The 115,343-nt window shown below is 57.9% G+C and carries 112 protein-coding genes and 2 tRNA genes (2 of these 114 cut by a window edge); 44 read left to right on the top strand and 70 right to left on the bottom strand.

Annotation, left to right across the window (positions count from 1 at the left end; translation table 11 throughout):
* From ALP8811_RS06145 to ALP8811_RS06130, 4 genes are all read left to right on the top strand, one after another.
* A protein-coding gene (locus ALP8811_RS06145) for a CaiB/BaiF CoA transferase family protein (RefSeq protein WP_108856262.1) crosses the window boundary here: on the top strand, positions 1-315 show its 3' portion. It extends 855 nt beyond the left edge of the window; only the last 315 of its 1,170 coding nucleotides appear in the window; the start codon falls outside the window, past its left edge; its stop codon occupies positions 313-315.
* A gap of 114 nt (positions 316-429) precedes the next feature.
* Entirely contained in the window at positions 430-2,472 is a 2,043-nt protein-coding gene (locus tag ALP8811_RS06140; RefSeq protein WP_108856261.1) for an ASKHA domain-containing protein, read from the top strand.
* Between the two features lie 53 nt (positions 2,473-2,525).
* Positions 2,526-2,599, top strand: a tRNA-Gly gene (locus ALP8811_RS06135).
* A gap of 18 nt (positions 2,600-2,617) precedes the next feature.
* Positions 2,618-3,124, top strand: a complete 507-nt coding sequence (locus ALP8811_RS06130) for an acyl-CoA thioesterase (protein ID WP_108856260.1) — start codon at positions 2,618-2,620, stop codon at positions 3,122-3,124.
* Here the strand turns inward: ALP8811_RS06130 and ALP8811_RS06125 are convergent.
* From ALP8811_RS06125 to ALP8811_RS06030, 20 genes are all read right to left on the bottom strand, one after another.
* Positions 3,111-3,911 (bottom strand): hypothetical protein, encoded by an 801-nt coding sequence (locus ALP8811_RS06125; RefSeq protein ID WP_108856259.1) that lies wholly within the window; start codon positions 3,909-3,911, stop codon positions 3,111-3,113. The genes ALP8811_RS06130 and ALP8811_RS06125 overlap by 14 nt on opposite strands.
* Positions 3,905-4,729, bottom strand: a complete 825-nt coding sequence (locus tag ALP8811_RS06120) for a sulfite exporter TauE/SafE family protein (RefSeq protein WP_108856258.1) — start codon at positions 4,727-4,729, stop codon at positions 3,905-3,907. Before ALP8811_RS06120 ends, ALP8811_RS06125 begins: the two co-directional genes overlap by 7 nt.
* A gap of 8 nt (positions 4,730-4,737) precedes the next feature.
* Positions 4,738-5,745: a tRNA dihydrouridine(20/20a) synthase DusA gene (dusA, locus tag ALP8811_RS06115; protein ID WP_108856257.1), complete on the bottom strand. Its 1,008-nt coding sequence runs from the start codon at positions 5,743-5,745 to the stop codon at positions 4,738-4,740.
* 70 nt (positions 5,746-5,815) lie between these two features.
* Positions 5,816-6,583 (bottom strand): SDR family oxidoreductase, encoded by a 768-nt coding sequence (locus ALP8811_RS06110; protein ID WP_108856256.1) that lies wholly within the window; start codon positions 6,581-6,583, stop codon positions 5,816-5,818.
* 96 nt (positions 6,584-6,679) lie between these two features.
* Entirely contained in the window at positions 6,680-8,422 is a 1,743-nt protein-coding gene (locus tag ALP8811_RS06105; RefSeq protein WP_108856255.1) for a SulP family inorganic anion transporter, read from the bottom strand.
* A 47-nt stretch (positions 8,423-8,469) separates the two neighbouring features.
* Positions 8,470-8,799, bottom strand: coding sequence for a protein tyrosine phosphatase family protein (locus ALP8811_RS06100; protein ID WP_108856254.1), 330 nt, complete (start codon positions 8,797-8,799; stop codon positions 8,470-8,472).
* 9 nt (positions 8,800-8,808) lie between these two features.
* Positions 8,809-9,696: an MBL fold metallo-hydrolase gene (locus ALP8811_RS06095; protein ID WP_108856253.1), complete on the bottom strand. Its 888-nt coding sequence runs from the start codon at positions 9,694-9,696 to the stop codon at positions 8,809-8,811.
* 39 nt (positions 9,697-9,735) lie between these two features.
* Positions 9,736-10,179, bottom strand: a complete 444-nt coding sequence (locus ALP8811_RS06090) for a DUF6691 family protein (RefSeq protein WP_108856252.1) — start codon at positions 10,177-10,179, stop codon at positions 9,736-9,738.
* A 12-nt stretch (positions 10,180-10,191) separates the two neighbouring features.
* Positions 10,192-10,626 (bottom strand): YeeE/YedE family protein, encoded by a 435-nt coding sequence (locus ALP8811_RS06085; RefSeq protein ID WP_108856251.1) that lies wholly within the window; start codon positions 10,624-10,626, stop codon positions 10,192-10,194.
* Positions 10,627-10,797: 171 nt separating this feature from the next.
* Positions 10,798-11,259, bottom strand: a complete 462-nt coding sequence (locus ALP8811_RS06080) for a DUF302 domain-containing protein (protein ID WP_108856250.1) — start codon at positions 11,257-11,259, stop codon at positions 10,798-10,800.
* A gap of 118 nt (positions 11,260-11,377) precedes the next feature.
* Positions 11,378-12,652 carry an NAD(P)/FAD-dependent oxidoreductase gene (locus ALP8811_RS06075; protein ID WP_108856249.1) on the bottom strand — a complete coding sequence of 425 codons (1,275 nt, stop codon included), beginning with the start codon at positions 12,650-12,652 and terminating at the stop codon, positions 11,378-11,380.
* A 78-nt stretch (positions 12,653-12,730) separates the two neighbouring features.
* Entirely contained in the window at positions 12,731-13,441 is a 711-nt protein-coding gene (locus tag ALP8811_RS06070) for a c-type cytochrome (protein WP_108856248.1), read from the bottom strand.
* A gap of 141 nt (positions 13,442-13,582) precedes the next feature.
* Positions 13,583-14,674 (bottom strand): c-type cytochrome, encoded by a 1,092-nt coding sequence (locus ALP8811_RS06065; protein ID WP_108856247.1) that lies wholly within the window; start codon positions 14,672-14,674, stop codon positions 13,583-13,585.
* Positions 14,658-15,938, bottom strand: a complete 1,281-nt coding sequence (gene soxC, locus ALP8811_RS06060) for a sulfite dehydrogenase (protein WP_108856246.1) — start codon at positions 15,936-15,938, stop codon at positions 14,658-14,660. Before soxC ends, ALP8811_RS06065 begins: the two co-directional genes overlap by 17 nt.
* Before the next feature lie 82 nt (positions 15,939-16,020).
* Positions 16,021-17,718 (bottom strand): thiosulfohydrolase SoxB, encoded by a 1,698-nt coding sequence (gene soxB / locus ALP8811_RS06055; RefSeq protein WP_108856245.1) that lies wholly within the window; start codon positions 17,716-17,718, stop codon positions 16,021-16,023.
* A gap of 111 nt (positions 17,719-17,829) precedes the next feature.
* Positions 17,830-18,678, bottom strand: a complete 849-nt coding sequence (gene soxA / locus ALP8811_RS06050) for a sulfur oxidation c-type cytochrome SoxA (protein ID WP_108856244.1) — start codon at positions 18,676-18,678, stop codon at positions 17,830-17,832.
* 24 nt (positions 18,679-18,702) lie between these two features.
* On the bottom strand, positions 18,703-19,032 hold the full coding sequence (gene soxZ / locus ALP8811_RS06045; RefSeq protein WP_108856243.1) for a thiosulfate oxidation carrier complex protein SoxZ: 330 nt from the start codon (positions 19,030-19,032) through the stop codon (positions 18,703-18,705).
* A gap of 20 nt (positions 19,033-19,052) precedes the next feature.
* Positions 19,053-19,469 (bottom strand): thiosulfate oxidation carrier protein SoxY, encoded by a 417-nt coding sequence (gene soxY / locus ALP8811_RS06040; RefSeq protein WP_108856242.1) that lies wholly within the window; start codon positions 19,467-19,469, stop codon positions 19,053-19,055.
* Positions 19,470-19,509: 40 nt separating this feature from the next.
* Positions 19,510-19,986 carry a sulfur oxidation c-type cytochrome SoxX gene (gene soxX, locus ALP8811_RS06035; RefSeq protein WP_108856241.1) on the bottom strand — a complete coding sequence of 159 codons (477 nt, stop codon included), beginning with the start codon at positions 19,984-19,986 and terminating at the stop codon, positions 19,510-19,512.
* Positions 19,987-20,142: 156 nt separating this feature from the next.
* A complete protein-coding gene (locus tag ALP8811_RS06030) occupies positions 20,143-20,880 on the bottom strand; it encodes a cytochrome c biogenesis CcdA family protein (RefSeq protein WP_108856240.1) in 738 nt (245 codons plus the stop codon).
* Between the two features lie 100 nt (positions 20,881-20,980).
* Between ALP8811_RS06030 and ALP8811_RS06025 the strand changes: the two genes are divergently transcribed.
* The 4 genes from ALP8811_RS06025 to ALP8811_RS06010 all read left to right on the top strand — a co-directional run bounded on the left by ALP8811_RS06025 (position 20,981) and on the right by ALP8811_RS06010 (position 23,621).
* Complete coding sequence (locus tag ALP8811_RS06025; protein ID WP_245924581.1) at positions 20,981-21,370, top strand: thioredoxin fold domain-containing protein; 390 nt, start codon at positions 20,981-20,983, stop codon at positions 21,368-21,370.
* A 141-nt stretch (positions 21,371-21,511) separates the two neighbouring features.
* Positions 21,512-21,880, top strand: coding sequence for an ArsR/SmtB family transcription factor (locus tag ALP8811_RS06020; RefSeq protein ID WP_108856238.1), 369 nt, complete (start codon positions 21,512-21,514; stop codon positions 21,878-21,880).
* A 51-nt stretch (positions 21,881-21,931) separates the two neighbouring features.
* Positions 21,932-22,990, top strand: coding sequence for a YeeE/YedE family protein (locus ALP8811_RS06015; RefSeq protein WP_108856237.1), 1,059 nt, complete (start codon positions 21,932-21,934; stop codon positions 22,988-22,990).
* A gap of 136 nt (positions 22,991-23,126) precedes the next feature.
* Positions 23,127-23,621, top strand: coding sequence for a flavin reductase family protein (locus ALP8811_RS06010; protein WP_108856236.1), 495 nt, complete (start codon positions 23,127-23,129; stop codon positions 23,619-23,621).
* A 3-nt stretch (positions 23,622-23,624) separates the two neighbouring features.
* Here ALP8811_RS06010 and ALP8811_RS06005 read toward each other — a convergent pair whose 3' ends face one another.
* Positions 23,625-24,038 (bottom strand): hypothetical protein, encoded by a 414-nt coding sequence (locus ALP8811_RS06005; protein ID WP_108856235.1) that lies wholly within the window; start codon positions 24,036-24,038, stop codon positions 23,625-23,627.
* A gap of 114 nt (positions 24,039-24,152) precedes the next feature.
* Between ALP8811_RS06005 and ALP8811_RS06000 the strand changes: the two genes are divergently transcribed.
* Positions 24,153-25,178: a GT-B fold glycosyltransferase domain-containing protein gene (locus tag ALP8811_RS06000; RefSeq protein WP_108856234.1), complete on the top strand. Its 1,026-nt coding sequence runs from the start codon at positions 24,153-24,155 to the stop codon at positions 25,176-25,178.
* A gap of 84 nt (positions 25,179-25,262) precedes the next feature.
* Here ALP8811_RS06000 and ALP8811_RS05995 read toward each other — a convergent pair whose 3' ends face one another.
* Entirely contained in the window at positions 25,263-25,583 is a 321-nt protein-coding gene (locus ALP8811_RS05995) for a hypothetical protein (protein ID WP_108856233.1), read from the bottom strand.
* 138 nt (positions 25,584-25,721) lie between these two features.
* Positions 25,722-26,135, bottom strand: coding sequence for a VOC family protein (locus tag ALP8811_RS05990; protein WP_108856232.1), 414 nt, complete (start codon positions 26,133-26,135; stop codon positions 25,722-25,724).
* A gap of 180 nt (positions 26,136-26,315) precedes the next feature.
* On the opposite strand from ALP8811_RS05990, the gene ALP8811_RS05985 reads away from it, so the two are divergent.
* Complete coding sequence (locus ALP8811_RS05985; RefSeq protein ID WP_108856231.1) at positions 26,316-27,608, top strand: O-acetylhomoserine aminocarboxypropyltransferase/cysteine synthase family protein; 1,293 nt, start codon at positions 26,316-26,318, stop codon at positions 27,606-27,608.
* 74 nt (positions 27,609-27,682) lie between these two features.
* On the opposite strand, the gene ALP8811_RS05980 is transcribed toward ALP8811_RS05985, so the two are convergent.
* Positions 27,683-28,375 carry an SIMPL domain-containing protein gene (locus tag ALP8811_RS05980; protein ID WP_181363696.1) on the bottom strand — a complete coding sequence of 231 codons (693 nt, stop codon included), beginning with the start codon at positions 28,373-28,375 and terminating at the stop codon, positions 27,683-27,685.
* Positions 28,376-28,549: 174 nt separating this feature from the next.
* On the opposite strand from ALP8811_RS05980, the gene ALP8811_RS05975 reads away from it, so the two are divergent.
* Positions 28,550-31,348 (top strand): hypothetical protein, encoded by a 2,799-nt coding sequence (locus tag ALP8811_RS05975; RefSeq protein ID WP_108856229.1) that lies wholly within the window; start codon positions 28,550-28,552, stop codon positions 31,346-31,348.
* 91 nt (positions 31,349-31,439) lie between these two features.
* On the opposite strand, the gene cobT is transcribed toward ALP8811_RS05975, so the two are convergent.
* Positions 31,440-32,459, bottom strand: a complete 1,020-nt coding sequence (gene cobT, locus ALP8811_RS05970) for a nicotinate-nucleotide--dimethylbenzimidazole phosphoribosyltransferase (RefSeq protein ID WP_108856228.1) — start codon at positions 32,457-32,459, stop codon at positions 31,440-31,442.
* 81 nt (positions 32,460-32,540) lie between these two features.
* Here cobT and cobS point away from each other — a divergent pair, with 81 nt between their 5' ends.
* The gene (gene cobS / locus ALP8811_RS05965; protein ID WP_108856227.1) at positions 32,541-33,317 is read left to right on the top strand and encodes an adenosylcobinamide-GDP ribazoletransferase; all 777 of its coding nucleotides are present in this window, start codon (positions 32,541-32,543) and stop codon (positions 33,315-33,317) included.
* Between the two features lie 51 nt (positions 33,318-33,368).
* Here the strand turns inward: cobS and ALP8811_RS05960 are convergent, their stop codons facing one another.
* The 5 genes from ALP8811_RS05960 to ALP8811_RS05940 form a co-directional block, all read right to left on the bottom strand.
* Entirely contained in the window at positions 33,369-33,881 is a 513-nt protein-coding gene (locus ALP8811_RS05960; RefSeq protein WP_370738882.1) for a CarD family transcriptional regulator, read from the bottom strand.
* A 280-nt stretch (positions 33,882-34,161) separates the two neighbouring features.
* Positions 34,162-34,497, bottom strand: a complete 336-nt coding sequence (gene fdxA / locus ALP8811_RS05955; protein WP_108856225.1) for a ferredoxin FdxA — start codon at positions 34,495-34,497, stop codon at positions 34,162-34,164.
* A gap of 49 nt (positions 34,498-34,546) precedes the next feature.
* The gene (locus tag ALP8811_RS05950; RefSeq protein WP_108856224.1) at positions 34,547-34,975 is read right to left on the bottom strand and encodes an RNA-binding S4 domain-containing protein; all 429 of its coding nucleotides are present in this window, start codon (positions 34,973-34,975) and stop codon (positions 34,547-34,549) included.
* A 6-nt stretch (positions 34,976-34,981) separates the two neighbouring features.
* Complete coding sequence (locus ALP8811_RS05945) at positions 34,982-37,792, bottom strand: helicase-related protein (RefSeq protein WP_108856223.1); 2,811 nt, start codon at positions 37,790-37,792, stop codon at positions 34,982-34,984.
* Positions 37,793-37,830: 38 nt separating this feature from the next.
* Complete coding sequence (locus tag ALP8811_RS05940) at positions 37,831-38,379, bottom strand: tetratricopeptide repeat protein (RefSeq protein WP_245924580.1); 549 nt, start codon at positions 38,377-38,379, stop codon at positions 37,831-37,833.
* Positions 38,380-38,570: 191 nt separating this feature from the next.
* Here ALP8811_RS05940 and ALP8811_RS05935 point away from each other — a divergent pair, with 191 nt between their 5' ends.
* Both ALP8811_RS05935 and ALP8811_RS05930 read left to right on the top strand, forming a co-directional pair.
* Positions 38,571-38,861, top strand: coding sequence for an SCP2 sterol-binding domain-containing protein (locus tag ALP8811_RS05935; RefSeq protein ID WP_108856222.1), 291 nt, complete (start codon positions 38,571-38,573; stop codon positions 38,859-38,861).
* Between the two features lie 30 nt (positions 38,862-38,891).
* The gene (locus ALP8811_RS05930) at positions 38,892-39,857 is read left to right on the top strand and encodes an alpha/beta fold hydrolase (protein WP_108856221.1); all 966 of its coding nucleotides are present in this window, start codon (positions 38,892-38,894) and stop codon (positions 39,855-39,857) included.
* A gap of 14 nt (positions 39,858-39,871) precedes the next feature.
* Here ALP8811_RS05930 and pgi read toward each other — a convergent pair whose 3' ends face one another.
* The 9 genes from pgi to ALP8811_RS05885 form a co-directional block, all read right to left on the bottom strand.
* Positions 39,872-41,500, bottom strand: coding sequence for a glucose-6-phosphate isomerase (gene pgi, locus ALP8811_RS05925; protein WP_108856220.1), 1,629 nt, complete (start codon positions 41,498-41,500; stop codon positions 39,872-39,874).
* Positions 41,501-41,531: 31 nt separating this feature from the next.
* Positions 41,532-42,206, bottom strand: coding sequence for a 6-phosphogluconolactonase (gene pgl / locus ALP8811_RS05920; RefSeq protein WP_108856219.1), 675 nt, complete (start codon positions 42,204-42,206; stop codon positions 41,532-41,534).
* On the bottom strand, positions 42,203-43,657 hold the full coding sequence (gene zwf, locus ALP8811_RS05915) for a glucose-6-phosphate dehydrogenase (protein WP_108856218.1): 1,455 nt from the start codon (positions 43,655-43,657) through the stop codon (positions 42,203-42,205). Before zwf ends, pgl begins: the two co-directional genes overlap by 4 nt.
* A 118-nt stretch (positions 43,658-43,775) precedes the next feature.
* Entirely contained in the window at positions 43,776-44,726 is a 951-nt protein-coding gene (locus ALP8811_RS05910) for an agmatinase (RefSeq protein ID WP_108856217.1), read from the bottom strand.
* Between the two features lie 69 nt (positions 44,727-44,795).
* Entirely contained in the window at positions 44,796-45,380 is a 585-nt protein-coding gene (locus ALP8811_RS05905; protein ID WP_108856216.1) for an HNH endonuclease, read from the bottom strand.
* A gap of 180 nt (positions 45,381-45,560) precedes the next feature.
* Positions 45,561-46,244 carry an alpha/beta hydrolase gene (locus ALP8811_RS05900; protein ID WP_108856215.1) on the bottom strand — a complete coding sequence of 228 codons (684 nt, stop codon included), beginning with the start codon at positions 46,242-46,244 and terminating at the stop codon, positions 45,561-45,563.
* Positions 46,241-46,882, bottom strand: a complete 642-nt coding sequence (locus ALP8811_RS05895) for a DNA-3-methyladenine glycosylase family protein (protein ID WP_108856214.1) — start codon at positions 46,880-46,882, stop codon at positions 46,241-46,243. Before ALP8811_RS05895 ends, ALP8811_RS05900 begins: the two co-directional genes overlap by 4 nt.
* Positions 46,858-47,589, bottom strand: a complete 732-nt coding sequence (locus ALP8811_RS05890) for a precorrin-6A/cobalt-precorrin-6A reductase (protein ID WP_108856213.1) — start codon at positions 47,587-47,589, stop codon at positions 46,858-46,860. Before ALP8811_RS05890 ends, ALP8811_RS05895 begins: the two co-directional genes overlap by 25 nt.
* Positions 47,586-48,638: a cobalt-precorrin-5B (C(1))-methyltransferase gene (locus ALP8811_RS05885; protein ID WP_108856212.1), complete on the bottom strand. Its 1,053-nt coding sequence runs from the start codon at positions 48,636-48,638 to the stop codon at positions 47,586-47,588. The genes ALP8811_RS05890 and ALP8811_RS05885 overlap by 4 nt, the downstream gene beginning before the upstream one ends.
* A gap of 97 nt (positions 48,639-48,735) precedes the next feature.
* On the opposite strand from ALP8811_RS05885, the gene cobA reads away from it, so the two are divergent.
* From cobA to ALP8811_RS05865, 4 genes are all read left to right on the top strand, one after another.
* Entirely contained in the window at positions 48,736-49,605 is an 870-nt protein-coding gene (gene cobA, locus ALP8811_RS05880; protein ID WP_108857456.1) for a uroporphyrinogen-III C-methyltransferase, read from the top strand.
* Complete coding sequence (locus ALP8811_RS05875) at positions 49,605-50,882, top strand: cobyrinic acid a,c-diamide synthase CobB (protein WP_108856211.1); 1,278 nt, start codon at positions 49,605-49,607, stop codon at positions 50,880-50,882. Before cobA ends, ALP8811_RS05875 begins: the two co-directional genes overlap by 1 nt.
* Positions 50,883-50,956: 74 nt before the next feature.
* Positions 50,957-52,180, top strand: coding sequence for an MFS transporter (locus ALP8811_RS05870; protein ID WP_108857455.1), 1,224 nt, complete (start codon positions 50,957-50,959; stop codon positions 52,178-52,180).
* A 79-nt stretch (positions 52,181-52,259) separates the two neighbouring features.
* The gene (locus tag ALP8811_RS05865) at positions 52,260-53,534 is read left to right on the top strand and encodes a uracil-xanthine permease family protein (protein WP_108856210.1); all 1,275 of its coding nucleotides are present in this window, start codon (positions 52,260-52,262) and stop codon (positions 53,532-53,534) included.
* 82 nt (positions 53,535-53,616) lie between these two features.
* Here ALP8811_RS05865 and ALP8811_RS05860 read toward each other — a convergent pair whose 3' ends face one another.
* The 3 genes from ALP8811_RS05860 to ALP8811_RS05850 all read right to left on the bottom strand — a co-directional run bounded on the left by ALP8811_RS05860 (position 53,617) and on the right by ALP8811_RS05850 (position 57,726).
* Positions 53,617-54,438 (bottom strand): hypothetical protein, encoded by an 822-nt coding sequence (locus ALP8811_RS05860; RefSeq protein WP_146183995.1) that lies wholly within the window; start codon positions 54,436-54,438, stop codon positions 53,617-53,619.
* Positions 54,439-54,639: 201 nt separating this feature from the next.
* Complete coding sequence (locus ALP8811_RS05855; RefSeq protein ID WP_108856208.1) at positions 54,640-54,912, bottom strand: hypothetical protein; 273 nt, start codon at positions 54,910-54,912, stop codon at positions 54,640-54,642.
* Between the two features lie 18 nt (positions 54,913-54,930).
* Positions 54,931-57,726: a [protein-PII] uridylyltransferase family protein gene (locus tag ALP8811_RS05850; protein ID WP_108856207.1), complete on the bottom strand. Its 2,796-nt coding sequence runs from the start codon at positions 57,724-57,726 to the stop codon at positions 54,931-54,933.
* 132 nt (positions 57,727-57,858) lie between these two features.
* Here ALP8811_RS05850 and ALP8811_RS05845 point away from each other — a divergent pair, with 132 nt between their 5' ends.
* Complete coding sequence (locus ALP8811_RS05845) at positions 57,859-58,326, top strand: YbaK/EbsC family protein (RefSeq protein ID WP_108856206.1); 468 nt, start codon at positions 57,859-57,861, stop codon at positions 58,324-58,326.
* A gap of 3 nt (positions 58,327-58,329) precedes the next feature.
* Here the strand turns inward: ALP8811_RS05845 and ALP8811_RS05840 are convergent, their stop codons facing one another.
* A complete protein-coding gene (locus ALP8811_RS05840) occupies positions 58,330-58,809 on the bottom strand; it encodes a MarR family winged helix-turn-helix transcriptional regulator (protein ID WP_181363695.1) in 480 nt (159 codons plus the stop codon).
* A 137-nt stretch (positions 58,810-58,946) separates the two neighbouring features.
* On the opposite strand from ALP8811_RS05840, the gene ALP8811_RS05835 reads away from it, so the two are divergent.
* The 7 genes from ALP8811_RS05835 (at position 58,947) to ilvN (ending at position 64,953) form a co-directional block, all read left to right on the top strand.
* A complete protein-coding gene (locus tag ALP8811_RS05835; protein WP_108856204.1) occupies positions 58,947-59,480 on the top strand; it encodes a cytochrome b in 534 nt (177 codons plus the stop codon).
* 3 nt (positions 59,481-59,483) lie between these two features.
* A complete protein-coding gene (locus tag ALP8811_RS05830; RefSeq protein WP_108856203.1) occupies positions 59,484-59,972 on the top strand; it encodes an enoyl-CoA hydratase in 489 nt (162 codons plus the stop codon).
* 201 nt (positions 59,973-60,173) lie between these two features.
* The gene (locus tag ALP8811_RS05825; protein WP_245924579.1) at positions 60,174-60,698 is read left to right on the top strand and encodes a DUF2852 domain-containing protein; all 525 of its coding nucleotides are present in this window, start codon (positions 60,174-60,176) and stop codon (positions 60,696-60,698) included.
* A gap of 79 nt (positions 60,699-60,777) precedes the next feature.
* On the top strand, positions 60,778-61,263 hold the full coding sequence (locus ALP8811_RS05820; RefSeq protein ID WP_108856201.1) for an RDD family protein: 486 nt from the start codon (positions 60,778-60,780) through the stop codon (positions 61,261-61,263).
* A gap of 110 nt (positions 61,264-61,373) precedes the next feature.
* Positions 61,374-62,231 carry an arginyltransferase gene (locus ALP8811_RS05815; protein ID WP_108856200.1) on the top strand — a complete coding sequence of 286 codons (858 nt, stop codon included), beginning with the start codon at positions 61,374-61,376 and terminating at the stop codon, positions 62,229-62,231.
* A gap of 393 nt (positions 62,232-62,624) precedes the next feature.
* Positions 62,625-64,379, top strand: a complete 1,755-nt coding sequence (locus ALP8811_RS05810; RefSeq protein WP_108856199.1) for an acetolactate synthase 3 large subunit — start codon at positions 62,625-62,627, stop codon at positions 64,377-64,379.
* Between the two features lie 13 nt (positions 64,380-64,392).
* On the top strand, positions 64,393-64,953 hold the full coding sequence (gene ilvN, locus ALP8811_RS05805) for an acetolactate synthase small subunit (protein ID WP_108856198.1): 561 nt from the start codon (positions 64,393-64,395) through the stop codon (positions 64,951-64,953).
* A gap of 74 nt (positions 64,954-65,027) precedes the next feature.
* Here the strand turns inward: ilvN and ALP8811_RS05800 are convergent, their stop codons facing one another.
* From ALP8811_RS05800 to pdxH, 6 genes are all read right to left on the bottom strand, one after another.
* Positions 65,028-65,315, bottom strand: coding sequence for a hypothetical protein (locus ALP8811_RS05800; RefSeq protein ID WP_108856197.1), 288 nt, complete (start codon positions 65,313-65,315; stop codon positions 65,028-65,030).
* Between the two features lie 376 nt (positions 65,316-65,691).
* Entirely contained in the window at positions 65,692-69,396 is a 3,705-nt protein-coding gene (locus tag ALP8811_RS05795; protein ID WP_108856196.1) for a vitamin B12-dependent ribonucleotide reductase, read from the bottom strand.
* 693 nt (positions 69,397-70,089) lie between these two features.
* Positions 70,090-70,166 (bottom strand) — tRNA-Pro (locus ALP8811_RS05790).
* Between the two features lie 72 nt (positions 70,167-70,238).
* Positions 70,239-70,745, bottom strand: a complete 507-nt coding sequence (locus ALP8811_RS05785) for a DUF192 domain-containing protein (RefSeq protein WP_245924578.1) — start codon at positions 70,743-70,745, stop codon at positions 70,239-70,241.
* Positions 70,742-71,287 carry a cold-shock protein gene (locus ALP8811_RS05780; protein WP_108856195.1) on the bottom strand — a complete coding sequence of 182 codons (546 nt, stop codon included), beginning with the start codon at positions 71,285-71,287 and terminating at the stop codon, positions 70,742-70,744. The genes ALP8811_RS05785 and ALP8811_RS05780 overlap by 4 nt, the downstream gene beginning before the upstream one ends.
* A gap of 114 nt (positions 71,288-71,401) precedes the next feature.
* A complete protein-coding gene (gene pdxH / locus ALP8811_RS05775; RefSeq protein ID WP_108856194.1) occupies positions 71,402-72,007 on the bottom strand; it encodes a pyridoxamine 5'-phosphate oxidase in 606 nt (201 codons plus the stop codon).
* Positions 72,008-72,165: 158 nt separating this feature from the next.
* On the opposite strand from pdxH, the gene fabI reads away from it, so the two are divergent.
* Positions 72,166-72,984 (top strand): enoyl-ACP reductase FabI, encoded by an 819-nt coding sequence (fabI, locus tag ALP8811_RS05770; protein WP_108856193.1) that lies wholly within the window; start codon positions 72,166-72,168, stop codon positions 72,982-72,984.
* A gap of 12 nt (positions 72,985-72,996) precedes the next feature.
* Entirely contained in the window at positions 72,997-73,518 is a 522-nt protein-coding gene (gene gpt / locus ALP8811_RS05765) for a xanthine phosphoribosyltransferase (RefSeq protein ID WP_108856192.1), read from the top strand.
* Between the two features lie 66 nt (positions 73,519-73,584).
* Here the strand turns inward: gpt and ALP8811_RS05760 are convergent, their stop codons facing one another.
* The 6 genes from ALP8811_RS05760 to ALP8811_RS05730 all read right to left on the bottom strand — a co-directional run bounded on the left by ALP8811_RS05760 (position 73,585) and on the right by ALP8811_RS05730 (position 79,388).
* Entirely contained in the window at positions 73,585-74,175 is a 591-nt protein-coding gene (locus ALP8811_RS05760) for a DUF4167 domain-containing protein (protein WP_108856191.1), read from the bottom strand.
* Positions 74,176-74,417: 242 nt separating this feature from the next.
* Complete coding sequence (gene prmC, locus ALP8811_RS05755) at positions 74,418-75,251, bottom strand: peptide chain release factor N(5)-glutamine methyltransferase (RefSeq protein ID WP_108856190.1); 834 nt, start codon at positions 75,249-75,251, stop codon at positions 74,418-74,420.
* Positions 75,252-75,262: 11 nt separating this feature from the next.
* A complete protein-coding gene (gene prfA / locus ALP8811_RS05750) occupies positions 75,263-76,318 on the bottom strand; it encodes a peptide chain release factor 1 (protein ID WP_108856189.1) in 1,056 nt (351 codons plus the stop codon).
* 290 nt (positions 76,319-76,608) lie between these two features.
* Entirely contained in the window at positions 76,609-77,037 is a 429-nt protein-coding gene (locus ALP8811_RS05740) for a DUF1499 domain-containing protein (protein ID WP_108856188.1), read from the bottom strand.
* Positions 77,038-77,190: 153 nt separating this feature from the next.
* Complete coding sequence (gene speB, locus ALP8811_RS05735) at positions 77,191-78,153, bottom strand: agmatinase (RefSeq protein WP_108856187.1); 963 nt, start codon at positions 78,151-78,153, stop codon at positions 77,191-77,193.
* Between the two features lie 71 nt (positions 78,154-78,224).
* Positions 78,225-79,388 carry a M20 aminoacylase family protein gene (locus tag ALP8811_RS05730; RefSeq protein WP_108856186.1) on the bottom strand — a complete coding sequence of 388 codons (1,164 nt, stop codon included), beginning with the start codon at positions 79,386-79,388 and terminating at the stop codon, positions 78,225-78,227.
* 50 nt (positions 79,389-79,438) lie between these two features.
* On the opposite strand from ALP8811_RS05730, the gene mazG reads away from it, so the two are divergent.
* Complete coding sequence (gene mazG / locus ALP8811_RS05725; RefSeq protein WP_108856185.1) at positions 79,439-80,266, top strand: nucleoside triphosphate pyrophosphohydrolase; 828 nt, start codon at positions 79,439-79,441, stop codon at positions 80,264-80,266.
* A gap of 95 nt (positions 80,267-80,361) precedes the next feature.
* Positions 80,362-81,378, top strand: coding sequence for a Fe(3+) ABC transporter substrate-binding protein (locus tag ALP8811_RS05720; RefSeq protein WP_108856184.1), 1,017 nt, complete (start codon positions 80,362-80,364; stop codon positions 81,376-81,378).
* A gap of 127 nt (positions 81,379-81,505) precedes the next feature.
* Here ALP8811_RS05720 and ALP8811_RS05715 read toward each other — a convergent pair whose 3' ends face one another.
* Complete coding sequence (locus tag ALP8811_RS05715) at positions 81,506-82,417, bottom strand: hypothetical protein (protein ID WP_108856183.1); 912 nt, start codon at positions 82,415-82,417, stop codon at positions 81,506-81,508.
* 34 nt (positions 82,418-82,451) lie between these two features.
* Complete coding sequence (uvrA, locus tag ALP8811_RS05710) at positions 82,452-85,307, bottom strand: excinuclease ABC subunit UvrA (RefSeq protein WP_108856182.1); 2,856 nt, start codon at positions 85,305-85,307, stop codon at positions 82,452-82,454.
* Between the two features lie 211 nt (positions 85,308-85,518).
* Between uvrA and ALP8811_RS05705 the strand changes: the two genes are divergently transcribed.
* The 3 genes from ALP8811_RS05705 (at position 85,519) to ALP8811_RS05695 (ending at position 86,757) form a co-directional block, all read left to right on the top strand.
* A complete protein-coding gene (locus tag ALP8811_RS05705) occupies positions 85,519-85,872 on the top strand; it encodes a rhodanese-like domain-containing protein (RefSeq protein ID WP_108856181.1) in 354 nt (117 codons plus the stop codon).
* 119 nt (positions 85,873-85,991) lie between these two features.
* Positions 85,992-86,333, top strand: coding sequence for an ArsR/SmtB family transcription factor (locus ALP8811_RS05700; protein WP_108856180.1), 342 nt, complete (start codon positions 85,992-85,994; stop codon positions 86,331-86,333).
* Positions 86,326-86,757, top strand: a complete 432-nt coding sequence (locus tag ALP8811_RS05695) for an SRPBCC family protein (protein ID WP_108856179.1) — start codon at positions 86,326-86,328, stop codon at positions 86,755-86,757. The genes ALP8811_RS05700 and ALP8811_RS05695 overlap by 8 nt, the downstream gene beginning before the upstream one ends.
* A gap of 61 nt (positions 86,758-86,818) precedes the next feature.
* Here the strand turns inward: ALP8811_RS05695 and lpdA are convergent, their stop codons facing one another.
* The 5 genes from lpdA to ALP8811_RS05670 form a co-directional block, all read right to left on the bottom strand.
* Entirely contained in the window at positions 86,819-88,213 is a 1,395-nt protein-coding gene (lpdA, locus tag ALP8811_RS05690) for a dihydrolipoyl dehydrogenase (RefSeq protein WP_108856178.1), read from the bottom strand.
* Between the two features lie 111 nt (positions 88,214-88,324).
* The gene (locus ALP8811_RS05685; protein WP_108856177.1) at positions 88,325-88,909 is read right to left on the bottom strand and encodes a DUF924 family protein; all 585 of its coding nucleotides are present in this window, start codon (positions 88,907-88,909) and stop codon (positions 88,325-88,327) included.
* A 51-nt stretch (positions 88,910-88,960) separates the two neighbouring features.
* A complete protein-coding gene (locus tag ALP8811_RS05680) occupies positions 88,961-90,226 on the bottom strand; it encodes an MFS transporter (protein ID WP_108856176.1) in 1,266 nt (421 codons plus the stop codon).
* Between the two features lie 92 nt (positions 90,227-90,318).
* Positions 90,319-91,392, bottom strand: a complete 1,074-nt coding sequence (queA, locus tag ALP8811_RS05675; RefSeq protein WP_108857452.1) for a tRNA preQ1(34) S-adenosylmethionine ribosyltransferase-isomerase QueA — start codon at positions 91,390-91,392, stop codon at positions 90,319-90,321.
* Between the two features lie 36 nt (positions 91,393-91,428).
* Positions 91,429-94,662 (bottom strand): AsmA-like C-terminal region-containing protein, encoded by a 3,234-nt coding sequence (locus tag ALP8811_RS05670; protein ID WP_181363694.1) that lies wholly within the window; start codon positions 94,660-94,662, stop codon positions 91,429-91,431.
* 683 nt (positions 94,663-95,345) lie between these two features.
* On the opposite strand from ALP8811_RS05670, the gene bcp reads away from it, so the two are divergent.
* The 4 genes from bcp to ALP8811_RS05650 all read left to right on the top strand — a co-directional run bounded on the left by bcp (position 95,346) and on the right by ALP8811_RS05650 (position 98,796).
* Positions 95,346-95,831, top strand: a complete 486-nt coding sequence (gene bcp / locus ALP8811_RS05665; protein ID WP_245924577.1) for a thioredoxin-dependent thiol peroxidase — start codon at positions 95,346-95,348, stop codon at positions 95,829-95,831.
* The gene (locus ALP8811_RS05660; RefSeq protein WP_245924576.1) at positions 95,828-96,700 is read left to right on the top strand and encodes a ferritin-like domain-containing protein; all 873 of its coding nucleotides are present in this window, start codon (positions 95,828-95,830) and stop codon (positions 96,698-96,700) included. The genes bcp and ALP8811_RS05660 overlap by 4 nt, the downstream gene beginning before the upstream one ends.
* Positions 96,701-96,968: 268 nt before the next feature.
* Positions 96,969-98,288 (top strand): M23 family metallopeptidase, encoded by a 1,320-nt coding sequence (locus ALP8811_RS05655; RefSeq protein ID WP_108856174.1) that lies wholly within the window; start codon positions 96,969-96,971, stop codon positions 98,286-98,288.
* Positions 98,278-98,796, top strand: a complete 519-nt coding sequence (locus ALP8811_RS05650) for a bactofilin family protein (protein ID WP_108856173.1) — start codon at positions 98,278-98,280, stop codon at positions 98,794-98,796. Before ALP8811_RS05655 ends, ALP8811_RS05650 begins: the two co-directional genes overlap by 11 nt.
* 79 nt (positions 98,797-98,875) lie before the next feature.
* On the opposite strand, the gene ALP8811_RS05645 is transcribed toward ALP8811_RS05650, so the two are convergent.
* A complete protein-coding gene (locus ALP8811_RS05645) occupies positions 98,876-99,664 on the bottom strand; it encodes a DUF2189 domain-containing protein (RefSeq protein WP_108856172.1) in 789 nt (262 codons plus the stop codon).
* A 325-nt stretch (positions 99,665-99,989) separates the two neighbouring features.
* On the opposite strand from ALP8811_RS05645, the gene ALP8811_RS05640 reads away from it, so the two are divergent.
* Positions 99,990-100,730, top strand: a complete 741-nt coding sequence (locus tag ALP8811_RS05640) for a lytic murein transglycosylase (RefSeq protein WP_245924641.1) — start codon at positions 99,990-99,992, stop codon at positions 100,728-100,730.
* 69 nt (positions 100,731-100,799) lie between these two features.
* Here ALP8811_RS05640 and prfB read toward each other — a convergent pair whose 3' ends face one another.
* The 6 genes from prfB to ALP8811_RS05610 form a co-directional block, all read right to left on the bottom strand.
* Positions 100,800-101,927, bottom strand: a complete 1,128-nt coding sequence (gene prfB, locus ALP8811_RS05635) for a peptide chain release factor 2 (protein ID WP_108856170.1) — start codon at positions 101,925-101,927, stop codon at positions 100,800-100,802.
* Between the two features lie 174 nt (positions 101,928-102,101).
* On the bottom strand, positions 102,102-103,211 hold the full coding sequence (locus tag ALP8811_RS05630) for an ABC transporter ATP-binding protein (RefSeq protein ID WP_108856169.1): 1,110 nt from the start codon (positions 103,209-103,211) through the stop codon (positions 102,102-102,104).
* A gap of 2 nt (positions 103,212-103,213) precedes the next feature.
* The gene (locus tag ALP8811_RS05625) at positions 103,214-104,848 is read right to left on the bottom strand and encodes an alpha-amylase family glycosyl hydrolase (protein WP_370738879.1); all 1,635 of its coding nucleotides are present in this window, start codon (positions 104,846-104,848) and stop codon (positions 103,214-103,216) included.
* Positions 104,849-104,851: 3 nt separating this feature from the next.
* A complete protein-coding gene (locus ALP8811_RS05620; protein WP_181363757.1) occupies positions 104,852-105,988 on the bottom strand; it encodes a carbohydrate ABC transporter permease in 1,137 nt (378 codons plus the stop codon).
* Positions 105,985-106,980: a carbohydrate ABC transporter permease gene (locus tag ALP8811_RS05615; protein WP_108856167.1), complete on the bottom strand. Its 996-nt coding sequence runs from the start codon at positions 106,978-106,980 to the stop codon at positions 105,985-105,987. The genes ALP8811_RS05620 and ALP8811_RS05615 overlap by 4 nt, the downstream gene beginning before the upstream one ends.
* Before the next feature lie 91 nt (positions 106,981-107,071).
* Positions 107,072-108,424: an ABC transporter substrate-binding protein gene (locus tag ALP8811_RS05610; protein ID WP_108857448.1), complete on the bottom strand. Its 1,353-nt coding sequence runs from the start codon at positions 108,422-108,424 to the stop codon at positions 107,072-107,074.
* A gap of 260 nt (positions 108,425-108,684) precedes the next feature.
* Here ALP8811_RS05610 and ALP8811_RS05605 point away from each other — a divergent pair, with 260 nt between their 5' ends.
* From ALP8811_RS05605 to ALP8811_RS05590, 4 genes are read left to right on the top strand one after another with little or no spacing between them, the layout of a single operon-like run.
* Entirely contained in the window at positions 108,685-109,719 is a 1,035-nt protein-coding gene (locus ALP8811_RS05605) for a substrate-binding domain-containing protein (RefSeq protein WP_108856166.1), read from the top strand.
* Positions 109,720-109,740: 21 nt separating this feature from the next.
* A complete protein-coding gene (locus tag ALP8811_RS05600) occupies positions 109,741-111,069 on the top strand; it encodes a GH1 family beta-glucosidase (RefSeq protein ID WP_108856165.1) in 1,329 nt (442 codons plus the stop codon).
* Entirely contained in the window at positions 111,069-112,031 is a 963-nt protein-coding gene (locus ALP8811_RS05595; protein ID WP_108856164.1) for a glucokinase, read from the top strand. The genes ALP8811_RS05600 and ALP8811_RS05595 overlap by 1 nt, the downstream gene beginning before the upstream one ends.
* A gap of 51 nt (positions 112,032-112,082) precedes the next feature.
* A complete protein-coding gene (locus ALP8811_RS05590) occupies positions 112,083-112,739 on the top strand; it encodes an NnrU family protein (RefSeq protein ID WP_108856163.1) in 657 nt (218 codons plus the stop codon).
* On the opposite strand, the gene ALP8811_RS05585 is transcribed toward ALP8811_RS05590, so the two are convergent.
* Positions 112,736-113,689, bottom strand: coding sequence for a GlxA family transcriptional regulator (locus ALP8811_RS05585; RefSeq protein WP_108856162.1), 954 nt, complete (start codon positions 113,687-113,689; stop codon positions 112,736-112,738). The genes ALP8811_RS05590 and ALP8811_RS05585 overlap by 4 nt on opposite strands.
* A gap of 82 nt (positions 113,690-113,771) precedes the next feature.
* Between ALP8811_RS05585 and bcoG the strand changes: the two genes are divergently transcribed.
* A complete protein-coding gene (gene bcoG, locus ALP8811_RS05580; protein WP_108856161.1) occupies positions 113,772-114,683 on the top strand; it encodes a 3-dehydrocarnitine:acetyl-CoA trimethylamine transferase BcoG in 912 nt (303 codons plus the stop codon).
* On the top strand, positions 114,680-115,343 hold the 5' portion of the coding sequence (locus ALP8811_RS05575) for an SDR family oxidoreductase (protein WP_108856160.1). It continues 113 nt past the right edge of the window; 664 of the gene's 777 nt are visible here — the first part of the coding sequence; its start codon is at positions 114,680-114,682; the stop codon falls past the right edge of the window. Before bcoG ends, ALP8811_RS05575 begins: the two co-directional genes overlap by 4 nt.

Genomic DNA, 115,343 nt, shown 5'->3' with positions numbered 1-115,343 from the left:
GTGCAGCTTTTGCGCCGTCGGATCGAAACCGTGACCTTGGGCCACCCGCGTGCGCATTGGCTTGAGATCCTGACAGCCGAAGGCATCCCCTGTACGCCAATTCAAAACGTGGCCGAGGCAATGCAAGACCCACAGATCTTGGCGCGGAACATGGTCAAACACCTGCCTGCCCCCGATGGCGGAAAGCCCTTCGTCGCTGCAGGAAACCCAATCAAAATGAGCAGCGTCGACGACACACGCACGCCCGGAGCAGCGCCTCTTTTGGACGGGGATCGCGACGCAATTCTGGATTGGCTGGCCGAACAAGAGCGCTGATCCCCATGCACGGGCAAAAAACGGCGTTTCCAGACTATTTATGCCGCAAGCAGGCATTGCGCCTGCTTGTGGGTTCCTTAAATTGATTGAAAATCAACAGGAAAGACGCGCGCAATGTCTCAGGATCCTTTGGTCATCTTTACCCCCTCTGGCAAGCGGGGTCACTTCCCGGTTGGGACGCCCATTCTGACAGCCGCCCGCCAATTGGGCGTCGATCTGGATTCGGTCTGCGGCGGCCGTGGCATCTGTTCGAAATGTCAGGTCACGCCCAGTTTTGGCGAATTCCCCAAGCACGGTGTCACCGTCGAGGAAGGCGCTCTGTCCGAATGGAACAAGGTCGAGCAGCGCTATGACGACATTCGCGGACTGCCGAAGGGCCGCCGTCTAGGCTGTCAGGCAACAGTGCAAGGCGATGTGGTTGTCGACGTGCCGCCGGAAAGCCAGGTCCACAAACAAGTGGTCCGCAAACGGGCCGAGGCCCGTGACATCACGCTGGATCCGGTCGTGAAGCTCTACTATGTCGAGGTCGAAGAACCCGACATGCACGAGCCTTCGGGCGATCTGGAACGTCTTGTCACTGCACTTGAAGAGCAATGGGAAATCAAAGGTGTACGCGCCGACCTTCACATCCTCTCGACCCTGCAACCTTGCCTGCGCAAGGGCGAATGGAAGGTGACCGTCGCCGTCCATCTGGGCGACGAAGAAAACCCACCCCGCGTCATGCATGTCTGGCCCGGTTATCACGAAGGCACAGTCTATGGCATGGCCGTGGACCTTGGATCGACCACCATCGCCGCGCATCTGTGTGACATGTCGACGGGCGAGGTCGTGGCGTCCTCAGGCCTGATGAACCCGCAAATCCGCTTTGGCGAAGACCTGATGAGCCGCGTCAGCTACTCGATGATGAACAGCGACGGCGCGCAGGAAATGACCACTGCGGTGCGCGAAGGTATGGACGCCTTGTTCACCCAGATCGCTGCCGATGCCGAGATCGACAAATCCCTGATTATGGATGTAGTCGTGGTCTGTAACCCCGTCATGCACCACCTGTTCCTTGGCATTGACCCGTTTGAACTGGGACAAGCGCCTTTTGCGCTGGCAACCTCGGACGCGATGCGTTTGCGTGCATCTGATGTGGACCTCTCAATTCACCCGCTTGCCCGCCTTTACATGCTGCCCTGCATTGCGGGTCATGTGGGTGCGGATGCGGCCGCCGTCGCCCTATCCGAAGCCCCTGACAAATCCGAGGATCTCGTGCTGGTCGTAGACGTGGGCACCAATGCCGAGATCCTGTTGGGCGACAAGGAGGGCGTGCTTGCCTGTTCGTCCCCCACCGGCCCTGCCTTTGAAGGCGCGCAGATCAGCGCAGGACAACGCGCAGCCCCCGGCGCCATTGAACGGGTCGAGATCAACCCCGTCACCAAGGAACCACGGTTCCGCGTGATCGGTTCGGATATCTGGTCTGACGAAGACGGCTTTGCTGCGGCGACGGCCGTAAGCGGTGTCACCGGCATCTGTGGCTCTGGTATCATCGAGGTGATCGCAGAAATGCGCATGGCCGGGCTGGTAGACGCAGGTGGGCTGATCGGATCGACCGAGCAAACGGGAACAGACCGCTGCTTTGCGGATGGCCGCACCAACGCCTATCGCCTGTGGGATGGGGACGAAGATCAGAAACCGATCACCGTCACCAATGGCGACATTCGCGCCATCCAGATGGCTAAGGCGGCGCTTTATTCCGGCGCGCGTCTTCTTATGGATAAACGTGGTGTGGACAACGTGGATCGCGTGGTGCTGGCAGGCGCGTTTGGCGCGCATATCTCGGCCAAGCACGCGATGGTTCTGGGTATGATCCCGGATTGCCCGCTGGACAAGGTAACCTCTGCTGGCAACGCAGCAGGCACTGGGGCGCGTATTGCACTTCTGAACCGTGCCGCCCGTGCGGAAATCGAAGATACTGTTCGCAAGATCACCAAGATCGAAACCGCCGTGGAGGCCAAGTTCCAAGAGCATTTCGTCAATGCGTCCGCGATGCCGAATTCCTCGGACCCGTTCCCGATCCTACGGACGGTGGTCGAGCTGCCGGAACCCAGCTTCAACACCGGTGGTGGGGACGAAGACGGTGGGGGCCGCCGTCGCCGTCGCCGTCGGGGATAAGCCTGATAATCGCTTGAACTTCCCAACCCCTTGGCGTAGCCCAAGGGGGTAAGGCGGGTGTAGCTCAATGGTAGAGCAGCAGCTTCCCAAGCTGACGACGAGGGTTCGATTCCCTTCACCCGCTCCAATCCCCCAATGTGATTGTATGTCCGAGGTTTTCATGTCCGATCCGCTTCCAAACATTCCCTTGGTCACCCCCCTGAACGCCCAGCAATTGAAGACCGCTGGCGTGCCGGAAGGCTGGAACTTTGGGCAAGCAGACCGGGTGCGCTTTCACGAACTGGACGCGCTGAACCATGTAAACAACATCGTCTATCTGCGCTGGTTCGAGGATATTCGCATCCCCTATTTCCACGCGCATGCGATCACCAGCTACGACTCGGAAAACGATCCTCAGGTTGTGCTGGCCACTAATTTTGCCCGCTATTTCAAACCGATGTTTCTGAGCGAAACCTATGTGATCGCCGCGCGCGCCGCCAGTTTCCGCAACAGCTCGTTCGTGCTGGAATACGGGATCTTCGTGGACGGAGAGCTGCGGTGTGGCGGTGAAACCGTTGTGGTCACGTTAGAACACGACGGCAAAACGAAACGCCCACTTAGCGCTCAAGTCATCGCCGCTCTGACGGCTGACGGAGCCTCTAAGGCAGAGTAAGCCACTCACGTACACCACCGGGCAGATCTGGGCGGAAATAGGCGATCATGCGCCCCTCTGGCGGCGCTTTGGCCTCGTCTTCCCATGGAGCAACCCCGTGCAGGGTGAAACGATCCAGCAGATAGGCCTCGCCCGGGTTGGCATGCACCACAAGGCGCGGGCAAGTTTCAAACACTTCGCGGCGTGCGGCTTGATAGGCCTGAGTGACATCGTGGCGGCGCAGCTGATGGTCTGACAAGTCTGCGAACGCGGCTTCCATCGCCTTACGCATGATCAGGTGGCTGCCTTCCCACAGGACCAGCGGGCTGGCGGCCTCATCGGTCCTGTTCAGAGGAATGCCAATGACATAGGCATGTGCCTCGTCCACACAGCGCCTTCCGCCCGGCAGCTCTGCCTTCAACCCGTCCAAATGCGCGGCATCGCGGTCTCGGCGATAACGAAACGCTGCCTCACTGTCCTGCGGATCAGGCTGGGGATAGCCCGGATAAGTGATCGATGCTTGCGCCTTATCCAGATCATGCCAGCCAAAGCGCATATCGATGAAGTCACGCAATGGGCCGGTCAAAGCGGGACCACCGCTCACCCGCCCTGCGCTGTCATTGTCGATGGCATTCACACCAACAAACCAAGTTCCGCCCGCGCGCAACCAATTGGCGATCTGGTCGGGATCATTTCGGGCCTTCAGCGCAAGCGGATAGACATGCTCACCCCAGCGCACGATGGCGTCGTCATGGGGAAACCTGATCCACCCTTTGCGATCAAACTCTGCGCGCAGGGTGTCTACCATCCCAATGCTTTACGCAGCATATTCAGCGCAACCAGTGTCAAGAACACAGCAAACACGCGTTTCAGAGGTTTAGGGTCCATTGCATGGGCCAGCTTCACCCCCAAAGGCGCGGTGAACAGGGTCATCGACACGATCAGCACGAAGGCGGGAATGTTCACGGCCCCGATGGTCCATGGCGGTCGCTGCGCCGGGTCAATCTGAACGAACAGAAACCCAAGAACGGATGGAACTGCAATTAGCACACCAAACCCGGCAGCCGTCGCAACCGCTTTGTGAATGGGCCGCCCGTGGAGGGTCATCAAGGGCACACCAAAGCTGCCGCCGCCGATCCCCATCAGGACAGACAAAAAGCCTAGTACGGGGGCGAACATCGCAACACGCGGGCCTTTGGGCATATCCTCGGCCAGACGCCAATGGGCTTTGCCTAGACCGAGATAAGCTCCGATACACAAGCCCAGAACGCCAAAAATGGCTTGTAAAACAACAGATTTCAGACCCGAGGCCACAATAACACCGATCAGCGCGCCTGCTGCAATGCCCGGCGCCCAAGCCTTCAAGATCCCCCAATCCACCGCGCCCTTCTTGTTATGCGACAGGACCGAGCGCACCGAGGTCACGATGATCGTCGCAAGCGAGGTCGCGAGACAGATCTGCATCAGCTGATCCGAGCCATAGCCAAGCGCCGAGAACGCATAGAAGAACGCGGGCACCAGAACGATCCCGCCGCCCACGCCCAGAAGCCCAGCCAAGACACCCGCAAAAGCCCCAATCGCGGCCAACAACGCGGTCATGGGAAGAAGCAAGGATAGATCGGGCATGGGTGGCCTCAGTCAGCGGGGATATGTTCAGGCACAGATGACAGGGCTTCGGCGACCAGCGCAACCCCTGCCCCCGGTTTCGACGCCCCTTCGGACAGGATACGCCGCCATTTCCGTGCGCCGGGGCGCCCGGTGAAAATGCCCAGCATATGACGGGTGATCGAATGCAGACGGATGCCCTCGGCCATGCGCGTTTCGATATAGGGATACATCGCCTCGACAACCTCATGCGCTGTGCGCGCGGGCGCGGTGTCGCCAAAGATCGCCTGATCTGCGCCCAACAATACGGTTGCCGGGTCGTGGTAGGCGGCACGGCCGATCATTACCCCGTCCATCACATCCAAATGCGCACGGGTTTCATCCAACGTCGTGATGCCCCCGTTGATCGACAGATGAAGATGCGGAAACTCCTCTTTCATGCGGTGGACCAGCGGATAGTCCAAGGGCGGAATATCCCGGTTTTCCTTCGGGCTGAGCCCCTGAAGCCAGGCTTTCCGTGCATGGACGGTGAAACGATTGACGCCTGCGTCCGAGACCTTTTCAAGGAAGTCCGGCAGCACAACTTCAGGGTCTTGATCATCCACGCCAATGCGGCATTTCACAGTGACTTCAATATCTTGTGCCGCATCTTTCATGGCAGCCATGCAGTCTGCCACCAACCCGGGATCGCGCATCAACACAGCACCGAACGTGCCCGACTGCACGCGGTCCGAGGGGCACCCCACGTTCAGGTTCACTTCGTCATAGCCGCGCTCGACACACAGCTTCGTGGCAGCGGCCAGCTCTTTCGGGTCCGACCCGCCAAGTTGAACAGCGATGGGATGCTCTTCGGTGTTGTAATCCAGAAGATGCAGCGCGCCTCCCCGCACCAAGGCGGGTGCGGTAACCATTTCCGTATACAAAAGCGTGTGACGGCTCATCAGCCGGTGGAAATATCGGCAATGGCGATCCGACCAGTCCATCATCGGGGCGACGGACAGGCGGGCGGCTTGGCGTATGATCGATTGCGTATTCATCGCGCGCTACATAGGGGATCTGCGCGCGGGATGCCAGAGGGCGGTCGCCCGCCCCCCGGGCCAATAACTCTTAGCGCGGCGCCATGCGCACGGCACCGTCCAGACGGATCACTTCACCGTTCAGGAACGAGTTTTCGACGATGTGGCGGACCATGCCCGCGAACTCGGCAGGATCACCAAGGCGCGAGGGGAACGGAACTTGAGCACCAAGGCTGTCTTGAACCTCTTGCGGCAGACCGGCGACCATCGGGGTTTTGAAGATACCCGGTGCGATGGCCATCACGCGGATGCCGTCGCGCATCAGGTCGCGCGCCATCGGCAAGGTCATGCCAACCACGCCGCCCTTCGAGGACGCATAAGCCAACTGACCGACTTGGCCGTCCATGGCTGCGATCGAAGCGGTGTTTACGATCACGCCGCGCTCGCCGTCATCCGTGACCGGGTCAGCCATCGCCATGCCGGCGGCGGCTTGGCTGGCGCAGTTGAACGTACCGATCATGTTTACACCGATGACTTTGGCATAAAGGCCCGCGTCGTGCGGTTCGCCTTTCGACTGGGTCTTGGCGGCGGGTGCGATCCCGGCGCAGTTCACCATCACACGTTCTTGGCCCAACGCCGCGCGCAGCGTCTTAAAGCCTTCTGCAACGGATGCAGGATCCGACACGTCCACTTTGGCAAAGGCACCGCCCAGCTTCTCTGCCATGGCCTGTCCGGCCTCTTCATTCAGGTCAAAAATGCCAACCTTGGCACCTGCGGCGGCGAAAGCCTCGGCGACGGCGCCGCCCAGACCGGATGCTCCGCCCGAGACGGTGACAACGGTGTTTTCGGTGATCTGCATAGGGAACCCTCCGTAAATGTTGGATCGGCCCTAGCAAGAATTGTACAAGCGTTCAATAAATCTGACCACCCTGCCCCGGATGACGCAGCGTCGCCCCTAGTTCACGGGCCCCAACGCACGCATTGCAGCGTATTGGGTCAGATAGACATCCCCGGACAGGTGATCCAGAAAATCAGTGCGTTGCAGGCGGTCCATGACAGGGCCCTTAACCTCGGACAGGCTGAGTGTGATGCCGCTGTCGGCAAGCTGCCGATCCAGCTCTTCCAGCGTTTCAAGCGCGGACAGGTCGATCTCGTTAACGGCCGAGCACATCAGAACCACATGTTTCAGCCCTCCACGACCGGTGCGCTCTAGCAAATAATCCTCGATATAACGCGCATTGGCGAAATAGAGGTTTTCGTCCAGCCGCAGTGTGACAAGTTCGGGATGGGTCTGCACATTGTGCCGGTCGATGTTCCGGAAATGCTGGGTCCCCGGGACCAGACCGACCTCGGCGATATGCGGACGCGAGGTTTTATAGAGGTAGAGCACGATCGACAGGACCACGCCGGCGGACACGCCAATCTCAACCCCGAACCCCAAAGTTAGCAGGATCGTGGCCAGAACAGCGGTGAAATCCGCGCGGTGATAGCGCCATGTGGATTTCAGGATGTGAAAATCCACCAGCCCAAGCACGGCGACGATGATGGTCGCGGCGAGCGTCGCTTTCGGGAGGAAATACAGAAGTGGTGTCAGGAACATCGCCGCCAACAAGATCCCGATGGCTGTGAAAGCCCCAGCGGCGGGCGTCTCGGCGCCCGCATCGAAGTTCACAACCGACCGGGCAAAGCCGCCGGTCACCGGATAGCCACCGGATACAGCCGCAGCAATATTTGAGGCCCCAAGGCCCACAAGTTCCTGATCAGGTACGATGCGTTGACGTTTCTTCGCGGCCAGTGTCTGTGCGACCGAGATCGACTCGACGAACCCGATAATCGAGATCAGAAGCGCCGACCCAAACAGGCTGGTCCACAGATCCGCATCAAAGCTGGGCATGGTCAAAGGCGGCAGCCCTTGCGGGACATCACCCACGATGGCGACACCTTTCGACTGCAGATCAAAACCCCAGCTGATCAATGTGGTCACGACCACGGCACCCACGGGGCCAGCCTTGGCCAGACTTCCCGCAAGACGATCACCAAGCCCCAGGGACATCAAAAGGGGTTTCAACCCATTGCGCACCCAAAACAGGAACACGACAGATCCCGCGCCAATCAGCAGCGTGATCAGATTGGTCTGCCCCAAATGGGCCAAAAGCGACCCGATGAGTTCGATCAAAGAATGCCCGTGTGCCTCTACACCCAGAACGTGCTTCAGCTGGCTGGTTGCAATCAGCAAGCCCGATGCGGTGATGAACCCTGCAATCACGGGGTGGCTCAGGAAATTCGCCAGAAAGCCAAGACGGAACACGCCCATGACCAGCAAGATCAGGCCAGACAGAAACGCCAAAGTAATCGCGGCCGCGATGTAGTCAGCCTGACTGGCCAGCTCGAGATTGCCAATGGCAGCGGCGGTCATCAGGCTGACCACGGCGACCGGGCCAACGGCCAGTGCCCGAGACGTCCCGAAAATCGCATAGGCAACCAAGGGCAGGATCGAGGCATAAAGCCCCATCTCTGCCGGAAGCCCTGCCAAAAGCGCATAGGCCAGCGACTGCGGGATCAGCATGATCGTCACGATCACCGCCGCCAACAGGTCGGCAGAGAACGCCCCCTGATCATACCGGCGCCCCCAGTCAAGAATTGGCGCATACTGTCCAAGGGCAGCGCCACGCGCCGCCATAGCCTTGATCACATTCATGGCAAATTTCCGTTTATTTCAAGCCAGTTGGCAGATGCCAGACCGGATCAGCTGTTGGAGAGAGTCCACAGGATTTCGCATCGCGTACCGGTTCGGCAATAGGCAAAGACCGGACCATCTGCGGCCGCCATTTCGACCAGGAATGGCTCTCGCATGGCGATTGCATCTTCTCGCGAGCTCACGGGCAGAAAGGCCGTCTTCAACCCCACGGCTTCGGCCGCAGCTTGGACGTCTGCCCAATTGGGCTGCCCCGGATCCTCACCATCCGGGCGGTTGCACATCAGCAGAGTAAACCCCTGATCGCGAATGGCTTGCACATCTTCGATCGCAATCTGATGGGACACCGTGATGGTGTCATCTAGTTTCCTGGTTTGCATTGGAACCTCTTAAAGCGCGTTTACGGGAACCTTCAGGAAGGTTTTTCCGTCCTCATCTGCGGGGGGCATCTCGCCCGCACGCATGTTGACCTGTAGCGATGGAATGATCAGGCGCGGCATGTCCAGCTGAGCATCCCGCTCGGTGCGGAACTTCACGAATTCTTCGCGCGTTTTCCCGGCACCCACATGAATGTTGTGCTCCTTTTCATCGGCCACAGTGGTTTCCCACTGAATGTCACGGCCATTGGGGCCGTAGTCGTGACACATGAATAGACGGGTTTCGTCAGGCAGAGCCAGAACCTTCTGGATCGAGTCATACAAGATACCTGCGTCCCCACCCGGGAAGTCGGCACGGGCCGAGCCACCATCCGGCATGAATAAGGTGTCCCCCACGAAACCAGCATTCCCGATCACATGCACCATACAGGCGGGCGTGTGACCCGGCGTGTGCATGGCAAAAACGTCCATGTTGCCGATCTTGTAGGTATCGCCATCCTCGAAAAGGGCATCAAACTGGCTGCCATCGCGCTGGAATTCGGTACCTTCGTTGAAGACCTTTCCGAACACGTCCTGCACAACAGTGATCTGACTGCCAATGCCGATCTTGCCGCCCAACTGCTCTTGAATGTAGGGCGCGCCCGACAAGTGGTCAGCATGGACGTGCGTTTCGATCAGCCACTCCAGCTTCAGCCCTTCGGCCTTGATATACGCGATGATCTCATCGGCATGCTCATGCGAGATACGGCCAGCGGCATAATCAATGTCCATGACGCTGTCGATTACCGCACAAGCATCCGAGGTCGGGTCCTTGACCACATAGGAAATCGTGTTCGAATCCGGCTCGAAGAAAGCTTTCACTTCGGGGATCAGGTCGGTGTTTACGGGATAGTCAGTCATGACATGTCCTTTCCTTGGGGCCCGGATTAGGATCCGGAGTTAGCTTGCTGGTGCGGCGTCGCGCTGGTGCGCGCTGCGCTGGATCATGTAGCGGGCAATGAAGATACCCACGATAAATGAGGCCGTGAAAATCAGAACGTCCGGGTTGCCGGTCGAGATCACGGGAAGCGAGGCACCCGGGCAAAAGCCAGCCAGTCCCCAGCCCAGTCCAAAGGTGAAGGATCCGCCAACCAGACGGCGATCAATCAACTTGGTGCCCGGCAGCGTGAACGCATTGCCGAAGATAGGTTTTGGTCCGCGAAGAACCAGAAAGTAACCGGGAGCGGTGACCAGAATGGCAGCGCCCATCACGAAGATCAGGCTTGGATCCCAGATGCCCGCGAAATCGAAGAAGTTCAGGACTTTAGCCGGATTGGCCATGCCCGAGATTGAGATACCAAGGCCGAAGATCAGGCCGATGACATAGATGACGATCAAATGCATATCGAACCCTCCTTACAGGCCAAAGATGTGGCGTGTGACGAACACCATGAGGGTGATTCCCGCCATGAAGCTGATCGTGGCGACGAAACTGCGCGGTGACAGGCGCGACATTCCGCAGACGCCATGCCCTGACGTACAGCCTGACCCATAGGTCACGCCGATCCCGACAATGACACCCCCGACGATCATCGAAAGCGTGCTGACAGGCACTTGGATTTCAGGGAAACCACCAGTGATGAACAGATAGACGAAAGGACCAGTCAACATCCCGGCCAGAATGGCCGCGCGCCAAGCCCAGTCAGCCGAACTGCTGGGTTGCATGAACCCCGCCAAGATGCCGGTCGCTCCCAGCACATTGCCGCGCACCCACATCAACAGCACCGAGGCCAAGCCGATCAAGGCGCCTCCGAGAGATGCTGCCAGCGGTGTAAATTCAGTTTCAATCATGTCATGCCTCACCAGAATTTCTGTTCGCGTGTTAAATTTAGGGCAGCTCGCCGACGAGAACAAGACTTACATTCATTTTTTTGAATGTAATTTCACTCGCCCTCACGTCAAGCAAAAGGCCCCGCGTGTCATTGCGACATGCGGGGCCTTGTTTTTCAAGCCAAATCGTCTTTATTCGGCAATCGCTTCCTGCACAATTCCGTCCAGCATAGCTTGTACTTTCTGCATCTCGCCATCCGGATATGTGCGATATCCAACGCGGACCTCGCCGTTCGTGTCCGTCACAAAGATGCTATAGGGGCAGAACGAGATGTTGGCCGCATCCGCCTCCATCACTTCACGGCTGACCTTGGCCGAGCAGAACAGGAAAATATCTGCGGCCTCAAAAATCTTCACATCCGAACCGACATCGCCTTTTGTGCGCTCCAGCATTTCACCGGTATGACTGACATAGTCAATCACCAGCCCCTGCCCCACGATGGCAGTTTCAACCGCAAAGGTTGCGTCGCCAAAGTCGCCGTTAAAAGCATAAGTGATGGCGTGATCGCTCAACTGTTTACCATGACCATCGGCAAAAGCCGGTGCGGTCAAAGCAGCGGCGGCCACCAGAACCGTTCCAAGAAATTTGCGCATAAGTTTTCCTCCTGATTTGAGGGCCGTTCGCGCAAAGCCCTTGAATGAAACGGGGCCCGGACTACCGGACCCCGCGTTGATTTCAACATATTCGCCACGGCGAATATTAGCAAGGAAATCAGCCAAACATGTCCGAGGTGATCCCGGCGTACCAGCCAACACTTTCTTCGTAAGTAGCCTGACGCAGTTCAGCGTCTTCGCCCACTTTGCTGATGAAGCCGTCAACCTTGGCGATCTTCTCGTCCGTGGCTTCGTAGCTTGCGCCAACTTTCACACCATCATCATCGCTGATCAAAGACCAGCAGGTGTTGGTGAACTTCGCCGGGAACAGCTTCGATCCGGTCAGTGCCGAGCGTACTGCCATCGCAGCGACTTTTGCCTGACTGTTGGCCGCAAAGCCCGATTTCGGCATATCGCCTTGCGAGCTTGCGTCGCCCAGAACATGGATATTTTCGTCCACGCGCGACTGCATCGTATGCGGGTTCACCGGGGCCCAATTACCTTCGGTGATACCAGCCATGTCGCAGATCTTGCCCGCTTTCATCGCCGGAATGACGTTACAGACGTCAACCTTGTTTACTTCGCCATCGATTGTAACGGTCATGTCATGCGGATTGACCGAGACATTGCCGCCACCAAAGTCGCCACCAATCCAGTCAATCATGCCATCATAGTGACGCGACCAACCGTCCTGGAACAGAGCCATCTTCGAGAACTTCTCTTTCGGGTCCGCAATGATGATTTTCGCCGTCGGGTTCTTTTCCTTCAGGATATGCGCGATCATCGAGATACGCTCATACGGGCCAGGAGGGCAGCGGAACGGGTTGGGCGGAGCCACCATAGCGAAAGTACCACCTTCGGGCATGGCTTCGACCTGCGCTTTCAAAAGCTCGGATTGCGAACCAGCCTTGTAGGCATGCGGCATAGCGTTCTGATGAGTAACGTCCCAACCTTCAACCGCGCCGTCGACAAAATCGATGCCCGGCGACAGGATCAAGCGGTCATAGTTCAGTGTAGCACCACCAGCAAGCGACACGGTACGTGCTTCGCGGTCGATGCCAATGGCCCAGTCATGCACCACGTTGATGCCGTATTCCGACGCCAGTTTACCATAGCTATGCGCAATCGACCCCAGCTCGCGGAAGCCCGCCATATAGAGGTTCGAGAAGAAGCAGGTGTAATAGCTGCGGCTCGGTTCAACCAAAGTAACTTCGATTTCACCTTTCGAGTCCTTTGCAATATAGCGCGCAGCGGTCGCACCGCCTGCCCCGCCGCCAACCACAACGACTTTCGGCTTACCATGTCCGGCCGCATGCACCATCGGCGCAGTCAGCGTGGTCGCTGCGGCCCCGGCGGCCGCACCGCCCATGAACAAACGTCTGTTAATTTTCATGTCTTCCTCCCTATTGGTTGTGAAAGGCGCACAACCGTCGCGTGTTCGTAAACCCATTCAGGTCTACGTAAAATTTAACTACGGATCAACTTCTTCGAAGTAAGCGGCCAAAGCCGCAATCTCGTCGTTGGACAGGCGCCCGGCCATCATCTGCATCACAGGATGCGGGCGGAATTTGTCTTTATAGGCGTGCATGGCGATCACGAAATCTTCTGCCGGCCAACCGATAATCCCCGGAATGCCTTCGTTGTCGCCTGTCAGTTGGTGGCAAGTGGTGCATTCTGAGGACAGATATTCACCATATTCCGGGTCGCCTTGGATAGCGAGAATAGCGGGGTCAACATCGTGATCTGTGCCTGCCACGGTGGGTGCCGCTTCCGGAATGTCGCCGGGATTGTCCGAGTATCGACGCAGAAATGCGAGCAGATCAGCCCGTTTCTGTTCGTCTTTCAACCCACGATAAGACATGCGCGTATCGGACGCGAAGGCCTTTGGGTTTTCGATATAGCGATCCAAAAGATCAAACTCCCACATCAAGCCATCCTTGCCCATGCGCGCCAGCCCTTTGGAGTAATTGAAGTCCTCTTCTGATCCGGCCCGGCGGCCGAAAATACCATTCAGATGGGGTCCCACACGGTTCTTGGCGCCTTTGCCAATTGCATGGCAAGACTTACATTCCGTCCAGAGTTTTTCACCATCTTCGGCATTGCCGATTTCATTGGAAAAAGAAGGCGTTGTGGCGCATATCGCAACCGTCAGCCCAATCGCAGCGTTTCTAATCCAGTTCATGGGGACACCATAAACTGCAAGCCCAATCCACTCAATAACTATCATATACAAATGCATGCATAAGAGGCAATAATGTTGCGCAATGGCAAACGGGCGCTGCATTATCTGCAGCGCCCGTTTTCGAATTCATGATATCCGAGATTATTGGCTGTGCGACTTCAGGAATTCCAGAATCGCCGCGACATCCTTGTCCTTCTTCAGACCCGCAAAAGACATCTTGGTGCCCTTCATGTATTTCTTCGGGTTGGCCAGATAGGCAGCCAGTTCGGCTTCGTCCCAAACCAGACCACCTTCGGCAGCAGCCAGCATCGGTTTAGAGTATTTGAACCCATCAACCGTACCTGCATTGCGACCAAACACGCCATTCAGCATAGGACCGGTGCCGTTTTTGGCTTTGTCACCGATCTTGTGGCAGGCCTTACATTTCTTGAAGACCTTTTCGCCTTTGGCGACCAATTCGGCATCCAGTGCAGCGACAGGAGCAGCTGCTTCTTCGACAACGGCAGGCTCTTCCGCTGCTGCTTCAGTCGCGGCTTCTTCAGCTGGTTCCGCTGCAGCGCCCGCGGTGCCCATCACAGCTTGGCTGATCGGGGTCGCGTCAAAACCCGAGTTCGGGTCGCCGGGGAAAACCACAGTTGTGGTGATCTCGACTGCGCCTGTTTTACAATCGCTCATGCAGCGGTTGTTAAAGGTGCCGTACTCGGTTTCAGCGCGATCATCCACGATGAAGCCTTCTGCATTCGGCAGGACCACATCGCTGAATGTCTCTTTCGACAGGACGAAATCATCATCCACCAGATCGTTCGAGTACAGGATGTAGGCGACGATGGCATAGACATCGTCATCCGACAGCGTACCAGCGGCACCAAACGGCATCGAACGGCGCACATAGTCGAACGTGGTCGACAGATACGGCCAGTAGGAGCCGACCGTTTTCAGCGGATCTTCGTGGTCAAGCGTATCCGCACCACCCGCCAGTTTCGGCCAGTTGCCCGCACCTTCCGCGAACTCACCGTGACATGCGGCACAGGCGTCGGCGAAAACTTCTTCACCGGTCCACACATCGCCCTTACCTTCCGGCAGGTTCGATCCGTCCGGGAAGACATCCAGGTTCCAAGCTGCGATTTCTGCGTCTGTCGCAGTCCGGCCAAGGCCGAGCTTCTCGGCCATCGCAGGGGCGGCGGTCAAAGCGGCAACCGAAGCTGCCATCAGGATTTTAGGAAACTTCGACATTGTTTGCCTCCCCGTTTGCGTTGACGTGCCACGTCTGGATGCAGTTGTTGTGATAGATCGAGTTCAGACCGCGCACTTCGCGCAGTTGCGCTTTGGTGGGCTGAACGTATCCGGTTTCGTCCATCGCGCGCGATTGAACGAACATCTCGGATCCATCCCAATTGATATCCAGATAGAAACGGGTCAACGCCATTTTCTTGCCGGGTTCAGCCAGGCGCGCCTCTTGCCAAGTCACGCCGCCATCCAGCGACACATCGACTGCGGTGATCGCACCGTTGCCAGACCATGCCAGACCAGTAACAACCAGCGGGCCTTTGCCGTGCTGAATCGGCATCTGCGGGCTGGGGCTGGTGACAACCGACTTTGCGTCCATCGCCCAAGTCCACTTGCGCGAGGTGCCGTCTTCCAGCGTGTCAGTGTATTTCGAGGTCTCTTCGCGGCTTTCGACCGGGGCATCCATAACCTCGATACGGCGCAGCCACTTAACCCACATGTTGCCTTCCCAACCGGGAACAACCAGTCGAACCGGATAGCCATGCTCCATCCGCAGCGCTTCGCCGTTGGCTTTAAAGGCCACCATGCAGTCGTCCAGCGCTTTTTCCATCGGGATCGAGCGGCCGTTCGACGAGGCATCCGCACCTTCGACATAAACCCACTTGTCTTTCAGCTCGCCGGCAGTATCCAGACCAGCCTCTTCCAAAAGGGTACGCAGGCTAACGCCGGTGTATTCCATGTTGTGGATCATACCGTGGGTGTACTGCGCGCCGTTCAACTGCGAGCCCGCCCATTCCATGCCGGTGTTGGCCGCACATTCTAGGAAGAATGTTTGCTGCACACGCGGGAAACGCTCGAGGTCTGCATAGGTGAACACCAGCGGTGTATCGACCAGACCGTTGATCATCAGACGATAGTCTTCTTTCTTCAGCGTGATCGCACCCGAATGGTGGCGCTCAAACGCACACCCCTGCGGGGTAATCGTACCGTCCAGTGCGTGGATCGGTGTGAAGTTGATCGAGGAAATCGTGTCGGCGGTCAGCCATTCCACGTTGCGACGCACAACATCGCTTTCAAATTCGATCGGCATACCATACGGCGTGGCATCTACGCCCTCGCCCAGGCCGGATGCCCATTCCTGCACTTCGGTGATCAGCGGATCGCCCTCGGCACGGGCAGCACCTGCGGCCCCAAGGGCTGCACCCGTTGCAGCGGCCCCTTTCAGGAAACCGCGACGCGAGGTCCCGGTGCCTTTGGTTTCAGTCGACATATGTCAAACCTCCTATTTGGCTGTTTGGCTAAAGATATTCCGCCGTCTTGCCGTGATGGCCGGACGGCGGGTGTTCAATGGATTACGCGCCCACCACCTGAACCGAGTTGTTCGGATCCAGCTTGATGGTGCCTTGTTTCTTGATGTGGCTTTCGACGACATCCCAGATCTGCGGACCTTCGGTACCTTCGTTGACCGAAGCCCAGCCTGCGACCACATAGGTCTTGGCCGGATCGATCTTCTCGCCGGTTTTCAGAAGTGTCATATCGGTGATGCGTTCGCCCTGCGGCTTGTTGATGTCGATGCGATAGCCCATGCCACCGATGCGCACCATGTCACCACCCTGCTGATAGTAGGGATCAGGGTTGAACAGGTTGTCGCCCACATCTTCCAAAATGGTGTGAATGAATTCACCAGTCATTTCCGTGCGATACACCTCGCCATAGGACATCGAGGTCACGTTCCAGATATCTTCGCGGGTGATCGCCTGACCGGGCAGGATCGACGGACCCCAACGCACGCCGGGCGACATGGCGATATCGGCTTCACGCTCGTTGATCAGCGCGTCACAGATCAGGTCATCCCAGCTGCCGTTGAAGTTGCCACGGCGATACAGAAGCGAGTCGGTGTGGCCGATCACCTCTTCCAGCTCGGCTTTATACGGCGCGCGCTGGTCATCGATCAGCTTAGTGATCGTTGCATCGGGCGTGATGACATCAGCGAAGATCGGGATCAGCTTGTGGCGGATACCCATCATCTTGCCGTCGCGCACATCCAGATCGATGCGGCTGACAAATTTCGAGTTCGAGCCCGACGCGATGATGAAGGTCTGTTCGACCTGCACCGGCTCGGGCAGCGCGTCATGGGTGTGACCCGACAGGATCACGTCGATGCCCGTCACGCGGGTGGCCATCTTCTTGTCCACGTCAAAGCCGTTGTGGCTTAGGCAGACAACAAGCTCGGCACCAGCGGCACGCACTTCGTCCACCATCTCTTGCATGTTCTCGTCACGGATCCCGAACGAGTACTCGGGGAACATCCAGCGCGGGTTAGCGATCGGCATATAGGGGAAGGCCTGACCAATCACGGCCACCTTCACGCCACCACGCTCGAAGAATTTGTAAGGCTTGAACAGCTCGGCGGGCTCATCCCACTCGGCGTCAAAAATGTTCTGACCAAGAGCCGCGAAGGGCAGACCTTCGACGATCTCGTTTACACGCTCAGATCCCAGCGTGAACTCCCAGTGGAAGGTCATCGCATCGGGCTTCAGCGCGTTCATCACGTTTACCACATCCTGACCTTCAGTGTGGTGACAGGTGTACGAGCCGTGCCACGTATCGCCGCCGTCCAGAAGCAGTGCGTCAGGGCGATCAGCGCGAATGGCGTTCACAACGGTCGCCACGCGATCCATGCCGCCGACTTTGCCATAGGCCCCTGCCAGCGAGGTGAAATCGTTATAGGTCAGAGCGTAGGCCGACGGCGAACCATCATCGATTCCGTAGGCCTTGCGGAAGTCCGCACCCGTGACGTGCGGCATCTGCCCATTGGCAGCACCAACGCCCAGATTGATCTCGGGCTCGCGGAAATAAATCGGTTTCAGCTGGGCGTGAATGTCAGTGATGTGGATCAGGCTGACATTGCCAAACGTGTCGAACTTCAGAAGGTCATCTTGGGTCAGCGCTTGCTGAGCCGCCAGTTTGGCCCAGTTGCCAAAGCCAGACGTTCCATAAAGCGCAGACGCAGCCATCGAGACCTGAAGAAAGTCGCGGCGAGAAATCATGAGCGGTTTTCCTTGATTTTCAAGCCCTTGCACGCCTCACCCATGCCGGGGATTGAATGTGTTCGAATAAAGAAAACCCCGCCCGAAATCCGTTCGGGCGGGGTCTTTGATTTAGTTGCGGACAGACGGGCCTTCGACCGACAGACCATTGCCGCGCGATGCGACATAAAGCTCAAGAGCAATGAACTCTTCCGAGCCCGGGCTGTAGGTGTGGGCACGTGTGTCACGTACACAGCCTTTGAAGCGCGAATGCACCCCGTTCAGCTTGGTGTTTTTCAGACGATAGGTCGGGAAGCCGTTGATCTGACCCTGCGACAGGTGATCGGCGCGGATCATGTTGCCATAATTGTCTTCGTGACAGTTGGCACAGCTCATTTCCAGCTGACCAGTGCGGGTATAGTAGAGCTCTTTGCCCTGCTCCCACATGGCTTCGGCCGGACCGTCAATGGCGACATTCACGGGCATACCGCGCGAAACCGAAGACAACAGTGCTTCGATATTGATCGCGTCGGAAGCATCATACTTCCAAGGCTCGGCGCCCATCGCGTTTTCGCGGCAGTTGTTGGTCGCCATCTGAAGGGTGAAGACCTGCTCGGCCTGATCATTCCACTTCGGATAGACGGCTTTCACGCCTGCCATTTCTTCGGGCTCGCCGTGGCAATCCGCACAGGATTTGCCCTTCGAACCGTCAACGGTGTTCCAGACTTCGATGCCTGCTTCAACGCCCAGCATGCCGGGGTTGTCAAAGTCATCCATTTGCATTTCCTGGGTCTGATCCGACCGGAAACGCCAACCTGAAAGAACCTCGTCCAGTGCATCCGATAGATGCGCGGGCGCGGCCGTTTTCGTTACGATGTCGATCTCACCATTGATGGTGAGTTCAGCGCTTTCATCGGCTGTTGCGGCGGCTGCCCCGAAGATGGTCGAGGCAGCTACGAGTGCTGCGATGCCTTTTTTCATTATGTTCTCCTCCCTGCGCTGACCTCAAGCGATCGCGATCGGCTTTGTCGTCTCGTAGACATCGCCGTCATCGTCATACCAAGTGAATTTGAACTCACCGGCTTCGTCGACTTTGGCATCGAATTCTACATAGGGGTTGGTCGAAATCGCTGGTTCCAGCGTTACATCGATAACCATCTTGCCGTTCAGCTCGCATGTGAAGCGGTTGATGATCGAGCGCGGGATGAGGTTACCCTCTTTGTCCTTGCGCTGACCCGATTCCATCTTGTGGCTGATCAGGGTCTTCAGGGTCACCACGTCGCCGGCAGCTGCCGTCTTGGGGACTTTTACGCGGGGCTTTGCACCTTTTGCCATATCTCTGGTCTCCTAATCTATTAGCCGCCGCAGCCGCCGATGGTTACTTTTACGGTCGACGATGCTTTCACGAAGCTGCCATCGGCCATCTTGGCGATTGCAACTACGTCTTGCGTGCCAGCCAGACGAATACGGGTCGAAGCCGACTGCGAACCTGCAGCCTCGCCGAAGTTGAACTGTGCGACACCCGGAGTCGGGTTGCCTGCGGCCAGCATCAAGATCGAAACGGCGCCGGGGGCGTCGACCGAAACCGGAACGGTGTTGCCGTTCTCAGCGATTTCCGGCGCGGTCAGGGTGATCCCACCTTCGCCAGTCTCGGCACCACCGGTGAAAGCAGCAATCGCTTCATCGGCAGCAGCCAGTGCGCGCATCGGCAACATGGCAACGGCTGTCGCGCCGAGCCCAAGTGCCAGAGCATCACGTCGAGTGAACTTCATCTCTAGTCTCCTGTGAGTGTATTTCCTTGCCCCGATCCGCTCAGTCTTTGAGCGTCATCAGATAGGCAACGACATCTTCAATCTGCTGAGCACTCAGCAGCGGTTCGACATCACCTTCATGGGCTTTGCCGGTGTAGGCTTTGCCAAGGCGAATAAAACCTTCGGTCTTGTAGAATGATGGCATCATCGATTCATCGAATGTCATCTTGGCGTCCACAAGGATGCCGCGAAGCTCTGCTTCGCTCCAGCGGTCACCCGCACCATCCAGCATGGGGCCAACTTCCCCGTGGAACGGCACATCGGCCAGATCCGTGATTTCATGACAGGCAACACAATTGCCCTGCGATTTCGCTGAAACGACTTTGGCGCCCTCTTCTGCATTTCCTGCAACACCGGTCAAAGATTGGGCAACAGCCCCCTCTTCGAACGCAATTGCGGTTGGCGCTACCGTTTCGGCTTGTGCCGCTCCCAGCCCTGCGCTGAGCAGGGTGCAAAGCGCGATCGTTGTCCGCTTCATGTTTCCTCCCATAACCGTTGTCCGGCCAAACTACGCAGGTGAGGAAATTTTCGCAACATCAAATTCCGTTATTTGAATTAATATTATCTTGCAAAAAAAGAACGACTCGTGATTGCTTTATTTCACGCAAACGCAAGAACCCGTCAGAAAGATAGCCTAGCCGACATTTCCGAGGGTCGGAAATGTCTCAAGCATCCACTGGCCGATCCTATTCACCTGCCCTGACACGATCAGAACCGCAAACAGGACCAGCATAGCGCCCATGACCTTCTCGACCCAAGGCAAGTACTTCCTGTTGCGTCCGACCCAAGCCAGAAAGGGTCGTGCGAACATGGCTGCCAAAACGAATGGCAGCGTCATGGCCAGGCCGTAAACTGCCAGAAGCAAGGCACCCCGCCACAAATCACCCATCCCACTTGCGATCATCAGGATCGAAGCCAGCGCAGGGCCGACGCAGGGCGTCCATCCAAATCCGAATGCAAGCCCCATCAGATAGGCGCCAAGAATAGAGCTGGGCTGTGTTGGCCCCTCCAGTCGCGCCTCGCGATACAGAAAGGGGATTCGCATAACCCCCAGAAAATGTAGTCCGAACAAAACCAGTATCACCGCACCCAAATAACTGAGTTCCTGCTGGTACTGTGCAAACGCCGCGCCCAACGCCGTGGCACCAAGCCCCAGCAACATGAAGATCGACGTAACGCCAAAGGCAAAGGCAATTGCCGCAAGAACCAGCCTGCGTTGCGCGCCTGGATTGATCTTCCCTTCACCCGTCAACTCGGTCATCGACAGCCCGGCCATATAACACAGATAGAATGGAACCATCGGAAGGATGCAGGGCGAGAAGAACGACAGAAGCCCCGCAAGCGCCGCTCCGGCAAAGGATATGTCCAGCATGAAGGCTTCCTTGAATTTACAACATATTCAATTTATCTATTGCATGAGACGAAGATCAACCGATTGTCAAGAACTGGGCTCCGGGATGCGGAAATTTACATTGAGTTTGCTCTCTACTGCTTTGATTGGATTTGGATTTGCCGCGCAGGCTGCCGAACTTGTCATGGTCGAAGAGCCCGGCTGCGCATGGTGCGCAAAATGGGAAAGCGAACTGGGCGATATCTATCCGAAGACCTCGGAAGGCAAATACGCACCGCTGCGCAAAGTTGAATTGCGTGACCTGAAACGGTCGGATGGACCGGACACGCTTGGCGTAGTGCCAGCGCGACCCGTCGTCTTTACCCCGACATTCCTGCTGGTTGAAGATGGCAAGGAAATTGCCCGCCTTCAGGGCTATCCGGGCGAAGACTTCTTCTGGGGCATCTTGGAACAGATGCTGGTCGAGAATACGGACTACGTGACGCCAACGGTCGATCAGGAAGGAAGCTGACATCACGCCGCGCGCCCTTAGTTTCAAAGCTATTGCAGTCAGAACACGTCTTGTTCATCAGACTACAACGGCAATTGCAAAAATAGCGCCCGCCCATTATTAGGGGCCTGAAACAGTAATGGACCACAAGGACCTGTAGGAATGGTACTGCCTGTCATAAAAGAAGACATGTCGCACGACGAGCTGGACAAGATGATGACCAGCGCCTGCGATGCTTCGACCCTTCTCAAGGCCATCAGCCATGAAGGGCGTTTGATGATCCTATGCCATCTGGTGACAGGCGAGAAATCCGTGACCGAGCTTGAAAAGCTGCTTCACGCCCGTCAGGCCGCCGTTTCGCAACAGCTGGCCCGCTTGCGCCTTGAAGGTCTTGTTACGCCGCGTCGCGAAGGTAAGACGATCTATTATTCGCTGACAGATGATCGCCCACGGCGTATATTGGAAGTGATCTACGAGCTGTTCTGCTCGATCGACACACCGGCTTCGGAAGAACGTAAAGCGGCCGAATAAAGGTCGCGCATTCGCAAGCCTGTCCGACGCCATCTGGAATTGTGAGGTTCCATGTACGACTGGATCAGCGATGCTTCTCTTGCCGCAATAGTTGGACTGATCGGCGGCATTTTGCTGGGCCTGTCTGCCCGACTTGGGCGTTTCTGCACACTAGGCGCTATCGAAGACGCACTTTATGCGCGGTCGGGATTGCGCATGCGTATGTGGGGCGTTGCAATCGGTGTCGCGATGATTGGCAGTCACCTGCTTATCGCGAGCGGGCACCTTCCCGCGGCCGAAGCGACTTACTTGCGTCTTGGCTGGAACCCACTGGCATCGATCATCGGCGGTCTTTTGTTTGGCTATGGCATGGCATTGTCTGGCAACTGCGGCTTCGGTGCATTGGCGCGCCTGGGCGGCGGGGATCTTCGGTCTTTCGTCATCGTGCTGGTGATGGGGCTGTCGGCCTATGTTGCCATCTCGGGCCCCTTGTCAGGCCTGCGGGTCGCTTTGTTTCCCGAAACTCCCGTCGATGCTTATGCCCTGCCCTCTCTTGCGTTCGCGATTGAACGTCTCAGCGGTCTCTCGGCGGCCTATGTCGGGATTGCCGTAGGGCTTATTCTGTTGCTGGCCATGCTCGCAAATCACGAGCTACGCCATGCCAGAACCGAGCTTTTCTGGTCCGCAATCGCCGGGATCGCCGTCGTCATCGGCTGGGGCGGCACGGCTTGGGTTCTGAAAAACGGCTTTTCAGCAATCCCCGTTGAGAGCCATACCTATTCGGCGCCTCTCGGTGACATGATCATCTATCTGATGACGTCGTCCGGTAACAATTTGAACTTTGGCGTCGGATCCGTCGTCGGCGTTCTGGCAGGCGCGTTCATCGGCAGCCTGTTCAAAGGCCATTTCCGCTGGGAAGCCTGCGAAGACCCGCGCGAGCTGAAACGTCAGATTGGTGGCGCGGTGATTATGGGCTTCGGCGCGGTGATCGGGTTTGGGTGCTCGATTGGGCAGGGCCTATCTGCCTTCTCTATCCTGTATTACGGTGCCCCGGTAACGTTTCTTGCAATCATTGCAGGTGCCGCGCTTGGCTTGCGCCAGTTGATCCAAGGCTTTGCAGTGGCCGAGTGAGCATTCGCAGACACAAACGTCGTTTTTCGCCCTTTCCTACCTGTTTCACTCGGGCTAGTGTCCGCGCCTGAACGCATGGTCGCGCCGTCTGTCAGCGCACCCTGTACTGACTGCGCGAACACAGGACGGATTGCCAATGAGCAGCTTCACCCCCAGCCCGGACCACGCGGGTGAATTCCGTCAGGCCCTAGGGCAATTCGCAACGGGTGTGACTGTGGTGACAGCTGCGTCAGATACCGGCCCGATTGCTATGACCGTGAACAGCTTCACCTCGGTCTCGTTGGACCCGCCGCTTGTCCTGTGGTGCCCGGCGCATGTGTCCGAGCGGCACGAGGCCTTTGTAGACGCATCCCATTTCGCTATTCATGTCCTGAAAGAAGATCAAACGGATCTGGCCCGCCATTTCGCCATGAATGGCGCAGATTTCTCACCAATAGAGTTGATCAACGGCGCACATGATCTTCCCTTGTTCGAGGATTGTCTGGCGCGTTTTGAATGCGCGACCCACGCGGTGCACCCCGGTGGCGATCATTCGATCATGATCGGAGAGGTTTTGCGCGTCACGCTGGACCCCGGCGCACCGTTGGCCTTTCAAGCTGGGCATTTCGGCCGTTTTACGCCAACCAGCTAGGCCTTACGGAATCTGTATCTGAGCACGGTCGAACTTGGCGATGGTCTCGGCACCGTCGTCATAGACAATGCGAACCTCTACCGTTTCCACAGATTGCAGATCGAACCGCAGATAGGGCAATATATCTGTGACTTTCAGCGCGTTGGGTGTGGGCTCGTCCTCATAGCAAGGCTCGGCCTCGAACTGCTGTTCGTCACCGCCGTTCACGCTGAAATGAATGGCTTCAAGCCCGCAGCGCCATGCCAAAAGATGGGTGAAATACAAAAGATCCTGCCCATCATATTCCCGCACAGCCACCCAGTTTGCCTGTGTGGCATTCAAGATGGGGCGCACTTCGGATGCTGTGGTGAAGTTTTGCGCCGCAACTGGCGCGGCAAACCCAACACAAAGCACTGTCAAAGCAAGAAATTTACGCATGTACTCGGCCCTTGGATAACGTCTGGGAATGCGCCAGCAAACCCGCCTGCGCCCTTCCAAACTCGTTTCATTCCTGCCTATACTGCCCCAAAGAACAGCGCGGGCAAAGCAGTGATGACAAAAACCTCGGATTCCCCGGATACGGCAACTTTGCGCACCACAACCGCACCCAATGTTGTCATCGTCGCGCAAGATGGCCGTCTGGCCTATGAAGCGATCCTTTTCGCCGCCAGCTTGCGTCACAGTGATCCCGATTTCAAAGGCCGCCTTCTGGTAGCCGAGCCGCAGCCCGGTGATCTATGGTTGGATGACCCGCGCCTAAAGCCGCATATCCGTGAAACACTAGAAGCGTTAGGCGCCGAAATTGTCCCCTTCGACTGCCAGCAATTTGGCCGTCACTACCCCAATGGCAACAAGATCGAGGCGCTGCTGGCCCTGCCCGAAGGCGAGCCATTTCTGTTTTTTGACACGGACACAGTGATCACCGGCAAACTGTCCGAGCTGCCAATCCCCTATGATCGGCCTTCGGCGTCCATGAAACGCGAAAACACATGGCCCACGATCGAGCTCTATGGTCCGGGCTACACCCAGACTTGGAAGTCTCTCTATGATAAGTTCGGGCTGGATTTCGAGGCCTCGTTGGATCTCAGCCAGCCGGACGAATACTGGCAGCGGTATATGTATTTCAACGCAGGTTGGTTCTTCGGTCCCTGCCCCCGCGAATTTGGCCGCCGTTTCAAGGACTACGCCGTCGCAATCCACCATGACGGCCCAGAAGAAATTGTCTGCCAGACGCTCTACCCATGGCTGGACCAAATCGCCCTGCCGCTCGTGATCTCAAGCTTTGGCGGAGGCCGTCCAGGGCCTGAACTGGACGGTCTGGACAGCGATGTCAGTTGCCACTGGCGCATCCTGCCCTTGGCCTATGCCCGCGAAAGCGACAAAGCGATTGAAGTGATCGAGGCCGCCACTGCCCCCAACAAGATCAAGAAGGTTCTGAAGGAATATGATCCGATGAAGCGGATGATCTTTCAGGGACGCGGCCAGAAAGTCCGCGCGCTATTTGACCGGGACAACCTGCCTAAGAAAGAACAAGCCATCCGCAATACGATCAAGCGCGAAGGGTTTTGGATGCGGTAATTGCGGCATTGCAGGCCGGATGGCAGCAGAGGGCAGAGCGAAAATCTGGATTGAGCCCAACACGCCGCGTGAAAGTTTCTATTTCTACGGCAACTTGATTTCTACAATCGAGGTGTCGCCACTCCCCTTTTCACGCGTGTACCGCATTTGATACCCGCGCCGCTCAATAATTTCACAGTCCTGCCCGAGGTCTTCGCCGTCCAGACATACCGTTCTGCAGAAATAACCATCCGACCAATACCACTTCCCCGAGAACGGCTGCTTGTCGACTGATCCCGAAATCCGACCATCGGCGGTGAGAATAAAGTGAATTCCTTCATCCACGAGCGGCTTATCCGCAAACGCGTCAACAAATTCTTCTCTAGTTTCAATTCTGTGCCAACCGCCACTCACAGGTGAAGCCATAACTACGTTTCTCCGTCCATCAAATCGCAATGTCTGAAATCAAATGTCCTGCATCTTATCGAAAGCGGGATTTCTTCCATTTATGCTTTGGTTTTGGGGGAAACTCAATTCTGACCACCCACAGCAGCTTCGTCCCTGCTAAGCTGCAAACACCCGATCCATATCCCGAAACCCCTTCACCTCGATCGGGTTTCCCGAGGGATCGCGAAAGAACATCGTCCATTGCTCGCCAGGTTCCCCTTCGAACCGTACCGTAGGGGCGATGACCCAGTCGGTGCCCGCGGCCTCTAACCGATCCGCCAGTGCGCGCCAGTCGTCATAGGCCAGCACCACGCCGAAATGCGGCATGGCGACCATGTGTTCGCCGACCTTGCCGGTGTTGGCGGTTTCAAATGGTGCACCCAGGTGAAAGCTCAGCTGATGGCCAAAGAAGCTATAATCGACCCACGTTTCGGTTGATCGGCCTTCGGTACAGCCTAGTACACCGCCATAGAAAGCGCGTGTTTCGTCAAGATCGGTCACATTGATGGCAAGGTGGAAGGGCGTCAGCATAATGGTATCCAGAATGATTTCCTATTTAGCTTATCAAAACTGGAACGAAGGACCAGCCCGTGCATAAAACGCGACAAGCCGTCTAAAGCGCAAAATTTCGCGGGTTAAGCGCTGCTGAGGCGTTGAAGACCGGCCCCCTTTCCCCTAGCCTTCCCGCGACCAAGAATGAGGGAGAGAACCATGTCCGACGAGCGCCCACTTAGCTTTGACACACTGCAAATCCACGCAGGTACTGAACCTGATCCGGCCACTGGCGCGCGTCAGGTGCCGATCTACCAGACCACCGCCTATGTCTTCAAAGACGCGGATCACGCCGCACGGCTCTTCAATCTGGAAGAAATCGGCTATATCTATTCGCGCCTGACCAACCCGACCGTTGGCGCACTAGCCAACCGGATCGTGGCACTTGAAGGTGGCGCTGGCGGTTTCTGCTGCTCGTCCGGCCACGCGGCGCAAATCATGGCACTGTTCCCGCTGATGGGCCCGGGCCTGAACATCGTCGCGTCGAACAAGCTGTATGGCGGCACCGTCACCCAGTTCACCCAGACTTTCAAACGCTTCGGCTGGGAAGCCAAGCTGGTGGATTTCGACGATCCGGCCGCGGTCGAGGCTGCCATCGACGACAACACCCGCGCCGTGTTCTGTGAAAGCCTCGCCAACCCGGCAGGCGTTCCCACCGACATTCCGGCCATCGCTGCAATTTCCGATAAGGCAGGCGTACCGCTGATCGTGGACAACACCTCGGCCACGCCCTATTTGATCAAGCCGATCGAGATGGGTGCCACAATCGTCGTGCACTCGACCACCAAATACCTGACCGGCAACGGCACCGTGACCGGTGGCTGTGTGGTCGATTCAGGAAACTTCGACTGGATGGCCTCGGACAAATTCCCATCGTTCAGCCAGCCGGAACCAGCCTATCACGGCTTGACCTTCGGCGCGGCGCTTGGCCCGATGGCTTATACGTTCCACGGCATCGCCATCGGCCTGCGCGATCTGGGCATGACCATGAACCCGCAAGGCGCGCATTACACACTGATGGGGATCGAGACCCTGTCGCTGCGGATGCAAAGGCACGTCGAAAACGCCCAGAAGGTTGCCGAATGGCTTGAGGCCGACGACCGCATCGAAAGCGTCAGCTATGCCGGCCTGCCGTCCTCGCCCTATCACGACCGCGCCAAGGCGATCTCGCCCAAAGGCCCGGGTGCCTTGTTCACCGTGGGCGTGAAAGGCGGCTACGAGGCGTGCGTGAAGCTGGTCAACAACCTGAAACTGTTCAGCCACGTGGCCAACCTGGGCGACACACGCTCGCTGATCATCCACTCAGCCTCGACCACGCACCGTCAGCTGAACGAAGAACAGCAGATCGCTGCGGGCGCTGCCCCCAACGTAGTTCGCATCTCGATCGGGACGGAAGACCCTGCCGATATCATCGCCGATCTGGATCAGGCGCTGGCGGCTGCGACGGCGTAAGAAGCGCCAGCTTAAAAATTGAGAACCCCGCCTCATCGGCGGGGTTCTTTTTATTTTCAGCAGGTTAAACTTTGTTATTCAACCAATTCAAATACCATCGTGACGCTGGAATTAACACCCATTTCACCCGCAGCAATCGGCATGTCTGCCGAGGCGCGTTCCATCGCCATCATGACCGGACGGCCGGGTGCTTCGCCGCCTTCCTGCATCATCAGGACGGATCCAAGTTTCAGGCCCGCAGCCTCGGCTAGCACTGTGGCGCGATCCATCGCGTCCTTCACAGCCAGCGCACGGGCTGTGTCTTCGGCACCTGCGCGGTCCTTGATGTCGAACTGCAACCCGTGGATCTCGTTCGCCCCGACCGAAGTCACCGCCGACATGATCGCCCCAAGCGTCGACAGGTCCTGCACCGTCACCGACAGGGTCGAGCTGGCAACAAACCCGATCAAAACCGGTGCCCCATTGTTCTTGCGATTATAGTCGTATTGCGGCGACAGATTGACCTGCGTGCTTTGGACATCATGCTCTCCAACCTCGGCCTCGGTCAATTTGGTCAACATACGCGCGATCGACCCGGCGACCGCATCAAGCGCCTGCCCTGCATCGTCCGACCGCTCACTGACGCCCAGACTGATCCGCGCGACATCCGGCACGACCTGCGCAACACCCTGTCCGGTCACCGTCAACTGCGGGACAGACGCCATTTCGGCGTGACCGACACCTGCTGCGGCAATGGAAATCGCGAGAATGGATAAAAGTTTCCGCATCTTGTGCTCCTTTTTCGGACAGATTGCGCTGTCTTCCGCCACAGGCAAGTCCGTGACCATACGCCCCCTTCCCATGAGCAAATTCCTGCTGTAAATTCAATCTGGTATTGAGCGGCTGCAAGGCCGCAAAAGGTGTGCCTGATCGTAGGTGGTATTGAGAAGGACAGGGGCTGTATGAAACCAAGCTTTGCGCTTGATCTCAATCACGATGGGATCGGCCTTGTCCATCGCGGCAAGGACGGTTGGCAGCTTGTTGGCAAGGTCGCACTGGACGTTCCCGATTTGGGCGCGGCATTTGCTGAATTGCGCGATACTGCTAAATCGCTTGGCTCTGGCCAGCTTGCAACCAAGCTGATCATACCCGGATCGCAAATACTGTTCACTTCAGTGACCGCACCCGGCCCCGATGATGTCACGCGTGAAGCGCGCATTCGGGAAGGGTTGGAAGGGCTGACACCCTACCCTGTCGAAGAACTTGTTTTTGACTGGCAGCTCGACGCCGAAGAAGAGGCGATGGTCCACGTGGCCGTTGTCGCTCGCGTAACGCTGGACGAGGCTTTGGGTTTTGCGCAGGAACACGCGATGAACCCGGTGGGGTTTGTCGCGCGTCCCAAAGGCACGTTTTCGGGCGAGGTCTATTTTGGGTCGATAGAAGGTGGCAGTGCGGTTCTGGATCGCGAAAAGCGCCCGGTTCCGAAGCTTCTGGAAACCGAGCCGCTGACGATTGAGACCGACACGGATAAGAACGCCGCACCTCTCACGTTGGAAGACCCGTTCCCCATCCCAGCACAGGAAGAACCAGAGCCGCCGACGCCAACGCCTGGCGGAGATATTCCCGAACTTGCCCCCTTCCCGCCGACGCCAGACGAGCCTTCGGCGGACGTGGAAGAAACTCCGAAGCCACGCGCCCAAAAACGGCAGACGAAGTCCGAGCCCCCACTCTCGTCGTCGGAAAAACAGACAGCTGAACCGGCGGACACCAAAACGCCATCACCAGATCCGGAAGAGCCCCCGGCACCTGTCATTGGTTTTTCATCGAGCCGATCCGCCGAGGAACAGGCCGAGGTCGCGCCTGTAGCCCCGGAAGCTTCTGCAGAGACGCCTCAGACCTCGACTGAGTCTGACCCCTTGCCGGCCGAACCCCGTTTGTCTCTTGGCCTACCCCCAGCAGAGCCCGTACCCAATTCCATCAAAGCGGCCATTCCGCCGGCGCCGCCATCCACGGTCCACGTACCTGTGACCGCTCCAGTGGCGTTCGAAGTCGATCCAAAACCCACTACAACGGCAAAGGCGAAAGCCACCGCGGAACGTGGCAAAGAGAGCCTGACCAAGGCTGCACGCAAGGGGGCCGCCGGGCTGACCGCCGCCGCTGAACGCGCCAGTGCTTTAGGTCGACAGGCCGCCAGCAAAATACCCTCATCCAAGGCAGGTGCAGACACTTCGGCGGATGTGGAAAAAAAAGCCGGCCGCGCCGCTGCCCTGACACAGATGGGTGGGCAGATTTTGCGCAAAGGACAGTCAAAACCAGCGCAGACGGCTGAACCGGCCGTCACCGCTGTTGCCCCCCCTCCGGTCACCGACGAAGACGGAATGTCCTCGGAACCGAAAGGCCGCTGGACGCGCGAGGCCGAATCCCTAACCATTTTCGGCGCGCGGCAAACCCAACAGGTTGGCGGCAAACCCCGTTTCTTGGCGCTGTACCTTGTTCTGGGTTTTCTGATTTTCTTGGCCATTCTGGTCATCTGGTCGATGTTGTTTCTGACAGACACGACCACTTCGCGCGATTCCAGCCAGATTGATCAGTTTGAAGCTGCCATCTCGACCGCACAGTCAGAAGCCGATGACAACGACGTCTTTGGCAGCGACAGCAGCTTGATCGATCCTGCCCTTGTCGAAGGGGATGAGGTGCTGGGCAGCCAACTTCCCGAGCCCCTTTCCGAAGAGGCCGCGCAAGCGCGCTATGCCGCAACGGGGATCTGGCAACGCGCTCCCGAGCCTTTGGAAGACACCACTACGGGACGGATTGATGACCTGTATGTGGCCTCGATCGACCCGCAAACGGTTGGACATGATGCTGTTGCCCTGACTCCGTTCCGCGCGGATCAGATGGGTGGCCCTTTGCCGAATACAAACCCGCCACCACCACTTGGTACGGTGTTCAATCTGGATGAACGCGGTCTTGTCCAGGCCACCCCAGAAGGCGCATTGACCCCTGAAGGTGCCTTGGTCTTCGCAGGTCGCCCAGATGTGATCCCGGCCCCCGCTCCTCGGCCTGAACAAACTCAGGTGGCAGCAGAAGAGGCCCCGACAGACAATACCACGGATGCCGCAACTGAAGCGGCAGAGGCTACGCCGTCGATCCGGCCGCGCGCGCGCCCTGAGGGCATTATCGAGGGGAACGAGCGCCTTATCTTAGGGGGCCGCACGCGTACTGAACTGGCACAATTGCGCCCTCGCAGTCGTCCGGAAGCGGTCGTCGCAGCTGCGCAAGCACAAGCTCAGGCGCAGGCTGACGCCATTGCAGCCGCGCTGTCAGGGGAGAACGCGGCTGCAGCAGGCATCGCACCCACCGCACTCGCAGTCGCTCGGTCTGCGACCCCAAAAGCGCGACCCAAGAATTTCTCACGCATTGTGGCGCAGGCGCGCCCGAATGGCGGGGCATCGGATGGCAGTGTTGCAGTGGCTGCTGCGACGCCGCGCCAGACCTCTGCCCCATCGATTCCCACACGGGCATCCGTCGCAAAGCAGGCCACCATCAAAAACGCCATCAATCTACGCAAGGTCAGTCTGATCGGCATCTACGGCCCGGCCTCGTCCCGGCGCGCGTTGATCCGCATGCCATCTGGTCGTTACGTCAAGGTCGGTGTGGGAAGTCGTCTGGATGGCGGCAAGGTGGTATCGATTTCGACCACCAAGCTGATCTACCAAAAAGGTGGTCGGACCGTGACGTTGGACATCCTGCCCTTCAGCTGACGCGATCAGACCCTGCTGCGCTCGCCCGCAAACAAGAAGGACCGAAACGCTTTCACGCTTCGGCCCAACACCAATCAGATATGAACTGTGGTTAACCGTCCGAAACTCCGGCCTCGGCAAAGGTCGCCATGCCCGAATGGCAGGCGATGGCAGCCTTCAGGATATTGATCGCAACCCCGGCGCCCGAGCCTTCACCAAGCCGCATGCCCAGCGACAAAAGCGGTTCTTTGCCAAGACGGTCCAGTGCGTTGGCATGTGCCAGCTCGGCTGAAACGTGACCGGCAACCGTGTGATCCAATGACCCCGGCACACTATCCTGCAAACAGGCGGCAGCGGCGGTCGAGATGAACCCATCAAGGATCACCGGAACGCCCAGCACACGCGCGCGCGCCATGGCGCCGGCCATCGCCGCGACCTCGCGGCCCCCCAGACAACGAAGAGCTTCAAGCCCATTGCCCGAGACTGCAGGGTTGGCGGCCAAACCTTCGCGGATGACGCGGGCTTTCAGGACCAGACCATCATCGTCAACGCCGGTTCCACGCCCGACCCAATCCTCGGCCTCGCCACCATAAAGCGCCAAGAACAATGCGGCGGCAGAGGTCGTGTTACCGATCCCCATCTCGCCCGTCACCAGAAGGTCGGCACCCTCGCTGACTGCGTTCCAGCCAACCAGAAGCGCCGATACAACCTCGTCCTCGCTCATGGCTGGGCCTTGGGTGAAATCTTGTGTAGGGCGATCCAGCTCCAGCGCGTGAACGTCCATCTGGGCGCCTGCGGCCTTGGACAGCTGATTGATCGCCGCCCCGCCATGCTGGAAGTTCAGCACCATCTGTTCGGTCACTTCCGCCGGGAAAGCCGACACGCCTTGCGCGGTCACACCATGGTTGCCTGCAAACACAACGACCTGAGGCGCATTCAGCTCGGGACGCCCGTTTCCTTGCCAGCCAGCTACCCAAATCGCCAGTTCCTCCAACCGACCCAGCGCGCCGGGGGGCTTGGTCAACTGGCCGTTGCGCTCTTGTGCTGCTTGGATCGCCGCCGCATCCGGGCCGTTCGCCGCCTCAAGCAGCGCCTTGAACTCGGCCAGGGTCGAGAATGGCTGTTGCGACATGGCGAGACTCCTTGATTGATTCATTTCCTCACCCTCTTTACCGATGGGGGACAACTGCAACCAGACTGCAAAAGACCAAATATGACGAAACACGACAGATCGAAGCCAATCCTGCATCCGGCGGATATCCCAGCGGCGATAGGGCTTTTGACACGTCTACCGATACGGGTGGACGCAGAGCTTGCGACCCAACGGGCTGCTCGGTCTGCGTGGGCGTGGCCGCTGGCCGGGCTGGTGCCAGCGCTGATCGGATGGGGACTGGGCGTAGCGGCCCTGTCTACCGGGCTTCCGCCGCTATTTGCAGCCTGTCTGGCACTGTTGGGACAAATCATGGTCACCGGCGCCCTGCACGAGGACGGCTTGGCCGATGTCGCAGATGGGTTTTGGGGCGGCTACGATCGAGATCGGCGGCTAGACATCATGAAAGATAGCCGGATCGGGGCCTATGGCGTGATTGGGTTGATTTTGTCGCTAGGTCTGCGCGTCTCGGCCCTTGCCGTACTGCTGACCACCCCGGGTGTGCTATCCGTGCTAGTCGTCATCGCCGTCAGCAGCCGCCTTCCTATGGTCCTTCTGATGGCAGCCCTGCCCAATGCGCGCGGACATGGCTTGGCCAGTCAGGTCGGGCGTCCCCCGGCGGTCACAGCTTGGTGTGCAAGCGGCGTCACGGGTCTGGTCGTGTTGATCGCGATGCCAAGCGTCCTGCTGCCGCTTTTGGTCTGCCTCGGGATCGGCGCCCTTGCACTGGCGGCACTGGCGAAAGCCAAGATCGGCGGACAGACCGGAGATGTGCTGGGCGCGTCGCAACAGATCAGCGAGATCATAGGTCTGGCTGTCATGGTCAGCCTGATCTCATAAAAAAAGCCGCCTGCACATGGCAGACGGCTTTTCTAACGACTTAGGACGAGATCACGCAGCAGCAGCGCGCGACATCAAAACGTCCGAGACCTTTTTCTGTGCGGCCAGCTCGTCACCGCCACCCACGGCAGCAACTTCGCGGGTCAGACGCTCCAGCGCAGCTTCATAAAGCTGACGCTCGGAATAGCTCTGCTCGCGCTGATCATCGGTGCGGTGCAAATCGCGCACGACCTCGGCAATTGCGATCAAATCGCCCGAGTTGATTTTCTGTTCATATTCCTGCGCACGACGCGACCACATGGCGCGTTTCACACGGGCTTTGCCTTTCAAGGTGGTCATTGCCTGGGTAATTTCGTCCGGGCTGGACAGTCCACGCATTCCAACTTCGGTGGCTTTGTTGGTGGGCACCCGCAAAGTCATCTTGTCTTTCTCAAATGAAATCACAAACAACTCAAGCTTGATCCCGGCAACTTCCTGTTCCTCGATCGATACGACCTGTCCAACACCATGGGCCGGATAGACAACGTATTCGTTCGGGCGGAAATCCAGTTTCTTCTTGCTCATTATAGCGATCCTTCGCGTCTTTGTTACAGTCGGGTGTCATGGATCGGCGCAATCGGACAAAACGAGTTGGCGGCGCTGAAAGCCCGCGCAAAAAAGTCACGACTCACCGAAATAAAACGCCCTGCCTCAGGTACAGGGCGTCACAATCGACCCAAGATTTGTTGTTAGTATACCATAAAAACAGGGCTTGGAAAAGCGCTGCAATGCAGAAGTTTGACCAGTCGGTCAACCTCTGCCGTGACTGCAGATTTCGACAACCCCACCAATCGGCAGAAATGGCTTATTGCTCGGCAGGTTCTTCCGAGAAATATTTCTCGAGCTTGCCGTCTTCACCGTCACGCTCTTCAGCTTCGGGCAGCGGGTCCTTGCGCTCGATGATCACGGGCCACAGTTCCGAGTATTTGCGGTTGAACTCAACCCATTTTTCCGTCCCCGGCTCGGTATCCGCACGAATGGCGTCCGCCGGACATTCCGGTTCACACACACCACAGTCGATGCATTCGTCTGGATGAATGACCAGCATGTTTTCACCTTCATAGAAACAATCTACGGGGCAAACTTCCACACAGTCAGTGTATTTGCAGGCGATGCAGTTATCTTGGACGACATAGGTCATTGTGGCACCTTCAATTTGGTCTTGGCCTCACTTAGGACAGCGCGCGGGATCAATCAAGCATGGACCTGCGGGTTTGATCCAAGATGCGACGATCTTTCTTAGTCGGACGGCCCTTCCCGACCGTTTTTGGCGCTGATGCTTGTGATTGCGGAACATTGTCCGTCTTCAGGGCGGGGGGATCAAGGTCTTCGTAAAGCTCTTGCGCCTCTGGCGCCGGGCCACGGCGTGTCGACAGGGTCACAATACGGATCACGCGCACCTGTTTGGCCTGCGGAAAGGTCAGGACGTCGCCTGTGGTGATTCCATGTGAAGCTTTCGCGATCTTGTCGCCATTGACCCGCATATGTCCGGCTGAAACCAGTTTGGTGGCCAGCCCTCGGGTCTTAAAAAAACGCGCGTGCCACAACCATTTGTCCACGCGCATTTTCGATCCTGTCGGGGCGGGCGGCGAACCGCCCTTCCCCTGAGTGTCCGCCATCGCGGCTTAGCCCTTGTCTTTCAGACCCATCAGGGCCGCTGCAAAGGGGTTGTCCGGGTCGATGGCTTTTTCTTTCTTCGGACCGGACTGATAGCTTTTCGGCTTCATGTCGCGCGGGCCTTTGTTCGGACCCTTGCCGCGTTTGGGCTTGCCGCCCGAACGATCACCACGCGGTTTGCCGCCCGGTTTGCCCTGCCCGCGTTCGCCACGCGGTTTACCAGCGCCACCCTGACGGGCGCGACCAAAGCCACCCCATGTGAAGGTGAAGAAGGTCTCCATTTCGGGGCCGGTGCCTTCGGCAGCAGCCTCGGTGGCCTCAGACGCAGCTTCAACAGGCGCTTCTTCAGCAGTCGGGGCTTCGGCGGGGGCTTCTGCAGCAGGTGCTTCGGAAGAAACGTCTTCAGCAGCGGCCTCGGCCACCGCTTTGACTTTCGCGCGCTCGCCCTTCTCAGCCTTGTAACCCAGACCTTGCATCAAGTCCGAGAACTGCTCCAGCGTCATGCCGGTAATCGACAGCATATCGGCCTTGGCTTCAAACCCGCCACGGCTGTCTTCTACGCGCAGCTGATCGGCCAGACGCTCCAGCATATCGATGCGGATCGCACGAGTTCCTGAGGGGCGATAGCCCGACAGAAGATAGGCCGAGCTGTCCACGCCTTCGACCACAGGGATCGTTACCAGACCGGGGGGCGGGCTTTCGGGGAATTCGTCTAGACCTTTCCACAAGCCATCCAGCACCAGACGCAAACGAGTCGGCGCGGGCTTCAGCAGAAGCGGCATGAAAATGGTGAACTGACCAAAACGCACACCGTGCTTGCGCAGCGCGCCACGGGCGTCCTGATCCAGATCCTTGACCTCGCCGGCGACCTGATCGCGCGGGATGATGCCCAGATTTTCGATCATGCGGAAGCCGAAGCCACGGGCCATGCCGGTCAGGGTCTCGTCTTTCTCGATCGTGGTCAGAGGCTCGAACAACGCCTGCACCTTGCGGTCGATGAAATGCTGCAAACGGCGCGTGACCTTTTCAGCGACATCCGAACCGGCCTCGTCATCGACAAAAGCCTGTACGCGCGGCTTGGCCACGTCATCACCTTTGACCAGCTTGCCCACGGCATGCTCGCCCCACATCAGGCCACCTTGTTCGGTGAAGTCCATCTCGGTGTCGGGCGCGTTATAAAAACGGTCTGCCCGCAGGTGAAATTCTGGTGCCAAAGCCTTCAGGCTGGCAGCCCGCAGGGTTTTGGCTTCTTCCGGTGTCTGGGCGGTGTCCTGGCTGAACCGGAACCCCTCCAATCGGCCAACAAACTGGCCTTCTACCGTCACTTCACCTTTATCGTTCACGTCAGCCACAAGGCTCTCCTTCTGCTTCAACCGGCGCAGCAAAACGCTTGTGCGCCGATCAACAAATCTTTGGGTCAGACGCTCGTGTAACGCATCCGACAGGCGATCTTCTACAGCACGAGTCTCGCCTCGCCAATGGCTAACATCGTCCAACCAGTCGCGGCGTTGCGCCACATAGGTCCATGTGCGGATATAGGCCAAGCGTTTGGACAGTGCATCAATGTCGCCATCCGTGCGATCGATGCGCTTGACCTGCCGTGCGAACCAGTCGCGTTTGACCTGACCATATTGATGGATATCGTTGAAAAGCTGCGTGATCAGCCCCGCGTGTTCCCCATGGCTGATACCCCGGAAGTCCGGCAGCTGGCAGAGCTCCCATAGAAGCGACACAGACCGCCCATCGGTGGCGCGCGCAGTCACCTCGGCATCCTTGGCCAGAAGCTTCAGCGCCATAACATCGTCGGCATCCCGCCCACGAGTCAGCCAATCATTGCTGGTCGGAGCCTCAAGCGACCGGATCAAGGCCTGAATCGAGCCGAAGACCAGATCGCGGTTGCGCCAGAAAAGCTTCTTGTCGGGGGCGAACTGGTGCGAACAGATTGCATCCGCAACCTCATCGGACATCAGCGGCGCTTCGCCCGTCACGCCGAACGAGCCGTGGTTCATATGTCGCCCTGCCCGGCCCGCAATCTGTGCCAGCTCGCTGGGCAACAAAGGACGCATCCGGTGGCCGTCAAACTTGGTCAACGCCGAGAACGCCACGTGGTCGATATCAAGGTTCAACCCCATACCGATGGCATCTGTGGCGACCAGATAGTCGACATCTCCGTTCTGATACATCTCGACCTGAGCATTCCGAGTGCGCGGCGACAGCGCGCCCATCACCACAGCCACCCCGCCCTTTTGACGGCGCATCAATTCGGCAATGGCATAAAGGTTGTCGACCGAGAACCCCACGATGGCCGACCGCCCGGGCATGCGGCTAAGCTTCTTCGATCCGGCATGGATCAGCTCGGAAAACCGTTCTCGGCGCAGAAACTGCACATCTGGCACCAGCCCCGCGATGACGGGCCGCATCGTATCGGCCCCCAAAAACAGGGTTTCCTGCGTCCCACGCATGTTCAGCAGCCGGTCGGTAAAGACATGTCCCCGCTCGGCATCCGTACATAGCTGGACTTCGTCGATGGCGACGAATTCAGCCCCTAGCCCCAATGGCATAGCCTCGACTGTGGCGACCCAGTATTGGGCGCGATCGGGAACGATGCGTTCTTCGCCGGTGACAAGTGCAACCGCATTGGGGCCACGCAGACCAACCAGCTTGTCGTAAACCTCGCGCGCCAAAAGGCGCAGCGGCAAGCCAATCACACCGGTGCGATAGCCCAGCATCCGCTCAAGCGCATAATGCGTTTTGCCAGTATTCGTCGGACCCAGAACGGCAGTGATCCGCGGGCCACCTCGCGCGCTGTCGGAAACCATGCTCTGCCCTTTCGACGCCCCGCCCAAAGTTCAGGCGATCAAATATCCTTCACCCGTTTTTGTTCCAAACGGGCCACTGCGCCTTTTATGTCGTCACTGTGCGGATGTATAGCAAGGGCGTGGCGGTAAGCTTCAAGTGCGCGAGTTTCATTTCCCAGCTCCTCCAGGATCAATCCCAGTCCCGTCAACGCACCGAAATGGCGCGGCTCCAATGACAGTGTTTGCGCGATGTCATTCAGGGAAAGCCCCAGCTCTCCGGACATGTAAAATGCCGTGGCGCGGGCATTCCACCCCTCTGCGAAGCTCGGGGCGTGATCGGTAAGCGCACTGAGGTGGGCAATTGCACGTTCCAGATCGCCCTTTTCAAGCGCGTTCTGACCACGCTGCAACAGAAGATCCATCGCATCTGAACCAGAACGCGACCAGAGCTCCCAGATCTCGTCTTCAAGCGCTTCCCAATTGCTGTCGTCGGCAGTTTGAAGCTGCGAAAACAGATCATCCAACTGTTCTTTGCTATCCTGCGCAAACATCGCCGTCGGTGGGGTCACCCCAACCAACACAACAAACAGTATGATCAGCGAAAACATGCGCATACGAAATGTTAGCGCGAGAAATCCTTCGGGAATAGTGACATTCGCGTGTAAGTCGCGATCAATACATGCAGAAACATTGCGTTCCCTTGCGTCGACTGCGCGAAAACCGGTTTACGTTCGCGGAAACTTTGATCTAGCATGATCGTGACATCCACGCCCAATGGGCCATTTTCGGAGGAATAGAATTGAGCGAAGTGATCAACACGGCAGTGGCCGCTCTGAGCGACAAAGTAGGCACCGGATTTGATGGTGGCACAGCCAAATTCGTCATCAATGGCGAAGGCGGCATCATCATTGACGGTGACGGCGTTCGAGCTGGCGATGAAGAGGCAGACGTAACCCTGACTGCAGATGCCGACGTCTTCCAAGACATGTTGTCGGGCGAACTGAACCCGACCACGGCCTTCATGACCGGGAAACTGGCTGTAGACGGCAATATGGGTCTTGCCATGCAGCTTGGCGCTGTACTGGCGTAAAACCACGACTATTCGGCAAGGATCCGCGGAATGAAGAACTCCGACGCCCCTTTGTTCGACGACATCGCTCAAGGACCCGCCAATGGGCGGGCCTTTTGGCGTGAGACGTCGGATGGTGTGCGGATCCGGCTTGGGTTTTGGCCTGCATCCAAAGACACAGGCCAGGCCGGTACGGTGCTGCTGTTTCCAGGCCGCACTGAATATGTCGAGAAATACGGCCTGATCGCCGCAGAATTGGCAAATCTCGGATTTGCCACCCTCAGCATCGACTGGCGTGGGCAAGGCTTATCAGATCGCGCAGATCAGGATCGCCTGCTGGGCCATGTCGGGCACTTCTCTGAGTACCAGTTAGATGTGGCCGCCATGATGACACTGGCCGAGGAATTGGACCTACCCCGCCCCTTCATCCTAACGGGGCATTCCATGGGGGGCTGCATCGGCTTGCGGTCACTTCATGAAGGGCTGGACGTCAAGGGCGCCTGTTTTTCTGCGCCGATGTGGGGAATTACCATCGCCTCGGCCTTGCGCCCGATAGCTTGGGGCGTGTCTTGGGCGCTCCATCAGACACCGTGGAAGCTGATGTTGACCCCCGGCACGGCGCGAAAGACCTATGTCGACATTCAGCCGTTTGAAGACAACATGCTGACCACCGATCCCGAGATGTACGCGCTGATGCAACTTCAGGCCAGTGCCCGTCCCGAGCTGACGTTGGGTGGGCCGACGGCGGGCTGGCTGTACGCCGCACTGCGCGAGACCACGGATTTGATGAAGCTGCAGACCCCGAAGACGCCCTGTGTGACCTTCTTGGGGACGCAAGAACGCATCGTAGAATCAGAGCCAATTCACGAGTTGATGGGACGGTGGCGCGAAGGTCGGCTTGATCTGATGCAGGGCTGTGAACACGAAGTTCTGATGGAAGCCGAGCCGATACGTGCGCAGGTTTATGACGCAATCCACTGGCTAGCGCACACCGAAGGGTCCGATAGGGAATCCTGATTAATCTTTTGCCATCAATCTCTTGTGGACCCAAACTTATCCAGCACATCAATCAGTGCACGCGTTGATCCGTCTAGACCCTCGGCAGCCTCATCGCCCTGCAACACCGGTGACAATGCGACGGCAAGTTCTTTGCCCAGCTCAACCCCCCATTGATCGAACGAGTTGAGGCCAAGCAGAACCCCTTCTACAAAAACGCGGTGTTCGTAGAGAGCGACGATGGCGCCCAACACCTCGGGCGTCAGTTTGGGATAGACCAATGTGGTCGACGGGCGATTGCCCGGAAAGACGCGATGGGCCGCCTGACGCTCCAACTCATCCCCCTCGAAGCCTTTTTCCTGCATGAGCGTGCGGGCTTCGGACAGGCTGCGCCCGGTCATCAGGGCCTGCGACTGCGCCAGGCAGTTGGCAACCAATAGCAAATGTTGGTGCGCCAGATCTGGCTCGTGCCCTTCCGCCCCGACCATGAACTCGCAAGGAATGATGTCCGTGCCCTGATGGATCAGTTGGTAAAACGCATGCTGGCCGTTTGTCCCCGGCTCGCCCCAAACCACCGGCCCGGACGGCAGATCCAGCGCCGTCCCATCCAGTGCAACGCGTTTGCCATTACTCTCCATCTCTAGCTGTTGAAGATAGGCAGGCAGACGCGCCAGACGCTGTTCATACGGCAAAACCGCGCGGGTCGGATAACCGCAGACCTGCCGGTGCCAAAAACCGACCAAGGCCAACATCAGAGGCATGTTCGCGCGGCCTTCGGAGGTTTGAAAATGCTGGTCCATCGCGCGCGCGCCGGCCAGCATCTGATCGAACCTGTCTGGCCCGATGGCGATCATCAGTGACAGGCCGATCGGTCCCCACATGGAATACCGTCCACCAACCCAGTCTTCGAATCCAAAGACGCGCTCGGCAGCGATGCCCCACTCGGCAGTTTTTTCCAAGTTTGATGACAGCGCCGCAAAATGCAGACCAACTACATCGGCATGCACATCACGCAAAAGCCAATCGCGCGCGGTGGCCGCGTTGGTCATGGTCTCAATGGTGGTAAAGGTTTTCGAGGCCACCATGATCAGCGTCTCTGCCGGGTTCAGCCCGCGCAAAACATCCGCAATCTGTGCCCCATCCACATTGGACACGAAATGCACCCGCAGCCCATCGTGATAGGGCGAAAGCGCCCGCGTGGCCATCGCTGGACCAAGATCCGATCCGCCAATCCCGATGTTCACAACATCCCGATAGCGCCCACCGCCCGGAGCGCGGATCTGACCCGAGCGCAGGCGCGTTGCGAAATCCCGCATCCGCGCAAGCGTGTCGTGGACACCGGGAATGACATCTTCACCATCCACCCGCACCTCGACCTCTGACCCGGCACGTAGAACGGTATGCAAAACAGCACGATCCTCGGTCACGTTGATCTTGTCGCCCTGAAACATCTGGTCACGTCGAGCCGCCATTCCTGCGTCGTCTGCAAATGACAAAAGCAGGTCCACAGCCTGATCATCCAGACCGGTTTTTGACCAGTCGAAATACAATCCAGCAGCCTGAGAGCTATAGCGTCCGGCCCTGCTGGGATCAGCCTCGAACAGGTCGGTCAAACGTGTCGCCGTTAATGTACTCTGATGCTCAATAAGCTTTTCAATACTCATAATTCTCCCCGGGGGCAGACATTCGCCCGGTTTATTCCGCCCAGTGTACGGTCATATCCGACATCACCGCCTTCACCGGCGCAAGACGGGCGTGTTTCTCGGCCATGGCCTTGTTCAGCGCGTCACGCTTCGCGTCACCTAGGATCAAAAGATGCTTGGACATAGCTCCGTTTAAAATAGGTGCTGTCAACGTCACGCGGGGCTCATCCGCCCCGGGCGCGCGCATTGGAAGCAAAGCTGGTGCGTGGCGTGAAAGGGCTTCATCCAAATGATCAGCGCCCGGAAACAGGCTCGCCGTGTGCATATCTTCGCCCATACCCAAAAGCACGACGGAAATCGGAGTGATCGCGTCAATCCCGCGCGACAGTTCGGGCAAGGCATCTTCGGGCCGTGGGCTATCTGCATAAAGCGGTACCAGATTGGCCTTGGCAGCATGCCCAACCAACAGCCGCGAGCGCAGCAGCGCAGTGTTCGACCGAGGGCTATCCTCGGGCACCCAGCGTTCGTCAGTCAGCAGAACATCAACACGCGCCCAATCCAGATCCACGGCGCTAAGCGCATCGAAAACCGGTCCCGGCGTTGTCCCGCCCGGCACCGCCAACGATGCCCGCTCTTCGTGATCCAGCATCGAGGACAGCTCGGAGGCCAGCACATCGGCCAGATCCAACATCATCATGTCTCGATCCGCATATTCAATCAGATTCATTCGCGAATCTCCCTCCAGCGACGGCCATCCTTGTGAAGCAGCATAAGCGCCTCTTCCGGCCCGGTCGAGAACGGCTCGTAGACGGTGGGTTTATCACGTCGCCGCTCCCAATCTTCGATGATCGGATCCGTCCAGGCCCAAGCGGCCTCGACTTCGTCCCCACGCATGAACAGCGTCTGGTTGCCACGGATCACGTCCATGATCAGGCGTTCATAAGCGTCTGGTGAATCAGCCAGTTCTTCCCCCAAAGCATCGGCAAAGGTCATGTCCAAAGGCACATCGATCAGGCGCATACCGCCCGGCCCCGGCTCTTTGATCGTAACTTTCAGGTCCATACCTTCATTCGGTTGCAACCGAATGGACAGCTCGTTGGCGGATTGTCCTGTGTCGGCTTCGAAAATCGAATGGGGCGGCTCTTTGAAACGCACGACAATCTCTGACATGCGCGCCTTAAGCCGTTTACCTGTGCGCAGGTAAAACGGAGTGCCATTCCAGCGCCAGTTTGCGATATGCAGCTTCATCGCTACGAAGCTTTCCGTATCACTGCTGTCAGTTTCTGCATCAGCCAGATACGAGGCGGTTTCGTCGTCCCCCGCATACTGCCCCCTCACCAGATCTTCAGGAGCGATAGGATCAAGAGCGCGAATGATCTTCAGCTTTTCATCCCGCACCGCATCCGAATCAAACTTCGAGGGGGGTTCCATTGCCGTCAGACACAGAAGTTGCATCAGGTGGTTTTGCACCATGTCACGCATGGCACCTGACTTGTCATAATAGTCGCCCCGTCCTTCGACACCGACCGTCTCGGCTACGGTGATCTGGATGTGGTCCACGTATTGCGCATTCCAAAGCGGCTCGAACAGCATATTGCCAAACCGCAGTGCCATCAGGTTTTGTACCGTCTCTTTTCCAAGATAGTGATCAATGCGGTAGATCTGGCTTTCGTCGAAATGTTCAGCCAGCGTGGCGTTCAACGCGCGGGCCGTTTCAATGTCGTGACCAAAGGGTTTCTCAACCACGATCCGCGCCTGCGGTCCTGCAATCCCTTTGGTGTGCAACCGTTCAGCAATCGGCCCGAATAGACGCGGCCCGACCGAGAAATAGAACGCCTGCACCCGATCAGGTTTGCTTCTGTCTTTTAGTTCCGCCCAGCCGTCATCACCCAAAGCATCCACTTGTACAAAGAACAGCGTTTTACGAAACGCCGCCAAGGTTTCTGGATCACATTTGCGCTTGGAAACAAAGCTGCGCACGGCCTCTTCCACGAAATCGCGAAAGCCTTCGTCGTCAAGATCACTGCGCGCAGCCCCGATGATCCGTGCCCCTTCGGGCATCTGCCCGTCACGGAAGCGCCGATAGAGGCCCGGCAGGATTTTGCGACGCGACAGGTCACCTGTGCCCCCAAAAATCACCAGATCAAAAGGATCGACTGGAATAACACGCGAGACCATCAGAAACTCCAAATATGTTAGCGCTAACTAAACCGTTCAACGGTCTACTATCCGCTTCGCCCAACCAAGTCTAGCATCCTTGTGGCGGGTCACAAGCACATGACGTTCAGGGATCAGTCTATCTGGCCATCACGCAAAGAAGTTCAAACATGATCGAGGCACCCAGATATGCGGTCGCGCCACTGGGATCAAAGGGGGGTGACACCTCGACCAGATCAGCGCCGATGATGTTCAGCCCTTGAAGGGCACGCACGACCTGCAGGGCTTGAAAGGAATTCGGGCCACCCACCTCGGGTGTGCCGGTGCCCGGTGCGAAGGCGGGATCAACGAAATCAATGTCATAGCTGACATAGGTCGCGCCCTGCCCGGCAATCTCGCGGGCCTCTACCATCACGTCATCAACTCCGCGCGCGTGGAACTCTTCGATGGGAATCACCCGGATCCCCACGCTGTCGGCAAAGTCTCGATCCTCGTTGTCATAGGCCGTGCCACGGATGCCGATCATCACCACACGTTTGGGGTCCAGCAGACCTTCTTCCACCGCGCGACGGAACGGCGTGCCGTGGGTATACATCGTGCCATCAAAATAGGAATGGAACAGGTCGGTATGGCTGTCGAAATGCACCATGCCAACCGGTCCGTCCTTGGCCAGCGCGCGCAGAATCGGAAGTGTGCACAGGTGGTCTCCGCCGCCGGTCAACGGACGGATGCCAGCTGCGTGGACGCTGGCATAGAACGCCTCCATCCGTTTCAGGCTATCCATCACATCTGCAGGATTAGGGGCCACGTCGCCAAGGTCAGCGCAATTCAGCGCTTCGAACGGGCGCACGCCCGTCGCCCCGTTCTGCGCACGGATCATCGTGGACATGTCACGCAGCTGGCGCGGGCCGTGACGTGGACCCGGCCGGTTGGTGGTTCCGCCATCCCAGGGCGCGCCGATCAATCCAACCTGTACGTCTGAAAACCGGGGATGGTCAAAGTCTACATGGGGCAACCGCATGAAGGTCGGCACGCCGGCAAAGCGCGGCAGATCAAAACCTGAAACGGGGGTGAAAAACGGATCTGACATTGTGGCCTCGCTGCTGTTTGCAAGGACGCTAGCGGGTCAGCCTCGCGCCGTCATGCGAAATCCGACAGTTCAGGCGTCGAGTTCCGTATCCCAGTACAGAAAGTCCATCCAACTGTCGTGCAAATGGCCGGGTGGGAACTTGCGTCCGACATTGCGCAGCTCTTCGGCGGTGGGCTGACGCGCAGGCTTGCGCAGGGACAGCCCCGACCGCCGCAAGGGTTTCGAGCCCTTGCGCAAGTTGCACCGCTGACAGGCCGCCACCACGTTTTCCCAGCTGGTTACGCCCCCAGCGGCGCGCGGCACCACGTGGTCAAAGGTCAGATCCCCCTTCGCACCGCAGTATTGGCAGCAAAATTCGTCCCTCAAGAACAAATTAAAGCGCGTGAAGGCCACGCGCTTTTGAGGTTTCACATAGTCTTTCAGAACCACGACCGAGGGGATCTTCAGCTCAAGTGACGGGCTTCTGACCACCTCGTCATATTCGGCCAATATATTCACCCGATCTAGCACCGCCGCTTTCACGGCCTCCTGCCACGGCCACAGGGACAGCGGATAATAGGACAAGGGCCTAAAATCCGCGTTCAACACCAAGGCCGAGTGCTGTTTGACACCACCGCCTTCACGTACAAAGTCTGTCCTGAAATCTCCATCCATGACGCATCCAATCCTCGCCCGTATACATCCTCAATCGGTTGTCGGGGCGGGGACACCCGCCCCATGCTTATAGGTTGACTATATATTGATAAGACAACCTGACAACCCCAACATATGGGGTCGCCAGCGGGATATCATCAGATTATCTCAGGGATGTGACAGCCGGTGGGCCAGATGTGATCAGTTTGCGGCCTTTGCCGGGGTCATCCCCAGATTGTCCCGCATGAAGCTGAGCGCCACAGACAGGCCGTCCATCGCGATTCCGTGCCCTGTGCCCTTCATGATGAAGCCGTAGGTTTCAAAACCTGCGGCCTGCAAAACTTCTCCGCTTTCGCTGAAATGACCCGGAGGTACCATGTCATCCTGATCGCCATGCACCAGCAGAATGGGCAGTTTCGACACCACATTTTCAGCAAACTGATCAGGTTCCAGCATCCGACCGGAAAACGCCACCAATCCAGCAATCGGTTCATCCCGGCGGGGCAACACGCGAAGGCTCATCATCGTGCCTTGCGAGAAGCCGAAGACGATAAGCTGAGACGGCTCGATGCCCTCGTCTTCCAGCACCTGATCAAGGAAGGCGTTGATGTCAGCAGTGGCCATATCGACGCCGCGCATGCTGTCTTCTTCCGACGAGCCGTCCAACCACGGGATCGGGAACCACTGGTAACCCATCGGGTTGCCCAGGCATTTTTCGGGCGCGTCGGGCGCAATAAAGGTGGTGTCCGGCATGTGCTCGGACAGCGGATCGGCCAGCCCCAGCAAATCTGCACCATCCGCGCCATAGCCATGCAGGAACACCACCACAGATTTGGTGGTGCCCGAGGCCGCTTCGCGCCGTTTGCTTTCCAAGATGCGGGTCATTCGCCTATCCCTTCGCGTTCTGTTTCCATGCGGTAATAGGCCCACAGCAACCGCGCCGCAACGCCCCTGTTGGGTGACCAGTCCTGCGCCATGATGCGCATGGCCTTTTCTTTCGGCCTGTCGGGTAAATCAAACAGGCGTTTTGCCGCCTCTTGCAGGGCCAGATCACCGGCAGGGAACACATCCGAACGGGCCAATGCAAACAGTGCATAGATCTCGGCCGTCCACATTCCAATGCCCGGCACGGCGGTCAGGGTTTTGATCACCTGATCCGTTGGCTGTTCATGCAGCGTCGGATAATCAATTCCTGCTTCAGCCAGCGCCTTGGCATAGCGGATTTTTGGGCGCGACAGGCCCACATCTGCCAGATCCTGATCGCTGGCACGCGCGACGTTGTCGGTTTCATCAAACCCCGCCGCCTGCACCCGCCCCCAGATTGCCGCCGCTGATGCGGTCGAGACTTGCTGCCCCACGATGGCAAACATCAGCGCCGAAAACCCGTCCGGGCGCAGCCGAAGGGGAATGTCTTCAAGCTGATCAAAAATGAGCTGAAAGCGCGGCTCTTGTAGGCAAAGTGCCAGCGCACCGCGTTGCAGGCAGGCCTGTCCTTGGATTAGTGGCTCAAGCGTGTCAGCCATGCCAGCGCCTCTTGCGGGGTTTCAACGAAATCGCAATCAGGCAACGCGGGACGGTTCAGCATCACCACCGGAAGGCCCAATTGGCGTGCCGCCAACAGCTTGGCGCTGGTTGGCCCGCCCGCATTTTTGCTGACCAGATGGGTGATGCCAAGCGTGCGCAAAGTGTCCAATTCTTCCTCCAACGAGAACGGAGGACGCCCTACGATCCAGTCCCCTTCGTAGGGAAAGGGATCGTCGGTCGCGTCCACACGGCGACAAAACAGTGTGCGCCCTTCAGCCAGCTCTGCCCAATCCGCCACAGACGCGGCCCCAGTTGCCAAAAACACCCGCGCACCGGATGGGATATGCGTTGAGGCTTCTCCGGGCTGATCGACAAAGTACCAGTCATCGCCATCCTCCTCGCGCCATTCTGACCTTAATAACCGCAGATAAGGCTTTGAAAGCTCTACGCTAATCTTATGGCTTCGATTTGAAATCTGCACCGCAAAAGGGTGCGTCGCATCCACCACAGCATCAAAATCTTGGTCGATCATGAAGGCACGCTGCGCGGCCTCTCCACCAAAGCCACCCTCGCGGGTTGGCACGGGATACGCCATCGGCTCTCGTGTCACGCCAGCCAAGGATGCCAGTACATCCTGCCCGTGATCCGCCAAGAGTTTTGCCAGAGCTCGCGCCTCGCCTGTTCCGGCCAGAAGCAGGATCTTCACTGCGCCTGTGCGATAATCTCGCCCTTTCGGTCGATCACGACAATGTCCACTGAAATCGGTGCGCCACGCAGGATTTGGATCGCCTGCTCCCGCGCCTTTTCGGCAACCATTGATGACATTACTTCCCCATGTTTCTCAAAGACTTGCAGCGCTGTATTCATGTTGTCCACTTCAGGATCTTCAAGCCAATCTGCGAGCACATCAAAATCCACCTGGCTGCGTCCCGAATGCAAATCCCGTGCACCTTGCGCCAGCTTCGTCAGCTTTCCAATGCCGCCCCCGATGGTCACCCGGTCAATCGGGTTCCGCGCCAGATATTTCAGCATCCCGCCAGCGAAATCGCCCATGTCCAACATCGCCCCATCAGACAGGTCAAACAGCCCCTGCACCACCTTTTCCGAGGTCGCGCCGGTGCAGCCCGCAACATGCGTCAGCCCCTCGGCCCGCGCCACATCAATGCCCCGGTGGATCGACGCGATCCACGCTGAACAAGAGAACGGGCGCACAATGCCAGTGGTGCCCAAAATGGACAGCCCACCCTTGATACCAAGCCGAGGGTTCCATGTCTTTTCGGCCAGCGCTGCGCCATCTTCGACCGAGATGGTGACAATCACATCCGCCGACTGGACATAGGTCGCGGCGGCCTCGTGCACGACGCCTTTGATCATCTGGCGCGGCACAGGGTTGATGGCAGGTTGTCCTACGGGAATCGGCAGGCCGGGTTTCGTCACCGTGCCCACGCCGTCCCCGGCGACGAAAAACACGCCTTGCCCCGGTTTGGCAGGCGCAACACGCGCCCGGATCACTGCGCCGTGAGTCACGTCCGGATCGTCGCCCGCATCCTTCACGACCGCAGCTTCCGCCCAGTTATCCCCTGTAATCAGGTCATAGATCAAGAAATCCGGTGTTTCTCCACGTGGAAGCGTGATCGTCACCCGTGCGGGCGCACCCTGCCCCCACAGCGCGTCCAAGGCGGCTTTCACTGCAGCGGTGGCACAGGCGCCTGTGGTCCAGCCACGGCGTAGTTTCTGGGGATCAGTCTTTTCCATTCCAAAGACTATAGGCATGCAAATCCGCGCCGCCAATCCGTTCTGTGTGGTCGCAGTTACGCTTTTCGAGGGCGACCAACAGGTGCATAAGGGGCGCATGACTGACTCGCATGCATATACCGTCCCTGTTTTACCCGGCCATAACTGGCCCACGCTGGAGCCCGGCTGGGTTTGGCTATGTGGTGCTGGACCCGGAGACCCCGGCCTTCTGACCATTCACGCGGTGAATGCGCTGATGCAGGCGGATGTGATCGTACATGATGCGCTGGTCTCGCCCGAGATCTTAAGCTGGGCGCGCCCTGAAGCCGAAGTAATCTATGCTGGCAAACGTGGCGGCAAGCCCTCGGCCAAGCAGCGCGATATTTCGTTGAGGCTGGTGGATCTGGCCCGCGAGGGCAAACGCGTATTGCGCCTGAAAGGCGGCGATCCCTTTGTTTTTGGACGTGGTGGCGAAGAGGGGCAGACCCTTGTTCAGCACGGCGTACCGATCCGCATCATCCCCGGCATCTCGGCCGGGATCGGCGGGCTGGCCTATGCCGGCATCCCGGTCACCCATCGTGATGTGAACCAGTCCGTTACTTTCGTTACCGGCCACGATCAATCAGGCAACGCGACTGGTTCCTTGGACTGGTCCGCAATCGCCCGCGGCTCGCAAGTCATTGTTATATATATGGGGATGAAGCATCTGGACCGCATCCGGTCCGAGTTGATCGACGCCGGTCGCCCAAACGACGAGCCCGTCGCCATCACCATGAATGCCACAACACCGGACCAGCGCGTGCTGGAAACCACCCTAGGCACCTGTGTCGAAGACGCCGCGCGCGAGGGGATCGGCGCTCCGGCCATCATCTGCGTGGGGCGTGCGGTTTTGATGCGGCAGGCCTTGGATTGGCAGGCGCTGGCCTCAGGTCTGGCGCCACGCGACACCGATCCGCTGGGCCGAGGCCGCCCGGCCGAGGACCGCTGATGTCAGCGCCAACCGGCTTGATTCTGTCCGCGCCTTCATCTGGCAGCGGCAAAACCACCCTGACCCTTGGCCTGTTGCGGGCGCTATCGCGCCGTGGCGTGGATGTCAGCGGTGCAAAATCCGGCCCGGATTACATCGACCCCCGTTTTCACGCCGCTGCCTGTGGGCGCGAATGCCCCAATTTGGATGCATGGGCGATGGGTCCGGCACGTTTGCACGATCTGGCCCGTTCTGGTGCCGAGCTGCTGTTGATCGAAGGGGCCATGGGTCTGTTTGACGGTGCGCCCCCGGAAGGACGCGGCGCGACAGCAGATCTGGCGCGCACCTTCGGGCTTCCGGTCGTTCTGGTGGTGGATTGCGCGCGTCTTGCGCATTCGGTTGCGCCGCTGGTCAATGGCTTTGCCCAACACGACCCCGCGGTCCGCGTGGCGGGCGTCATCCTGAACCACGTGGGCAGTCCACGGCACGAGGCCATGCTTCGCGCCAGCCTGCAAGACAGCCTGATCCCCGTTCTGGGGGCCGTGTATCGCCAAGCGGGTCTTGAACATCCTTCGCGCCATTTGGGTCTTGTTCAGGCCGAGGAACATCCTGACCTGCAAGCCTATCTGGACCGCGTTGCGGATGTGGTCGAGGCCGCCATTGATCTTGACGCGCTGGTTGCTTTGGCAAGCCATGTAAGCGCAACGCCCAGCACTGCGACACGGCTTGCACCACCCGGCCAGCGGATCGCAGTCGCCTCGGACAAAGCGTTTGCCTTTGCCTATCCACATATCCTTTCGGACTGGCGCGCGGCTGGGGCCGAGGTTCTGCCCTTCTCTCCCCTCGCCGACGAAGCGCCAATTCCTGATGCTGATTTCATCTTCCTGCCCGGCGGGTATCCCGAGCTGCACGCAGGAAAGCTGGCCGCAGCACAGACATTCAAGCAGGGAATGCTCGCGGCCACCTGCCCGATCTATGGCGAGTGTGGCGGCTATATGACCCTTGGCCGCGCGATCACCGACAAGAACGGAGTTCGCCATGAAATGCTTGGGTTGCTGGGGCTCGAAACCAGTTTTGCAAAGCGCAAGCTACACCTTGGGTACCGGTCTCTGCACGCAGATCATGGTCCGTTCGCCGGACGCTGGAATGCGCATGAGTTCCACTATGCCACCACGCTTCTTGCAGAAGGCGCGCCGCTGTTTAACGCCACGGATGCAGAAGGCCGTGCTCTCGCCCCGATGGGGTTGATCGAGGGCCATGTGTCTGGCAGCTTTGCGCATTTGATTGACCAAGTTTGACTGCGACATCGCCACGCTGCATCTAGCTAAATTTACTCTGGTCAATTCGAACATGCATGGATACGCATGTGCGCATGACAGACGCGACCCTGACCCCCGCTGATGATGCACGTGCCAAGCGCAATGTGACCATACTTGTGCTTGCGCAGGCCATTCTGGGTGCGCAGATGCCGATGATCTTCACCATGGCCGGTCTGGCCGGACAATCGCTGGCGTCAAACCCCTGCTGGGCGACGCTGCCGATTTCCCTGATGGTGGGTGGGTCAATGATCTTTGCCAACCCAGTCAGCTGGGTCATGCAAACCTTCGGACGTCGGATTGGGTTCTGGCTGGGCACACTGGGCGGCACAGTCGGCGCAGCCATCAGTGCTTATGGCTTGATGCAGTTCGACTTCACGATTTTCCTGATCGGGTCGTTCTTCATGGGGCTCTACCAGTCCGCGCAGGGTTTCTATCGCTTTGCGGCCGCCGACACGGCCTCGGCTGCGTTCCGGCCCAAGGCGATTTCCTATGTTATGGCGGGTGGATTGGCCTCGGCCATTATCGGACCCCAATTGTTCAACCTGACCAATGACGCGATGGTCGTCCCATTCCTTGGCGCCTACCTGACGATCATTGTGATCAACCTTCTGGGTTCCCTTCTGTTTCTGGGATTGGACATTCCCAAGCCGGAAAAACCGCACGAGGACGCGCCCAAGGGCCGTTCCCGCATGGAACTTCTGCGCGACCCGGTGATCGCCGTGGCGATCATTTGTGGCATGGTCTCTTACGCTCTGATGAACCTTGTCATGACCTCGACCCCGTTGGCGGTCGTGGGCTGCGGGTTTGAGACCGACATGGCGGGCAATGTCGTCACCGCACATGTGTTGGCCATGTTCGTGCCCAGTTTCTTTACCGGCCACCTGATTGCCCGCTTCGGCACGCGCAAAGTCATCGCCGCTGGTCTGGCCATTCTTGGCCTTGCCGGGGTCGTCGCATTGCAAGGGGTCGAGCTTGAGAATTTCTTCGTTGCGCTGGTCCTTTTGGGTGTCGGTTGGAACTTCGGCTTCATCGGCGCGACGTCGATGCTGGCAGGCGCCCATGCCCCCGAAGAACGCGGGCGCGTCCAGGGCATGAACGACATGATCGTCTTTGGCTGTGTGACCATCGCATCACTGGCCTCTGGCGGGCTAATGAACTGCTCGGGCGGCACCGCTGTCGAGGGCTGGAGCGCGGTGAACATCGCCATGGTGCCCTTCCTTGCTCTTGCAGGCGCTTCGCTGATTTGGCTAATGATGCGACCTGCGGACGAGGCCTGATCCATCCAGTTCCTTTTTCGGCTGTCGCTTCTTCTCGGAATCGCTAAACAGCGGGAAATTCCGAAGGAGAGACAGGATAATGAGTCGCGACATCACGCAGACCGACTATAAATTCAGCCCCGGACAGGCGCTTGTGGGCGCACAAATGCTGTTCGTGGCCTTCGGGGCGCTTGTTCTGGTGCCCCTGCTGACCGGGCTGGACCCCAGCGTGGCGCTGTTCACGGCGGGTGTCGGCACTCTGATCTTCCAGATCGTCACCCGCGGCAAAGTGCCGGTATTCCTGGCATCCAGCTTTGCTTTCATCGCCCCCATTATTTACGGCGTACAGACTTGGGGACTTCCAGCGACTTTGGGCGGTCTCGCAGCGGCTGGCCTGTTTTATGTGGCTATCAGCTTCGCCATCCGCATCTGGGGTTCGGACTGGTTGCACCGGTATCTGCCGCCCGTCGTGGTGGGGCCCGTGATCATGGTGATCGGTCTGGCGCTGGCGCCTGTTGCGATCAACATGGCAACAGGCTTGGCTGGTGACACGCAGATCATGCCGAAATCCTATGCTCTGATCATTGCAGCCATTTCGCTGGGCACCACGATGCTGATCGCGATCCGGGGTCGTGGCATGATCAAGGTTGTTCCCATCATCTTCGGCGTCATTGCAGGCTACGGTGCCGCATTGATCCTTGGGGTCATCACCGGCGAAAGCCTTGTGAATTTCCAAAGCTTCTCGGATGCGGCTTGGATTGCCGTTCCCGGCTTTGTTGCGCCTGAGTTCAACATGGCGGCCATCCTGTTTATTCTGCCCGTCGCCATCGCCCCAGCGATTGAGCATTTCGGAGACGTCATGGCCATCAGCTCGGTCACCAAGAAGGACTATTTGAAAGAGCCGGGCATCCAGAACACCATGCTGGGCGATGGTCTGGCCACCGTGTTCGCGGGCCTTGTCGGCGGTCCCCCCAATACCACCTATTCCGAGGTCACCGGGGCCGTCACCCTAACCCGCGCCTTTAACCCGGCGATCATGACCTGGGCTGCGATTTTCGCGATTGTTTTGGCCTTCGTTGGCAAAGTCTCGGGCGCGCTTGGCACCATCCCAATGCCCGTCATGGGCGGCATCATGATCCTGATGTTCGGAATGGTCACCGTGGTCGGCCTGACAGTGCTGGTTCGGATCGGTGCTGACGCGCTGACCAACAGCCGAAATATGGTGATTGTCTCGACCGTTTTGGTCATCGGTATCGGAGGGCTGTCGATCCCGTTTGGCGGTGGCTTTTCGTTGGCGGGCATTGGCCTTGCCGGTGTGGCTGGCGTGATCTTGAACCTGATCCTGCCCAAAGAGGCCGAACACATCGAGGCCTAGACCAACCTCTCATCTAAGACAGCGCGCCCGGAAACGGGCGCGTTTTTTACAAGATCTCATCCAAATACGGCGGACATCCCATCTAGTGCTGCTGATAAGATCTTTCGAGGGTCTTTACCGTTCGCTCTGTCATCGCGCTTGGACAATGCTTGCCGCACCCCTCATGGCAGCCCAAGCTGAAGCAAGGTGTTGCATTCATCCCTAAACCACTCTCCTCCAAAGACGATTGGCTTTTCTCAAGAATGTCAGTCACAGCAGTTGGGCTTATACGTTTTTGAAACCGAACCCCGGCAAAATACTCGTTCTTCCACTTGATCTTTCCGCGACAATTGTGGCCGCAGAAATAGAGATCCACCCAATCATCCTGCTCGTGAATCGACGCTGCCTCGATCTTCATGCCATTTCGATTGATGTCGACAATCCGTGTCATCGTACATCTATCATTGATGGAAACCAGCACCGGCGTGTTGCACACTTCCCGTTTGCCGCGGCCATGTAGAGCAAGCCGGGCCAAGATCGCGGCCATCACCGCCAGAAGGCCCAACGCACCGCCACCCAGCACCATCGGATCACTTAGGGCAGGCATCCCAACATCCGCCTGTTCCGCACCGGGTTTTTTACGGATCGCGAGCGGCTTAGTCTCGCCTCCGACATCAGATGAGGTGACAAACTCGCAGCCAAAGACGATCGTCAGAAGCTCAAGATCCGTGCGAAGTGACGACAGGTTCGCCACAAGCACGGCACCCGTGCGGGATTGCGCCACGGCCCGATCCAAAGCATTGGAAATCACACCTAGCGCATCCGATTGGCTGACCACGCCTGTCGGCACATTAAAATCGCGAACACGTTTGATCCGTTGGGATAGCGTCGACATCAATAGCTTCGTAGCAGCCGGATCCGCCACGTGGTTTGCATCCTGAAATCGCATATAAGCCGCTTGAAGTTCGGACACATCGCGGCAGATCCGCGTGTCGTTCGCCAGCGTGTCTGACACCCAGAAACTAGAAAGAAAAGAGACGAGAAAAGCGTATCTGCGTTGCATAATGCAGGCAGCATTTCACATGGGAATTACCAAACTGATAATCCAGCCTCGATGTCCGCTTTCTTATCCCACACGCCCCGCACGACCACCGCGTCGCTTGGGGGGCGCTGCATCTTCCAGAGCTGCGTGCAGTACCGCGGTCATTGGATGGTCCGGATTTTTCGGACCGTAATGCGCAAGCAGCGTCTTGATCCGCTCAGCCTGAGGCATGTCATGGTCTTCAAACAGCGCCCAGTCCAGAAAGATCGAACGGCATTCACCGGGCATGATCCCTTCGATCACATAGCTGTCGCGGATCAACCCGCGTTGGTCGATGGCGTCGATAAGGTTCGTCATTTGGTCCTCCGGCGGGCTTTACCCAGGCGGGTTGGCCAGCACCTCGTCAATGGCTAGGGCCGCAGCCCGCGCCTTCTCCTCCAGATCCTCGATCAGGGCAGCCTCACTCTCGGCCCCGGTCTCGCGTAGTAGCAGATCCTGACCGCCCTGCCCTAAATCTTCAAGGTCCAAAGGACCCTCGGAGAGCAGTTTGGACGCGGCCTGCAAGCGCCACATTAGGTCATGCGACTGCACCAAAGATCGCGCCTGACCGTCGGAAAACCACTCAATGGCGACACCTTGAGCGATTTGACGGTCCGGTTCCCGCGGTGTGTCCTTGGACAGCAACGCAGCCGCCTGAGCCACCAGTTCGACATCCTGCAGATGGCCTTCTCCCAACTTGGCGTCCAGCGCCCCGCCCGCCTGTTTGGCGTCCGCGATGCGATTGCGCATCTCGATCACATCCGCGATCACCTTGGCCGGGTCGCGGTCAAACCCAAGCACCTCGGCCCGGGCGGCCTCGTAGTCCTTGGCCAGCCCTTCTGGTCCTGCCACAACACGCGCGCGGGTCAGGGCCAGATGCTCCCACGTCCAGGCTTCATCCCGCTGGTAAGCCTTGAAGCTTTCGATCGAGGTGGCCACCGCTCCTTGGCGTCCCGATGGGCGCAGGCGCATGTCGACCTCATAAAGCCGCCCTTCCGCCATCGGGGCGGACAGTGCGGTCAGAAACGCCTGTGTCAGGCGCGCATAATAAGGCCGTGTCGCCAACGGGCGGCGGCCGTCCGACATATCCTCGCCTTTCGGGTCATAGATGACGATCAGATCCAGATCCGAGGTCGCAGACAACGACCGTGCGCCAAGCGACCCCATACCAATGATCGCAGCCCCAGCGCCGGGTGGCATACCGTGCTTCAGGGCGAAGTTATCCACCACAACGGGCCAGAGGCCGCGAATGACGGCGTCTGCAAGGTCTGTGTATTGCACACCCGCCTCGCGCGCGTGGATCAGCCCGCGCAGGAAGTGCACGCCGATGCGGAAATGCCATTCTTTCATCCAGCGGCGCGTGCCATCAAGCTTGGCCTCATAGTCAGGCGCCTTGTCCAACCGCGCGGCCAGCTCTGCCTCAAGCGCGTCGCCTCCGGGCCAAGGCTCGAAGAAGCCGCCGCCAATCACCGCATCCAGAACTTGCGCGTTGTGGCCAAGATAGGCCGCCAGCGCGGGGGCCGTGGCGGCAATGTCGACGATCAGATCGACAAGCGTCGGGTTGGCCTCAAACAGCGAGAAGAGCTGCACGCCCGCGGGCAGACGTTTCAGGAACCCATCAAACTGGATCAGCGCGTCGTGCGGACGTGGTGCGTCGGCCAAACGTGCCAGCAAGTCGGGCTTCAGGCGGTTGAAAATTTCGACGGCGCGTGCCGAGCGCAAACAGGGATAGGTTTCCCAGCGGGCTACGATTTCGGCCTCGCTTTCCGTAAGTTCGCGACTGTCAGCCGTGGTATCGTCCGGCGCGAAGAAGCTCTCGGTCAGCTCGTGGACCTCGGCCAACGCATCATGGATGCGGGTTTTTAGCACTTCGGTGTCGCCCTCTCCCATCATTCGGGCCAGCCGGTCAAATTCGTCGTCCGTTTTGGGCAAGTTGTGGGTCTGAGCATCGCGGAACATCTGCACGCGGTGCTCAACCTCGCGGTGGAAGCGATAGTGCCGTGTCAGGATCTCGGCCACATCGGTGGGGATCCAGTCCTTGGCAGCCAAAGCAGCCAATCCCGGCACAGTTTCGCGCATGCGCAGCCCTTCGTCGCGGCCACCAGCGATAATTTGGCGGGTCTGCGTGAAAAACTCGATCTCGCGGATGCCACCGCGCCCCAACTTCATATCATGGCCGGGAAGTGTGATGTCACCAAACAAACCTTTGTGCTCGCGAATGCGCAAGCGCATGTCATGGGCGTCTTGGATGGCCGCAAAATCCAGATGCTTGCGCCAGATGAAGGGGCGCAGGCGGGTCAGATAGGCCTCGCCGGCTGCAATGTCTCCGCCGCACGGACGCGCCTTGATGTGGGCGGCCCGCTCCCATGTGCGACCAAGGCTTTCGTAATAACGCTCTGCCGCTTCCATAGAGACACAGACGGGTGTCACGGACGGGTCCGGCCGCAACCGCAAATCGGTGCGGAAGACGTATCCGTCTTCGGTCAACTCGGACAGCATGGCGCTCATCTTGCGGGTGGCGCGCACGTGGCTGGACCGCGCTTCATGAAAGTCGGCGCCTTCGAAGCGGCTGTCATCAAACAGCATGATCAGATCGACATCCGAGCTATAATTCAGCTCGTGGGCACCCATCTTACCCATGGCAAGAGCAACCATGCCCCCGGCGGTCTCGACATCCGCATCCGTCATTCCCGGCAACTTGCCGCGCCGAATTTCATTGCCCACCTGAAAGGTCATGGCCGTGTGGGTGGCAAAATCCGCCAGATCCGTCAGCGCGCCGGTGACCTGCTCCAGCTGATAAACCCCGGCCAGATCCGCAAGCCCCGTCAGAAGTGCGATACGCTGCTTTGCCACGCGCAAAGACTTCCGCAACGCGCTGTCGCTGTCCGTATTCATATCCTGCATGGCTGCCGTAATGGCATCCTCTGGCGCGATGCTCAGCGCGGCGCGCAACCAATCGGCCTGCTTTTCCATCAAACCTTTCAGGTATGGCGAACAGCCAGCCGCCCCAGACAAGATCTCGCGCAGATCTGGCGTCAGATCCGCAAATAGTGTGTCGATATCTGCCGCGGGCTCGGCGTCGTAGGCGATTGGAGTGCGGGCGATGCGGGCGGCGAAGGTGTTCTGGCTCATATGCGCAAATTGCGCCGGGCGGCGGGGCGGGTCAACATGGGAAAGCAGGTTGCGACCATTCGAGCCAGCTTGCCTATGGCCATTGAAAGGCTACAGTCCCTGAAAGGATCAAAGCAGACGACAGGAACCGGAATGTCCAAAAGCCTAAAACGGGTCAAAGCCGCGCTGGCAGACGGGGGCATTGCCGCCAACGTCATCGAAATGTCCGACAGCACGCGCACCGCTGCAGACGCGGCCCGCGCTTGTGGTTGCGAAATCGATCAGATTGCGAAATCCGTCATCTTTCGCGGCGAAACCTCGGGCCATGTCCTGTTGTTTCTAACGGCTGGTGGCAATCAGGTGGATGCGGCCAAAGCCTCGGCCCTGGCGGGCGAACCCTTGGGAAAAGCTGATGCGAAACTGATCCGCGCTGAAACTGGATTTGCCATCGGCGGCGTATCTCCGGTCGGGCTGACCAATCCGGTCCGCGCCTTTTACGACGCCCGCCTGTTGGAGTTTGATGAGGTCTGGGCCGCCGCCGGTACGCCACGGCATGTTTTCCCTGCCGCGCCCCGCGATCTGATCCGTATCTGTGGCGCAACGCTAGGTGACTTCACCTAGGGATCAGCCGCAATCAGAACCCGCTGCATTGGTTAGAAGCGTCAGCAAACGCAGGAACTCGCGCTGATCATCCGGCGACAATTGGCCCAGCAGAGCCTTGTTCTGCTCGCCGATGATCCCAAAAATGACGGGCATCAGTGCCTGTCCTTCGTCTGTCAGAAACACCCGATGGGTACGACGAGACTGCTCGTCCTGCTTACGCTCAACCAACTCCCGCTTTTCAAGAGCATCAAGTGCGCGCGAGACCGTATATCCCGCGATCCTCAGCCCTTCGCCGATCTCGGTCTGGCTGGCCCCTTCTTTCTCGGTCAGGGCCATCAAAACGATGAAGTGATCCATCTTTAACCCGTGGGCTTTCAAGCGGGCTTGCATCTGGGTGTCGGTCATACAAGCCAGCCGCTGAAGCATCCAACCCGCGCTTGAGGTGCGCGTCATATGTGCCTGATCGCGTAAATCCGAAAGCACAGAGTCGGGCTTGTTCATGGTCATACCTCGGCAGGTTTGTCGTGTCGTTCGAGCACAACATAAGCGACAACACTTGCAGTTGCAACTTTCCACTTGCAATATTTGCATTTGCAAGTATCTTGGGCGCATTACCAGCTAATGAGAAAATCAAAGCCATGAAACGTTATCACCCCTTACTTGTCTCCCTTCACTGGGTTCTCGCCCTAATGATCCTTGTTGCTTTGGTCATGGGGTCGAATGTTCTTGCTGCTCTACCAAATGATCACCCAGACAAAATGTTCAGCCTACGCGGCCACATGTCGATCGGCATCATAGTCGGCGTCCTGATGATCGTGCGCCTTGTCACGCGCCTGCGCAGCGCACATCCACCGAAAGCCGACACTGGAAACGGCTTCTTGAACTTTGCGGGCGGCGCCGCCCATTGGGTTCTCTATATTCTTGTGTTCCTGATGGTCGCCAGCGGCATGGGCATCGCGATGGGTGCAGGGCTGCCAGATATTGTATTCTTCGGCTCCGGAGCACCTCTGCCAGAAAGCTTTGACCACCTCGTGCCGCGCACAGCGCATGGTATCCTGTCAAAACTGTTGATGCTCACCATTGTGGCTCATATCGCGGGTTGGGCCTATCACCAGTTCAAGCTGAAAGACGGGCTGTTCAGCCGCATGTGGTTTGGAAATCGGGACGCCTGAGCCGTGCGCAGGACCCTCGATTTCGTAAACGAGATCGCCGGCATTCTATATGTCGGCGGTATTCTCTCTCACATCGTGATTGGAGCTGTCATCGGAACACCAGATGGCGCAACCGCGGTGACGGTCTACAATTACAAGCTGACCAGCGCCTATATCCTTATCCTGCCAGGTCTGGGTCTTAAACTCGCGTGCGACTTGGCACTGTTCTTCATCTGGAAAGAGCGCGCGCGCTGGATGATCGTCAAGCTTGCCTGTCAGGCGTTCCTAGCAGTGAACGCATTTGTCTTCCTTGTGCCGATGATGCCCGACCTGCTTGCCCTTGCAGAAGCAGGCGACCCGGCAGAACCAGTGAGCGACGCGTTCCACGCACTGGAAGCACGCGAGGCGCTCGTTGGGATGTCCAACGTGCTGCCACTTGTAACAGAGCTGATCATGGGCGCGTTCAAGCCACGGCTAGGTCAAAAAGCACCCTCCAGCGCCCTTCCGGCCTGACTTTCGACCTTGTGAAACCCAAAAGGGCGGTGAGTTTTCACCGCTCTTTTTCTTTATTTATCTCATTATTTCAATGCACTTCGAAAATAATGTAAAATACTTTCACATTTATCCTTGAACCCAACCGTTAAGTCCCCACATCTTAGTCATGTGAAAGGCATTCACATTAAACGAAACACAGTCAGCACGATGGAGACCATTATGAACACCGCCGCCCATACCACTCATTATGAAACCGCCCCCCGTGGTTGGTTTTCTCGCGCCGAGGCATGGCTGGACGCTCGTGGTAAAGGCGCTTGGATCGCCACCATGGTCGTCAGCTTCATCCTTTTCTGGCCAGTCGGCCTTGCCCTTCTTGCATATATGATCTGGAGCAAACGCATGTTTTCGAAATCCTGTTCTCACCGCCGCACCCATGACAGCCAGGCTTGGCAGGACCGCCACATGTCGCACCGCCACGGCTTTGCAAGCTCGGGCAACACCGCGTTTGACGCCTATAAGGCCGAGACCCTGCGCCGTTTGATGAGCGAACAGGAAGCCTTTGAAGCCTTCCTTGAACGTCTGCGCGCCGCAAAGGACAAGTCCGAGTTTGACCAGTTCATGGACGATCGCGCTGAAGCCGCTCGCAACTCGACCATCGACGAGGGTGACCTGTCGGAAGATGATGTTGAAGACGTGGCCGAGGATGTCGAAATCCTGGATGAACCCAAGCGCAAAAAGAAGTAAACTTGACGCGAGTTTACAATTCTCCCGGCCCTTTTTGGGGGCCGGGTTCTGCATGACCCAAGAAAATGCCTAGGACGCAATGACCCATTCTTACGACCATCGCAGCAATCCCAACGGCGCAGGCCTTTGGGGCTTGCCGGACCCTGACACTCAGGCCGAGTTCTATCAGGATGTGACGCTGAAACGCCTTCTGGCGTGGTTCATCGACGTGGTGCTGATCTTTGGGATGTTCTTTTGCATCGGGATTTTGACCTTTGGGATTGGATTTTTCCTGTCGGGACTTGTCTATCTGGCGGTTGGTTTTGTCTATCGAATGACCACACTGACCAATAAGTCCGCAACCATCGGAATGCGCTTGACCGCAATCGAACTACGCCGCCATGACGGTCAGCGGTTTGACCGCCAAACCGCCGCCCTGCACACCTTGGGATATTACATGTCCGTGTCGACAGGGGTGCTTCAGATGATCTCGTTGGTCATGATGTTCACCACCGCACGTGGCCAAGGGCTTAGTGACATGGTGCTGGGCACCGCCGCCATCAACCGCACGTCCGAGCGGCGCTAACGCCGGATTACGCGGAAAAGCCCCCGTTTACTCTGATAATCAACGGGGGCTTGCCCGAAGCCGCAAGGTCAGGCTAGGCTCGTTTCGATTTGAGATGATTTCGAGAGACCATGCGCCATACACTTCCGCTTGCCCCTCAGTTCTATGTGACTGCTCCGCAGGAGTGCCCGTATCTTGACGGGCGCATGGAACGCAAGCTGTTCACGGCCCTTCAGGGCGAGCATGCGGAAACACTGAACGACACCCTGTCAAAGCAAGGGTTCCGACGATCGCAAAACGTCCTCTATCGCCCGTCCTGCGCCGAATGCTCGGCCTGTTTGTCCGCGCGGATCCGAGTCGCTGATTTCAAACCCACCAAAAGCCAACGCCGCACAGCCAAGCGCAATGCGATCCTTGAACGCCGCGCCCGCGCCCCGTGGGCCAGCGAAGATCAGTACGAACTTTTCCGCCGCTATCTGGACAATCGCCACGCCGAAGGTGGCATGGCGGATATGGATGTGTTCGAGTTTGCCGCGATGATCGAAGAAACCCCGATCAAAAGCCGTGTGATCGAATATGCCGAGCGTGGCCCGGATCAGCATCCGGGGGATGACGCGAATGGTCCATTGCGCGCGGTCTGCCTGACCGATGTGCTCGAGGACGGGTTGTCCATGGTCTATTCCTTTTACGATCCCGAATGGCATCGCAAATCCCTTGGCACCTATATGATCCTCGATCACATCAACATCGCGCGCGAGGCTGGCCTTCCATACGTCTATCTGGGTTACTGGGTGCCCGGCAGCCCGAAGATGGACTATAAGGCCACGTTTTCATCCATCGAGATCTACCGCGACAATCATTGGACACCACTGATTACGGACGAAGATTACTCGGCCGAGCTGCACCCCCTATCCACCGATCCAATCGCAGAACAGGTGGCCAGCATCACTTTGCCGGACACGGCCAGCAAGAGCCATCGCGAAGCCTGACAAGACGCAAAAGTTCGGCGCGTTGCTGCGCGTGCATGGTTTGGCGCGAAGAATTCATGGAAAAACGGACCGAATACCGCCTGAATTTCCATAAATTGCGCCCGACCCACCCCAAGAAGACCAAAAATTACAAAAAATTCGCCTGCACGACATTTTATACACGCTTTCGCGGTTGACGCCCCCGCCGACCGCTCATAATGTCCCGCGCATATATTGATGAAGCCTTCAAGGATCCCCTTGGGCAAGAACATGGGAAAACCCGAAATGGGCAGCGTCCTAGTACTTGTTAGAAATTGGCGCATGGGCCGGTAACGGAACCATAATGGAACCCCATGCGCCCCCGAAATGATCGGGGGCTTTTTTGTGAGAAGCGCACGTGGAACGGAGAAGAAGATGACACGTCAGATGACCGGAGCGAAAATGGTAGTTCAAGCCCTGAAGGATCAGGGTGTGGACACAGTATTCGGGTATCCCGGGGGCGCCGTCCTACCAATTTATGACGAGATCTTTCAGCAGAACGATATTCGTCACATCCTTGTGCGCCACGAACAGGGCGCCGTCCACGCCGCCGAGGGCTATGCCCGCGCGACCGGCAAGCCCGGCGTTGTTTTGGTAACCTCGGGTCCCGGTGCGACGAACGCCGTAACCGGCCTGACTGACGCTTTGCTGGATTCGATCCCGCTGGTTGTTCTGACCGGTCAGGTTCCGACATTCATGATCGGCACCGACGGTTTTCAGGAAGCCGACACCGTTGGCATCACCCGCCCTTGCACCAAGCATAACTGGTTGGTGAAAGAGACTGACAAGCTGTCCGAGACCATCCATCAGGCGTTCCACGTGGCGATGTCGGGCCGTCCAGGACCGACGCTGATCGACATTCCGAAGGATGTTCAGTTTGCGACCGGCAGCTATACACCGCCTGCCAAGACCGAAACTGGTCACTACCAGCCGCAGATGCGCGGTGACATCGACGCGATCACCGAACTGGCCGAGCTGATGGAAACCGCCGAGCGTCCGATCTTCTATACCGGCGGCGGCGTGATCAACTCTGGACCTGCGGCCAGTCAATTGTTGCGCGAACTGGTAGACGCGACTGGCTTCCCGATCACCTCGACCCTGATGGGTCTGGGCGCCTACCCCGCTTCGGGTGAACATTGGCTGGGCATGCTGGGCATGCACGGTCTTTATGAAGCCAATATGGCGATGCATGACTGCGATCTGATGATCTGCGTTGGTGCGCGTTTCGACGACCGGATCACCGGCCGCCTGGATGCGTTCAGTCCCAACTCGAAGAAAGCGCATATCGACATCGACCCGAGCTCGATCAACAAAGTGATCCACGTGGATCTGCCGATCATCGGCGATGTTGGGCATGTACTTGAGGACCTTCTGAAGGTCTGGAAAGCGCGCGGGCGTAAGACCAACAAAGACGGTCTGGCCAAATGGACCGGACAGATCGGCGAATGGCAAGAGCGTCGCTGCCTGTCCTATCAGAAAACCGATGACGTCATTCAGCCTCAACACGCGCTGGAACGCCTTGAGGCGCTGACCAAGGACAAGGACCGCTATGTTGCGACCGAAGTGGGCCAGCACCAGATGTGGGCCGCGCAGTTCCTGGGCTTCGAAGATCCGAACCGCTGGTTGACCTCGGGTGGCTTGGGCACGATGGGTTATGGCCTGCCGGCCTCGCTGGGTGCGCAGATCGCACATCCCGACGCCTGCGTGATCAACGTGGCGGGCGACGCCTCGTGGCTGATGAACATGCAAGAAATGGGCACAGCGGTTCAGTTCCGCGCGCCGATCAAACAGTTCATCCTGAACAACGAACGTCTGGGCATGGTACGCCAGTGGCAAGAACTGCTGCACGGTGAACGCTATTCGCACAGCTGGTCGGAAAGCCTGCCTGATTTCGTGAAACTGGCAGATGCCTTTGGCTGCAAGGGCCGTCAGGTCTCGGACCCGGCCGAGCTGGACGACGCCATTCAAGAGATGCTGGACTATGACGGCCCGTTCATTCTGGACGTTCTGGTTGAAAAACACGCCAACTGCTTCCCGATGATCCCGTCGGGCGCACCGCATAATGACATGCTGATGGGCGAAGCCGAGACGCAAGGCGTTATCGGTGCCGCTGGCGCAACACTGGTTTAAGGAGGGCTTTTAAATGTCTGCACTAAAAATCAAAAAAGGTTCCTCCCGCAAGTCCGCCTATGACCTGCGCGACCCCAATTCGGACATCATCGAACGCCATACGCTGGCCTGTGTGGTGGACAATGAAGCGGGCGTCCTAGCCCGCGTGATCGGCTTGTTCGCCGGTCGTGGGTACAACATTGAAAGCCTGACCGTGGCCGAGGTTGATCACGAAGGTCATCTGTCGCGCATCACCATCGTGACCACTGGCACACCCGCCGTGATCGAACAGATCAAGGCGCAGTTGGGTCGCATCGTTCCGGTGCACGAAGTGCACGATCTGACGGTCGAAGGTCCGGCGGTCGAGCGGGAACTGGCGCTTTTGAAAGTCGAAGGCGCTGGCGACAAGCGCGTCGAGGCTCTGCGTCTGGCCGACATCTTCCGCGCAAATGTTGTGGACAGCACGCTGGACAGCTTTGTGTTCGAGATCACCGGTACGACCGAGAAAATCGACGCCTTTGCCGAGCTGATGCGCCCGCTGGGACTGAGCGAAGTAGCACGTACTGGTGTCGCCGCCCTGCCCCGCGGCGTCTAAGCCTGCCACCTGAAAAGAAGAACGCCCGGTTGCCTCTGCGACCGGGCGTTTTCTATTGGAGAGTCCCTGTGATCCTAGGCGACCACTTTCAACGATGGCCTTTCCCGGCGTTCCCGGTTTTGTGTCAGGATATTGCGCAGGTCTTCAGATGGGATATCCCCTTCAACACCCGTGACAATCATGACCATGCGATGCTCATCCCGTTTTGCGACCTTGCAGCGGACAAGCTGCCCTTGCTCCAGCCTGTCGATGCCTTCCAGGACTGTGTCCCTCGACCGGATACACGCCAGCGGCCCTTGATCCTCGCACCAGACCAGACCGTTCCCGGTCTTGTCATCATACCACAGCACCAGACCAAGCATTGATCCCTCCTTCACCCTTCTATCGACGCCTGTCAGCCGAATACCCTTCCTGCTTGGAGAGCTAGTGGCTTTTGCTTCCAGTATTTCCTGTTTGTTTAAGTTTTATGACAGTTGTTAACTTTGTTGGGCGCGTGGCCTGCCACGCACAAGAGCCATCCCGTTCGTAAGGGATCAAAAAGAAAAACGGGGTGCCCCGCAGGACACCCCAGTTTCACTGATAGGGCTCATCATTGGTACCGCTCGGTTTATTTGCCTGCGGCCCTATCTGTGTCGGGGGCAAGCGCACCTGCCCCATGTTAGGATGGCGGGCATCCCCCGTACCCACCCTAACCTTGCCTGGGCCGCCACTTGGGACACGGCGGCCTAGACGAAACCGTTAGCTACAGCCCGTGGTCGAGCCGCAGGTGTTGCACTTCATGCAGGTACCGTTACGCACCAGCGTATAGTTGCCGCATTCGCCACAGGGATCGCCCTCATAGCCCTGCATTTTGGCCTTGGTCCGTGCATCAATGGTGTTCACTGTGCCGGTCGTAACCGACGCCTCGGTGATGGACATTTCGACCACAGCCGTGTCACCAGATGTTTCCGGCACCAATGTGTTCAGCGCACCGATGGGATCGGTCCCGGTCAATGCCGTTCCCCCCGCTTCCACACCACCTTGCAGAACCACCAGTTCCTGCGGCAAACGCTTGCGCAGATAACCGGACGAGCTGATTTGTTTCAGCACTTCCAAGGACTTGGTCGCGGCAGTTTCGGACGGCTCTTGCACGTTCGATACGCCTTCTTCCTCGCCACGGCCCAGATCATCAAACGATGCACCCTGCGGTTTCACATGCGCCAGATCAGTGCGGTCCAGATAGGACACGGCCAGCTCGCGGAAGATATAGTCAAGGATCGACGTCGCGTTCTTGATCGAGTCGTTGCCCTGAACCATGCCTGCCGGTTCGAACTTCGTGAAGGTGAAGGCGTCCACGAACTCCTCCAGCGGTACGCCGTATTGCAGGCCAACCGACACCGCGATGGCGAAGTTGTTCATCATCGCACGGAAGCCAGCGCCTTCTTTATGCATGTCGATGAAGATCTCACCCAACGAGCCGGTCTCATATTCGCCCGTACGCAGATAGACCTTGTGGCCGCCTACGATAGCCTTCTGGGTATAGCCCTTGCGGCGCTCGGGCAGTTTCTCGCGACCACGTGCGACTTCTTTGATCACCACTTTTTCGATGATCTTTTCAGCCAGCGTCACAGCTTTTTCGTGGGGCGATCCCGAGGCCAGGATTTCCTCTGCCTCTTCGTCATCCTCGACCAGAGCCGCAGCCAGAGGCTGGCTGAGCTTCGAGCCGTCGCGATAGAGCGCGTTGGCCTTCACGCCCAGCGACCAGCTGAGTTCATAAGCCTTCTGGCAGTCTTCAATGGTGGCATCATTCGGCATGTTGATCGTTTTCGAGATCGCACCCGAGATGAACGATTGAGCCGCGGCCATCATGTAGATATGGCTATCAACACTCAGGAAACGCTTGCCTTTTTTGCCACACGGGTTGGCGCAATCAAAGACGTTATAGTGCTCTTCCTTCAGATGCGGAGCACCTTCCAGCGTCATCGTGCCCAGAACGTGATCGTTCGCGGCTTCGATGTCCTGACGCGTAAAGCCAAGGTGACGCAGCAGGTTAAACTCTGGGTCGTTCAGCTTCTCAGTGGGAATACCCAACACATTGGTGCAGAATTCCTCGCCCAGCGTCCACTGGTTGAACACGAAACGGATGTCGAAGGCGGACGACAGAGCAGCCTCGATCTTCTCGATCTCGTTCTGTCCGAACCCGTGTCCAATCAGGGTCGTGTGATTGATCGCAGGCGCGTTCCCCATGGTGCCGTGACCGACAGCATAGGCGATGACTTCTTCAATCTGCGCACTGTCATAGCCCAGTTTCTCAAGGGCCGCAGGCACCGATCGGTTGATGATCTTGAAGTAACCGCCACCGGCCAGTTTCTTGAACTTTACCAAAGCAAAGTCGGGCTCGATCCCCGTCGTGTCGCAGTCCATCACCAGACCAATGGTGCCGGTGGGTGCAATCACGGACACCTGCGCGTTGCGATAACCGTGCTTTTCGCCAAGCGCATAGGCTTCGTCCCACGCGCCCATGGCCAGATCGACCAGCTTGGCATCGGGGCAGTTTTTCATATCCAGCGGCACCGGCTTCACGGCCAGATCCTGATACCCATCGCTTGCACCATAGGCGGCGTTGCGGTGGTTCTGGATGACGCGCAGCATGTGCTCTTTGTTGCGCTCGTAGCCTTCAAAGGCGCCCAGCTCGTTCGCCATCTCGGCCGAGGTCGCATAGGCCACACCGGTCATGATCGCCGTCAAGGCCCCGCACAGTGCACGGCCTTCGTCGCTGTCATAGCCATAACCCATGTTCATCAGTAGGCCGCCGATATTGGCATACCCAAGACCCAAGGTGCGGAAAACATAGGACAATTCCGCGATCTCTTTCGACGGGAACTGCGCCATCATGACCGAGATTTCCAGCGTGATGGTCCACAGGCGGGTGGCGTGCATGTAATCTTCAGCCTGGAACTCGCCATCCTTCAGGAAGGTCAGCAGGTTCATCGAAGCAAGGTTACACGCGGTGTCGTCCAGGAACATGTATTCCGAGCACGGGTTCGAGCCGCGGATCGCACCGTCTTCAGGGCAGGTGTGCCACGCGTTGACCGTATCGTGATACTGAATGCCGGGATCTGCGCAAGACCATGCGGCGTGGCCGATCTGTTCCCACAGGTCGCGCGCCTTGATGGTCTTCGCTACGCTGCCGTCGGTGCGGCGGATCAGTTCCCAATCTGCGTCGGCTTCAACAGCCTTCAGGAAGCTGTCGGTGACGCGGACCGAGTTGTTCGAGTTCTGGCCCGAAACGGTGGCGTAAGCCTCGCTGTCCCAGTCGGTGTCATAGGTCGGGAATTCGATCGAGCCGAAACCCTGCTTTGCATAATCCAACACGCGCTTGACGTAGTTTTCGGGGATCGCGACTTTTTTCGCGGCGCGAATGGCCTCTTTCAGCGTGTCGTTGGTTTTGGGATCATAGGCATCTTCTGCTTTGCCGTCCCAGGCACGGATGGCCGCAAAGATGTGGTTCAGATGCTCTTCATGCATCTTCGAGCCAGCAACCAGGCTGGCCACCTTCTGCTCTTCCTTGACCTTCCAGTTGATGTATTCCTCGATATCCGGGTGATCCGCATCGACGATCACCATCTTAGCGGCGCGGCGCGTGGTGCCACCCGACTTGATCGCGCCCGCGGCACGGTCGCCGATTTTCAGGAAGCCCATCAGACCCGAGGATTTACCGCCACCCGACAGCTCTTCATTCGCTGCACGCAGGGACGAAAAGTTGGTGCCAGTGCCCGAACCATATTTGAACAGGCGCGCTTCGCGAACCCACAGGTCCATGATGCCGCCGTCGCCAACCAGATCATCGCCAACCGACTGAATGAAACAGGCGTGCGGCTGCGGATGCTCATAGCTGGACTTCGAGCGAGTCAGCTTGCGGGTCTTGTGATCCACATAATAGTGGCCCTGTGCAGGACCATCGATGCCATAGGCCCAATGCAGACCGGTGTTGAACCATTGGGGCGAGTTCGGCGCGGCGCGCTGGCTGGCAAGCATGTGACGCATTTCGTCGAAATAGGCGCGAGCGTCTTCTTCGGTGGTAAAGTAGCCACCCTTCCAGCCCCAATAGGCCCATGCGCCTGCCAGACGGTCGAACACCTGTTTGGCCGAGGTTTCACCGCCAAAGCGCTGATCTTCGGGCAGATCGGCCATGGCTTTTTCATCGGGAACTGAACGCCACAGGAATTCAGGAACGCCCTTTTCCTTAACCTTTTTAAGAGCAGCCGGAACGCCGGCCTTCCGGAAGTATTTCTGCGCAATCACATCGGATGCCACTTGGCTCCAGCTTGTCGGCACTTCGCATTCGTCCAGTTTGAAAACGATTGTTCCGTCCGGGTTGCGAATTTCTGACACCGTGGTGGTGAAATCCAGCTCTGAATACGCGCCCTGCCCCGATCTAGTGAATTTGCGTTCAATCTTCATTGTGCCCTGTCCAGTCCCTTTAGTGGTCCCTTGCGCCCCGTCAGTGCAAGGGATCTGCCCTTTTCGATCAAATTCGTGCTAGTCGAACAGCGTGAGGATAAGACACAGGAATACCGTCGAGAGCCGCGCACCATCGAAGTGACGCACCCTTGAAACTTCCAAATCAAAGCTTGGCCCCTGTTTCACCCTACCAACCGCGAGCCACTATATATTGTGGCCCTTTCGACTAGCCCCCACAATCTGGCGTAGACATCCCTATACCGTCAACGATAAATTCAAAGATATCCCCAACTCTTTTCTGTTGACGCAGGTGGGCGCACAACCATCGGATGTCGCCCGGTTGATTCTAACTATATTCAACCTTAGCTAGAAACCTTCTTTTGCTAGTAAATTGGCTAGTTTACACTTCGAACACTACATGTTGCTTGAAGCGAGGCATTTCCCCACAAGCGATAGTGCACAAACGGAACACCTGCGACTTCTGCGACACATGAGCGGTTGGTTTAGGAAAGCACGCGTCCGATCTGCGAGGGGTCGGTGGCCAATCCCGCCAAAAAACCGACTCACCTCTGCGTGACATCGCACTGGATTTGGGATGTAAATTAGCGTGCGAAAATCGGCCGGAGACCACCATATATAGTGGTGACTTCCGTCACACTGATCTCTCGAACGACAAACTCTATTGGTGAAGAGTGGTCGGGACGGCAAGATTCGAACTTGCGACCCCCTGTACCCAAAACAGGTGCGCTACCAGACTGCGCTACGCCCCGAACGCCTCTTCCTTACCGATGTGTTTCGGCAATGAAAAGAGAGAAATCCTCACAAAGTGAAATGTTGGTCGATTAATCCGCGCTCGGTGCATCACAAGGCCATGCGGCCAGTGCTTGATCTAAAGCGGGGTGCTGCAACTCACTGCCTTCGGAGATACCAAATCGCGCAGACAGCCCACCGTTCACCTCAAGAACAGCTAGGACGCCCGGCCCTCCGTCGATCACGGTTGTGTCGTGAGGGATCGCATTTTCATGTATCCGGGACACCGTGCCATCAGGTTGGATAAAAATCATATCCAGCGCTATCAGCGTGTCTTTCATCCAAAATCCGACCTGCTGAGGAGTCTCAAAGAGAAACAGCATTCCATGGGTCGTCGGCATATGTTCGCGAAACATCAGCCCCTGGGCTCGTTCGCGCGGGTCGTCCGCGACCTCGACCGTAAAGGCTGCTTGGCCCCAGTCACCGCGAATACTGATGCGATTCGAATGGCAGTCAGAGGCTTGGGCCCAATGGGCGCTCAGAGTGGCGGGAAGAAACGCGCAAAAAGCTATCACACCCTTGCGCAGGGATAAGTTCAAGATGCGGTCTCGTCGTCGACGGCAGCATCCCAAGCATGTACGGAAACCGCCATTTTTCCGCGTTTTCCATCGGCCGCGCGGATGCTGATCGCCTCTCCTGGTTGAAGATCGGCAAGGCCCGAGCGACGCAGCACTTCGATATGCACGAAGATGTCGTCTGAGCTTCCGAATGCATTGGCGAACCCAAAACCTTTGGCCTTGTCGAACCATTTGACGCGGGCTGGTTCCATCTCGCCGATGCTGTCGGGGTCAACCAACCCTTCAACGATCTCTTCCAACTGATGGATGCTTTCCCCTTCCGGGGGTGTGATTGACAACACGCTGATTGCCTGACGGCCACGATCGGTCGCCTGAACGGTGATTTCGATGCTGGAACCATCGGCAACAGAACTCTGGCCAAAATTACGCAAAACATTGGCATGCAACAGAATATCTGCGCCGCCTTCATTCGCAACCACAAACCCGAACCCCTTGTTCGGATCAAACCATTTGACCTGCCCCTGCACAACATCTGCCGCGTGGGCGTCACCAATCTGCGACATATCAACCTCTAGCACATTTCATCCCCATCTTTACTATTGGGGCGTTTGCACGAGCGACGCAAGCCCTTCACACCTGTATTTTTGGATAGGTAGAGCCACGAAGCAGTAAGATTTTCAGGGGTTCAGGCGCTCTACTTGCCAGTTTTGGTCCTGCCCCGAACGCGTCCAGCGAAACCGATCATGCAGCCGGAATGCACCATCCGCCCAAAACTCGATTTCGCTTGGCAGGATACGGTATCCACCCCAGAAGTCAGGGCGTTGCGGGCTTGGTCCGTGCTGCGCCGTCACCTTCGCAACTTTGGCCATCAAATTGGCGCGCGACGACAAGGGCTGGCTTTGTCGTGACGCCCAAGCTCCTAGTTTGCTTTTAAGGGAACGTGACGCAAAGTAATTGTCCGCCTGCACGCCTTCTTCACGAGTTACGGTGCCACGAACGCGAATCTGCCGCCTTAAGCTTTTCCAGTGGATGACGAAGGCAGCCTTCCCCGCCTGCTCGATTTCCTGCGCTTTGACCGAGCCATAGTTCGTATAAAAAACGAAGGCGTCATCTTCGATGTCTTTCAGAAGCACCATGCGCGCATTGGGCAAACCATCCGCATCAACTGTGGACAGAGCGATTGCGTTGGGATCATTTACTTCACTTTTTTCGGCTTCAGCCAACCAGCTTCGCGCGATGACAAATGGGTCATCACCCGAGAAAATTCCGTCACGTTCAGACATTTGCATTCCTTCTCATACGGGTCACAATCGCATGGTCACCTATAAAAGGCTGGCCAAATCCCGCCATTTCACAACTACATAGCGCCATGCCGGACTTGAAGACGCACCGTCAATCGCATAAACGGTCTTAACGCAGTATCGCGGGACGAGGAACATTTATGTCGACCGAATTGATGAAGGGAAAGCGTGGCCTGATTATGGGTCTCGCGAATGATAAATCCATTGCATGGGGAATTGCCAAAGCCTGCGCCGACGCCGGAGCCGAGCTTGCATTTTCCTATCAGGGTGAGGCGCTGAAGAAACGGGTCGTACCACTAGCAGACCAGCTTGGTTCGGACATTGTTCTGGAATGCGATGTGGCAGATCAGCCATCGATTGATGCCCTGTTTGCCGCTCTGGAAGAGAAATGGGGCAAGTTGGACTTCATCGTCCACGCCATTGGTTTCTCGGACAAAAACGAGCTTCGCGGCCGTTATGTCGACACCAGCCCCGAGAACTTCCGCATGACCATGGACATCTCGGTTTACAGCTTCACTGCTGTTGCGCGCCGTGCGGCCGATCTGATGACCGATGGTGGCTCGATGCTGACCCTGACCTATTACGGTGCCGAGCAGGTCATGCCGCACTACAACGTCATGGGCGTGGCCAAAGCAGCACTGGAAGCGTCAGTACGCTATCTGGCTGAAGATCTGGGTAAGGACGGCATCCGTGTGAACTCGATTTCCGCTGGCCCAATTAAAACGTTGGCGGCCTCGGGTATCGGTGATTTCCGCTACATCCTGAAATGGAACGAGCTGAACTCGCCCCTGCGTCGCAATGTGTCCATCGGTGACGTGGGCAATTCGGCTCTGTATCTGTTGTCGGATCTGGGATCTGGCGTGACCGGCGAAACCCATCACGTTGATGCAGGGTATCACGTGGTCGGCATGAAGGCCGTAGACGCCCCCGACATCGACGTGACCACCGGCCGCAAGTAAGGAGCCCAAGCCATGAGCGATCATCGCCTTCCGCACGAAAAAGGCTTTCATATCAGCTGGGATCAGATCCACCGCGACAGCCGTGCTTTGGCTTGGCGTCTGGACGGGCAAGGGCCTGATGATGGTGCGTGGCGCGCCGTTGTTGCGATCACCCGCGGCGGTATGGCTCCGGCCATGATCGTCAGCCGCGAACTGGACATCCGCACCGTAGATACAATCAGCGTAAAATCCTATCACGCAGGCGGCGGCAAAGCCGATCAGCAGAGTGAAGCGGAAGTGCTGAAATCCCCGGATACCGAATTGATGGGAGATGGCGAAGGCATTCTGATCATCGACGATCTGGTGGACAGCGGCAAAACGCTGGAACTGGTGCGTCAGTTGTATCCCAAGGCGCATTTTGCAACGGTTTATGCCAAGCCTAAAGGTCGTCCTCAGGTGGACACGTTCATCACGGAAGTCAGCCAGGACACTTGGATTTTCTTCCCGTGGGACATGGCCCTACAATATGTAGAGCCCTATCGCGGAACGGACTAAGCTTTTCTGATAGAAACAAAAAACCCCGGTCAAGCCGGGGTTTTTTCTTGCCAACTCGTTGGCCTATTACTCTGCAGCTTCACCTGAAGGATCGGTTGCCTCTGGCGCTGGTGCTGGAGCGGCTTCTGTCGAAGTCGCCTCATCCTTGCGGGCAGGTTTGCGCGGCTTGCGCGCGCGCGATGGTTGGCGACGCGGCTTGCTTTCAGGTGTTTCGACCAGACCATTGTCACCGGCATCCGCAATATCAGGCTGCGGCGATTGCCCTAGATCGGGCTGAACGCCCTCACCCGGAACGGATTGGTCCGATGCCGTATTGGCCTGAGCCTCGGCACGATCGGCGCGGGTGTCTTTCTCGCGCTGCTGGCGTTCGCGGTTCTGCTGATCAGCCTGCTGACGACGATTGTCGATCTCGCGCTGAGCTTCCCCCAGAAGGCGGGTGTAGTGCTCCGCGTGCTGTTGGAAGTTTTCACCGGCGACGCGGTCATTCGACAGGAACGCATCGCGTGTCAGCTGGTTGTACTTGTCGATAATCTGTTGCGGCGTTCCGCGCACCTTCCCTTCGGGGCCCGAGCTGTCAAACACTCGATTGATGATATTTCCCGGGTTGTTCCGGTTGCGGTTCGACTTATTGCGCGAACGTGATTTCGACGATCTCATATAAAGTATCCGGTCTCAGCACAGTCTTGCGGCTTTTGCCGCGCTGTTGTCTCGGTCATTGACTGCTTGGCAGCCGGCGATCCGATTTTTAGGGCTTGTTCTCAGCGGCGGTCCAAGTGGACTGCGGCGCTGATACTCTTGCTAACCATGTGGCCCAAGAAAACACAAGCCTTATATGGAATATTTGCCAGAATTGGCGGTGTTTTGCGCCGATTGGCGCAGTTTAAGACACAAAATCTTGGTCACACGGCCATGTAGTCAGAGGCCGCCACGACACGATCCTTTCCTGCCAGATCCTGATGAGCGTCGACGGTCTGAAACCCGGCAGCACGGCACAGATCCGTGACTGCTGCCGCCTGCAAGTGTCCAATTTCAAGCAACAGCCGTCCACCTACCGCAAGGTACTCAGGCGCAACTTTGGAAATGATCCGATAAGCGTCCAACCCGTCACCTCCTGGGGTCAGGGCCATATGCGGCTCCCAATCACGAACCTCGGGCGACAGCACGGTCATCTCGTCTTGGGTGATGTAAGGCGGGTTCGAAACGATCAGGTCAAACCGCGCGGCATCGTCTATGGCATCAAACCAGCTACCTTCGTGAAGCGTGACCCGATCCTGAACGTCAAGCTGCACTGCGTTGCGATGGGCGACAGCCAGAGCTTTGTCCGACAGGTCCACCCCCTGCCCGACTGCATCTGGACGCTCTGCCAGCAAAGACAAAAGGATGCAGCCCGACCCTGTTCCCAGATCCAAGACGTTTTCAAACGGCGCAGACAAAGCCAGATCCACCAAAAGCTCGGTATCCGGGCGCGGATCCAGCACGTAGGGGGTCACAATGAAATCCCGCCCATAAAACGCGCGTTGCCCGACGATCTGAGCGACGGGCTGGCGGTCGAGGCGGGCCTCGATGGCCCGTTCGAACGCAGCTGCCTGATCGGGTGTTACATCGTCCTGCAGCACCAAGGTCAAGCGACTGCGATCCACTTCAAGGGCATGGGCCAGAAGAAGACGTGCATCAACGGCCGGATCATCGATCCCAGCCGTACGCAACCGCCCCACGGCCCCCGCCAACAGCATCGAACCAGTCGTCACGCGTCCAGATCCGCTAGCTGCGCGGCCTGTGCTTCTGCAGTCAGGGCATCAATGATTTCGTCCAGATCACCATTCATCACCTGATCCAGCTTGTAGAGCGTCAGGTTGATCCGATGATCAGTCATGCGGCCTTGCGGGAAATTATAGGTGCGGATCCGTTCCGAGCGATCCCCTGATCCGACCTGAGATCTCCGATCCGCCGCGCGTTCGCTATCGACCCGCTGACGTTCAAGATCATAAAGCCGCGTCTTCAGAACCTGCATCGCGATCTCGCGGTTACGGTGCTGAGACTTCTCGGAACTGACCACCATGATGCCCGTGGGCAAGTGGGTGATCCGAACCGCCGAATCCGTCGTATTCACGTGCTGACCGCCCGACCCGGACGCGCGCATCGTGTCGATCCGCAGATCACCGGAATCAATCTGAATGTCCACATCTTCGGCCTCGGGCAAAACCGCCACCGTCGCCGCCGAGGTATGGATCCGCCCGCCGCTTTCCGTTTCCGGCACGCGCTGAACGCGGTGCACGCCGCTTTCGTACTTCAGTCGCGCAAAGACACCCTCGCCCTTCACATGGGCGGTCACTTCCTTGACGCCGCCAAGTTCGGACAGGCTTTGCTCTACGATATCAAAGCTCCAACCGCGCGCCTCGGCATAGCGCTGATACATCCGCAGAAGGTCTCCGGCGAACAGCGCCGCCTCGTCCCCGCCTGTACCGGGACGGATTTCAATCATCGCAGGGCGCGCGTCAGCCGCATCCTTGGGCAACAATGCCAGACGCATGGATTGTTCCATCTCGGGCAACCGTTCACGCAGGACAGGCAGTTCTTCCTCGGCCAGCTCCCGCATGTCCGGGTCATCCATCATCGCCTCGGCCTCGGCGATGTCATCAAGCAACTGCTTGTAGCTGGCGATTTCGTCCACCACGGGCTTCAGTTCTGCATATTCGCGCCCCAGCGCGGCAATCTCGTCGCCTGACATGCCCTGGGCCATGCGGGCTTCAAGATACTGAAAGCGCTCGGTGATCGCGCTGAGTTTTTCCATAGGAACCATGGGGATGGTGTCTCTGATTACGTGGATTTGGTCAAGGGGCGTGGGCGTGTTAGACTGACAGGATGATGCATCGCCTTGTATTTGCTGTCGCAATGGTTGCCACCCCAATCCATGCAGATGTGACAGGACCGGGTGGAAAAGTGATTGACTGCTACTGTACCGACAGTACTGGCGGTCGGGTCGAGCTTGGACAGTCAATCTGCCTGTTTGTGAATGGTCGCGCCTTCACCGCACGCTGTGAAATGAGCCTGAACGTGCCCATGTGGCGCGAAACCGCGGACGGCTGCGTTTCAGCGCAGAGATCCCCTCAGCGCTTCATCCCATTGCCCGACCCTGTCGCCATTGACCCCAAGATCTGATCTGCCGACCACAAGATGAGCGTGGATATGCAGGTTGTCCCCGACCAGCCAGATCCTAGTAATATCTGGAAACCCAAAGCCGCGTGACCGGGTAATGAAGCTGTTGCCAGTATCAGTGGAAACTTCTGTGGTACGCGGAGTTTGGCGAACAATGTCCAGAAGTTTCGTCAATGCATCGTCAGGAAGTTCTGACAGGGGCAGGACATATTTCGATCCGCCGGGAAACTTATAAACTCCTGCCTCGTTAGGTCCGGGCATGGATGTGAAACGGTCTGCGTTGATGGGCTTTAGGCGTGCATACACGGCAAGCGCGCACGCAAGGACCAAAGGCACCGCAATCAGGATCAGGATCAGTTTCACAAGGGGCTCCTACCAATACGTCTGACCAGATATAGGTCAGACCGACGGCGAAACAGCCCCTTGCTTGGGTGACATAACGTCAATTGCTAACTGCACGCGGAACTGAATCTCAATCCCGCATGCAGCCTCATTTTTCTACTTTTACATAAACACTTAGCCGCGCCGGTTGAACGCCCAGAGGTTCAAGATCTCCATCGCGACATGCGCGCCTGCGATGGCTGTCGCGCCCGTGGTGTCAAAGGGGGGCGAGACTTCAACGACGTCCCCGCCAATCACGTTGATGCCGGCCAGATCACGTAGGATGATCGATACCTGCGCAGATGTCAGACCGCCCCAGACAGGTGTGCCCGTGCCGGGTGCAAATGCTGGGTCCAGACCGTCAATATCGAAGGTCAGATAGGTCTTGTTGTCGCCTAGAATGGATTTGATCTTTTCAACCACGGCGGCGGGGCCGGTTTCGTGGACCTCGCGCGCGTCGATGATGTTGACGCCCAGCGTGTCTTCGTTGGTCGTACGGATCCCGACTTGAACCGAACGGGCTGGGTCAATCAGCCCTTCTTTCACGGCCTTGTAGAACATGGTGCCGTGATCCACACGGGTCATGTCATCATCGGCCCAGGTGTCTGTATGCGCATCGAACTGCAGCAGGCTGAGCGGCCCGTGTTTCTTCACATGCGCCCGCAAAATCGGGAAGGTGATATAGTGATCGCCACCCAGCGTCAGACATGCCGCGTCCTGATCAAGGATCGAAGTGATATGCGCCTCAAGTGTGGCTGGAAACTCGTCGATATGTGCATAGTCAAAGGCCAGATCGCCGTAATCTGCGACCGCGAATTCTGACAGAACGTCAAATCCCCAGCCATAGGCCGGATCCGGCGATTGCAGGCTCGACGCCTCGCGAATTGCACGCGGTCCCAGCCGTGTTCCGGGGCGATTTGTGACAGCTTGATCAAATGGAATGCCGGTCACGGCGATATCCACATTGGTCAAATCCTTGGTATAGGTCCGTCGCAAAAAGGACGTCACACCACCAAAGGTATTTTCAAAGGAAAGCCCTTTAAAACCATCGCGCGTAATCGCGGTATCCACCTGCTTGGCGGCGTCTTCCAAAGCCATGTCGTTCCTCCTTGTCGTTGGGCTTTGCCTAGCACAGCCAAAAGCAGCACGCCAGTAATTTGATCATATTATCACAAGGCAGGGTTTAACCGCTCGATCAAACGGGCAAAAAAGCTGGCCCCGTAGGTGGAAGCCTCGTCGTTGAAGTCGAATTTCGGATGGTGCAAACCCGGCCCGTCCCCCTGCCCCAGAAACAGATAGGCACCGGGACGCTCTTCCAGCATATAGGCAAAATCTTCGGCGCCCATTTCGCGCCCCTGATCGTCATCCACACGCGCATCGCCCGAGATTTCACGCGCCGCGCAGACAGCCTTGGACACTTCGTCGGCCGTGTTGACCATGGGGGGATAGCCTAGCTCGTAGTCGATATCGACGGTCACTCCAAAGCTGGCAGCGTGACCCTCTAATATCTCGCGAATCCTAGTTTCCACCATCTTGCGCACCTCAGGCGTAAAAGACCGAATGGTGGCCCCGAACCAACCACTTTCAGGAACGATATTATCCGCCGAACCCGCATGAATTTCCGTGACAGAGACCACCAGTTCATCCAGAGGACGCAGGTTGCGGCTGACGATGGTTTGCAGCGCTTGCACCATCGCGACCATTGCCGGGATCGGGTCAACGCATTCATGCGGATAGGCCGCGTGCCCCCCAACACCGGTAACCGTCACACGCAGCGTATCCACTGCTGCCATCATCGGGCCAGGCGTGGTGAAGAAGCGGCCCAACTCGACCCCCGGCATCGTGTGAAGCGCGTAGACCTCGGATATGTCGAAACAATCCATCATGCCTTCGTCACACATATGCTTGGCGCCGCCGAAATTCTCTTCAGCGGGCTGGAAGATCAGCGCGACCCGACCGCGGAAATTACGGGTTTCCGCCAGATAGCGCGCCGCGCCCATCAGCATCGTGGTGTGTCCATCATGGCCACACGCATGCATAAACCCCTGATTTTGCGAGGTATAGTTCAGCCCTGTCAGCTCCTCCATTGGCAGCGCGTCCATATCAGCACGCAGCCCAATGGTCGGCCCATCGCCCTGCCCGTTGATGATGGCGACGACGCCCGACACACCGATCTGCTCGTGAATTTCATCCGCGCCGAACTCTCGCAGGCGCTCGCAGACAAAGGCGGCTGTCTGATGGCATTCCAACCCAAACTCGGGGTTCTGATGCAACCAACGGCGCCAGCCCTTCATATCTTCGTCAAAATCAGCGATACGGTTGATAACAGCCATGGAGCCCTCCTGAATTGGGCTGAAGGTTTCCTGATTGAGGGGCAAATGCAATGACCAAATCATCCGACCAGCTTGTTCACGACCCAAACGGCGGCATGGACCGCCTGCGCGAGATCATGCGCCGTCTGCGTGATCCGAAAACGGGATGTCCGTGGGACATCGAACAGGATTTCTCGACCATTGCCCCTTACACGATCGAAGAGGCCTATGAGGTCGCAGATGCAATCGAACGCGAGGCATGGGACGAGCTGAAGGGCGAGCTGGGCGATCTGCTGTTCCAATCCGTCTTTCACGCCCAAATGGCCGAGGAAAAAGGTCTGTTCAGCTTTAACGACGTGGCCGACACCATGTCTGACAAGATGGTCGCGCGTCATCCCCATGTATTTGGCGATGAAAACCGCGACAAGTCCGCCGAACAGCAGACCCGCGACTGGGAAACCATCAAGGCGGCCGAACGGGCGGCGAAGGCGCAGCAGGGCGTGTTGGACGGCGTTGCCATCGGTTTGCCCGCCCTTCTGCGTGCCGTGAAGCTGCAGAAACGCGCCGCACGGGTGGGATTTGATTGGCCCGAGATTGGCATGGTGCTGGATAAGATCATTGAAGAAGCCCGCGAAGTGGCCGAGGCCCGCGACACTTTAGGACAAGACGAGATTCGCGAAGAGATTGGGGATCTTCTGTTCGTCGTTGCCAACCTTGCCCGTCATCTGGATGTCGAACCCGAGGAAGCCCTGCGCCACGCCAATGCCAAGTTCGAACGGCGTTTCAAAGGCATTGAACGCCGCTTGGCCGCGGTGGGAAAAACCGCCGAGCAATCCGACTTGAACGAAATGGATGCGCTGTGGGAAGCCGAAAAAGCTGCGGAACGGGCAGCAAAGTAACTTGCGACATTTTCTCTGATTATTTTAATCAGGTATTGACCCGATCAAAAGACTCGGATTTAAGGCGCATCAACGAACCCAAGGAGACGTGCGAGATGAAATCCCTCCGCAAACTTACCGCTGCCCTGACTGCAGCAACCGCCCTCACCCCTGCTATCGCCAGCGCTGACGAAGTGAACGTTTATTCTTTCCGTCAGCCTGAACTGATCCAACCCCTGATGGATGCGTTCCAGGAAGACACTGGCGTCACGGTAAACGTGGCTTTCCTGAAACAAGGCGTCGTCGAACGTCTTGAGGCCGAAGGCAAACGTAGCCCCGCCGACTTGATCATGACCGTCGACATCTCGCGCTTGGCAGGTGTTGTCGAAGCTGGACTGACACAGCCGGTGCAATCGGACGTGCTGGAAAGCAACATTCCCGCTGCCTATCGCGATCCGGGTGACCAGTGGTTCGGCCTGACCTCGCGTGCACGCATCGTCTATGCCTCGAAAGACCGCGTGGCCGAGGGTGAAGTCACCACCTATGAGGACCTCGCCGACCCGAAATGGAATGGCCGCATCTGTACCCGTTCGGGCACTCACAGCTACACTCTTGGCCTTGTATCGGCCCACCTGACCCACCATGACACGGCATCGACCAAGGCTTGGTTGGAAGGTGTAAAAGCCAACCTCGCCCGAAAGCCGCAAGGCAACGACCGCGCGCAGGTAAAAGCGATCTGGGCCGGAGAATGCGACCTTGCCATCGGCAACACCTATTACATGGGCAAAATGCTGGCTGATGAAGAACAGAAAGCTTGGGCCGACAGCGTAAACGTCATTTTCCCAGCGTTCGAAGGTTCAGGCACCCATGTGAACCTGTCGGGTATGGCGCTGGCCAAACACGCGCCGAACAAGGAAAACGCCATCAAATTGATGGAATACCTGTCGTCACCGAAAGCACAAGAAATCTACGCGTCACAGAACTTTGAATACCCGATCGCGCCGGGTACTCAGGCTGACGACGTGGTTACAAGCTGGGGTGATTTCACTGCTGATGGCGTGAACCTGATGGACGTGGCAGGCAATCGCGCCGAAGCCTTGAAATTGGTTCAGCAAGTCGACTTCGACGGCTAAGGCACTTCATATGCCTGAAAAGGCCCGGCTCCGCGCCGGGCCTTTTTTGCACGCAGATTTCGCAAGGCATCTTTATCCGAAGTCAAGCTTCTAAGGATACTGGCACCCGGAGCCCCGGAAAATCCCTTCAGGATTCTACAAACGTAATTCCGGTGTGGCGTCGCAGAACCTCGAGATCTGACTGATATCGTTCCCTCAACACGGCTGCCTGATCCGGATCGTAGACGGCGAATGGTCGATCTACCTTCGCATCTGCAAATTCATCCCTGATGGCCCTTGATGCATCTCGCGACAGCGCCTCGCCTGCGTGTAAACGCCTTTGGCATTCAAACAGCGCCCCGTCCGAAAAACTGCTGTTCGCCCACGCTTCTGGGCGCTTCATATCCGCAACGTCTAGTTTCGGGCAAAGCTGTTTCAAAAGGGCCAGATCGTCGCGATCACGGCTGTAAGTCACAACAAACAACTGCTTCGGGTGAAGCGCGTTCAGGATGTGATCGACGACCTCTGGCCAGCCTCCGTCGAATTCGGATTGCACCTGCGCAACCTTTGAAAACGCTGGCAGCTCATAACGCTCGGCTCTATTCCGGAAGGCGGATTTGAAAAAATCCTCGTAAGACCGGATCAGCAAAAGCACGTTGCCAACCGCACTTGGAAGCAGGGCTTTTCGCAGAATTTCCATCCTCATTTTCACATCTGGATAGAGCGCACCTCGCTCAAACGATGCCATGCCTCCGAGCATATTTTCTTCTGACAAGATGGACTGCTGGTTGATACCATTCCTAACAAACGGGGCCAAGTTTGCCTTAGTTTCTGCAATGTGACGTTTTCGCTCGCTATGATTTTTTCTAGCAAACACGCGGTGGCCAAGCTGCAAATCCAAATGACCATTTGGAACAGCCCCCCGCCCTGTAAAACCAACACGAATACCATGTGCGCGGATGGCATCATAGTTCACGCCCAGCAGCGTCTGGAAAGAAGTTGACCCCGTTCGATGCGCCCCTAGATGCAGGTGCACCTCTCCAAACAGTTTCGCGCGCACACTGGCACCTCCAACACTCAACACCTTCAATGTATCATGTTTTGTACAGCAGGTCCTTCAGATAGCGACCGGTGTGGCTTTCTGCGACCTGCACAACTTGCTCTGGCGTGCCTTTGGCGACAATTTTACCGCCGCCATCGCCACCTTCCGGCCCGATATCGATGATGTAGTCGGCGGTCTTCACAACGTCCAAATTGTGTTCGATCACCACGACCGTATTCCCCTGATCCACCAATTCATGCAGCACTTCCAACAGTTTGCGCACATCCTCGAAATGCAGACCCGTCGTGGGTTCATCGAGGATATAGAGCGTTCGCCCAGTCGACCGTTTCGACAGTTCTTTGGAAAGCTTCACGCGCTGCGCCTCGCCGCCAGACAGGGTCGTCGCTTGCTGGCCGACCTTGATATAGCCCAGACCGACACGCATCAGCGCATCCATCTTGTCGCGGATGGTCGGCACTGCTTGGAAGAACTTTTGCGCGTCCTCGACCGTCATATCCAGCACATCCGCGATGGATTTGCCCTTGAACTGCACCTCGAGCGTTTCCCGGTTATAGCGTGCGCCTTTGCAAGTTTCACACTGCACATAAACGTCGGGCAGGAAGTGCATCTCGATCTTGATGACGCCATCGCCCTGACAGGCCTCGCAGCGACCACCCTTCACGTTGAAACTGAAGCGGCCGGGCTTATAGCCACGGGTCTTGGCTTCGGGAAGGCCCGCGAACCACTCGCGAATGGGTGTGAAAGCGCCGGTATAGGTCGCCGGGTTCGATCGCGGTGTACGCCCGATGGGGCGTTGGTCGATATCGATCACCTTGTCCAGATGCTCGAGCCCTTTGATGGTTTCACAGGGCGCCGGCGTCTGGCGCGCACCATTCAGACGCATCGAGGCCGTTTTGAACAGCGTCTCAATCGTCAGCGTGGATTTCCCCCCGCCCGACACGCCGGTCACACAGACGAACTTGCCCAATGGAAAATCGGCGGTCACGTTCTGCAAATTGTTACCCGTGGCCTTTTTCACGGTGATCTTCTTGCCGTTACCCTTACGCCGCTTGGGCGGCACAGCAATCTCGCGTGTGCCGTTAAGATATTGTCCGGTAATCGAATTTTCGTTTTCGATGATGTCCTTGGGCGTGCCTTGCGCGATGATCTCGCCGCCGTGCACCCCTGCTCCGGGGCCGATATCCAAGACGAAATCAGCCTCGCGAATGGCTTCTTCATCATGCTCGACCACAATCACGGTGTTGCCCTGATCGCGTAGGTTCTTGAGTGTAATCAACAGGCGGTCATTGTCGCGTTGGTGCAAACCAATTGAAGGCTCATCCAGCACGTAGAGCACGCCCGTTAGGCCCGAACCGATCTGGCTTGCCAAGCGGATCCGCTGGCTTTCACCACCGGAAAGCGTGCCAGAATTTCGGCTGAGAGACAGATACTCCAGCCCAACATTGTTCAAGAACCCCAGACGCTCGCGAATTTCCTTAAGAATGGCGCGTGCAATTTCGTTCTTCTGAGCACTCAGATGATTGGGAGCATCTTCGACCCAGGCCAAGGCCTCGCGGATCGACATCTCGACCACCTGCCCCACATGAAGCAGCTTGTCGCCCGACCCAATTTTGACCGCCAACGCCTCGTCACGCAGACGATACCCGCCACAAGCACCACAGGAGCGATTGTTCTGATACCGCTCAAATTCCTCGCGGATCCAATTCGAATCCGTTTCACGATAGCGCCGCTCCATGTTGGGGATGACACCCTCGAAGGCGCGCGTGACCTCATAGACGCGCCCGCCCTCGTCAAAGCGGAACTTGATCTCGTCCTCGCCCGACCCATACAGGAACACCTGCTGCACATGGGCAGGCAGATCTTTCCATGGGGTGTTCTTGTCGAACTCGTAATGTTTAGCAATCGATTCAATCGTTTGCAGGAAATAAGGCGACTTGCCCTTTCGCCACGGGGCCAGTGCCCCATCATAGACTTTCAGCGTTGCATCCGGCACCACAAGGCGTTCATCAAAGAACAGCTCTTTCCCCAAACCGTCGCAGTCAGGGCAGGCGCCAAAGGGCGCGTTGAACGAGAAAAGGCGTGGTTCGATCTCGGGGATCGTGAAGCCGCTTTCCGGACAGGCGAAGTTTTCAGAGAAGGTTATGATCTCTGGATCGCCCTCTTTCGGGGCGGTCTCGAAAAGGGCAATTCCGTCGGCCAGATCCAATGCAGTGCGGAAACTGTCGGCAAGGCGCTGCTCCATCCCATCGCGCACGACAATACGATCCACCACAACGTCGATATTGTGGCGGTATTTCTTGTCGAGCGTCGGCGGCTGGTCCAGCTCGTACATCTCGCCATTCACTTTGACGCGCTGGAAGCCCTTCTTCTGAAGTTCTTGAAATTCTTTACGATATTCGCCCTTCCGATCACGCACGATGGGGGCAAGCAGATAGGCACGGGTCCCTTCTTCCATCTGCATCACGCGGTCCACCATATCCTGCACCTGCTGCGCCTCGATGGGCAGACCGGTGGCGGGTGAATAGGGCGTCCCTGCGCGGGCAAAAAGCAGGCGTAGATAGTCGTAGATCTCGGTCACGGTGCCGACGGTAGAACGTGGGTTTTTCGACGTGGTCTTCTGCTCGATCGAGATCGCAGGCGACAGACCCGCGATGTGATCCACGTCAGGTTTCTCCATCATATCAAGGAACTGGCGCGCATAGGCCGACAGGCTTTCTACATAACGCCGCTGCCCTTCTGCATAGATCGTATCGAACGCCAACGACGACTTGCCCGAACCGGACAGGCCGGTGATCACCACAAGCTTGTCACGCGGTATGTCCACGTCAATAGATTTCAGATTATGCTCGCGCGCGCCGCGGACCTGTATTTCTTTCAACTCGGCCATTCCGACCCCCAATTCATACTTGATTAACGGTTAGGGCAAAGGTCGCGGCGAGACAATCGAAAAGTTAGAACATTGCGGGAACATGCTGTCGTCCACTGACAGGATTGACTTTACATTCATTTTTTTGAATATTTAATAACGAAAGAGTTGATCTGTCTGGATCGTTCTCTATATCCCTTTGCAAGACGCGAACGCGAAATAGGAGCAAGATATGTTTGGTTTCATGATGGGCGGCGCAAAAATGGACCCGCGCGAGGCAGTTGCAAAAGTCACTGCAGGCGAGATCAACCTGATCGACGTGCGCGACCATGGCGAAGTACAGATGACCGGCAAAGCCAAAGGGGCAGTTGTGGTGCCCTTGTCCGTAATGCCGTTTCAATGCGACCCCAAAGGCCCTGACTTCAACAAGGACATCGATTCGTCGAAACCCTTCGCCCTTTATTGCGCTTCTGGCGCGCGATCAGCACAGGGCGCACAGGTATTGAAACGCTTGGGCTTCGACGAGGTGTATAACATCGGAGGCCTTGGCCACTGGCATCAAGCTGGCGGAGAGATCACCCGCTAACGTCCCTGCCCTATACAGAACTAAAAACCGCGTCGGCCTTGCCTGCGCGGTTTTTCTTTGCCCAAAACATCATTCACCCTAAAGGTTGACTGAACTGCCGCAGCATGTTATTCACCCATATGGTTGAACGACAAGACAACGACCGCCTTGCCGCGGTTTTGAAAGCTGCCGCCGATCCCACGCGACGGGCCATCCTGACTCTGCTTGCGCAGGAAGGCCCCCTCAGGATCACGGATATTTCTGCGCGTTTCGACATCAGCCTGAACTCGGTCTCGAAGCACATCAAAGTGCTGGAAGCCGCAGGGCTGGTCACGCGTCGCACCGAATGGCGCGAGCATCTGATTGAGGTACATATGGAGCCGCTTTCACTTGTTGATCAATGGTTTAACGAACTCCGGTCGATCTGGGCGCTGCGCCTGGACGCCCTTGAAGCTGCCTTGAAGGAGGACGACAATGACTGAACTTTCCCTTGAAATCACCCGCCATATCCCGCACCCGCCAGAACGCGTGTTCGATGCGTGGCTGGACCCGAAGATGCTGGCAAAATTCATGGTGCCCGGCCCTGGCGTGACCATCCCTGAGGCCAAAGTGGACGCCACCGTGGGCGGTCAGTTTCTGATCATGATGCGTGTGCCCGAGGCAGGCGACCTGCCCCATACTGGCGAATACCGCGTGATTGATCGCGCCAATCAGCTGGCCTTCACCTGGGTATCGCATAACAGTGCAGAAGACTCGATCGTCACGCTGAATTTCGCACCAAAGGATGGCGGCACCGATCTGACCCTACGCCATGTCCGCTTCCCGTCCGAACAAAGCCGCGATGACCACACCGGTGGCTGGACGCGCATTCTGGACGCGCTCGCAGGACTTGAGGTCACGGCCTGACCCGCGCAAACGCAAAAGGCCGGGCAATTGACCCGGCCTTTTATACTAATTTTCCAAAAGCTTACATGTGGATGACGCGGTCATAGGCGTCCAACACAGCTTCATGCATGCTTTCCGAGATCGTTGGGTGCGGGAAGACCGTGTGCATCAGCTCTTCTTCCGTGGTTTCCAGCGCCTTGCCGACCACGTACCCTTGGATCATCTCGGTGACTTCCGGTCCGACCATGTGGGCGCCCAGAAGCTCGCCGGTCTTGGCATCAAAGATGGTTTTGATCATGCCCTCGGGATCACCCATGGCGATGGCCTTACCGTTCCCAATGAAGGGGAAGCGGCCGACCTTGATGTCATAACCCTGTTCTTTCGCCTTGGCTTCCGACAGGCCGACCGAGGCCACCTGCGGGTGACAATAGGTACAGCCGGGGATGCTTTCCGGTTTGACAGGATGGGCGTGCAGACCGGCGATCAGTTCGGCCACCATGACGCCTTCATGGCTGGCTTTGTGGGCAAGCCACGGCGCGCCGGCGATATCACCAATGGCATAAAGGCCGTCCACACCAGTGCGGCAATGGGCGTCGGTTACGACGTGGGTGCGGTCGATCTTCACGCCAAGCGCTTCCAGTCCCAGACCTTCCACGTTGCCGACGATGCCGACGGCAGAGATCACGGTGTCGAATTCCTGCTTCTCGACCTTGCCGCCGACCTCAATATGCGCCGTAACCTTGCCTTTTGCGCGATCCAGCTGCTTGACCATGGCTTTCTCCATGATCTTCATGCCTTGCTTCACAAAGGACTTTTTGGCGAAGGCCGAGATCTCGGCGTCTTCGACGGGCAGCACGCGGTCCATCACTTCGACCACGGTGGTATCAGCACCCAAGGTGTTGAAGAAGCTCGCAAATTCAATACCGATCGCGCCCGAGCCGATAACCAGAAGCTTCTTCGGCATCCGCGGCGGGTTCAGGGCGTGGCGATAGGTCCAGACCAGATCACCATCGGCTTCCAGCCCGGGAAGTTCGCGGGCACGCGCACCGGTTGCCAGAACGATGTTCTTCGCAGTCAGCTCTTCGGTGCCCTTCTCGGTTTTGACCGAGACTTTGCCCTTGGCGGGGATCGTTGCCTCGCCCATCACGACTGTGACCTTGTTTTTCTTCATCAGGTGACCGATGCCACCCGAAAGCTGCGCCGCAACCCCTCGTGAGCGTTTCACGATGGCGGGCAGATCATAGTTGATCTTGTCTGCAGACAGGCCAAATTCCTTGGCCCGGTGCATCAGGTGGAACACCTCGGCCGAGCGCAACAGCGCTTTGGTCGGGATACAGCCCCAGTTCAGGCAGATACCGCCCAGATGCTCGCGTTCGACGATGGCCACTTTCTGACCCAACTGAGCCGCACGAATGGCTGCTACGTAACCGCCCGGCCCTGCGCCGATCACGATCGTATCAAAACTCTTTCCAGCCATCGGTGGCTCCTCCTCATCCAAGATAGTTTGGCATTAAACTATTTTGTTCAACGGATCAATTACCTCAGCGAAACCCTGCTATTCGCTCAGCGAAACCCGGAAAACCTTTCCCTAACCCTGTTCATCTTGCAGTTCATGAAGGATGTGGCCATAGCCGCCATTGCTGATAAAATCAGCTTCCTCCTCACTGCTTTCACGCCCAAGTACCTGATTGCGATAGGGAAACCTTCTGAATCGACGAATGATCTCGCGGTGTACGCGGGCGTGAAGCGTGTCTCCTTCCCCACGCGGATCAGACATGCGATCTTGCATCAACTCAATGCAGCGGTCCTGCATTGCCATCTCTTCGCTGTGCATGAAGGGCATATAAAAGAATTGTCGCGTGGGCAGGTCGACCTGCAAATCCAGCCCATTGCCGATAGAACGCTCCGCACAGGCCAAGGCGGCCGCATCCGTCGCGAAGGACCGCGCATCGCCGCGAAACATGTTGCGCGGGAACTGATCGGTCAGGATCAGAAAGCCAAGAGCACCTTCTGCGCTGTCCTGCCAGTGGTCAAGTTCACCGGCGCGCGCGGCTTCCCAATGTAGGAGAAACTTGTCGCGGATCGTGCTGTCGAGTTCTTCAGTGCCGTTATACCAGCCCTCGGGGCCGGTATCATCGACCCAGAACCGAATGATATCCTGTGCTGTAGTCATAGTGTCCTCCCTCCCTGTTTACCCTAACGGGGAGGGAGGACACTGCAAGCCCTACGATCCGCTCTCGTCCTCTTCGCTTGCTTCTGCTTCGTCCGCCCAGAACTCTTGCGCCATGTCCACGGCAACCGGAGACGTCGCAGGTGCCATGGTCATAAATGCACCCGTATCTGAAGGTGCAGGCGCCGAGCGCTGTGTCGAGCGCCACAGGCCATAGGCCAGAAGGGCCAGAAGTAGCACGGCCATGTACGACCAGAACCCACTCGGTCCCACAACGCCCATCACCCACCCCGAGATGATCGGCCCGGCAATCGCTCCGATCCCGTTGATGAAGATCAGGCCGGCCGATGCCGCTGGCATGTCATCCGGTTCAAGGAAGTCATTCACATAGGCCAGAAGTAGCGCATAGAGAGGATTGGTCATCCCCCCCATCATAAACGCCGCGACCAAAAGCACCGAAAAGTCTGACGATATGAACACCGGTAGGAACCCTGCCCCGGCAGCCACGGCCGTGACGGTCAGAATAACGATGCGGCGATCCATCCGGTCCGAAATCCAGCCGATCGGATACTGAAGCACCAACCCACCAATATAGAAGGTCGAGACAAAACCCGAGATCTGCGCGACACTCAGCCCGGCCTGCTGGCCAAAGACCGATGCCATCCCGAACTGCGCGGCAAACACACCACCAAGGATAAAAAAGCCAACGCAGCCCAATGGCGAGATTGTGTAAAGCTCGCGCAGGCTCAGACCTTTGGTTGTTTCAAAAGCGGGTGTGGGGTTGATCGACAGAAGGATCGGGGCAAACGCAATCGACACCAGCACCGAGGGAATGATGAACAAGATGAAGTCTTGCGGGTCACCGATCACCAGCAAACCCTGTGCGGCAATGATGCCCACCATCTGAACGAACATGTACAGTGACAGGGCTTTGCCGCGGTTTTCGTTGTCCGCCGCATTGTTCAGCCAGCTTTCCGCCGTGACATAAACGCCCGAGAAACAGAAGCCGACCACGACGCGCAGAAGCGTCCAGGCGATCGGATTGGTCATCGCCGGGTATAGGATCAACACGGCCGAGATGAACGACCCAAGGGCCGCAAAGACCCGCACATGCCCGACCCGGCGGATCATTATCGGAGCCATACGCGATCCGAACAGAAAGCCCGCGAAATAGCCGGACATGACCAGGGACAGCTCGAAGGTCGAGAACCCTTCAAGCCCACCACGAATGCCCAACAACGTGCCCTGCACGCCGTTGCCGACCATTAAAAGCATGACGCCCAACAAAAGCGCCCAAGAGCTTGCCAGAACTTGAAGCATGAGACCCTCCGCCAATCCAAGAGGTTCAGTGTAGACGAAGGGTTCTTTCGGAAATCGCTTTTTCGCGACCTTGCAGGGTCGTGTTCCGGCTTTTACGCGCCAATGTTGGCTCCTTGCGGCAGCAGAAGCGAACTGTCACCGTAGGAAAAGAAGCGGTATTTCTGCGCGATGGCATGGGAATAGACATCGCGCATCCGCTGGGTCCCCATCAAGGCAGACACCAGCATCATCAGCGTGGACTTCGGCAGATGGAAATTGGTCATCAAACCATCTGCGATCGAGAATTCAAATCCCGGCGTGATGAAAATGTCGGTCTCGCCGGTCCACGGAGCGATCTGCCCCTTCGCCGTCGCCGCGCTTTCAATCAAGCGCAGCGCGGTGGTGCCAACCGGGATGACACGACCGCCCGCAGCAATGGTCGCATTGATCTCATCCGCCGCGCTTTGGCTGACCTCGCCCCATTCGGCATGCATTTTGTGCTTCGAGACATCATCAACCTTTACCGGCAGAAAGGTGCCCGCCCCCACGTGCAGCGTGACATGGGTCAGGTCGACGCCCATCGCTGTAATCCGGGACAGAAGGTCCGTATCAAAATGCAGCGACGCCGTGGGCGCGGCAACGGCGCCGGTATTGCGGGCAAAGACGGTCTGATAGTCTTCGTTGTCCTGTGCATCCGCCGCACGTTTGGCGGCGATGTAAGGCGGCAGTGGCATCTTGCCTGCCTCGGCAATCGCGGCGTCGAAAGCGTCACCTTCAAGATTGAAGCGCAATACTGCCTGTTCGTCGTCACGTCCCAAAAATTCGGCGCTCAGCGCATCCGAGAACGCGATCACGTCGCCTTCTTTCAACTTGCGTAGTGGCTTTGCCATGGCATGCCATTGACCTTGCCCATCCGGAGACAAAAGAGTGACCTCGATACTGGCGACGCCTTCACCCGGAGCTTGCCCCGGACGGGTGCGCGTGCCGAACAAACGGCCCGGAATAACCTTGGTGTCGTTCAGGATCAGCCGATCCCCCGGACGCAGCCAGTCGGTCAATCCCCCGACATGGGCGTCGGTCAGGTTATCAGGTGTGGCAACCAACAGGCGGCTGGCTGTGCGTGGCCGCGCGGGGCGCGTCGCAATAAGATCTTCGGGCAGATCAAAGTCAAAATCACTTAGTTTCATGGCCGCGCACATAGGTCCGATCTGGGGAAAGGTCAATCATTGGGGGCGCGGCGGCGGATCGCGTCGGAAAATATCGCGGAAGAAGCCCGGCGTAAATACCGACAGAGGATTGACCGAGACCTCTGGGGATGTCGCCGTTCCCCCCATCTGATAGTTGAACCCGACGAGCCCTTCCCCTTTACGGGCAAATATGCGGCCCGCCGAATTCACGACATAGAAAGGCGAGATCACCCCCTGCATCTGCATCTGCTCTGTCCCGAGGTAGTAATAGCCGTCCATCGAGATTCCCATCGAATGACCCGAGGCGGCACTTTCGTAGATTGTGACCTTCTCGGGATCCAAACGGAACCGGGCATCCACATCGGTAAATGGGATACCTTTCCCGCCCAGTTGCTGCAAAAGCCCGATCACCGAGATCGCGGACAGAAGTTCGGCCATGGCTGGCGCATCGTGGACGTCGATATTTTCGGTGATGGTCAAGCTGCCTTCATAGACACCCTTGCCCCCAGCCGGCGTCAAAACCAGCTCCATCTTGCCACCCTTCGCGGACTTGAACAAACCTGCTTCACGCATCACGCCCCCCGCATTGCGTGCCTTGATGCGAAAGGCGGTGCCGTTCGGCTGAGGGGCCGCGACACCCCGGATACGGGGCTTTCCGGATACACGCCCCTCGAACCGCCCGGTCAGCCCCTCGGCACCGCTGGTCAGTTCAGCCTCAAACGGCGTCAGCACAATTCCTTCTGAAATCGTCAGCCGGTCTAGCTTCAGGTTGATGGGGACCTCACCCTGAGATGTACCGCCACCGCTCGTCGCCCCGAGTGTTGCTCCGCGCATGTCAATCGTGCCGCCATTTACCGTTACCGCAACTGGCACACCTTCTCCGCGCCCGGTCAGCGTCACCTGAGCGTCCAGCCATCCCCCCAGCTTCACCCTGTCAAACACGGCCGTTTCCAAACCGCCTTCCGAGCTCAGGTTTATCTGCCCCGCCGCCGAAAGGCCCGGAGCGGTCAGCGCAATCTGATCAATTCGAGGTGCTTCACCAAGGTCTGCAGTCAGTGTGATCTGTCCATCTGTACTTTTTGGTTTGGACCACCCCAGAGGCGGAATCGACAAACCTACCCCGTTCAAGTCCCCTTCAAGGGTCAATCGCGGAGCGAGATCTTTGGCCAGCACGATCTTGTATTTACCGCGTCCCTCACCTTGTACCGTGCCTGCGGGCAGACCGACCTTAAAGACCTCAAGCATCTTGGCATTCAGTGGGAACGCCCCTGCGACCGTCGATCCGTCGGCAGCTTTGCCCGCAGTAAAAGGAAGCTCCCAAACGCCCGAGACCGGCAAACCTGACAGGGTTCCCCGCCCTTCAAGGCGTAGTGCTGCATGATCAAAGCGCAGCGTTGCATTGGGCAGTTTCAATATGTGGCCGGGTACGACCTTGGAGCTTTCGACTTTCTGAAGATCCGCTACAAGATCATAACGCACTGATCCGCGGGGTGGCTTGGGCTGTATCTGAATATCAATACGCCCACGTACTGTCGCACGCCCCGTGGCCAAATCCGGCCCCAACTTCCCTTCGCTTCCCCGAAACACTTGGAAAGGCTTGGCATTTAGCAAATGAAGCGCAGCTGGCATTGGGCCAGAGACGGAAAGACCGACTTCGGCTGGCACCGGTGGTGCCGGAAGGCTTAGATCAGCATCCTTCGGTCGAGGCTTGCCCAACTTCGGAATTACAAATGATGTGCCAGCCACATCCAGAACGCCAACAATCCGCCCCTCCGGATCGCGCGGGCGTACGACACCCCGATCCGCCACAACAGAAAGACGGCGTCCTTCGATCACCAATCGTCCATCCGAATACTCAATGGGCTGCATGTCATTCACAGCGCGTATCTGCATATCCTGATACGAGGCCGAAAGGTTCAACAGCGCTGGCGCATCGCCCTGTTTACGCCATGCAATCGAAACATCATTAAACTGGCCACCTACTACATTCTTGCGAATCCAGTCACGCACCCGCGCGCTGCGCGCCTCGGGCCACAGCGCGATAACCTGTTCAGGCGTGATATTTTCCGCGTGGCTATCGAAGCCCAGCGACCACCCGCTGCTGTCAGCAGATATCCGCCCCGCAGCCGCGATTTGACGATCTTCGTGTGTAACATAGGCCTGCCCGATGGTCACTTCGAACGGATCCAGACGCATTCGGAAATCCGCTCCACCCTGCCCCAGCAGGACGGTTTCCTCAAACAGCTCGGATGGGTTGATCTCGGCGTCCGACAGTTGGATTTGCCCAATCATCTCAGTCGGCCAACCGCCTGTCCAACCGCGAAGATATGCGTGTCCGGCAGCATTGACCTGAACCCAATCCGACGACAGAGACATCTCTGAAAAATCCATACGCTCCCGTTCGGGGTCATAGTCGATTTCAACACGACCGCCGTTGAAGCGCACGGGCTTGGCCCCGGCATCCGGCGAAATCACGCCAGCGCCAAATTCCAAATACCCTGCCAAATCCGAAATCGACCCTTCGTCGTCCACCATGGTCAACAACTCGCCCGAGATCGGGGCATCCACGATCCCAAGGAAGGCCAAAAGTGGTGTCTGCGCTGCGATGTCAGCGGAAAGCGCATTCTTGAAACGCGCTGTAAACTCGGCCGCTGACGAGTTTTTCGCACTGCGAAACTCGAACACAGTCTCGGCGAGGGTTTCGGTTTGATTGAAGACGTCAAAGGACACCGCCATGCTGACATGTTCGGTATCTTGAGTGATGACAAGGGATCCATCCGTCACCTGCCAAATCCGCCCAGTTCGCGCATCTTCAAGCGTGATGGTCAAAGCGTCTGCTCGGATTTCATCGGTGTGGGATAATGCGCCGTCAGCGAAAACCTGATCAATGCCGTCAAGAACGCTCGCGAAGTCGCCGCTTGTCCCGACGCCTTGCCCGAAACTGAGCGCGAATGCACCGTCAGCTTGCCGGCGCACCGTGATCTGTGCGCCCGACAATTCGAGCGTCGCAGGCTCAAACCGCCCCGCCAGAACTGGCCCGACGAAAACCGAGCCTTCGACCGCATTCAGGCGCCCAATCTCCAACCCGGTTTCATCGCGCACACCCAGATCAACCAAGCGCAGCCGGGGTCGGCCGTTTCCAGCAACCCCAAGCTCGATACGCGAAAGCGACAGGCCGACCGCATCAGATTGCGCATTCAGCCGCTCTTCCACCTTGCGCGCCACCCAGTCGGGCATCGAAATAACCTGACCAGATACAGACATGGACACCAGCACTAAGAACAGGATCAAAGTGCCGAACGACAACACCGTCCAAACCCCCGTTCGGCGTCTTAGCTTGCGGGGCGACTTGCGTGTCGGCGCTGCAAGGGACGGTACCGCCTCTGATGTTTCCACTTCGGAAGCATCACGGGACGGGGCAACGTCGAGGCTGGCAGCCTTTGACCCCGCCTGCTCGGATCTGCCCAGGCTTGGAGAACCCGACTTTCTGGCAGCGGACTCTTCGCTCTCTCGTTTAAGTAGATTTCGGGTTCGACGCGGCGTTCGGATTCGCAGGAATGCTTGTTCCAGCAAACCACGCAGTGGCAACCTGCGCGCGCTTGCGGCAAGCACCGCAGCTTCAGCTTGCTCGATGGATAATTCGTCAGGGGTACCAGGGTCCTGTGACACCACCCCTTTCGCACCACCTTCAAGTGGTGCGCCAGGCAGGTCATCTTCTGGCGAATTGTCACTGGTCATTTTGCCTGTCGGACCGGCTCTTGCAGCCCCCTGTATTTTCGATCATTCTGCCCAAAATAACGGGGCGACGAAAGACCTGAATATGGGCAAATGCCCGGTTTTCTCGCTCTGATCGGCAGATTCCCGCAAGCGCATCGCGTTGGCATGGATCCCGGTATCGCCCGGCGTAGATCCTGCCGAGGCACTAACGGCTTAACGGAAGGAATTCCAGAAACATGACCCAATCCATGCCTGCAATTGGCGACGTCGCGCCAGATTTCACCCTTCCGCAGGATGGAGGAGCACCCATCACCCTGTCGGAACTGGCGGGAAGTCCGGTCGTTCTTTTCTTCTATCCCAAGGACAACACACCCGGCTGTACCACTGAAGCACTAGACTTCACGGCCCTGCGTTCTGAATTTCAGGCGCTCGGCGTACAGGTGCTGGGTGTGTCGAAAGACAGCTTGAAAAAGCATGAGAACTTTCGCGCAAAACACGCACTTGGTATCTCGCTTTTGTCCGATGCCGAAGGTGACGTCTGCGAACGCTACGGGACCTGGGGCGAGAAAAAGAACTATGGCCGCACCTATATGGGCATTACGCGCACCACCTTTCTGATCGGGGCGGATGGCCGCATCGCGCAGGTTTGGGAAAAAGTGAAAGTGAAAGACCACGCCCAGACGGTGCTGGAAGCTGCGCGCGATCTGGCAGGCAACGCATGACCGGTCTGTCCAAGCCATTGGCGCAGATGGCGGATGACGTACTGCGTACCGCCGACGGTCGCGAGAAAACTGCGTTGGCTCGCCGATATGCCGCTGAATGGGTCGCCGCGCGCGACGCAGGTCGGATCACGTCTCCGCTTCAGGATCGCTCTGCTGTGATTGGGCAAGCCACGCCTCCTGATTTTCCGGCGCGCCCCGAAAAACCCGAGCTGAAAAACCCCCGAGATGTGCCCCGCCGGCGCCCCGGGTCGCGCCCCGGTCAAATCGCGCTTCTGCATGCCGTCGCGCATATCGAGTTGAACGCAGTCGACTTGCATTGGGACATCATCGCGCGATTCACCGACACGCCAATGCCGTTGGGATTCTATGATGACTGGGTGAAGGCCGCTGACGAAGAAGCTAAGCATTTCAATCTGGTAAGCGACTGCCTTGAGGCGTTGGACAGTCACTATGGCGCGTTGGCTGCGCATGCAGGCATGTGGCGTGCTGCCGAAGACACGGCAAGTGACATATTGGGCCGTCTGGCTGTGGTGCCAATGGTACTGGAAGCGCGTGGGCTGGATGTGACACCCGGCATGATCGATATTTTCAAGAAGGCTGGCCTGACCGACACCGTCGCCGCGCTGGAGGTGATCTATGCCGAGGAAGTTGGACACGTCGCCTATGGGTCCAAATGGTTCCATTTTCTCTGCGGGCGTCACGAGCTGGACCCGAAAGACACATTTCATGCGCTTGTACGCCAGTATTTCCACGGTGCTTTGAAACCGCCGTTCAACGAAGAAAAACGGGCCGAGGCCGGCTTGCCGCCGGACTTCTATTGGCCGCTGGCAGATGAAACGCCGGACCGTCAGCGCGGGACACCGGGTTAGAGCGCAAAAATTCCCGCAATAATAGAATATTTAGCCGGATATGGGCGCCAAGTATCGCTAGGCAGGTTTTCCTGACCCCACGAATGCTGGCAATTTGCCATAGATCGGCAGAAAATCGCCCGTTTTATTGCGACAAGCCGATGAATTTCCCAAATTTTCTTGCGTGATCGAAGGCTCCACGCTAAGCACCTCGGGTCTGACGGTACGCCCTTAAGAGCAACCATTCACCGCAGGCAGGGGACGTAGGGAAGACACTGGGGATTGCGCATTGCATAACCATTTGATCAACAAGACCAATCATTTTCTTGAGCGGGCGTTTCCCGAGCAACGCCTGTTCCTGAGATCCGAAGAAGGTACGCGATTCATCCGGCTGTCGCCGCTGACGCAGGCCCTTGGCTGGACCGGATCCGCCGCATTCTTTGCGTGGTCGATCATCGCCACCGCGGTTTTGTTGATGGATTCGATCGGATCGGGCAACCTGCGCGACCAAGCACAGCGTGACAAACAGCTTTACGAACAGCGCGTCCAAACCCTGTCCGAAGAACGTGACGCCCGAACCTCCGAGGCCATCGCAGCCCAAGAGCGGTTCAATCTGGCACTATCGCAGATCTCGGAAATGCAAAGCGAGCTTCTGGCGTCAGAAGAACGCCGCCGCGAGTTGGAAACCGGAATTGGTGTCATCCAGTCCACCCTCCGCCGCACCATCGGCGAACGCGATCTGGCCAAAGGCAGCTTGGAAGAGGTTCTCGCTGAGGCCCGCGAAAACGCGGATAATGCCACCCCGGGTGCTACATCCATTGCCAGCAATGCCACGCTGACCTTCATGACGGAAGAGCTGTCCCGCACCGCAGCCGAGCGCGACAAGGTCGCCGCCAACGCAGCCGACGCCGAGAAGTTCGCCCAAGACATGATGTACGAAGCGCGCCTTCGTGAAGAGCGCAATGACCAGATTTTCCGCCAGCTCGAAGACGCAGTGTCGATCTCGCTGGAGCCGCTGGATAAGATGTTTTCCAAGTCCGGCATGTCCGTCGACAACATTCTGGGCCAGATCCGCCGGGGCTATTCCGGTCAGGGCGGTCCGCTGACCCCGCTGATCCTATCCACCAGCGGCGGTGCTCCGGACGCTGATACAGAACGCGCCAACCGCATTCTGGGCGAGCTTGATCGCATGAACCTGTATCGCATTGCCGCCCAGAAGATGCCCTTTGGCATGCCTGTGAAGTCGGGTTTCCGCTTCACCTCGGGTTTTGGCACCCGCTGGGGCCGGATGCATAACGGTACTGACTTCGCCGCCCCCATCGGAACCCCGATCTATGCACCAGCAGATGGGGTCGTCATTCACGCCGCTTGGTCTTCGGGCTATGGGCGGCTTATCAAAATCCAACACGAATTCGGTATCGAAACCCGTTACGCCCATTTGTCGCGCATGAACGTGCGTAAAGGACAAAGGGTCTCGCGCGGGGATCGAATTGGTGATATTGGAAACAGTGGACGCTCGACCGGGCCGCATCTTCATTATGAAGTGCGCGTGGGCGGTCGTCCCATCAACCCCATGATTTATATCAAGGCAGCACGCGATGTTTTCTAAAAGCAAGATCAACGAGCCTGGCCCCAAAGCCGGCGGTCAGGACACCAAAACCGCTGCGGCACCCGCCGCTGACAAGCCGGCCATCCCCCCAAAGGCGTCCACACCGCCCGTGCCGTCTTCGACCCCGAAAGCCAAGCCGCCCGCATCGACCCTGTCGTCGGACATCGTCATCAAGGGCGATATCAAGTCGACCGGCGACATCATCGTCGAAGGCACCGTTGAAGGCGATATCCGCGCCCACCAGCTGACCATTGGCGAAGGCGCCACCGTACGTGGTGAAGTGGTTGGCGACGACGTGGTGATCAACGGCCGCATCGTAGGCCGCCTGCGTGGCCTGAAGGTACGTCTGACTGCCACTGCACGTGTTGAAGGTGACATCATTCACAAGACCATCGCCATCGAAAGCGGAGCGCATTTCGAAGGTTCGGTTCAGCGTCAAGACGACCCTCTGTCGGGTGGCGCAAAGAAAATTCAGCCTGCGGCGCCTGCCCCAGCTGAAAAAGGCTAAGCCTTAGATATTATTTGGTTAGATCCAATGCAAAGGCCGCCCGATGGGCGGCCTTTTGTTATTTCTACTGCCTCTGTATTCAGTCCTCGAAGGACATGACTTTGCGATACAGGTGCCAGGTAGCGTGACCCAGAATGGGCAAGACGATGAACAGCCCCAGAAACAGTGGCAGCATCGACAGCACCATCAGCACCGTGATCAAAGCCCCCCAGAACAGCATCGGGACAAGGTTATGCATCACGGACTGAAACGAATAGATCATGGCCGAGATGAAATCCATTTCACGATCGAGAAGCATCGGCAGGCTACAAACGGTCAGGGCAAAGGCCACAAAGGCCATGACACCCCCAACCGCACTCCCCACGGCCAGCATCGTGATTCCGTTGCTGTTAAGCAGGGCATCTTGCCAGTTCGACGTGATATTCGTCATGGGCTGCAACCCCATGAAAAGCATGAACACGATATGCGCCACGAAGATCCAGAACAGAAAACCCATGATCAGCACCATCGCAATCGACGGAAACTGCCGGTCTTTCTGATTGAACACCACGCCCAGGATTTGAGCCCAGTCCAGCGGGGCATCTTTTTCCAATCTGCGACTGACTTCATACAGTCCGACAGCCAGAAAGGGGGCCAGAAAAGGGAAGCCGAAGGCCACTGGAATGATCCAATAGCTCTGATCCATCACCTCGAACTCAAGAAACAGGACAATGCCGCCGAGCACGAAAAACAGCGCAAAAAACAGCCCAAAGGCTGGCGCGTTTTTGAAATCCTGTATTCCTGATTTTAAGGCTGACAGCACATCCGAAATGGAAATGGATTGGATACTTGGCGGCGACGAGGCCTCCAAAGTGGTTGCGTCAGACATTTTTCCTCCCTGCACGTTTCTTTTTTATCTTTTCGCGCGCAGATCGAGTGTTGCGGGTCAATTGCGATCCGTCAAGTTTATGAACGCGTTAATCGTGCTGTCCAACACATTGAAGACCCCTATAAATCGGCAGCGTCCCTCAACGAGAAAGAACAAATGCTTGACCCGGATACCGCGAACACGCTTTCGTGGATTAGGTTTCATTTGTGCGGCTGCTTACTAAGCGACCCACCCCGAATCATTGAGTGACAGGATTTTGAAAATGCCATTTCTGAAAAAGCTCGTCGCCATAGGGTGCACCATCTGCCTGACCTCAGGCGCGGCCATGGCAGCCAAATGCGGGAACACCTCTGCGGGGTTCGAAGCATGGAAAACCGATTTTGCCAGACAGGCCCAAAAGGCGGGCGTTGGAAAACGTGGGTTACAGGCGCTGGCCGCTACCAGATACTCGTCGACGACAATCAGTGCAGATCGCAATCAGAAATCCTTCCGCTACTCCTTGTCCAAGTTCATGCAGATTCGGGGGTCTGCCACGATCGAGGCGCAGGGGCGCAAGCGGTTGGCGAAGAGCCCAAAGTTCTATCAATCTCTCGAGAAACGCTATGGCGTTCCCGCAGGAGTCCTATTGGCAATTCACGGGATGGAAACCGGGTTTGGTGGCTTTATGGGCGATACGCCGGTTGTATCAGCGATCACGACGTTGGCTTACGACTGCCGTCGCTCGGATTTCTTTAAACCCCACGCGATCGGTGCATTGAAGTTGGTGGATCAGGGAACGATCAGCAGCAACACGCTCGGCGCCAAACATGGCGAACTAGGCCATACCCAATTCCTACCGGGCAATGCGTACAAATATGGTGTCGACGCTTCGGGCGATGGGCGTGTGGATCTGTATAATCTGGCAGACGCGATGGCGACCACCGCGAACTTCCTGCGCAAGAAAGGCTGGAAGCCGGGCAAAGGCTATCAAGAAGGCCAACCAAATTTCCGCGTGATCAAGGAATGGAATGCAGCGACGGTCTATCAGCAAGCCATCGCGATCATGGCTGCCAAGATCGACGGCTAAGACACTGAGAAAACAACAAAGCCCCGGTCAGAGACGCTGGTCGGGGCTTTTTGTTTCTTCAGGTCTTGTTTAGTCGTCCGTGTTGGCTTCGGCCCGCGATTTGCCGGCCACATCTTGCGCCAAAACCGAGGCCATGAACGCGTTCAAGTCGCCGTCCAACACCCCTTTGGTGTCCGAGGTCTCGTGCCCAGTGCGCAGGTCTTTCACCATCTGGTAAGGCTGAAGAACATAAGACCGGATCTGGTTGCCCCAGCCCGCATCGCCCTTGTTTTCATGCGCTTCGTTGATCGCGGCGTTCCTGCGGTCCAACTCCATCTGATACAGGCGCGATTTCAGCGCTTTCATGGCGATGTCGCGGTTTTGGTGCTGCGACTTGACCGAGCTGGTCGTGACGATCCCTGTGGGAATGTGGGTGATCCGTACAGCAGAGTCCGTCGTGTTCACGTGCTGACCACCCGCGCCTGAGGACCGGTAGGTGTCGATCCGAATGTCGGATGGGTTCACCTCGATCTCGATATTATCGTCGACCACCGGATAGACCCAAACTGAACTGAACGAGGTGTGGCGCTTGGCCGCCGAGTCATAAGGCGAGATCCGTACCAGACGATGCACGCCGCTTTCAGATTTAAGCCAGCCATAGGCGTTGTGGCCCGAGATTTTGTAGGACGCGGATTTGATTCCCGCCTCTTCGCCGGCGCTTTCCGATTGAAGCTCGACCTTATAGCCCTGCTTTTCGGCCCACCGCACATACATACGCGCCAGCATCGACGCCCAGTCGCAGCTTTCCGTGCCACCCGCGCCCGAGTTAATCTCGAGGAAGGTGTCATTGCTGTCGGCCTCGCCATCGAGAAGCGCTTCCAGCTCGGCAGCGGCGGCCCTTTCGACCAACGCCTTCAGCGATGCTTCGGCGTCCGCGACAACTTCGTCATCTTCTTCCATCTCGCCCAGTTCGATCAGGTCCACATTGTCCTGCATCTCTTGCGCCATGGCTTTATAGCTGTTCACGCTATCCAGAAGCCCCTGACGCTCGCGCATCAGTTTTTGCGCCCGGTCGGGATCATTCCACAGGTCCGGGTCTTCAGTCATCGCGTTGAATTCCTCAAGACGATGTTCAGCCGTTTCCCAACCGATCCGTTGACGCAACAGCGCCAAGGATTTTTCGATTGCATCAACGTTGTTCTGAGCCTCTGCCCGCATGGGTGTGTTCCCTGTCCGAAATCTCGTCCCTCGCAATATCAATCAGGGAGCCGATGAGCAAGCGCGGATGGGCGCCCTGCACGCGCGCCCTGCGCAAACGAAAGGGTCGCAAGGGCATCTTCCCTTGCGACCCTGATGGCACTGCGAGTGGTGAGGAGGGATGCAGACCGCGTCTTATGTCCGCATGGTCAATCCATCGGCAAAAACTTGAAGCTTCGCCGGATCTGCCGTCAGACGTACGCGCTGGCCTTTCAACTCGGCATGGATACCGGGAAGCTTGGCGATCAAATGGGTCTGGTTGGCGCTATCCGCACCCTCGCCCACCGACATTTTAGCAGGCAGATATAAAAGAGAAACCTCGCCCAAAGCCTCGACAATCTCGACCTTGCCTTCATAGATCGCGTCCCCGTCGGCCAGCACGAAATCCTCGGGCCGGACGCCCAGATTGACGGTGCGCCCCATATCGGCGTCGGTCGAGGCAATCTCGGTCTCGGCGACGCCACCTGCATCCAACGTCACCTGCGTTTTGTCGCCAGTGGCAGTGATCTTTCCCGACAGCAAGTTCATCGCGGGCGAGCCGATGAACTGTGCCACGAATTCGGTCCGGGGGCGTTCATACAGCTCCAGCGGGCTGCCCACCTGCGCGATGCCCTTGTTGGCCAGAACCACGATCCGATCCGCCAGCGTCATCGCCTCGACCTGATCATGGGTCACATAGATCATCGTGCTGTCCGGCATTGCTTCTTTCAACTGCGCGATTTCAATTCTGGTCGCAACCCGCAACGCGGCATCAAGGTTCGAAAGCGGTTCATCAAACAGATAGACCTTGGGATCGCGCACAATCGCGCGGCCAATGGCGACCCGCTGTCGCTGCCCACCGGACAGGGCTTTGGGCAACCGGTCAAGATACGGCCCAAGCTGCAAAGCGTTCGCAGCCTTGTCGACGGCGGCATCAATCTCGGCCTTGGGTTTCTTGGCGATGTTCAGCGCAAACGCCATGTTGTCGCGCACAGTCATATGCGGATAGAGCGCATAGGACTGGAACACCATCGCAATCCCGCGCTGGCTGGGCGGCACATCGTTCACGATCTCGCCATCAATTTCCAACGTACCCTCGGTGATCTTCTCGAGCCCTGCGATCATGCGAAGGAGTGTGGATTTCCCGCATCCCGAGGGCCCGACAAAGACGATCAGTTCGCCGGTCTGGATCTCCAGATCAATGTCGTTCAGTACGTTCACGTTGCCATAGCTTTTGACAACATCTGTCAGCTTCAGATCAGCCATGGCTACACCTCTTTCTTTTTCATGATCAGCGCACCCCACGCCGGGATTTCGCCTGCGTCTTCCCCAACCAGCACCTGCCAGTCTCCGCCGGGACGGTCGGTCGTGATCGGCGCTTTACCTAGGTTGAACTGACACAGGACCCGTTCGTCCCCGTGTTGGCGTTCGAACTGCAAAAGCGAGCCATCCGCCACAAGATCCAGCATCTCGCCCTTGGCAAGCGCAGGATGGGCGCGGCGCAAGGCGATGACATCACGATAGTGATGGATCAAGGCGTCATTGCGGGCCTCGGCCTGATCGACCGCCATGGGCAGATGATCGGCAGCGACCGGAAGCCAAGTGTCAGCATTGGACGAGAACCCACCTTGCGGGGCTTCGGCCGACCACACCATCGGCGTACGGCAGCCATCGCGGCCTTTAAACTCGGGCCAGAAGGCGATGCCATAGGGGTCCTGCAGGTCTTCGAACGCGACCTCGGCCTCGGCCAGCCCCAGCTCTTCTCCCTGATAGATGCAGGCAGAGCCGCGCAGGGACATCAGAAGCGTGACAAACAGGCGTTGGGCCTGATCTGATAGCTCCCAACGGGTGGCGTGGCGGGCGACGTCATGGTTCGAATAGGCCCAACAGGCCCAGCCATCCGGCGCGACCTCGGCCACTTTGTGCATCACCTCGGCCACGCGGGTCGCGTCAGGTTGATCGCCTGACAACAGTTCGAACGCATAACACATCTGCACCAGATCATCACCGCGCGTATATTCGCCCATAATCTCGAGCCCGCGTTGGGCGTCACCCACTTCGCCGACGGCTGCGGCGCCGTAAGGCTCCATCACTGCACGCAGTTTGCGCAGGAATTCCAGCGTCTCGGGCCGGTTCTTGTCGTAAAGGTGTTCCTGGTGGTTATAGGGGTTCACCGCGGGCGCAATGGTACTGTTGCGATCCTCGGGCGCCAGCGGCGGGTTATCACGCAGCTGGGCGTCATGGGTGTAGAAGTTGATCGTATCCAGACGGAACCCGTCCACACCACGCTCCAACCAGAATCGGGCCACATCCAGCAGCGCCTCTTGCACGTGAAGGTCGTGGAAATTCAGGTCGGGCTGCGAGGTCAGGAAGTTGTGCAGGTAATACTGCTCGCGCTTCCCGTCCCACTGCCACGCCGGGCCACCAAAGATCGACAACCAATTGTTGGGAGGTGTCCCATCCGGTTTCGGGTCCGCCCAGACATACCAGTTGGCGCGGTCATTGGTGCGGTCCTGACGGCTTTCCATGAACCACGCATGCTGGTCTGACGTGTGGCTGAGCACCAGATCGATCATCACCTTCAGACCAAGCCCATGCGCGCTGCTGATCAGCTGGTCGAACTCAGTGAGCGAGCCGAACATCGGGTCCACGTCGCAATAATCCGACACGTCATAACCGAAATCCTTCATCGGAGAGGTGAAGAACGGCGAGATCCAGACTGCGTCCACGCCCAGTGACGCGATATGCGGCAGACGGCGGGTGATCCCCGCCAGATCGCCGACCCCATCGCCATTATCGTCCTGATAGCTGCGCGGATAAACCTGATAGATCACCGCGCCACGCCACCAGTCGGGGTCTTTGGTCAGATGTCTCATATCCTGTTGAGAAACGGTTGCGTTCATGTGTCAGCCCCCTTTGACTGATCCGGCCAGCAGGCCGCGCACGAGATAGCGTTGGAGTGAGAAGAAAACGAAGATCGGCACCGCGATCGACACAAAGGCCGAGGCGGCCAAGATCTCCCAGTCGCCCCCGCGCGAGCCCAGAAGGTCCACGATGCGACCGGTCATCACCACCTGATCCTCTCCGGTACCAAGGAACACCTTGGCGACCAGCAGGTCATTCCAGACCCACAGGAACTGGAAGATCGCGAAGGATGCCAGCGCCGGGAAAGAAAGCGGCAGGATGATGCGGCGAAAGATCTGGAAATCGGTGGCACCGTCCACACGGGCGCTTTCGATGATCTCTCCGGGCAGTCCGACCATATAGTTTCGCAACAGGAAGACCGCTAAGGGTAATCCGAACCCTGTATGCGCAAGCCATATGCCCAGATACCCTTTGCCCAGCCCAACCCCGATATGAAGTTTCAGAAGCGGAATGAACGCGACCTGAAGCGGCACGACCAGAAGGCCCACCACGGCAGCGACCAGCAGCGCACGGCCCGGCATTTCCATCCATGCCAGCGCGTAGGCGGCGAAGGCAGCCACAAGCACCGGAATGATTGTTGCGGGGATTGTCACGGTGAGCGTGTTCAGAAGAGACCGCCCCATGCCTTCGGCGAACAGAACCTCGCGGTAGTTATCCAGCGTAAAGCCGGGCGGCGTTTCAGCCCGCACAAACAGACGCTGTCCACGGCTTCCGCTGGGTTCTTCTGCGTATTCAATGCGATAGCGACCATCAGCCTGCACGGTGATTGTATGCCCTCGTGCGTGGGTGGCCGTATCTCCGGGCGAAAAGGCCTCGGGCTCTTTCGAGGTAATGCCAAAGGCCGTGACGGAAACGCCCTGCCCTGCCAGCACCTGGCCTTCGATCACCCACAGATCGCCTTCCGGCTTGGCTTCACCGGGGGCCAAAGCCCGCTCGATCACGTTCTTTTCAGATGCGGACAAAGCCGTCCACCAGCCCGAGGTCGAAATCGCGTCCCTGTCGCGGAACGAACTGATCAGCAGCCCAACGGTCGGGATGATCCACAGCAACACCAGCAGCGCTGCCGACAGGTTGACCGCCCATGTCAGGCGGGATTTGCCTCCTGCCATATCCATCAGCGTGACTCCTTATGAGCGTTGTAGATATTCCAGACCATGACCGGCGTCACCAGAAGCATGATCACCACCACGATGGCCGAGCCCCGCCCGAAATCAGGCGATCCGCGGAACATCCAGTCATACATGAGATTGGCCAAAACCTGCGTGCCCCATTGGCCGTTGGTCATGGCAAAAACGATGTCGAAGACCTTCAGAACGGTCACAGTGATCGTCGTCCACACCACCGCAATGGTGCCCCAGATCTGCGGGATTTTGATCTTGAAGAAGACCTGAAGCGGGCTGGCGCCATCAAGATAGGCGGCCTCGATCGTTTCTTCACTGATGCCTTTCAGGGCGGCCGACAGGATCACCATCGCAAAGCCCGTCTGGATCCAGACAAGGATCGCCATCAGAAAGAAGTTGTTCCAGAAGGGCAGCGTAATCCACGCTTGCGGATCACCGCCGAACATCTCGAACAGCGCGTTCAGCAGGCCGATCTGTTCGCCCTGATTGTCACCGCGATAGTCATAGATGAACTTCCAGATTACCGCCGCACCAACAAAGCTGATGGCCATGGGCATGAACACAAGGCTTTGCGCAAGCTGCCCCCATTTGATGCGATCTGTCAGCCCGGCCGCAACCAATCCGAAAAAGGTCGAGGCGGCAGGCACGACGAGCAACCACAGCAAGTTGTTTACAAGGCTTTCACGAAACTTCTCGTCTCCGGCAAGCCATGTATAGTTGTCCGCACCGACGAATTGCCCTCGGCTGTCATGCAAAGACAAGTAGAAGGTCGAAAACACGGGATACAGCAGGTAGATCGACAAGATCGCCAAAGCTGGGAAGACGAAAAGCCACGGGCGGATAGCGTTCGCCCGGTTGATGTTGCGCCCAGCATTGGGCCCTTTAGCCGGAAGCATCCGGTCAAGAAGAAGATTTGAGAAATAGAAATAGGCGACACACCCAAACACACCGATAATGATCGTCGCTACCGCAAAGATTGCTTGTTGCATGTCTCCCCCTTCCAACCGAACTGCTGATCATTCGGTTTGGATAAATCGCCCCGGCGAACGCGCCGCCGGGGTCAGTTTGTTCAGGTCCGGGTTACTTGATCGAGTCCCAGGTGGACTGGATGGACGCCGCAACTTCCGCCGCGTCTTTGCCACCTGCATAGTCCACCATGCCCGTCCAGAAGACGCCTGCACCAACGGCACCCGGCATCAGGTCCGATCCGTCAAACCGGAACGTGTCTGCGTTCAACAGGATGTCATTCATCTTGGCCACGGTCGGATCCGTGTAAACGCCGGTGTTCACGCCCTTATGTGGGGTTAGGAACCCGGTCTGCGCCATCCAGACCTCGTGCGCGATGGGGGATTTCAGGAAGTCCATGAAGGCCTGAGCACCCTTGCTGTCGGACGTGATCGCCCAAACTGTACCCGCGCCCAATACGGGTTTGCCCAGATCCTTGCCCTCATAGGCCGGGAAGTAGAAGAAGTCGGCATCCACACCCACTTCGGTCCCTTCGGGGAAGAAGCTGGGAATAAAGCTGGCCTGACGGTGCATGTAGCACTGCGGAGGCGACGCGAACATGCCTTGCGGGCTGTCGCGGAAATCGGTGGTTGCGACCGCTCCTGCCCCACCCGAGACATATGCGTCATTGCGAGCGAACGCGCCGAATTCTTCGATCGCGGCGACCACTTTGGGGTCATCGAATTTCAGATCATTCGAAACCCACGCATCATAGTCTGCAGGCGTCTGCGTGCGTAGCATCATGTCCTCGACCCAATCGGTCGCCGGCCAGCCAGTCGCCCCGCCAGATCCCAAGCCGATGCACCACGGCACACTTCCATCGTCCACGATTTGATCCGTCAGTGCTTTCAGTTCTTCCATCGTCTGCGGCACGTCATAGCCCGCATCCTCGAAGTTTTCAGGCACGTACCAAACCAGTGACTTCAGATCGACCTTGTAGAAGAAACCATAATGGGCCGGGCTACCGTCTTTTCCGGCATAGGTGCCCAGATCGACCCAGCTTTGGCCAGCAGCATAGTTTTCACGAACCCAGTCCGCTGTTCCATCTGGCAACACCGACAGGTACCCTTTCGACGCCAAATCCGCGGCAAGACCCGGCTGCGGGAACACCGCGATGTTGGGCGCGCTGCCTGCTTCGGCATCAATCACGATTTGCTGTTCAAAACTGTCCGAGCCGGAATACTGGACATCCGCACCGGTGGCGGCTTCGAAATAGCCAATCACGCTTTCAACCAGCTCTTTGTCCGGACCAAGCCAAGGGCCAAGCACGGTAATGGTCTCGCCCGACAGGTCCATCGACTTCAACGCTTCAAAGCTTGCCCAGGTAAAGGCTCCGTCGCCCGGCGCAAACTTCAGGTGCCCGTCAGCTAATCCGGCACCAGCCGACAAGGCCAGCGCGGCAGCGCTTGCATAAAACATGTTCTTCATAATGTCCTCCCACGACATCTCATCGGATCCGATGATCATTAGACCGGAACAATCCGGTGCGCCCTGCGGAGCAGAAATCTCCCAAAGCGCTTTGAATACCTCACAGTTACCTGTATCCCGATTCCTGTCAACAGGCATGTTAGCGCCATCATTTCGTTAACTTTTAGCCTTTACATTAATACGTACACGGGAATAGCGTGGTGTTTAACGCCGTTGACCTTCAACCAATCCGCCAATTCAAACCGCTTTGGAAACTATGTATGACCCTCAAGGAACTCTCTGATCTTCTCGGGCTTTCGCCGACCACGGTCAGCCGTGCCTTGAACGGCTATCCCGAAGTGTCCGAAGCCACGCGCAAGAAGGTCGCCGCCGCCGCCCGCGCCCACGGCTACGCCCCCAACACTCGCGCCCGTGCTCTGGCCACGGGCCGCGCTATGGCCATTGGCCACGTCATTCCCATCAGCGCAAAGCACGAGATGGTGAACCCGATCTTTGCGGACTTCACTGCTGGCGCGGGCGAAGTGTACTCGCGCAATGGCTATGACATGCTGTTGTCCGTTGTGTCCGATGATGACGAAGAACAGGCCTATCGCAGCTTTGCGACTAAGCGGAACGTGGATGGGCTGATCATTCACGCGCCCAGCCTGGATGACCAACGCATACCCTTCTTGAACGATCTGGGGCTACCCTATGTGGTCCATGGGCGCAGTTCGAATGCGACTGCCCATTATGCTTGGGTTGACGTGAACAACACCCGCGCCTTCCAGCGCGCGACCGAACTTCTGCTCGATCTGGGTCACAAACGCATCGCCCTGCTGAACGGGTTAGAGCACATGGACTTTGCTGCCCGCCGGCGTGCCGGATACGAGGCCGCAATGGCCTCGCGCGGCATCACACCAGATCCGACCCTGATGTTTTCCGCCGAAATGACCGAGGCTCAAGGCCACGACCTGACCCGATCCCTCCTGGGCCGCCAAGACCCTCCTACGGCAATTCTTGTAAGCTCGATGATCATGGCGATTGGCGTTCGTCGAGGCATCGAAGAGCTGGGCCTGACCATGGGCCGCGACGTATCGCTCATCACCTATGACGATGACCTCAGCTATTTCCGCAACGGCTCGGACATCCCTGTTTACACCTCGACGCGCTCTTCTGTGCGTGAGGCAGGGCGACATGCAGCCCAGATGCTGATCGACATCATAAACGGCAAGGACGGGCCGACCGAGTTGCTTTTGGAAGCTGAACTGACCCTAGGCCTCTCCACCGGTCCGATACGCCGCGAACGACAACCGTAACCTACCAAAGGACCAAAGCTGATGCTGCCACATCGCTCTGATTTCCCACATGATTTCCTGTTCGGGGCTGCAACATCGGCCTATCAGATCGAGGGCCATGCCGCTGGCGGCGCCGGACGCACGCATTGGGATGATTTCGCCGCGACACCGGGAAATGTTGAGGGGGCCGAGAACGGAGCCATCGCCTGCGATCATCTGCACCGTATGGACGAGGATTTGAACCTGCTGAAAGCCGCCGGGTTCGACGTCTATCGCTTTTCAACAAGCTGGGCGCGTGTCTTGCCTGACGGGCGCGGTACGCCAAATGCACAAGGCTTGGATTTCTATGATCGCCTGATTGATGGGCTGCTCGAGCGCGGGATCAAACCCGCCGCGACACTGTATCACTGGGAGCTACCCTCGGCCCTGTCCGATCTTGGCGGCTGGCGCAATCGCGACATCGCCAACTGGTTTGCAGACTATACCGAGGTCATCATGTCCCGCATCGGGGATCGTGTCTGGTCCGCCGCCCCCATCAACGAACCGTGGTGCGTATCTTGGCTGTCGCACTTTGAAGGGGCGCACGCGCCGGGCATGCGCGACATCCGCGCCACTGCCCGCGCCATGCATCATGTGCTGCTTGCTCACGGCCGCGCGACGCAGGTCATGCGTGAGCTTGGCATGAAGAACCTTGGGGCCGTCTGCAATATGGAGTTCGCGGCGCCAGCACAGGCAACGGATGGATCACATCAAGCCGCGCAGGTTCAGGATGCGATCTATAACCGGTTTTTCATCTCAGGCATCACCAAGGGCTACTACCCGGACGAAGTGCTGGGGGGCCTTGAGCCGCATCTGCCAGAGGGCTGGCAGGATGATTTTGACACCATCACCCAACCAATCGATTGGATCGGACTGAATTATTACACCCGCAAGCTTTATGACGCGGCCCCGACGGACGCACCGTGGCCTGCCACAATCGAAGTCGAAGGCCCTCTGCCCAAAACGGCCATGAACTGGGAGGTCTATCCTGAGGGCCTACCCCACTTTCTGACCATGATGCAGCACGAGTATACCGGGGATCTTCCCATCTATGTCACTGAGAACGGTATGGCTGGACAAACGGAACTGTCGGGCAACCCTCTGTCGGATCCAGACCGCATAGCTTATTTGGCGGCGCATCTCGGGCAAGTCCAAGCGGCTTTGGCACAGGGTGTGCCGGTGAAGGGCTATTTCATCTGGTCACTTCTGGACAATTACGAATGGGCGCTTGGATATGCACCACGTTTTGGACTGATACATGTGGACTGGGCGACGCTAAACCGTTATCCGAAGGCATCGTTTAGCGCTATCAAAGAGGCTTTGAAAAGCTGATGCCCCACCACTCTATCGTCGCGGATGTCGGCGGAACCAACACCCGTGTTGCCATTGCGCTCGACGGGCAGGTTGCGCCTGACAGCATCCAAAAGTTTGCCAATGCAGGCCATGAAAGCCTGACCGAGATCCTGACGGCCTATCGGAAGGACCATGATGTCGTGAAGTTCGAGCAGGTAGCCGTCGCGATTGCTGGGCCGGTTCGGGATGGGCAAGGATGTCTGACCAATCTGGATTGGACGATCGATTGTGCATCCCTGACACGCGCGACCGGCGCACCGGATGCCCATGTTCTAAATGATCTTCAGGCTCAGGCCCATGCTGTCGGATCTCTAGCCCCAGCGAGTGTAGAAGACATCCAGACGGGCCAGAATGCCAGCCCCGAGGCCGCACATCTGGTGGTCGGCATTGGAACCGGTTTCAACTCGGCCGTCGCCTATCAGGCGCCGGGCGGAACTCTTGTTCCGCCTGCTGAAAGTGGTCATGCCACACTGCCCGTCAGCACAGCCGATCAATTTGCCTTCGCCGAGTACTTACGCTCTCGTTTCGGCCATGCCGCTATCGAAGACGCCCTGTCCGGGCGCGGGCTTGGGCATTGTCACGACTGGTTCTGCCATCAGGTCGGCCACCCCATCGGTGCGAAATCAGCCCAGGTTTTTGCTGCCGCAGCAGCAGGAGACCAGATGGCGAAGGACTCCATCAACCTTTTCAGCTGCATCCTTGGTACCGTCTTGGGCGATCTGGCTTTGACCACCCTGCCCTTCGGCGGGATCTATCTGGTGGGCGGCATGTCCCGCGCCATCACCCCTTGGCTGGGGCAGACCGGATTTGAGGCGGCTTGGCAGGACAAAGGGCGCTTTGGACCGTTTCTGGATCAGTTTCCGATCCGCCTTGTGACCGACGACTATGCCGCATTGACGGGATGCGCCAGTTTCTTGGAAAAGCTCCGCGTTGCGCACTAAACCGGACGCGGATTGAGGCGCACCGATGCGAAACAGCTTTAAGGACGGATCATGCTAGACTGGGCCATTTACGCGCTTGCCATCCTATTGTTTTTCCTGACCCATTCGATCCCAGTGCGCCCAGCAAACAAGGCACGCATCGTGGCGCGCGTGGGCGGGCGCGGCTTTACGCTTGGATATTCAGCCCTGTCCCTTGCGGCCCTTAGCTTTGTCATCGTCGCTGCAAATCGCGCTCCGATCATCCAAGTTTGGCCATGGGCGCCATGGCAAAACCATGTAACGCTTTTGGCAATGGCAGTGGCGTCAATCATAGCTGCTCTTGCCATCGCACGGCCCAATCCGTTGTCTTTCGGAAGCCGTGACAATCATCGGTTCGACCCCCAAGCCCCCGGCATCATCGGTTGGATGCGCCACCCGCTTTTGATGGCGCTTCTGATCTGGGCGCTGGGACACCTCGTGCCCAACGGAAATCTGGCCCACGTGATCCTGTTTGGGATATTCGCGGCATTCTCGGCCCTTGGCGTGCGGATCATCGACCGGCGTCAGAAACGCATTCTGGGCATGGAAAACTGGCAAAGACTGTCGGCCACCACCCGACACATCCGGCCCAGCCTGAACGGGCTGCTCCGACTGGCCATTGGCCTTGCTGTCTATGTGCTTCTAATCCTACTGCACGGCCCAGTCATCGGGGCCTACCCGCTGCCCTAACCCACGCCTCGATCCAGAAACGCACGCGGTGGCGCGCCGTATTCTTCACGGAACGCGCGGGCAAAGGCGCTGGCATCGGCATAACCACTTCGCAACGCCACCTCAGCCACAGCCAGACCACCCTCTTGCAACATACGTTTGCTCGCATCCAGCCTGAGACGCCGATACACCTTTTGCGGTGACGCCCCAAACAGCTTGCGAAATCGCTGTTCCAGATCCCGCTGACGGCATCCGGCACGGCGGGCAAGCTCGGGCAGAGACAGGGGCGTTTCGATATTGGCTGCCATCTCGGACAAGCATCGATCCACGCGGCGGTCGCCACCCAAACGCGACACGGTGCGCGGCTGAACAGGCATTCCTGACAGGAACATCTGGCCGATCTCAAGCACCAAGGCTGTCCCATGATCCTGTCCGATCAGCTCGCAGGCCAGATCAAACCCGGCCATTGCCCCGCCACAGGTGATCCGGTCGCCATCTTCAACCCAGCGCATTCGCTCGACATCAACTTGAGGAAAGCGCTCGGCAAAGGTGTCGCTCAGGTCGAAGTGAATGGTGGCGCGCCGACCATCCAACAGTCCCGCCTGCGCCAACAGCCAACTGCCTGTGTCAATGCTGCCAACGCGCCTGTGTTGACGCGCGAGGCTCCGCAACATGGCGCTGCCCGCCGGTGTCGCCAGTTCTTTCTGGCCATAGCTCGAGATCACGAACAGCAGATCCCCCCGGCCCAGATCCTTACGTGGCATCGTTGGCATCACCGGCAAACCGCTGGAAGATGTCACCGGCCCGTCATCAGGCGTGATGATCTGCCAACGATAGGCCTGCCTGCGCAGAAGAGAATTGGCCGCGCGGAAAGGCTCCATCAAATTGGCTAACCCGTGGTTCGAGAACCGCTCGAACACTAAAAACGTGATTTGCCGCGTTGCAGCGATTGAATTTGACCAATTTCGCATATTATCTACTAACTCCGCACATTGTCTTGCGTCAATTCCCCCTGTCATGAACAAGTGAAATACCGCATCAGGAGGGAACAGGATGCCGCTTGCCATGAATCGAGACGTTTTCATCACCTGCGCCGTGACCGGCTCGGGGTCGACCCAAGATCGCTCGCCCCATGTGCCGCGCAGCCCGAAAGAGATTGCCGACAGCGCCATTGCGGCCGCCAAAGCAGGGGCTGCCGTGGTCCATTGCCATGTGCGTGACCCCGAAACAGGCACGCCCTCGCGCGACCTGAAACTCTATCGCGAAGTGACCGATCGCATCCGTGACGCCGATATCGACGTGGTACTGAACCTGACCGCCGGCATGGGCGGAGACATCACCTTCGGCCCGACCGACGCCCCCTTCCCAGTGAATGCGGCGGGAACAGATATGGTGGGCGCCGAGGAACGCGTCGCGCATATCGCCGAATGCCTGCCCGAGATCTGCACGCTGGATTGCGGTACGATGAACTTCGCCGAGGCTGACTATGTCATGACCAACACCCCCGGCATGCTGCGCGCCATGGGGCAGATGATGACCGATCTAGGCGTGAAGCCGGAAATCGAGGCCTTCGACACGGGCCATCTTTGGTTCGCCAAAGAACTGGTGAAGGAAGGGGTTTTGGAACCCAACGCCCTTGTACAGCTCTGCATGGGTGTGCCGTGGGGTGCTCCAGATGATCTGAACACCCTCATGGCAATGGTGAACAACGTGCCGGATGACTGGACCTTCTCAGCCTTCGGACTGGGACGCAATCAGATGGCCTATGTAGCTGCCTCGGTTCTGGCAGGCGGCAACGTGCGCGTCGGTCTGGAAGACAACCTGTGGCTTGGGAAAGGTGAGTTGGCGACAAACGAACAGCTTGTCACCCGCGCTCGCGGCATCATCGAAAGCATGGGCGCACGGGTCATTGGTCCCGACGAGGTGCGCACGAAGCTCGGCCTGACCAAACGAGCCCCTGTATGAACGGGCTTGAGGGAAAACGCGTTCTGATCACTGCCGGCGGCAGCGGCATTGGCGCGTGTTTCGCCCGTCGCTTCCACGCGGCTGGAGCCAAGGTCGCGATCTGCGACATGGACGCAGAGGCGTTGGTAGAAACTGCAGGCGCCCTGCCCGGCGTGATCTCGGTTGCGGCCAATGTGACCCAGCCTGACGAGATGCAGGTGCTGTTTGACCAGCTCGACAGTCATTGGGGCGGTGTCGATATGCTGTGCGCCAATGCCGGCACCGGCGGTCCGGCCGGGGCGATCGAGGACTTGTCACTCGAAGATTGGCGGGCCTGCCTTTCGGCCAATCTGGACGGGGCATTTCTGGCCTGCGGCTGGGCCGCGCGTCACATGAAAGAACAGGGCAACGGCAGTATGCTTCTGACGTCGTCCACGGCGGGTCTTTGGGGCTATCCCATGCGGTCTCCTTACGCGACGGCCAAATGGGGCGTGATTGGATTGATGAAAACGCTGGCGTCTGAGCTCGGTCCCTATGGCATCCGCGTCAACGCGCTTTGCCCCGGAGCCGTCGAAGGCCCGCGCATGGAACGGGTGATCACCCGCGAGGCCGAGGCGCACGGGTTGGACCCGGAAGAACTGCGCAAACGCTATGTCACGGGCGTGGCGATGAAAACATGGG

This window comes from Aliiroseovarius pelagivivens (assembly GCF_900302485.1).
GTDB lineage: Bacteria > Pseudomonadota > Alphaproteobacteria > Rhodobacterales > Rhodobacteraceae > Aliiroseovarius > Aliiroseovarius pelagivivens.
The sequence above is the reverse complement of the archived record's forward strand: the minus strand, read 5'-3'. Positions and strand labels throughout refer to the sequence as shown.

Coding starts and splice junctions, on each gene's coding strand:
- ALP8811_RS05975 (WP_108856229.1), top strand. CDS start 28,550: ATGAAACCAAGCTTTGCGCTTGATCTCAATCACGATGGGATCGGCCTT.
- ALP8811_RS06020 (WP_108856238.1), top strand. CDS start 21,512: ATGGTACTGCCTGTCATAAAAGAAGACATGTCGCACGACGAGCTGGAC.
- ALP8811_RS06000 (WP_108856234.1), top strand. CDS start 24,153: ATGACAAAAACCTCGGATTCCCCGGATACGGCAACTTTGCGCACCACA.
- ALP8811_RS05835 (WP_108856204.1), top strand. CDS start 58,947: ATGAAACGTTATCACCCCTTACTTGTCTCCCTTCACTGGGTTCTCGCC.
- ALP8811_RS05820 (WP_108856201.1), top strand. CDS start 60,778: ATGACCCATTCTTACGACCATCGCAGCAATCCCAACGGCGCAGGCCTT.
- ALP8811_RS05855 (WP_108856208.1), bottom strand. CDS start 54,912: ATGACGAACCTTATCGACGCCATCGACCAACGCGGGTTGATCCGCGAC.
- soxC (WP_108856246.1), bottom strand. CDS start 15,938: ATGTCGACTGAAACCAAAGGCACCGGGACCTCGCGTCGCGGTTTCCTG.
- ALP8811_RS05760 (WP_108856191.1), bottom strand. CDS start 74,175: ATGAGATCGTCGAAATCACGTTCGCGCAATAAGTCGAACCGCAACCGG.
- bcoG (WP_108856161.1), top strand. CDS start 113,772: ATGCCGCTTGCCATGAATCGAGACGTTTTCATCACCTGCGCCGTGACC.
- ALP8811_RS06100 (WP_108856254.1), bottom strand. CDS start 8,799: ATGCAAACCAGGAAACTAGATGACACCATCACGGTGTCCCATCAGATT.
- ALP8811_RS05895 (WP_108856214.1), bottom strand. CDS start 46,882: ATGGCTGACACGCTTGAGCCACTAATCCAAGGACAGGCCTGCCTGCAA.
- ALP8811_RS06125 (WP_108856259.1), bottom strand. CDS start 3,911: ATGGTAGACACCCTGCGCGCAGAGTTTGATCGCAAAGGGTGGATCAGG.
- soxB (WP_108856245.1), bottom strand. CDS start 17,718: ATGATTTCTCGCCGCGACTTTCTTCAGGTCTCGATGGCTGCGTCTGCG.
- ALP8811_RS05680 (WP_108856176.1), bottom strand. CDS start 90,226: ATGCTTCAAGTTCTGGCAAGCTCTTGGGCGCTTTTGTTGGGCGTCATG.
- ALP8811_RS05595 (WP_108856164.1), top strand. CDS start 111,069: ATGCCCCACCACTCTATCGTCGCGGATGTCGGCGGAACCAACACCCGT.
- pgi (WP_108856220.1), bottom strand. CDS start 41,500: ATGAGTATTGAAAAGCTTATTGAGCATCAGAGTACATTAACGGCGACA.
- ALP8811_RS05865 (WP_108856210.1), top strand. CDS start 52,260: ATGAGTCGCGACATCACGCAGACCGACTATAAATTCAGCCCCGGACAG.
- ALP8811_RS05875 (WP_108856211.1), top strand. CDS start 49,605: ATGTCAGCGCCAACCGGCTTGATTCTGTCCGCGCCTTCATCTGGCAGC.
- queA (WP_108857452.1), bottom strand. CDS start 91,392: ATGAAACTAAGTGATTTTGACTTTGATCTGCCCGAAGATCTTATTGCG.
- soxX (WP_108856241.1), bottom strand. CDS start 19,986: ATGAAGCGGACAACGATCGCGCTTTGCACCCTGCTCAGCGCAGGGCTG.
- ALP8811_RS06140 (WP_108856261.1), top strand. CDS start 430: ATGTCTCAGGATCCTTTGGTCATCTTTACCCCCTCTGGCAAGCGGGGT.
- ALP8811_RS05650 (WP_108856173.1), top strand. CDS start 98,278: ATGTTTTCTAAAAGCAAGATCAACGAGCCTGGCCCCAAAGCCGGCGGT.
- bcp (WP_245924577.1), top strand. CDS start 95,346: ATGACCCAATCCATGCCTGCAATTGGCGACGTCGCGCCAGATTTCACC.
- ALP8811_RS05795 (WP_108856196.1), bottom strand. CDS start 69,396: ATGAAGATTGAACGCAAATTCACTAGATCGGGGCAGGGCGCGTATTCA.
- ALP8811_RS05640 (WP_245924641.1), top strand. CDS start 99,990: ATGGCAGCCAAATGCGGGAACACCTCTGCGGGGTTCGAAGCATGGAAA.
- ALP8811_RS05720 (WP_108856184.1), top strand. CDS start 80,362: ATGAAATCCCTCCGCAAACTTACCGCTGCCCTGACTGCAGCAACCGCC.
- ALP8811_RS05940 (WP_245924580.1), bottom strand. CDS start 38,379: ATGTTTTCGCTGATCATACTGTTTGTTGTGTTGGTTGGGGTGACCCCA.
- soxA (WP_108856244.1), bottom strand. CDS start 18,678: ATGAAAAAAGGCATCGCAGCACTCGTAGCTGCCTCGACCATCTTCGGG.
- ALP8811_RS05660 (WP_245924576.1), top strand. CDS start 95,828: ATGACCGGTCTGTCCAAGCCATTGGCGCAGATGGCGGATGACGTACTG.
- ALP8811_RS06130 (WP_108856260.1), top strand. CDS start 2,618: ATGTCCGAGGTTTTCATGTCCGATCCGCTTCCAAACATTCCCTTGGTC.
- prmC (WP_108856190.1), bottom strand. CDS start 75,251: ATGCTGTTGGCGGGGGCCGTGGGGCGGTTGCGTACGGCTGGGATCGAT.
- gpt (WP_108856192.1), top strand. CDS start 72,997: ATGAGCGATCATCGCCTTCCGCACGAAAAAGGCTTTCATATCAGCTGG.
- ALP8811_RS06120 (WP_108856258.1), bottom strand. CDS start 4,729: ATGCCCGATCTATCCTTGCTTCTTCCCATGACCGCGTTGTTGGCCGCG.
- ALP8811_RS06075 (WP_108856249.1), bottom strand. CDS start 12,652: ATGAAAATTAACAGACGTTTGTTCATGGGCGGTGCGGCCGCCGGGGCC.
- ALP8811_RS05910 (WP_108856217.1), bottom strand. CDS start 44,726: ATGTCAGATCCGTTTTTCACCCCCGTTTCAGGTTTTGATCTGCCGCGC.
- ALP8811_RS05850 (WP_108856207.1), bottom strand. CDS start 57,726: ATGAGCCAGAACACCTTCGCCGCCCGCATCGCCCGCACTCCAATCGCC.
- cobT (WP_108856228.1), bottom strand. CDS start 32,459: ATGTCGCAACAGCCATTCTCGACCCTGGCCGAGTTCAAGGCGCTGCTT.
- ALP8811_RS06005 (WP_108856235.1), bottom strand. CDS start 24,038: ATGCGTAAATTTCTTGCTTTGACAGTGCTTTGTGTTGGGTTTGCCGCG.
- ALP8811_RS05845 (WP_108856206.1), top strand. CDS start 57,859: ATGTCCAAAAGCCTAAAACGGGTCAAAGCCGCGCTGGCAGACGGGGGC.
- ALP8811_RS05905 (WP_108856216.1), bottom strand. CDS start 45,380: ATGGATGGAGATTTCAGGACAGACTTTGTACGTGAAGGCGGTGGTGTC.
- ALP8811_RS06105 (WP_108856255.1), bottom strand. CDS start 8,422: ATGAATGTGATCAAGGCTATGGCGGCGCGTGGCGCTGCCCTTGGACAG.
- ALP8811_RS05705 (WP_108856181.1), top strand. CDS start 85,519: ATGTTTGGTTTCATGATGGGCGGCGCAAAAATGGACCCGCGCGAGGCA.
- uvrA (WP_108856182.1), bottom strand. CDS start 85,307: ATGGCCGAGTTGAAAGAAATACAGGTCCGCGGCGCGCGCGAGCATAAT.
- speB (WP_108856187.1), bottom strand. CDS start 78,153: ATGGCTTTGGAAGACGCCGCCAAGCAGGTGGATACCGCGATTACGCGC.
- cobA (WP_108857456.1), top strand. CDS start 48,736: ATGACTGACTCGCATGCATATACCGTCCCTGTTTTACCCGGCCATAAC.
- ALP8811_RS05980 (WP_181363696.1), bottom strand. CDS start 28,375: ATGCGGAAACTTTTATCCATTCTCGCGATTTCCATTGCCGCAGCAGGT.
- ALP8811_RS05995 (WP_108856233.1), bottom strand. CDS start 25,583: ATGGCTTCACCTGTGAGTGGCGGTTGGCACAGAATTGAAACTAGAGAA.
- ALP8811_RS05945 (WP_108856223.1), bottom strand. CDS start 37,792: ATGGTTTCCGACAGCGCGCGAGGTGGCCCGCGGATCACTGCCGTTCTG.
- ALP8811_RS06095 (WP_108856253.1), bottom strand. CDS start 9,696: ATGACTGACTATCCCGTAAACACCGACCTGATCCCCGAAGTGAAAGCT.
- ALP8811_RS05695 (WP_108856179.1), top strand. CDS start 86,326: ATGACTGAACTTTCCCTTGAAATCACCCGCCATATCCCGCACCCGCCA.
- ilvN (WP_108856198.1), top strand. CDS start 64,393: ATGTCTGCACTAAAAATCAAAAAAGGTTCCTCCCGCAAGTCCGCCTAT.
- ALP8811_RS06030 (WP_108856240.1), bottom strand. CDS start 20,880: ATGCTGGACATATCCTTTGCCGGAGCGGCGCTTGCGGGGCTTCTGTCG.
- ALP8811_RS05630 (WP_108856169.1), bottom strand. CDS start 103,211: ATGGCTGATCTGAAGCTGACAGATGTTGTCAAAAGCTATGGCAACGTG.
- cobS (WP_108856227.1), top strand. CDS start 32,541: ATGACGAAACACGACAGATCGAAGCCAATCCTGCATCCGGCGGATATC.
- mazG (WP_108856185.1), top strand. CDS start 79,439: ATGACCAAATCATCCGACCAGCTTGTTCACGACCCAAACGGCGGCATG.
- ALP8811_RS05960 (WP_370738882.1), bottom strand. CDS start 33,881: ATGAGCAAGAAGAAACTGGATTTCCGCCCGAACGAATACGTTGTCTAT.
- ALP8811_RS05900 (WP_108856215.1), bottom strand. CDS start 46,244: ATGACCCGCATCTTGGAAAGCAAACGGCGCGAAGCGGCCTCGGGCACC.
- pdxH (WP_108856194.1), bottom strand. CDS start 72,007: ATGTCTGAACGTGACGGAATTTTCTCGGGTGATGACCCATTTGTCATC.
- fdxA (WP_108856225.1), bottom strand. CDS start 34,497: ATGACCTATGTCGTCCAAGATAACTGCATCGCCTGCAAATACACTGAC.
- prfB (WP_108856170.1), bottom strand. CDS start 101,927: ATGCGGGCAGAGGCTCAGAACAACGTTGATGCAATCGAAAAATCCTTG.
- prfA (WP_108856189.1), bottom strand. CDS start 76,318: ATGGTTCCTATGGAAAAACTCAGCGCGATCACCGAGCGCTTTCAGTAT.
- lpdA (WP_108856178.1), bottom strand. CDS start 88,213: ATGGCTGGAAAGAGTTTTGATACGATCGTGATCGGCGCAGGGCCGGGC.
- ALP8811_RS05585 (WP_108856162.1), bottom strand. CDS start 113,689: ATGCGAAATTGGTCAAATTCAATCGCTGCAACGCGGCAAATCACGTTT.
- ALP8811_RS05780 (WP_108856195.1), bottom strand. CDS start 71,287: ATGTCGCAGATTGGTGACGCCCACGCGGCAGATGTTGTGCAGGGGCAG.
- ALP8811_RS06085 (WP_108856251.1), bottom strand. CDS start 10,626: ATGATTGAAACTGAATTTACACCGCTGGCAGCATCTCTCGGAGGCGCC.
- ALP8811_RS05930 (WP_108856221.1), top strand. CDS start 38,892: ATGAAGAACTCCGACGCCCCTTTGTTCGACGACATCGCTCAAGGACCC.
- dusA (WP_108856257.1), bottom strand. CDS start 5,745: ATGAATACGCAATCGATCATACGCCAAGCCGCCCGCCTGTCCGTCGCC.
- ALP8811_RS05730 (WP_108856186.1), bottom strand. CDS start 79,388: ATGGCTGTTATCAACCGTATCGCTGATTTTGACGAAGATATGAAGGGC.
- zwf (WP_108856218.1), bottom strand. CDS start 43,657: ATGGTCTCGCGTGTTATTCCAGTCGATCCTTTTGATCTGGTGATTTTT.
- ALP8811_RS05950 (WP_108856224.1), bottom strand. CDS start 34,975: ATGGCGGACACTCAGGGGAAGGGCGGTTCGCCGCCCGCCCCGACAGGA.
- ALP8811_RS05645 (WP_108856172.1), bottom strand. CDS start 99,664: ATGTCTGACGCAACCACTTTGGAGGCCTCGTCGCCGCCAAGTATCCAA.
- fabI (WP_108856193.1), top strand. CDS start 72,166: ATGTCGACCGAATTGATGAAGGGAAAGCGTGGCCTGATTATGGGTCTC.
- ALP8811_RS05700 (WP_108856180.1), top strand. CDS start 85,992: ATGGTTGAACGACAAGACAACGACCGCCTTGCCGCGGTTTTGAAAGCT.
- ALP8811_RS06065 (WP_108856247.1), bottom strand. CDS start 14,674: ATGTCGAAGTTTCCTAAAATCCTGATGGCAGCTTCGGTTGCCGCTTTG.
- ALP8811_RS05615 (WP_108856167.1), bottom strand. CDS start 106,980: ATGCAACAAGCAATCTTTGCGGTAGCGACGATCATTATCGGTGTGTTT.
- ALP8811_RS05815 (WP_108856200.1), top strand. CDS start 61,374: ATGCGCCATACACTTCCGCTTGCCCCTCAGTTCTATGTGACTGCTCCG.
- ALP8811_RS05600 (WP_108856165.1), top strand. CDS start 109,741: ATGCTGCCACATCGCTCTGATTTCCCACATGATTTCCTGTTCGGGGCT.
- ALP8811_RS05810 (WP_108856199.1), top strand. CDS start 62,625: ATGACACGTCAGATGACCGGAGCGAAAATGGTAGTTCAAGCCCTGAAG.
- ALP8811_RS06080 (WP_108856250.1), bottom strand. CDS start 11,259: ATGCGCAAATTTCTTGGAACGGTTCTGGTGGCCGCCGCTGCTTTGACC.
- ALP8811_RS06090 (WP_108856252.1), bottom strand. CDS start 10,179: ATGCATTTGATCGTCATCTATGTCATCGGCCTGATCTTCGGCCTTGGT.
- ALP8811_RS05885 (WP_108856212.1), bottom strand. CDS start 48,638: ATGGAAAAGACTGATCCCCAGAAACTACGCCGTGGCTGGACCACAGGC.
- ALP8811_RS05590 (WP_108856163.1), top strand. CDS start 112,083: ATGCTAGACTGGGCCATTTACGCGCTTGCCATCCTATTGTTTTTCCTG.
- soxZ (WP_108856243.1), bottom strand. CDS start 19,032: ATGGCAAAAGGTGCAAAGCCCCGCGTAAAAGTCCCCAAGACGGCAGCT.
- ALP8811_RS05800 (WP_108856197.1), bottom strand. CDS start 65,315: ATGCTTGGTCTGGTGCTGTGGTATGATGACAAGACCGGGAACGGTCTG.
- ALP8811_RS05825 (WP_245924579.1), top strand. CDS start 60,174: ATGAACACCGCCGCCCATACCACTCATTATGAAACCGCCCCCCGTGGT.
- ALP8811_RS05685 (WP_108856177.1), bottom strand. CDS start 88,909: ATGACTACAGCACAGGATATCATTCGGTTCTGGGTCGATGATACCGGC.
- ALP8811_RS05870 (WP_108857455.1), top strand. CDS start 50,957: ATGACAGACGCGACCCTGACCCCCGCTGATGATGCACGTGCCAAGCGC.
- ALP8811_RS05985 (WP_108856231.1), top strand. CDS start 26,316: ATGTCCGACGAGCGCCCACTTAGCTTTGACACACTGCAAATCCACGCA.
- ALP8811_RS05610 (WP_108857448.1), bottom strand. CDS start 108,424: ATGAAGAACATGTTTTATGCAAGCGCTGCCGCGCTGGCCTTGTCGGCT.
- ALP8811_RS05605 (WP_108856166.1), top strand. CDS start 108,685: ATGACCCTCAAGGAACTCTCTGATCTTCTCGGGCTTTCGCCGACCACG.
- ALP8811_RS06010 (WP_108856236.1), top strand. CDS start 23,127: ATGAGCAGCTTCACCCCCAGCCCGGACCACGCGGGTGAATTCCGTCAG.
- ALP8811_RS06110 (WP_108856256.1), bottom strand. CDS start 6,583: ATGCAGATCACCGAAAACACCGTTGTCACCGTCTCGGGCGGAGCATCC.
- ALP8811_RS06070 (WP_108856248.1), bottom strand. CDS start 13,441: ATGAACTGGATTAGAAACGCTGCGATTGGGCTGACGGTTGCGATATGC.
- pgl (WP_108856219.1), bottom strand. CDS start 42,206: ATGAATCTGATTGAATATGCGGATCGAGACATGATGATGTTGGATCTG.
- ALP8811_RS05625 (WP_370738879.1), bottom strand. CDS start 104,848: ATGAACGCAACCGTTTCTCAACAGGATATGAGACATCTGACCAAAGAC.
- soxY (WP_108856242.1), bottom strand. CDS start 19,469: ATGAAGTTCACTCGACGTGATGCTCTGGCACTTGGGCTCGGCGCGACA.
- ALP8811_RS06015 (WP_108856237.1), top strand. CDS start 21,932: ATGTACGACTGGATCAGCGATGCTTCTCTTGCCGCAATAGTTGGACTG.
- ALP8811_RS05990 (WP_108856232.1), bottom strand. CDS start 26,135: ATGCTGACGCCCTTCCACCTTGCCATCAATGTGACCGATCTTGACGAA.
- ALP8811_RS05840 (WP_181363695.1), bottom strand. CDS start 58,809: ATGAACAAGCCCGACTCTGTGCTTTCGGATTTACGCGATCAGGCACAT.